The organism is Metabacillus malikii, assembly GCF_030813355.1.
Classification (GTDB): domain Bacteria; phylum Bacillota; class Bacilli; order Bacillales; family Bacillaceae; genus Metabacillus; species Metabacillus malikii.
In genome coordinates, this window is the sequence record NZ_JAUSUD010000003.1 from 57672 (window position 1) to 173014 (window position 115343).

At 36.6% G+C, this 115343-nt stretch carries 114 protein-coding genes and 3 riboswitches (2 of these 117 cut by a window edge); of the genes, 86 read left to right on the forward strand and 28 right to left on the reverse strand.

The genetic code is table 11. The annotated features are described in order from the left end of the window. From J2S19_RS04155 to J2S19_RS04180, 6 genes are all read left to right on the forward strand, one after another. Window positions 1–372 carry the final stretch of an ABC transporter ATP-binding protein gene (locus tag J2S19_RS04155; protein ID WP_307337699.1) on the forward strand. The gene continues 1257 nt to the left of window position 1, outside the view, so the window shows 372 of its 1629 coding nt (coding positions 1258–1629); its start codon lies beyond the left edge, outside the window; the stop codon is at window positions 370–372. A 50-nt stretch (window positions 373–422) separates the two neighbouring features. Then, window positions 423–1058, forward strand: coding sequence for an ECF transporter S component (locus tag J2S19_RS04160; RefSeq protein ID WP_307338400.1), 636 nt, complete (start codon window positions 423–425; stop codon window positions 1056–1058). Window positions 1059–1281: 223 nt separating this feature from the next. Continuing rightward, a complete protein-coding gene (locus J2S19_RS04165) occupies window positions 1282–2160 on the forward strand; it encodes a 6-phosphofructokinase (RefSeq protein WP_307337702.1) in 879 nt (292 codons plus the stop codon). Between the two features lie 84 nt (window positions 2161–2244). After that, window positions 2245–4257 (forward strand): transketolase, encoded by a 2013-nt coding sequence (gene tkt, locus J2S19_RS04170; protein ID WP_307337704.1) that lies wholly within the window; start codon window positions 2245–2247, stop codon window positions 4255–4257. Window positions 4258–4417: 160 nt separating this feature from the next. Next, window positions 4418–5362 carry a DNA-binding transcriptional repressor DeoR gene (gene deoR / locus J2S19_RS04175; RefSeq protein ID WP_307337706.1) on the forward strand — a complete coding sequence of 315 codons (945 nt, stop codon included), beginning with the start codon at window positions 4418–4420 and terminating at the stop codon, window positions 5360–5362. Between the two features lie 934 nt (window positions 5363–6296). Further along, window positions 6297–6824, forward strand: a complete 528-nt coding sequence (locus J2S19_RS04180) for a type 1 glutamine amidotransferase domain-containing protein (protein WP_307337708.1) — start codon at window positions 6297–6299, stop codon at window positions 6822–6824. A 212-nt stretch (window positions 6825–7036) separates the two neighbouring features. Here J2S19_RS04180 and J2S19_RS04185 read toward each other — a convergent pair whose 3' ends face one another. From J2S19_RS04185 to J2S19_RS04205, 5 genes are all read right to left on the reverse strand, one after another. Further along, entirely contained in the window at window positions 7037–7174 is a 138-nt protein-coding gene (locus tag J2S19_RS04185; protein ID WP_307337710.1) for a hypothetical protein, read from the reverse strand. 144 nt (window positions 7175–7318) lie between these two features. Next, a complete protein-coding gene (locus tag J2S19_RS04190; protein WP_307337712.1) occupies window positions 7319–7648 on the reverse strand; it encodes a DUF2085 domain-containing protein in 330 nt (109 codons plus the stop codon). A gap of 11 nt (window positions 7649–7659) precedes the next feature. Further along, window positions 7660–7950, reverse strand: a complete 291-nt coding sequence (locus J2S19_RS04195) for a hypothetical protein (RefSeq protein ID WP_307337715.1) — start codon at window positions 7948–7950, stop codon at window positions 7660–7662. Between the two features lie 176 nt (window positions 7951–8126). Continuing rightward, on the reverse strand, window positions 8127–8606 hold the full coding sequence (locus J2S19_RS04200) for a hypothetical protein (RefSeq protein ID WP_307337718.1): 480 nt from the start codon (window positions 8604–8606) through the stop codon (window positions 8127–8129). Between the two features lie 78 nt (window positions 8607–8684). After that, window positions 8685–9044: a DUF3992 domain-containing protein gene (locus tag J2S19_RS04205; RefSeq protein WP_307337720.1), complete on the reverse strand. Its 360-nt coding sequence runs from the start codon at window positions 9042–9044 to the stop codon at window positions 8685–8687. Between the two features lie 165 nt (window positions 9045–9209). Here J2S19_RS04205 and J2S19_RS04210 point away from each other — a divergent pair, with 165 nt between their 5' ends. After that, window positions 9210–9644, forward strand: a complete 435-nt coding sequence (locus tag J2S19_RS04210; RefSeq protein ID WP_307337722.1) for an S-Ena type endospore appendage — start codon at window positions 9210–9212, stop codon at window positions 9642–9644. Between the two features lie 181 nt (window positions 9645–9825). Beyond that, window positions 9826–12858, forward strand: a complete 3033-nt coding sequence (locus J2S19_RS04215; RefSeq protein ID WP_307337725.1) for an efflux RND transporter permease subunit — start codon at window positions 9826–9828, stop codon at window positions 12856–12858. Window positions 12859–12993: 135 nt separating this feature from the next. On the opposite strand, the gene J2S19_RS04220 is transcribed toward J2S19_RS04215, so the two are convergent. Then, a complete protein-coding gene (locus J2S19_RS04220) occupies window positions 12994–13389 on the reverse strand; it encodes a hypothetical protein (protein ID WP_307337727.1) in 396 nt (131 codons plus the stop codon). Window positions 13390–13953: 564 nt separating this feature from the next. On the opposite strand from J2S19_RS04220, the gene J2S19_RS04225 reads away from it, so the two are divergent. After that, complete coding sequence (locus tag J2S19_RS04225) at window positions 13954–15963, forward strand: methyl-accepting chemotaxis protein (RefSeq protein WP_307337730.1); 2010 nt, start codon at window positions 13954–13956, stop codon at window positions 15961–15963. 117 nt (window positions 15964–16080) lie between these two features. Further along, entirely contained in the window at window positions 16081–16368 is a 288-nt protein-coding gene (locus J2S19_RS04230; protein ID WP_307337734.1) for a DUF3817 domain-containing protein, read from the forward strand. Window positions 16369–17367: 999 nt separating this feature from the next. Here the strand turns inward: J2S19_RS04230 and J2S19_RS04235 are convergent. Further along, complete coding sequence (locus J2S19_RS04235) at window positions 17368–17670, reverse strand: LytA/YqiH family protein (RefSeq protein WP_307337737.1); 303 nt, start codon at window positions 17668–17670, stop codon at window positions 17368–17370. A 411-nt stretch (window positions 17671–18081) separates the two neighbouring features. Between J2S19_RS04235 and J2S19_RS04240 the strand changes: the two genes are divergently transcribed. From J2S19_RS04240 to J2S19_RS04265, 6 genes are all read left to right on the forward strand, one after another. Continuing rightward, on the forward strand, window positions 18082–18408 hold the full coding sequence (locus J2S19_RS04240; RefSeq protein ID WP_307337739.1) for a metal-sensitive transcriptional regulator: 327 nt from the start codon (window positions 18082–18084) through the stop codon (window positions 18406–18408). A 12-nt stretch (window positions 18409–18420) separates the two neighbouring features. After that, the gene (gene copZ / locus J2S19_RS04245) at window positions 18421–18627 is read left to right on the forward strand and encodes a copper chaperone CopZ (protein ID WP_307337742.1); all 207 of its coding nucleotides are present in this window, start codon (window positions 18421–18423) and stop codon (window positions 18625–18627) included. A gap of 292 nt (window positions 18628–18919) precedes the next feature. Beyond that, complete coding sequence (locus J2S19_RS04250) at window positions 18920–19252, forward strand: PadR family transcriptional regulator (protein WP_307337744.1); 333 nt, start codon at window positions 18920–18922, stop codon at window positions 19250–19252. After that, complete coding sequence (locus J2S19_RS04255) at window positions 19249–19866, forward strand: HAAS signaling domain-containing protein (protein ID WP_307337747.1); 618 nt, start codon at window positions 19249–19251, stop codon at window positions 19864–19866. The genes J2S19_RS04250 and J2S19_RS04255 overlap by 4 nt, the downstream gene beginning before the upstream one ends. Window positions 19867–19943: 77 nt before the next feature. Next, window positions 19944–20726: a GNAT family N-acetyltransferase gene (locus J2S19_RS04260; protein ID WP_307337749.1), complete on the forward strand. Its 783-nt coding sequence runs from the start codon at window positions 19944–19946 to the stop codon at window positions 20724–20726. A gap of 760 nt (window positions 20727–21486) precedes the next feature. Beyond that, window positions 21487–22866 carry a glycoside-pentoside-hexuronide (GPH):cation symporter gene (locus tag J2S19_RS04265; RefSeq protein WP_307337751.1) on the forward strand — a complete coding sequence of 460 codons (1380 nt, stop codon included), beginning with the start codon at window positions 21487–21489 and terminating at the stop codon, window positions 22864–22866. A 31-nt stretch (window positions 22867–22897) separates the two neighbouring features. Here J2S19_RS04265 and J2S19_RS04270 read toward each other — a convergent pair whose 3' ends face one another. Next, on the reverse strand, window positions 22898–24235 hold the full coding sequence (locus J2S19_RS04270) for a sensor histidine kinase (protein WP_307337754.1): 1338 nt from the start codon (window positions 24233–24235) through the stop codon (window positions 22898–22900). Continuing rightward, the gene (locus tag J2S19_RS04275; RefSeq protein ID WP_307337757.1) at window positions 24232–24897 is read right to left on the reverse strand and encodes a response regulator transcription factor; all 666 of its coding nucleotides are present in this window, start codon (window positions 24895–24897) and stop codon (window positions 24232–24234) included. The genes J2S19_RS04270 and J2S19_RS04275 overlap by 4 nt, the downstream gene beginning before the upstream one ends. Before the next feature lie 352 nt (window positions 24898–25249). Between J2S19_RS04275 and J2S19_RS04280 the strand changes: the two genes are divergently transcribed. The 3 genes from J2S19_RS04280 to J2S19_RS04290 all read left to right on the forward strand — a co-directional run bounded on the left by J2S19_RS04280 (window position 25250) and on the right by J2S19_RS04290 (window position 27036). Then, entirely contained in the window at window positions 25250–26503 is a 1254-nt protein-coding gene (locus J2S19_RS04280) for a S1C family serine protease (RefSeq protein WP_307337760.1), read from the forward strand. Between the two features lie 154 nt (window positions 26504–26657). Beyond that, window positions 26658–26813 (forward strand): hypothetical protein, encoded by a 156-nt coding sequence (locus tag J2S19_RS04285; RefSeq protein ID WP_307337762.1) that lies wholly within the window; start codon window positions 26658–26660, stop codon window positions 26811–26813. 25 nt (window positions 26814–26838) lie between these two features. After that, window positions 26839–27036 carry a YozQ family protein gene (locus J2S19_RS04290; protein ID WP_307337765.1) on the forward strand — a complete coding sequence of 66 codons (198 nt, stop codon included), beginning with the start codon at window positions 26839–26841 and terminating at the stop codon, window positions 27034–27036. Between the two features lie 55 nt (window positions 27037–27091). Here J2S19_RS04290 and J2S19_RS04295 read toward each other — a convergent pair whose 3' ends face one another. Then, window positions 27092–28420 (reverse strand): type II restriction enzyme, encoded by a 1329-nt coding sequence (locus J2S19_RS04295; RefSeq protein ID WP_370875051.1) that lies wholly within the window; start codon window positions 28418–28420, stop codon window positions 27092–27094. 694 nt (window positions 28421–29114) lie between these two features. Here J2S19_RS04295 and J2S19_RS04300 point away from each other — a divergent pair. From J2S19_RS04300 to J2S19_RS04320, 5 genes are all read left to right on the forward strand, one after another. Further along, window positions 29115–30281, forward strand: coding sequence for a D-alanyl-D-alanine carboxypeptidase family protein (locus J2S19_RS04300; protein ID WP_307337771.1), 1167 nt, complete (start codon window positions 29115–29117; stop codon window positions 30279–30281). 556 nt (window positions 30282–30837) lie between these two features. Beyond that, complete coding sequence (locus J2S19_RS04305) at window positions 30838–31047, forward strand: twin-arginine translocase TatA/TatE family subunit (RefSeq protein WP_307337774.1); 210 nt, start codon at window positions 30838–30840, stop codon at window positions 31045–31047. A gap of 279 nt (window positions 31048–31326) precedes the next feature. Next, window positions 31327–32544: a dicarboxylate/amino acid:cation symporter gene (locus tag J2S19_RS04310; RefSeq protein ID WP_307337777.1), complete on the forward strand. Its 1218-nt coding sequence runs from the start codon at window positions 31327–31329 to the stop codon at window positions 32542–32544. Window positions 32545–32738: 194 nt separating this feature from the next. Continuing rightward, window positions 32739–32899: riboswitch (cyclic di-AMP (ydaO/yuaA leader) on the forward strand. 253 nt (window positions 32900–33152) lie between these two features. Next, entirely contained in the window at window positions 33153–33812 is a 660-nt protein-coding gene (locus J2S19_RS04315) for a potassium channel family protein (protein ID WP_307337779.1), read from the forward strand. Window positions 33813–33814: 2 nt separating this feature from the next. Continuing rightward, window positions 33815–35137, forward strand: coding sequence for a TrkH family potassium uptake protein (locus J2S19_RS04320; RefSeq protein ID WP_307337783.1), 1323 nt, complete (start codon window positions 33815–33817; stop codon window positions 35135–35137). A 154-nt stretch (window positions 35138–35291) separates the two neighbouring features. Here J2S19_RS04320 and J2S19_RS04325 read toward each other — a convergent pair whose 3' ends face one another. Then, window positions 35292–36572 (reverse strand): DUF5068 domain-containing protein, encoded by a 1281-nt coding sequence (locus tag J2S19_RS04325; RefSeq protein ID WP_307337786.1) that lies wholly within the window; start codon window positions 36570–36572, stop codon window positions 35292–35294. 325 nt (window positions 36573–36897) lie between these two features. Here J2S19_RS04325 and fhuF point away from each other — a divergent pair, with 325 nt between their 5' ends. Both fhuF and J2S19_RS04335 read left to right on the forward strand, forming a co-directional pair. Further along, window positions 36898–37635: a siderophore-iron reductase FhuF gene (fhuF, locus tag J2S19_RS04330; RefSeq protein WP_307337789.1), complete on the forward strand. Its 738-nt coding sequence runs from the start codon at window positions 36898–36900 to the stop codon at window positions 37633–37635. A gap of 15 nt (window positions 37636–37650) precedes the next feature. Beyond that, window positions 37651–37908, forward strand: coding sequence for a YusU family protein (locus tag J2S19_RS04335; RefSeq protein WP_307337792.1), 258 nt, complete (start codon window positions 37651–37653; stop codon window positions 37906–37908). 155 nt (window positions 37909–38063) lie between these two features. On the opposite strand, the gene J2S19_RS04340 is transcribed toward J2S19_RS04335, so the two are convergent. Together J2S19_RS04340 and J2S19_RS04345 are read right to left on the reverse strand one after the other, a co-directional pair. Then, entirely contained in the window at window positions 38064–38402 is a 339-nt protein-coding gene (locus tag J2S19_RS04340) for a spore coat protein (protein WP_307337795.1), read from the reverse strand. A 13-nt stretch (window positions 38403–38415) separates the two neighbouring features. After that, window positions 38416–38682 carry a hypothetical protein gene (locus J2S19_RS04345; RefSeq protein ID WP_307337799.1) on the reverse strand — a complete coding sequence of 89 codons (267 nt, stop codon included), beginning with the start codon at window positions 38680–38682 and terminating at the stop codon, window positions 38416–38418. A 391-nt stretch (window positions 38683–39073) separates the two neighbouring features. Here J2S19_RS04345 and J2S19_RS04350 point away from each other — a divergent pair, with 391 nt between their 5' ends. Beyond that, window positions 39074–39991 (forward strand): proline dehydrogenase family protein, encoded by a 918-nt coding sequence (locus tag J2S19_RS04350; RefSeq protein WP_307337804.1) that lies wholly within the window; start codon window positions 39074–39076, stop codon window positions 39989–39991. A 66-nt stretch (window positions 39992–40057) separates the two neighbouring features. Here the strand turns inward: J2S19_RS04350 and J2S19_RS04355 are convergent, their stop codons facing one another. Beyond that, complete coding sequence (locus J2S19_RS04355) at window positions 40058–40207, reverse strand: YuzL family protein (protein WP_307337807.1); 150 nt, start codon at window positions 40205–40207, stop codon at window positions 40058–40060. 190 nt (window positions 40208–40397) lie between these two features. On the opposite strand from J2S19_RS04355, the gene J2S19_RS04360 reads away from it, so the two are divergent. From J2S19_RS04360 to sufB, 19 genes are all read left to right on the forward strand, one after another. Further along, entirely contained in the window at window positions 40398–42779 is a 2382-nt protein-coding gene (locus J2S19_RS04360) for a 3-hydroxyacyl-CoA dehydrogenase/enoyl-CoA hydratase family protein (RefSeq protein ID WP_307338403.1), read from the forward strand. Between the two features lie 28 nt (window positions 42780–42807). Beyond that, a complete protein-coding gene (locus J2S19_RS04365; protein WP_307337809.1) occupies window positions 42808–43986 on the forward strand; it encodes an acetyl-CoA C-acetyltransferase in 1179 nt (392 codons plus the stop codon). Between the two features lie 26 nt (window positions 43987–44012). Beyond that, window positions 44013–45797, forward strand: coding sequence for an acyl-CoA dehydrogenase FadE (locus J2S19_RS04370; RefSeq protein ID WP_307337811.1), 1785 nt, complete (start codon window positions 44013–44015; stop codon window positions 45795–45797). 601 nt (window positions 45798–46398) lie between these two features. Continuing rightward, window positions 46399–46761 carry an arsenate reductase family protein gene (locus tag J2S19_RS04375; RefSeq protein ID WP_307337814.1) on the forward strand — a complete coding sequence of 121 codons (363 nt, stop codon included), beginning with the start codon at window positions 46399–46401 and terminating at the stop codon, window positions 46759–46761. Between the two features lie 76 nt (window positions 46762–46837). Next, complete coding sequence (gcvH, locus tag J2S19_RS04380) at window positions 46838–47221, forward strand: glycine cleavage system protein GcvH (protein ID WP_307337817.1); 384 nt, start codon at window positions 46838–46840, stop codon at window positions 47219–47221. 58 nt (window positions 47222–47279) lie between these two features. Further along, window positions 47280–47516 carry a YusG family protein gene (locus J2S19_RS04385; protein WP_307337821.1) on the forward strand — a complete coding sequence of 79 codons (237 nt, stop codon included), beginning with the start codon at window positions 47280–47282 and terminating at the stop codon, window positions 47514–47516. Window positions 47517–47798: 282 nt separating this feature from the next. After that, complete coding sequence (locus tag J2S19_RS04390; protein WP_307337824.1) at window positions 47799–48146, forward strand: toprim domain-containing protein; 348 nt, start codon at window positions 47799–47801, stop codon at window positions 48144–48146. 15 nt (window positions 48147–48161) lie between these two features. Further along, window positions 48162–48470: a thioredoxin family protein gene (locus J2S19_RS04395; protein WP_307337827.1), complete on the forward strand. Its 309-nt coding sequence runs from the start codon at window positions 48162–48164 to the stop codon at window positions 48468–48470. A gap of 143 nt (window positions 48471–48613) precedes the next feature. Beyond that, on the forward strand, window positions 48614–48931 hold the full coding sequence (locus J2S19_RS04400) for an SCP2 sterol-binding domain-containing protein (protein ID WP_307337829.1): 318 nt from the start codon (window positions 48614–48616) through the stop codon (window positions 48929–48931). 123 nt (window positions 48932–49054) lie between these two features. After that, window positions 49055–50368 (forward strand): O-acetylhomoserine aminocarboxypropyltransferase/cysteine synthase family protein, encoded by a 1314-nt coding sequence (locus tag J2S19_RS04405; protein ID WP_307337832.1) that lies wholly within the window; start codon window positions 49055–49057, stop codon window positions 50366–50368. Between the two features lie 211 nt (window positions 50369–50579). After that, window positions 50580–50687, forward strand: a riboswitch (SAM riboswitch). 102 nt (window positions 50688–50789) lie between these two features. Beyond that, window positions 50790–51806 (forward strand): methionine ABC transporter ATP-binding protein, encoded by a 1017-nt coding sequence (locus J2S19_RS04410; protein WP_307337834.1) that lies wholly within the window; start codon window positions 50790–50792, stop codon window positions 51804–51806. After that, a complete protein-coding gene (locus tag J2S19_RS04415; RefSeq protein ID WP_307337837.1) occupies window positions 51799–52464 on the forward strand; it encodes a methionine ABC transporter permease in 666 nt (221 codons plus the stop codon). Before J2S19_RS04410 ends, J2S19_RS04415 begins: the two co-directional genes overlap by 8 nt. A 36-nt stretch (window positions 52465–52500) precedes the next feature. Beyond that, window positions 52501–53331 carry a MetQ/NlpA family ABC transporter substrate-binding protein gene (locus J2S19_RS04420; RefSeq protein WP_307337841.1) on the forward strand — a complete coding sequence of 277 codons (831 nt, stop codon included), beginning with the start codon at window positions 52501–52503 and terminating at the stop codon, window positions 53329–53331. 359 nt (window positions 53332–53690) lie between these two features. Beyond that, entirely contained in the window at window positions 53691–53831 is a 141-nt protein-coding gene (locus J2S19_RS04425) for a YuzK family famiily protein (RefSeq protein WP_307338442.1), read from the forward strand. A 398-nt stretch (window positions 53832–54229) separates the two neighbouring features. Beyond that, window positions 54230–55015, forward strand: a complete 786-nt coding sequence (gene sufC, locus J2S19_RS04430) for a Fe-S cluster assembly ATPase SufC (RefSeq protein WP_307337844.1) — start codon at window positions 54230–54232, stop codon at window positions 55013–55015. Window positions 55016–55033: 18 nt separating this feature from the next. Then, complete coding sequence (sufD, locus tag J2S19_RS04435) at window positions 55034–56338, forward strand: Fe-S cluster assembly protein SufD (RefSeq protein ID WP_370875054.1); 1305 nt, start codon at window positions 55034–55036, stop codon at window positions 56336–56338. Continuing rightward, window positions 56338–57555, forward strand: a complete 1218-nt coding sequence (locus J2S19_RS04440; RefSeq protein ID WP_307337850.1) for a cysteine desulfurase — start codon at window positions 56338–56340, stop codon at window positions 57553–57555. The genes sufD and J2S19_RS04440 overlap by 1 nt, the downstream gene beginning before the upstream one ends. Beyond that, window positions 57548–57991: a Fe-S cluster assembly sulfur transfer protein SufU gene (gene sufU / locus J2S19_RS04445; RefSeq protein ID WP_307337854.1), complete on the forward strand. Its 444-nt coding sequence runs from the start codon at window positions 57548–57550 to the stop codon at window positions 57989–57991. The genes J2S19_RS04440 and sufU overlap by 8 nt, the downstream gene beginning before the upstream one ends. Window positions 57992–58032: 41 nt before the next feature. Then, a complete protein-coding gene (gene sufB / locus J2S19_RS04450; protein WP_307337856.1) occupies window positions 58033–59430 on the forward strand; it encodes a Fe-S cluster assembly protein SufB in 1398 nt (465 codons plus the stop codon). A gap of 114 nt (window positions 59431–59544) precedes the next feature. Here the strand turns inward: sufB and J2S19_RS04455 are convergent, their stop codons facing one another. Both J2S19_RS04455 and J2S19_RS04460 read right to left on the reverse strand, forming a co-directional pair. Beyond that, window positions 59545–60717 (reverse strand): tyrosine-type recombinase/integrase, encoded by a 1173-nt coding sequence (locus J2S19_RS04455; protein ID WP_307337859.1) that lies wholly within the window; start codon window positions 60715–60717, stop codon window positions 59545–59547. A gap of 16 nt (window positions 60718–60733) precedes the next feature. After that, a complete protein-coding gene (locus J2S19_RS04460) occupies window positions 60734–61138 on the reverse strand; it encodes a helix-turn-helix domain-containing protein (RefSeq protein ID WP_307337862.1) in 405 nt (134 codons plus the stop codon). A 159-nt stretch (window positions 61139–61297) separates the two neighbouring features. On the opposite strand from J2S19_RS04460, the gene J2S19_RS04465 reads away from it, so the two are divergent. The 20 genes from J2S19_RS04465 to J2S19_RS04560 all read left to right on the forward strand — a co-directional run bounded on the left by J2S19_RS04465 (window position 61298) and on the right by J2S19_RS04560 (window position 82802). Continuing rightward, entirely contained in the window at window positions 61298–61588 is a 291-nt protein-coding gene (locus J2S19_RS04465; RefSeq protein WP_307337865.1) for a helix-turn-helix domain-containing protein, read from the forward strand. Between the two features lie 31 nt (window positions 61589–61619). Beyond that, window positions 61620–63491: a DNA primase family protein gene (locus J2S19_RS04470; protein ID WP_307337868.1), complete on the forward strand. Its 1872-nt coding sequence runs from the start codon at window positions 61620–61622 to the stop codon at window positions 63489–63491. Between the two features lie 434 nt (window positions 63492–63925). After that, window positions 63926–64114 carry a hypothetical protein gene (locus J2S19_RS04475; protein ID WP_307337870.1) on the forward strand — a complete coding sequence of 63 codons (189 nt, stop codon included), beginning with the start codon at window positions 63926–63928 and terminating at the stop codon, window positions 64112–64114. 448 nt (window positions 64115–64562) lie between these two features. Continuing rightward, complete coding sequence (locus J2S19_RS04480) at window positions 64563–64883, forward strand: hypothetical protein (protein ID WP_307337873.1); 321 nt, start codon at window positions 64563–64565, stop codon at window positions 64881–64883. A 252-nt stretch (window positions 64884–65135) separates the two neighbouring features. Then, window positions 65136–65720, forward strand: coding sequence for an HK97 family phage prohead protease (locus J2S19_RS04485; protein WP_307337875.1), 585 nt, complete (start codon window positions 65136–65138; stop codon window positions 65718–65720). 2 nt (window positions 65721–65722) lie between these two features. Then, complete coding sequence (locus J2S19_RS04490; protein WP_307337877.1) at window positions 65723–66970, forward strand: phage major capsid protein; 1248 nt, start codon at window positions 65723–65725, stop codon at window positions 66968–66970. Window positions 66971–67131: 161 nt separating this feature from the next. After that, window positions 67132–67464: a hypothetical protein gene (locus J2S19_RS04495; RefSeq protein WP_307337880.1), complete on the forward strand. Its 333-nt coding sequence runs from the start codon at window positions 67132–67134 to the stop codon at window positions 67462–67464. A 533-nt stretch (window positions 67465–67997) separates the two neighbouring features. After that, a complete protein-coding gene (locus J2S19_RS04500) occupies window positions 67998–68396 on the forward strand; it encodes an Rrf2 family transcriptional regulator (protein ID WP_307337883.1) in 399 nt (132 codons plus the stop codon). A 79-nt stretch (window positions 68397–68475) separates the two neighbouring features. Further along, window positions 68476–69339: a class I SAM-dependent methyltransferase gene (locus J2S19_RS04505; RefSeq protein WP_307337885.1), complete on the forward strand. Its 864-nt coding sequence runs from the start codon at window positions 68476–68478 to the stop codon at window positions 69337–69339. Between the two features lie 72 nt (window positions 69340–69411). After that, on the forward strand, window positions 69412–70311 hold the full coding sequence (locus tag J2S19_RS04510; protein WP_307337888.1) for an NAD(P)/FAD-dependent oxidoreductase: 900 nt from the start codon (window positions 69412–69414) through the stop codon (window positions 70309–70311). A 112-nt stretch (window positions 70312–70423) separates the two neighbouring features. Next, the gene (locus tag J2S19_RS04515; RefSeq protein WP_307337891.1) at window positions 70424–71179 is read left to right on the forward strand and encodes a GTP cyclohydrolase II; all 756 of its coding nucleotides are present in this window, start codon (window positions 70424–70426) and stop codon (window positions 71177–71179) included. 240 nt (window positions 71180–71419) lie between these two features. Further along, complete coding sequence (locus J2S19_RS04520; RefSeq protein WP_307337894.1) at window positions 71420–74206, forward strand: glycoside hydrolase family 3 C-terminal domain-containing protein; 2787 nt, start codon at window positions 71420–71422, stop codon at window positions 74204–74206. A gap of 205 nt (window positions 74207–74411) precedes the next feature. Continuing rightward, window positions 74412–75320 carry a DUF72 domain-containing protein gene (locus J2S19_RS04525; RefSeq protein WP_307337897.1) on the forward strand — a complete coding sequence of 303 codons (909 nt, stop codon included), beginning with the start codon at window positions 74412–74414 and terminating at the stop codon, window positions 75318–75320. A gap of 7 nt (window positions 75321–75327) precedes the next feature. After that, window positions 75328–76152, forward strand: a complete 825-nt coding sequence (locus J2S19_RS04530) for a sulfite exporter TauE/SafE family protein (protein ID WP_307338406.1) — start codon at window positions 75328–75330, stop codon at window positions 76150–76152. An 85-nt stretch (window positions 76153–76237) separates the two neighbouring features. Further along, window positions 76238–77635 carry a bifunctional metallophosphatase/5'-nucleotidase gene (locus J2S19_RS04535; protein ID WP_307337899.1) on the forward strand — a complete coding sequence of 466 codons (1398 nt, stop codon included), beginning with the start codon at window positions 76238–76240 and terminating at the stop codon, window positions 77633–77635. 70 nt (window positions 77636–77705) lie between these two features. After that, on the forward strand, window positions 77706–78008 hold the full coding sequence (locus J2S19_RS04540) for a YunC family protein (protein WP_307337902.1): 303 nt from the start codon (window positions 77706–77708) through the stop codon (window positions 78006–78008). Between the two features lie 60 nt (window positions 78009–78068). Then, the gene (gene yunB, locus J2S19_RS04545) at window positions 78069–78815 is read left to right on the forward strand and encodes a sporulation protein YunB (RefSeq protein WP_307337905.1); all 747 of its coding nucleotides are present in this window, start codon (window positions 78069–78071) and stop codon (window positions 78813–78815) included. Window positions 78816–78887: 72 nt separating this feature from the next. Continuing rightward, window positions 78888–79065: riboswitch (Lysine riboswitch) on the forward strand. Between the two features lie 147 nt (window positions 79066–79212). Further along, window positions 79213–80790 carry a Na+/H+ antiporter NhaC family protein gene (locus J2S19_RS04550; protein WP_307337907.1) on the forward strand — a complete coding sequence of 526 codons (1578 nt, stop codon included), beginning with the start codon at window positions 79213–79215 and terminating at the stop codon, window positions 80788–80790. Window positions 80791–81180: 390 nt separating this feature from the next. Further along, complete coding sequence (locus tag J2S19_RS04555; protein WP_307337909.1) at window positions 81181–82695, forward strand: sodium-dependent transporter; 1515 nt, start codon at window positions 81181–81183, stop codon at window positions 82693–82695. Beyond that, entirely contained in the window at window positions 82695–82802 is a 108-nt protein-coding gene (locus tag J2S19_RS04560) for a methionine/alanine import family NSS transporter small subunit (RefSeq protein ID WP_307337913.1), read from the forward strand. The genes J2S19_RS04555 and J2S19_RS04560 overlap by 1 nt, the downstream gene beginning before the upstream one ends. A 781-nt stretch (window positions 82803–83583) precedes the next feature. Here J2S19_RS04560 and J2S19_RS04565 read toward each other — a convergent pair. After that, window positions 83584–84540 (reverse strand): M23 family metallopeptidase, encoded by a 957-nt coding sequence (locus tag J2S19_RS04565; RefSeq protein WP_370875063.1) that lies wholly within the window; start codon window positions 84538–84540, stop codon window positions 83584–83586. A 436-nt stretch (window positions 84541–84976) separates the two neighbouring features. Between J2S19_RS04565 and lipA the strand changes: the two genes are divergently transcribed. Further along, on the forward strand, window positions 84977–85873 hold the full coding sequence (lipA, locus tag J2S19_RS04570; RefSeq protein ID WP_307337916.1) for a lipoyl synthase: 897 nt from the start codon (window positions 84977–84979) through the stop codon (window positions 85871–85873). A gap of 34 nt (window positions 85874–85907) precedes the next feature. Here lipA and J2S19_RS04575 read toward each other — a convergent pair whose 3' ends face one another. After that, window positions 85908–86591, reverse strand: a complete 684-nt coding sequence (locus J2S19_RS04575; RefSeq protein ID WP_307337919.1) for a YhcN/YlaJ family sporulation lipoprotein — start codon at window positions 86589–86591, stop codon at window positions 85908–85910. Between the two features lie 117 nt (window positions 86592–86708). Here J2S19_RS04575 and J2S19_RS04580 point away from each other — a divergent pair, with 117 nt between their 5' ends. Then, the gene (locus J2S19_RS04580; RefSeq protein WP_307337921.1) at window positions 86709–86984 is read left to right on the forward strand and encodes a YutD family protein; all 276 of its coding nucleotides are present in this window, start codon (window positions 86709–86711) and stop codon (window positions 86982–86984) included. A 128-nt stretch (window positions 86985–87112) separates the two neighbouring features. Here J2S19_RS04580 and J2S19_RS04585 read toward each other — a convergent pair whose 3' ends face one another. Beyond that, window positions 87113–87382, reverse strand: coding sequence for a DUF3055 domain-containing protein (locus J2S19_RS04585; RefSeq protein ID WP_307337923.1), 270 nt, complete (start codon window positions 87380–87382; stop codon window positions 87113–87115). A gap of 205 nt (window positions 87383–87587) precedes the next feature. Here J2S19_RS04585 and J2S19_RS04590 point away from each other — a divergent pair, with 205 nt between their 5' ends. From J2S19_RS04590 to nucF, 3 genes are all read left to right on the forward strand, one after another. Continuing rightward, complete coding sequence (locus tag J2S19_RS04590) at window positions 87588–88901, forward strand: EAL domain-containing protein (RefSeq protein ID WP_307337927.1); 1314 nt, start codon at window positions 87588–87590, stop codon at window positions 88899–88901. A gap of 36 nt (window positions 88902–88937) precedes the next feature. Beyond that, window positions 88938–89384 (forward strand): DUF86 domain-containing protein, encoded by a 447-nt coding sequence (locus tag J2S19_RS04595; protein ID WP_307337930.1) that lies wholly within the window; start codon window positions 88938–88940, stop codon window positions 89382–89384. Between the two features lie 212 nt (window positions 89385–89596). Beyond that, entirely contained in the window at window positions 89597–90370 is a 774-nt protein-coding gene (gene nucF, locus J2S19_RS04600) for a 5' nucleotidase NucF (protein WP_307337933.1), read from the forward strand. 848 nt (window positions 90371–91218) lie between these two features. Here nucF and J2S19_RS04605 read toward each other — a convergent pair. Next, the gene (locus tag J2S19_RS04605) at window positions 91219–91719 is read right to left on the reverse strand and encodes a phosphatidylglycerophosphatase A family protein (RefSeq protein ID WP_307337935.1); all 501 of its coding nucleotides are present in this window, start codon (window positions 91717–91719) and stop codon (window positions 91219–91221) included. A 321-nt stretch (window positions 91720–92040) separates the two neighbouring features. On the opposite strand from J2S19_RS04605, the gene yutH reads away from it, so the two are divergent. The 5 genes from yutH (at window position 92041) to thrB (ending at window position 97602) form a co-directional block, all read left to right on the forward strand. Beyond that, window positions 92041–93039 (forward strand): spore coat putative kinase YutH, encoded by a 999-nt coding sequence (gene yutH, locus J2S19_RS04610; RefSeq protein ID WP_307337938.1) that lies wholly within the window; start codon window positions 92041–92043, stop codon window positions 93037–93039. Between the two features lie 95 nt (window positions 93040–93134). After that, window positions 93135–94103, forward strand: coding sequence for a 2-hydroxyacid dehydrogenase (locus J2S19_RS04615; protein ID WP_307337941.1), 969 nt, complete (start codon window positions 93135–93137; stop codon window positions 94101–94103). Window positions 94104–94334: 231 nt separating this feature from the next. After that, window positions 94335–95633: a homoserine dehydrogenase gene (locus J2S19_RS04620; protein WP_307337943.1), complete on the forward strand. Its 1299-nt coding sequence runs from the start codon at window positions 94335–94337 to the stop codon at window positions 95631–95633. Beyond that, the gene (thrC, locus tag J2S19_RS04625) at window positions 95633–96691 is read left to right on the forward strand and encodes a threonine synthase (RefSeq protein ID WP_307338412.1); all 1059 of its coding nucleotides are present in this window, start codon (window positions 95633–95635) and stop codon (window positions 96689–96691) included. Before J2S19_RS04620 ends, thrC begins: the two co-directional genes overlap by 1 nt. After that, on the forward strand, window positions 96688–97602 hold the full coding sequence (gene thrB / locus J2S19_RS04630) for a homoserine kinase (protein ID WP_307337946.1): 915 nt from the start codon (window positions 96688–96690) through the stop codon (window positions 97600–97602). Before thrC ends, thrB begins: the two co-directional genes overlap by 4 nt. A 1004-nt stretch (window positions 97603–98606) precedes the next feature. Here thrB and J2S19_RS04635 read toward each other — a convergent pair. Continuing rightward, window positions 98607–98843 (reverse strand): NifU family protein, encoded by a 237-nt coding sequence (locus J2S19_RS04635; protein WP_307337948.1) that lies wholly within the window; start codon window positions 98841–98843, stop codon window positions 98607–98609. Between the two features lie 226 nt (window positions 98844–99069). Next, window positions 99070–100137, reverse strand: coding sequence for an NAD(P)/FAD-dependent oxidoreductase (locus J2S19_RS04640; protein WP_307337950.1), 1068 nt, complete (start codon window positions 100135–100137; stop codon window positions 99070–99072). A 247-nt stretch (window positions 100138–100384) separates the two neighbouring features. On the opposite strand from J2S19_RS04640, the gene J2S19_RS04645 reads away from it, so the two are divergent. After that, window positions 100385–100621 carry a YuzB family protein gene (locus tag J2S19_RS04645; RefSeq protein WP_307337953.1) on the forward strand — a complete coding sequence of 79 codons (237 nt, stop codon included), beginning with the start codon at window positions 100385–100387 and terminating at the stop codon, window positions 100619–100621. Window positions 100622–100768: 147 nt separating this feature from the next. Here J2S19_RS04645 and J2S19_RS04650 read toward each other — a convergent pair whose 3' ends face one another. Next, entirely contained in the window at window positions 100769–101464 is a 696-nt protein-coding gene (locus J2S19_RS04650) for a DUF2225 domain-containing protein (protein WP_307337956.1), read from the reverse strand. A 338-nt stretch (window positions 101465–101802) separates the two neighbouring features. On the opposite strand from J2S19_RS04650, the gene dapF reads away from it, so the two are divergent. Both dapF and J2S19_RS04660 read left to right on the forward strand, forming a co-directional pair. Continuing rightward, on the forward strand, window positions 101803–102660 hold the full coding sequence (gene dapF, locus J2S19_RS04655; protein ID WP_307337959.1) for a diaminopimelate epimerase: 858 nt from the start codon (window positions 101803–101805) through the stop codon (window positions 102658–102660). Between the two features lie 75 nt (window positions 102661–102735). Next, window positions 102736–103101, forward strand: a complete 366-nt coding sequence (locus J2S19_RS04660) for a HesB/IscA family protein (protein WP_307337961.1) — start codon at window positions 102736–102738, stop codon at window positions 103099–103101. Window positions 103102–104060: 959 nt separating this feature from the next. On the opposite strand, the gene yumC is transcribed toward J2S19_RS04660, so the two are convergent. Beyond that, window positions 104061–105050 carry a ferredoxin--NADP reductase 2 gene (yumC, locus tag J2S19_RS04665; RefSeq protein WP_307337964.1) on the reverse strand — a complete coding sequence of 330 codons (990 nt, stop codon included), beginning with the start codon at window positions 105048–105050 and terminating at the stop codon, window positions 104061–104063. 620 nt (window positions 105051–105670) lie between these two features. On the opposite strand from yumC, the gene J2S19_RS04670 reads away from it, so the two are divergent. From J2S19_RS04670 to spsC, 3 genes are all read left to right on the forward strand, one after another. Then, window positions 105671–106894, forward strand: coding sequence for an NAD(P)/FAD-dependent oxidoreductase (locus J2S19_RS04670; RefSeq protein WP_307337967.1), 1224 nt, complete (start codon window positions 105671–105673; stop codon window positions 106892–106894). A 164-nt stretch (window positions 106895–107058) separates the two neighbouring features. Next, on the forward strand, window positions 107059–107379 hold the full coding sequence (locus tag J2S19_RS04675; protein WP_307337970.1) for a YuiB family protein: 321 nt from the start codon (window positions 107059–107061) through the stop codon (window positions 107377–107379). A 354-nt stretch (window positions 107380–107733) separates the two neighbouring features. Beyond that, complete coding sequence (gene spsC, locus J2S19_RS04680; RefSeq protein ID WP_307337973.1) at window positions 107734–108450, forward strand: stationary phase survival protein SpsC; 717 nt, start codon at window positions 107734–107736, stop codon at window positions 108448–108450. A 63-nt stretch (window positions 108451–108513) separates the two neighbouring features. Here the strand turns inward: spsC and J2S19_RS04685 are convergent, their stop codons facing one another. Continuing rightward, complete coding sequence (locus tag J2S19_RS04685) at window positions 108514–108990, reverse strand: divergent PAP2 family protein (RefSeq protein ID WP_307337976.1); 477 nt, start codon at window positions 108988–108990, stop codon at window positions 108514–108516. 180 nt (window positions 108991–109170) lie between these two features. On the opposite strand from J2S19_RS04685, the gene J2S19_RS04690 reads away from it, so the two are divergent. Both J2S19_RS04690 and J2S19_RS04695 read left to right on the forward strand, forming a co-directional pair. Beyond that, a complete protein-coding gene (locus J2S19_RS04690; RefSeq protein WP_307337978.1) occupies window positions 109171–110673 on the forward strand; it encodes a leucyl aminopeptidase in 1503 nt (500 codons plus the stop codon). A gap of 294 nt (window positions 110674–110967) precedes the next feature. Next, window positions 110968–112302 (forward strand): Na+/H+ antiporter family protein, encoded by a 1335-nt coding sequence (locus tag J2S19_RS04695; RefSeq protein WP_307337982.1) that lies wholly within the window; start codon window positions 110968–110970, stop codon window positions 112300–112302. A gap of 47 nt (window positions 112303–112349) precedes the next feature. Here the strand turns inward: J2S19_RS04695 and J2S19_RS04700 are convergent, their stop codons facing one another. Both J2S19_RS04700 and J2S19_RS04705 read right to left on the reverse strand, forming a co-directional pair. After that, window positions 112350–112532, reverse strand: a complete 183-nt coding sequence (locus J2S19_RS04700; protein WP_307337985.1) for a hypothetical protein — start codon at window positions 112530–112532, stop codon at window positions 112350–112352. 124 nt (window positions 112533–112656) lie between these two features. Beyond that, the gene (locus J2S19_RS04705) at window positions 112657–113244 is read right to left on the reverse strand and encodes a biotin transporter BioY (RefSeq protein ID WP_307337988.1); all 588 of its coding nucleotides are present in this window, start codon (window positions 113242–113244) and stop codon (window positions 112657–112659) included. Between the two features lie 105 nt (window positions 113245–113349). Here J2S19_RS04705 and J2S19_RS04710 point away from each other — a divergent pair, with 105 nt between their 5' ends. Beyond that, window positions 113350–113949, forward strand: a complete 600-nt coding sequence (locus J2S19_RS04710; RefSeq protein ID WP_307337991.1) for a sulfite oxidase-like oxidoreductase — start codon at window positions 113350–113352, stop codon at window positions 113947–113949. A 631-nt stretch (window positions 113950–114580) separates the two neighbouring features. Beyond that, the gene (locus J2S19_RS04715; RefSeq protein ID WP_307337994.1) at window positions 114581–114958 is read left to right on the forward strand and encodes a hypothetical protein; all 378 of its coding nucleotides are present in this window, start codon (window positions 114581–114583) and stop codon (window positions 114956–114958) included. A 283-nt stretch (window positions 114959–115241) separates the two neighbouring features. Here J2S19_RS04715 and J2S19_RS04720 read toward each other — a convergent pair whose 3' ends face one another. After that, window positions 115242–115343 carry the 3' portion of an aspartyl-phosphate phosphatase Spo0E family protein gene (locus tag J2S19_RS04720; RefSeq protein ID WP_307337997.1) on the reverse strand. It continues 81 nt past the right edge of the window, so only the last 102 of its 183 coding nucleotides appear in the window; its start codon lies off the right edge, out of view; its stop codon occupies window positions 115242–115244.

The window sequence follows — 115343 nt, forward strand, 5'->3', positions numbered from 1 at the left end:
CAGCACCCTTATGATGTTAGCGGTGGGCAAATGCAAAAAGCAGCACTTGCGGGTGTATTGCTATCAAAACCTTCATTATTATTAGTCGATGAACCGACTAAGGGTCTTGACCCAGTTGCAAAGCAAACGTTTGGAGAATTGTTAAAAATGTTACAAAAGCAAGGCTTAACAATTGTTATGGTCACACATGATATTGAATTTGCAGCGAAATATGCAACGAGATGTGCCATGCTGTTTCAAGGAACGATTACAACGATAGCACCTGCAAAACGTTTCTTTAATGGTAATGCATTTTATACAACAGTATTAAATCGAATAACGCGAGGGAGCGATATCCCACACGTTTTAACAGTTGAGGAGGCTCGGATGTAGTGGCGCGTTCTCGGGTAATTTTATGGAGCACTATTATCATCATAGGTGCAATGTTAATAATCACACCATTATTAGCTAATCGCTATTTTGCCTTAGTGAGTGCAATAATCCTCGCCTTAACCATTCTCCCTTTCGTTACACGATTTGAAAGACGAAAAGTAACAGGAAGGGAGCTTGTCATGCTCGCAGTGCTAGGAGCAATTGCAGCTGTAAGTCGAGTACCTTTTGCCTCCATTCCAAATGTGCAACCAACGACCTTTGTCATTATGATGACAGGTCTCGTCTTTGGAGCAGAGAGTGGGTTTGTCGTTGGTGCTATCGCTGCACTAGTTTCGAATCTATTTTTAGGACAAGGTCCATGGACACCTTGGCAAATGTATTCATGGGGGATTATTGGATTATTGGCAGGAGCTCTGCGAAACACACATTTCTTGAAGGGGAACTTCGGGAAAGTTGTGTTTGGGTTTGCCGCTGGCTTTATGTTTGATTGGATTATGAACATCTGGTATATCGTGAGTCTTGGTAAGGATGCACAATTGTCTGACATCCTAATCTATTATGGGAACGGATTTTACTTTGATTTGGCGCATGCTCTTTCGAACGTATTTTTCTTACTAGTATTTGCAAAAAGTTGGATGAAAATATTAACACGTTTTAAAAGGAAGTATGGGATATTGGAAGGTTAAAACTTTGCTGTCATGGCGTTTTTCACATAGTAAGAAATTGTTTATGACTTACATAGTAAAGTACGGGGATAATGAAATAGACTCATCACCAAGTTGATGTCGATATTTTTCGAAAATTATTTTTTTTATTATTTATCTTTTTGAAGTAATCATGTATACTAACTATGGTAACAATTGTTCATGTTGAGATGAACGAAATTTCTATCCGAGGGGGGTAACGTTGATGAAAATAGGTGTAGTTCATTTTGGTTGGGCTTCTGCAGGTACAGCTCAAATCGTTCGAACCCTTATAGAAGGATTAACCGCACAAGGGAAGTCGGTCTTTGGGGTCGAATATAATAGAGATTCGAATAAAATTGAACTTAATGACATCAAGTCAAAACGTTCTTCAAACCGTCTAAGCTCAGAGGATAATATCTTCTTAAGCTTTCCACTAAATGTGTGGAATGAAAAGGCAGACGAAATTGCTAAAAAGGTAGAAGAACTAGATAAATTAATCATTCTTGGTGGTCAAGAAATAAAAACCATTCCTTTTTCAGTAAAACATTTGTATGTTCCAGTTAGTATTTATAATAATATGAAGGGCAACGAATTTACACTTGGCTATGACACCGCAATGAATTCAATTGTCACATGTGTAGAAAGCGTAAGGGATACGGCAAGTTCGCTATTATATGGTAAGGTTCGTGTCTTTAATGTCCAGATCCCTGGAACTGAACCTTCTGGATTACTGACAAATAGTGCATTAGCAGTCGATGCCGCAGTAGTAGGTGATGCTACAGAAGATAGTATTCAATTGCTTCAGGAACATATTCGCAACAAAGAAGCAAATAAAGAAACATATACATTCTTTATGATGAATCAGTCTATTGACCCTAATGAACTGGCTGTACATTTTAAAGAATTTGACCTAGACTGGAAAGTAGTAGAAATTGATGAGTCTCAATGTGGGGGACCATTTCCTACTGCACAAGACCGTTTACTTGCAAATTTACTAAAAAATGCTATTTTTAAATGGTCAAGCTCTAATGAACCATCAGGTCAGTTACTTATTCACAAAAATCAAGCATTGTTTGAAGCTGCCGAAGTAAAGGTAAACTAAACGATACTCAAAGCTAGATGCCTAAATTGTTCATTAGTAAATGACGACACTGTCGTTCAAATAAGAAATACGGAGGGAATTATTATGAGTCAATTAACACAAACTGAAAAGTTATCAATTGAGACAATTCGTACATTGTCAATTGATGCAATTGAAAAAGCTAATTCTGGTCACCCAGGTATGCCTATGGGCGCTGCACCAATGGCGTATACACTTTGGACGAAATTCATGAATGTAAACCCAACAAACCCAAGCTGGTTCAACCGCGACCGTTTTGTTCTCTCTGCAGGACATGGTTCAATGCTGCTTTATAGCTTATTACATTTAACTGGCTATGACGTATCAATGGATGATTTAAAATCATTCAGACAATGGGGAAGCAAAACGCCTGGACATCCTGAATTTGGTCATACAGCAGGTGTTGATGCAACAACTGGTCCACTTGGTCAAGGGATAGCAATGGCAGTAGGTATGGCAATGGCAGAACGTCATTTAGCTGAAACTTACAACAAACCTTCTTATAATGTTGTAGACCACTTTACATATGCAATTTGTGGAGACGGTGACTTAATGGAAGGTATCTCTTCTGAAGCAGCTTCACTAGCAGCTCATTTAAAACTAGGCCGCCTAGTTGTACTATATGATTCAAACGACATTTCATTAGATGGTGATTTACACAAATCATTCTCTGAAAATGTTGAACAGCGTTTCACAGCACAAGGCTGGCAAGTAATCCGTGTTGAAGACGGAAACGATTTGAACGAAATTTCAAAAGCAATTGAACAAGCACAACAAGAATTAGACAAACCGACTTTAATTGAAGTAAGAACTACAATTGGTTACGGTTCTCCAAATAAAGCTGGTAAATCTGCTTCTCACGGTGCTCCACTAGGTGCGGATGAAATTAAATTAACGAAAGAAGCTTACAACTGGACATTTGAAGAAGACTTCTATGTACCAGAAGAAGTTTATGAGCACTTCAAACAAACAGTTAAAGAAGCAGGTCAAGCAAAAGAAAGCGAATGGAACGAACTATTAGCAGGCTACGCGAAAGAATATCCTGAATTAGCGAAACAATTCCAAACAGCAATTAGCGGTGAGCTTCCAGAGGGATGGGATAAAGACATTCCAGTATACGAAGAAGGTTCAAGCTTAGCTTCTCGTGCTTCTTCAGGTGAAGTATTAAACGGTATCGCAAAAAATCTTCCATCATTCTTTGGCGGTTCTGCTGACTTAGCTGGATCAAACAAAACAACAATTAATGGTGCTGGAGATTTCGCAAGCAATAACTACAGCGGACGTAACATCTGGTTCGGTGTTCGTGAATTCGCGATGGGTGCAGCATTAAACGGTATGGCGTTACACGGCGGCTTACACGTATTCGGTGGAACATTCTTCGTTTTCTCTGATTACTTACGTCCAGCAATCCGTTTAGCAGCATTAATGAACTTACCAGTAACTTACGTATTCACACATGATAGTATCGCTGTTGGTGAAGATGGCCCTACACATGAGCCAATCGAACAGCTTGCATCATTACGTGCAATGCCAAACCTTTCTGTTGTTCGTCCAGCAGATGGTAACGAAACAGCTGCAGCTTGGAAATCAGCAATCGAATCAACATCAACACCAACTGCATTAGTATTAACTCGTCAAAACCTTAAAACAATCAAAGGTACAAACGAAACTGCGTACGAAGGCGTTCAAAAAGGTGCTTACGTTGTATCACCAGCTAAAAAGGATACAGCAGATGTTCTTTTACTTGCTTCAGGTTCTGAAGTTGGTTTAGCAATTGAAGCTCAAGAAGTATTAGCAGGCGAAGGAATCGATGCAGCTGTTGTAAGTATGCCAGCTTGGAATCGTTTCGAAGCTCAATCTGAAGAATACAAACGCTCAGTATTACCTAAAGACGTGAAAAAACGTTTAGCAATCGAAATGGGCTCACCACTTGGTTGGGACCGTTACGCAGGTGATGAAGGCGACATCTTAGCAATTAATACATTCGGTGCTTCTGCTCCAGAAAAACGTATTTTAGCTGAGTACGGCTTCACTGTAGAAAACGTTGTCGCACGCGTGAAAAACTTACTTCAAAAATAAGCAATTCGTTCGAAGGCTGACTTAGTGTAGTCAGCCTTTCTCTTTTTTAATAGCTCAAATGGTTAATTGCTAAGAGAAAATGTGTTACGAACATGAATGACCAGAAAAAAATATTAAATCTTGTATATCATTCAATCTAAACAAATTTAGGTGCTGTCAAATGGAAAATGAAAAACTAACAAAAATAATCGAAGTAGCAAGACTCTATTACCAACTCGATTATAGTCAGCAAGAAATTGCTAAAAAATTGAATGTATCTAGACCAACTGTATCGCGCCTTTTAAAACAGGCAAAAGATACTGGGATAGTTGAAATAAAGATTCACAATCCAGTTGAGGCTGGAGAAGTACTGACAGAATGTTTAAAAGAGAAATACGGACTAAAAGAAGTCATTATCGCTCCAACAGCAGAATATGATTCAACACTTGTTAAACGTCACCTCGGTGAGGTTGCGGCAAACTATTTAAACCAAATCGTAAAAGATGATGATTTGATTGCGACATCATGGGGAACAACAGTCTATGAGCTGGCAACAAAGCTTAAACCGAAACCGGTCAAAAATACAACGGTTGTCCAATTAAATGGAGGAGTCAGTCACTCGGAAACGAAAACCTACGCCTCTGAAATTATTCATTTATTTGGAGAAGCATTCAATACCCAAACATTTTTGTTACCGCTACCAGCAATTGTAGACCATATCGTTGTGAAGCAAGCAATTGAAGCGGACCGACACATCAATCACATTTTAGATTTAGGGAAAAAAGCGAACATCGCCATATTTAGTGTCGGAACTCCAGTAGTAGATTCAGTCCTCTTGAAGGCAGAATACTTTTCAAAGGAAGACCAGCATTTAATTCAATCAAAAGCAGTCGGCGAAATATGTTCACGTTTCTTTGATAAAAACGGCGAAATCTGTGTTGAAAATTTAAATAACCGCACAATTGGTATTGAGCTCGACGATCTTGCCAAAAAGGACAAATCGATCCTCGTTGCCGGCGGCTCTAAAAAGCTAAAAGCAATCTACGGGGCTCTAAAAGGAAACTACGCAAATGTCCTCATCACAGACGAGCAAACAGCAAATTTACTAATAGAAATGGATGAATAAAAAGGTCATGAAGGTTGTTATAACCTCATGGCCTTTTTTAAAATTTAGGCTGACTAATTTTGAATGCTCAAAGTCGAAATGTGGAGAGGTGGCTTTCATAAAAATTGTATGAAAATCAAAATGGTGAGAAGAGTTTGACGAAATTTCCTTTATAAAATGTAAGAAGACCAAAACGATAAACATTCCAAGCAGAAATGGTTTTCATAAAGGGTATGATGGAGGTTAGAACGTATAAATTCCTCGAGCAGAAATGTCCTCATAAAGGTTATGATTGGAGACCAAAACGAGAAAGTCCTCGAGCAGAAATGGTCTTCATTAGGTGTATGAAGACCAAAACGAGAAAGTCCTCAAGCAGAAATGTCCTTCATAAAGGGTATGAAGACCAAAACGAGAAAGTTCTCGAGCAGAAATGGTCTTCATTAGGTGTATGAAGACCAAAACGAGAAAGTCCTCAAGCAGAAATGGTCTTCATTAGGTGTATGAAGACCAAAACGAGAAAGTCCTCAAGCAGAAATGGTCTTCATAAAGGGTATGAAGACCAAAACGAGAAGGTCCTCGAGCAGAAATGTCCTTCATAAAGGGTATGAAGACCAAAACGAGAAGGACCCAAGCAGAAATTGGTCTTCATAAAGTGAATGAAGGTCAATGAGAAAAGGTCTTGTCTAATAGCCTCTCATATTTTTCGGTTACTTTGATTATATGAAACAGATTTTGAAAAGGAAACCAATTAGAAAAACATATCCATCGCACTAATGAAGCAGAGCTTGAAAAAAGTCTCACACACTTTTCGCTTTCATCAACCAATCACCAAAACGTCAACCATGTACAAATCAGTTAATATCCATACTCAAGAATTATTCAGTAGATTCGAACAGTCGAGCTGCTTCCCTCTACCATCTATTTTAGGGTACTATATAGACAAGGAGGGATTACATTGAAATTAACAGGTAAAAAAGTATTGAGCTTTGTTCATGATGATTTTGAAGATTTAGAATTATGGTATCCGATCCACAGGCTTAGAGAAGAAGGGGCTATTGTGGATTTAGCTGGTGAAGAGGCGAACGTTACATATAAAGGGAAGTATGGTGTACCGGCAACATCGGACTATGCTTTCACTGATGTAAATGCTGCAGATTACGATGCCTTATTAGTTCCAGGTGGATGGGCACCAGATAAGCTGCGCCGTTTTCAAGAAGTCATTGATATTGTAAAACATATGGATGAAAAGCAAAAACCAATTGGACAAATTTGTCATGCTGGCTGGGTACTCATTTCTGCAAAAATCCTTGAGGGCAAGAACGTAACGAGCACTCCTGGAATTAGAGATGATATGGAAAATGCAGGGTCAATTTGGCATGATGAAGCTGTAATTGTCGATGGCCATCTTATTTCAAGTCGTCGCCCACCAGATTTACCGGACTATATGCGCGAATTTATCCGTGTAATGGAACAATCGAAATAATTATAAAAAGTTAAAAACAAGTAAGGAAGCAGAAGAACCGTCCGAGACCACTGAAAAAGTCTTGTTTATAGAAAAATAGAATATATCTTACTGAGTTGACGTTCAGTTTGGTTGCAGCACGAGTACTCGCTTTCCGCGGGGTGGGTGCTGAGCCTCATAGCTCCTTGCGGCACGAACAAGCAAACTTCAGGTCATCTCCCTACGATAAGTCATCATCGATTCGCCATTCGGCTCATCGTGATTCCTTTGGTCTTAGTCGATGCCCCTCCAGTTTGTACGTCGATGGGCAAGCCACCTACGCCTTTCGTGTTCCTCAGCGTAAACGCCTGCTCACGTCTCAGCTCTCCCACGCATCCCGCAGGAGTCTCTCAGGTCAGCTCCAACCAAACTTTACGTAGGATAAGCACATTAAATGTACAATAAATTGCTTAAAACAAGATACTTATTTGAAATCAGTATACTTTTTCAGTGGCTTCGAACCGTCCCCCTGCTTCCTAACTTAACCAATCAACGGCATACACGACAATGCTAGATATAAACAATGATTGACCGACCCCGAAAAGTAAACCTGTGAGGAATCGAAGAGAGTTTGTGCTTTTGCGCCATTTCCATCGTTGGGTAAATCCGTCTATTAGTAAAGGTAGTGCGAGGATGAAAGGGAGCCATAATGGAATTGCGATTTCAGCTATTAAGGCAATTGGAGTAAAGAGATAGCCTATTAGTATAGCAAAACATCTCGTACATAACGGCATCGGTTTTCCTTTTATATGTAAACACCGTTCTGGGATGCGATGGCACGGGATAATATCTAATAGTTCCTTCATATTCGTCTCCGCTAATTTGAACAATCTGGACCGCAATCACAATCAGGTTCACAATCCATTTTCCGCAGTGATTTTATATTGGAACAGTCAAGGCTGACACAATCGAATGACCAATCCGAACTTCTTTTCTCCGAATGATTCTTTTTCTTCTGCTTTCTCCTTTTATAGAAGTTGCTAAACAAATAAAAAAAGTTACCGCCTGCTATTAGTAATCCCCCACCAATTAAATAGGATGATTGAAACATTAACACGATACCAGTAAGCATAATGCTCATCAATGTTGTTAACATAATAAAAAACACATTAAACACCCTCTCTATATGAGATGTTTCTATAACTTATTTTAAACGGAAATGTGGAAAAAAGTTAGCTTTTATTTTTAAAAGCATTTTACAAGGGAGAGGGTGTGGGTAAGGAGAGTACATGATAGAAGGGGCATTTCTTCAACTGTAATGTTGCAACCAAGCCTAAATAAAAACTACTCTATAAACAATATTGCGTTTAACGAACGAGTCTCCGCAGATAACGTCGTCGTTGCATTTGCACGTTGAAAAAACTCCACTGTAACCGTATACGTATTTTCACCTGTTAAAGCACCATTATCAACCCATGTGTTTGGAACATGTTCTCTTCGTGTCGTTGAAGGAGTTGAACCACCACCAGGTCGGGAACCGCTTTGCTGTAATGTTTGTGTCACAATTAACACTCCATTCCTCCTTAAACGGACACGTACGCCATAATCAAAATTGTTACTATTATTCGCTAATGCAAAAACAAACTGGACGACATAGTCCAATTTAATCGTTTGTAAATTTGCTGTCGTCGTCAATGGAAGTGTGAGCACTGTCGTTTCAATCCCTTCACCGAAAGGAATGAGAAGAGGCCCTTGTGATTGCGTAAAGAAGAAGTCATTTCCTGAAGATGGTGACGAAAGTGGTCCGCCACAACAAATTCCCATTTGATTTCCTCCTTCCATTAGGATAGTTGTCCACTTTATAAAAAAGAACTAACCCCGAGAAAGGGATTAGATGTAATATTATGTTGCATAATGTACAGTCAAGCAATACTTTCCGAAAGCCCCAGCACTATCAATTGTAACAGTATCGATATCATTAAACGTCTGAGAAAGGGTATTCCCTCTTGGTATCGTTAAAATAAATGCTGTTCCAGCAGTATCGGTTACCGTAGCCGTTATCGTCGGTGTAGTCCCACGATCATAATAGATACTGACGGTTCCGCCGACAAACACAGTCGCTTCTGTTGAATAGACTGTTAATGGAGTAGTTGCTACAGTCGTATTAAAGTTTCCACATATTTCATCTTGGATAAAATTCTGCTCCGGGCAACAATTACCACCGCACAAAATGTCTCTCCCCTTTAAAGTCAATTTTTTCAAAAGTCATGCATACTTCTAATTTAAACTATGTTGGTAAACTATTTTCGACTGAGCAGTTATCCTATAAAGTAACAAATTTTACTAGAAAATAGGTATTTGAACTACTCGAAATGAGTGACCATCCCATAATATGAACTATTGAGAAGTTTTTAAGGAGGTTGCCATATGGAGGAAAAGAGGAAGCGGGATACATGCTCCATTCCTACGTTAATTCCTGAGCTAAAACGGCCCCATAAGGTAAGAAAAGAACTCGTCCAACATGAAATTTGCGGAAATATTAAACAGCTAAGTAACGAAAGGCTTGAAAGATATTGGCGAGCATTTGGCATTTGTCCATTACCTTCTGCGACTGTCACGGTTTTGAATTCTAGTCATTGCAAAATGACCGTAAAGGCTGATTTAGATGGAGATGGTATTTCAGAGGCAACTTTATTCATATTAACAGAGAAGGACCAATCAAAATCGATCACAATTGGTTCGATTGCTGCCTTGGAAATAAGCTGTTTTAGTGAAAAAGGGGCGTTTTTATGCAGTGGACGGTATTCAATTCTATTAGACTATGAAAAGGATTGCTTGGGAGGAGAAGATACTTATGTCTAAACATAATTCTTCTCCCACTCATGATGGACAAGTTTGCTGATTAAAGCCTTCTACCTACATAAAAATACATCCTAAGGCTTAGATGCATTTACACCTTAAGGCAATTATTTCCTTCTGAATTTCCGACTAGAATGAGTATTGTTGAAACATTAAATGGAAAATTTGGAAGGAGTCATAAATCATGTCTTGGTTTACTAAATGGTCGTTTAAAAACAAAGCTGCAGTAGCGCTCATGTCAATGTTAATTTTAGTTATGGGTGTTTTAAGTTATTTCAGATTGCCAATGGAATTTCTGCCTTCAGCAGATCAACCGTTCATTTCGGTCGTGACAGTTGGGGAAGGCTTAGATGCAAAAATGATGGAGGAACAAGTAACGACACCGATTGAAAAGGCAGTTAATCCCGTAACAGGGAAAACGAATGTATTTTCAACAACAGGTGATGGCTATTCATCAATCGATATAAATTTTGAATCAAGTGTCGATAAAAAAGAAGCAAAACGTGAAATTGAGGAAGCTTTAGCAAACGTTAATCTTCCGGAAAATGTGGCAAAACCCAATATTATTCAGCTAAATACATCAATGATCCCCATTTCTTATATTGCCTTAACTTTTGATGAAGGAGTTAATCCAAAGACAATTCAATTTGCTGAGGAAGAAATCGTCCCATATTTTAAAGATATAAAAGGTGTTTCAGATATTCAAGCAAATGGAGTAATTCCATCTTATATTTCCATTAAATTAGATGAAAAGAAGATGGCAGAAAAGCAAATTACAATCGATAGTGTGATGACATTACTTCAAGGGCAAAACCGTGCAACAGCTGTCGGCGAAAAGGAAATTGACAATAAAACAGCTAACATTAAAGTCATTGGGGATGTCAATTCGTTAGAAAAACTTCAAAAAACAGAGGTCATTCCGAAAGTAGCTCTTATAGATATCGCGGACGTAACTGTTCAAAAACAAGATACGACAGTAACGAAGCTAAATGGCAAAGACGGACTGATATTAATTGCGACAAAGGATAGTCAATCGAATGCCGTCACACTTAGTAAAGAAATCGAAAAGGTTTCTGAAGAAATTAATGAGAAGTACAACAATCTTGAAACAAGTGTTATGATAGCAACTGCTGATTCAGTGGAGTCATCTGTTCACAGTATGATTAAGGAAGTTTTACTCGGAGCGTTATTTGCGACAATTGTAATTATGATTTTCTTACGTAATTTACGTTCAACATTAATTACAATTGTATCGATTCCATTATCGCTAGGGTTTACATTATTTCTACTCGCTCAGTCTGGTGTCACATTAAATATTTTAACACTCGGTGGGGTAGCAGTAGCAGTTGGACGATTAGTTGATGATAGTATCGTAGTTATTGAAAATATCTTTAGACGGACACAAACAGAGAAATTTTCGGTATCGATGGTCATCGATGCAACAAAAGAAGTAGGCACAGCGATTACATCATCGACACTTACGACTGTTGCAGTATTCTTACCAATGGGACTATTAAATGGTAGCTTACAAGACTTTCTACTACCGTTCGCATTAACAATTACGTACTCGTTGTTAGCTTCATTGCTTGTAGCGATTACAGTTGTTCCGGTTATGAGTGCAGGGTTATTAAAAAATGCAAAAATTAAAGAACACCAGCCTTCAGTGAAATTTGCTAGTATGCTGACATGGTCTTTAAATCATAAATGGGTCGTATTGTTAACAGCATTTATCGTGTTTGCTGGGTCGGTTGGCGCCTATATTATATTACCGAAAGGGTCTGTTAATAAAACGAAACCTGATTATGTATATGTAGGCTTAACATATCCGAATGAAACACCTCTTGATACAGTGAAAAAAGGTGCTGACAAATTAGAAGATTTCGTTTTAAATCAGGATGGCGTGAAAGATGTTTACTTGCAAATCGGTAATGATAAAGATGCAGCAAAATATGGTGCGGTTGGAAATCCGACTGAAGCACAAATTATGGTGACACTTGATGATGGTGCTAATAGTAGTGAACTTGTCGAGGAAGTAACGAAACAGAAGGATGAATACAGTGACGCTACACTAGAGGTTACGGAAGCATCACTTATGGGTGGCGGAGCGACGTCGATTACGATTGATGTCATTGGAGACAACTTAGATGAACTAGTAAAGGTAGCCGAAACTGTGCAATCAGAAATTAAAGATATTGATGGTATTGAAAAGGTTACAACGAATCAAGAAGAGACAAAAGTTGTCTACTCATTCGTTGTCAATCCAAGTGTTGCAAAAGCTGACCAAATCTCAAGTCAAGCTGCTGTGATGCTGAATCAAACACCACTTGGGACAATTGAAATGGAGGACCAGCAAACAACCGTGATGCTAGAACCACTCTATAACCCTGAAACGGAAAAGGATTTAGGAAATGTTCCGATTATGACGGAAAATGGCATCACACCAATTTCAAATGTTGCGAAATTAACACGAAATGAAGCACCAACAACATCATTCCACAAAGATGGTGAACAATATATCCGTGTCACAGCAGCAATTGAGGCAGAAAAGTTATCAACAATTTCGACTGAAATTAATAAGCGGATTTTTGGTGAAGGTGAGAAGGAAGGAATTGAAATCCCTACGAACACAGACGTATTAATCGGTGGTGCAAGTGTTGACCAGGCAAGTGATTTTAATGATTTATTCATGACAATGCTAGCCTCGATCGGAATTGTGTTCTTAATTATGGTGATAACATTCAAAACAATTAGAGCCCCAATCGCAATTTTATGTTCACTACCACTCGCAGCTATTGGTGCCATCTTAGGGATTATGATAAGTGGTATTACAGTTGATGTAACTGCATTACTAGGAGCATTAATGTTAATCGGTATTGTTGTCACAAATGCGATTGTCCTCCTAGATCGGGTGAAACAAAATGAAGAAACAATGATTATCCGTGATGCAATCGTTGAAGCAGCTTCTGTTCGGATGCGTCCGATATTGATGACCGCTGTCGCAACAATCAGTGCGATGCTGCCACTTCTATTTAAAGAAGCTGAGGCAGGGAATCTCGTTTCTGCCAGCTTAGCAGTTGTTGTTATCGGAGGATTAAGTGTTGCCACTGTCTTAACATTAGTTGTTATCCCGGTTATATATGAGCTACTTCACTTTAATAAGGCTAAAAAGCAACGGTTGATGCGTGAAGAAGTGAAAGAGAAGTCGTTAGTGAGTTAAAGAATCTATAAACTGAAGCATGTTAGGCTGCTTTTACGATAGTTATTCACATCCATCCCTACGGATTTCTATTACAAAGTCTCTTCTCCTATCGATATTAAAAATAATAATAAAAGACCAACTACCTTTTCTCCACTATAGGTGTTGGTCTTTTTTATAGACAGTTTTGTCATAGATAATTTGGAAGAGATACAGAAGAAATGTTTTAATTAGAAAGACGAGTGATAACTTAAATTTACTTAAATTGACTAAGTATACGTAGTTGATTTTTTTAAACCAGTCCATCACTACATATGAAAAAAAGTTATCGATAATGATGTTCAAAATTAGAAAATGTTTGAATTTTCCATATGTGTATTTCATAATCCACAGTGCACCTACTAAAAAAGGTCCAAAAGTTAAAGGTAAACCTATTAAAGCATTAGGTTTTACCGAAACCGGGTACCACATCCACTTTTTCTTCTCAGCATATAATCCTTCCCCAACAAGGTAAAGGCACATTCCAATTGCTGCAGGTAAATAGCGTTGCAATGTTTGTCTTCCTAAAAAAGGTATAGTTAGATATGGGGTGAGTAGGAGCAAAATTAAAAATACTTTAAGATTTTTCATATTTTGTAACGTCCTTTACTTTAATATAACGTTAGTATTGCGCAACGATTGCAAAATATGTTTGCCAAGTTAGTTATTCTCTATTGGATCTTTTGCTAAGAATAAAAAATATATTGATTAAATGACTATATTTTATTGGAAGATTAAGTTAAACTAGTTGATGATTTCGCTAAATTAACTGGCTAGAGGTGTCTACACTAAGTGAGGATTTTTAAGAAGAGTAGCCGAAAAAGAACATACATACGGGGCAAAACTATCAGTTTCGAAAAAGTAGTGTCATAAAATTTGTTCCATAATAATTAAAAAGAACTAGTAAAATTTCACTATTTATTCGAAAAAGTCAAACAATTAGGAGTCATTATATAGTATAATGGAAGCGGATTCATCTAACTTATTGTAGTTAATCGTTTTTTATAGTAGTTCAATATACGAGCGGTGGGAGCAGATCCCCTTATGCTCAACTAGAAAAGACAAGGGGTGAAAAAGTTGGGTAAGAAAAAGAGTAAGTTACGAAGTATGAAACAGTCAAAAAAAGTGAACAAAACAGAAAGAAAAGGCATATTTGTAGGCATGACATTGAAGTCTAGAATGATCTTATTTCTTTTACTATTTACACTTATACCTAGTTTAATTATAGGAAATGTTGTGTATTTTGTATCGTCTTCAACGATTGAGAATAAAGTGTCGAGTATGAATGACGAAATCGGAAAACAAGTAACGAAAAATGTAAACAATGCCTTAAAAGAATTTGAGAACATTACACTTGTCCCATTCTCGAATATGGATATTATGGAAAATTTAAAAGATGATGAGGGATTAACCCAATTTGAAATTTTCAACAAACAAAGGGAGATCACTGAATATTTTTCAAGCATCACCTTTTCGAATAAGAACGCAATCGGGATGCTATTTGTGAATGAGGAAGGCACATTATATGGTGAAACGAACGGTACAAAGGAATTTGACCTTGACACCTTTTTAAATTCTGAAATACCTGAGAAAGTAAAAGAACTATCAGGATCAATCTATTGGGGTTCTGGAATAGATGATAGTTATGATACAGTATATTTATTTAGAGAGTTTAAGAGAATTGGAACACTCGTATTAATGGCAGATAATAAGCTTTTTAATACAGTATTGGATGTAGAAGAGAAAAATACAGGTAGAGAGATTTCAGTTATTAATAGTGAGGGGATCACAATTGCCAGTAACAATGGAAAATTAGTCGGAACGAAATATGAGTCACAGGATAGTGAGCATTATTTAGTTTCTTCAAGTGAAAGTTACAATGGCTGGCAAGTATCTGTTTCAACTTCTAAGGATTTCTTAATGAAAGAAATAAACAATGTCATTTATATTGTTTATGCTATTATCGGTGGGTTTGTTATTCTTTCAGTGTTTGTCAGCTTTTTACTTGCTAGAGGGATGATTAAACCAATCCACCAAATTGTAGACATTATGAAAGAAGCAGAAAATGGTGACTTAACACATCGGGCAACCTATTTATATAGAAATGAAGTTGGTCAGCTAGGACAGAGCTTCAATAATATGATTGATAATATGACGATCATGATTGAGGAAAACAAAAAGGTATCTAATTACGCAGTAAAGAGTGCAGCTGATTTAAAACGGATTGCTGAGGAATCAGCCTCTGCTACAGAACAAATCGCTTCTGCAATTGAGGAAGTGGCTAAAGGAGCAGTAAGTCAGGTCGATTATTCTGAGCGAACAAATCGTGAAATGAAAGACCTATCAAGCGAGATTAATGATGTGGCACATAATATGGAAAAGGTGCAAACAATTACAGAGACGACAAAACAATTAAGTAGTCAATCGATTGAAACAATTAACGATTTAACTGGTAAAAATGAAGAAATGGGTACGAACATTGGACAAGTCGATAATACAATGAAAGCACTTAATCAGGAAATAGAACAAATTAAAGATATTGTCGAAATGATTAAAAGTGTTAGTGAGGAAACAAACCTCCTATCCTTGAATGCCAGTATCGAAGCAGCAAGAGCAGGAGCTGCAGGTCGAGGCTTTTCCGTCGTGGCAGAGGAAATCCGCAAGCTTGCTGACCAGACAAAAAATTCATCATTACGGATAGAAACCGTAATTGCCAATATTTTAAATCAAACGAAAAAGTCGGTTGATTTAGTGAAAACAACGATTTTATTATTTAAAGAACAAACTGACTCAATTCATGATACAAAAGAGGCTTTTGAAAATATTTTAGAAGGCACGAACTCAATTATTAGTGAAATCGACTATGTCGAAGCATCAATCGGTAGAATCACTCAAAATAAAGAAAAAGTAGAAATTGCCATCAATGAAATGGTTGAAGTCGCCGAAGCATCTTCAGCAACGACAGAGGAAGTAACAGCGACAACAGAAGAACAATCAGCCTCTGCAGAAGAGCTCGGAGATTTAGCCGCATCATTATCTGGCACAATTCAAGAGCTTGAACAGATGATTAATAAATTTAAAATCTAGTCAACTAAGAGGAAAGACAATATGTCCTTCCTCTTAAAAATGCTCTTAAATCTAGTATTTTATTAAAGAATCAATGTATAATAGGCATATAGTTTATGAGAATTTGGAGTTGATTAAGTGTTTAAAACATCAGTAGGGTTGCTGCGATTTCTAGGAATACTAGAAGGGATATCCTATCTAGTATTGCTGCTAATAGCGATGCCTTTAAAATATTTCCTAGATATCCCAATTGCAGTAACTATTGTCGGTGGCCTTCATGGCTTCCTATTCGTAGCATTTGTCATCATGGTCGCAATTGTCAAATTCACAAAACGCTGGACCGTATTATGGGGCATTTGGGCAGTATTTTTATCCTTTATCCCATTTGGGACGTTTTATTTAGACAAACAGTTGAAAACAAAATAACGTAAAAGAGTCAGGGACGAAGGTTTCAGCATCGTAAGGTCAGAACTACATTTTGAAAGTCTGATATAATTTCGTATCATTGCTTTAATGAGAGTTGTTTTGATAGATTTCAGTATGAGTACTTGTTTTTCTGAGGTGTATGTTAATTATCCAATTCCATCTCTCTTATGAAGCCGATTTTGTTACTAGTTTTGCAAAGAAAAGGTCTTCATCATATTTATGAAGCCGATTTTGATACTGAGTTCGCAAAGAAATGGTCTTCATGCGTTTTATGAAGCCGATTTTGATACTGAGTTCGCAAAGAAAAGGTCTTCATGCGTTTTATGAAGCCGATTTTGTTACTGAGTTTGCAAAGAAAAGGTCTTCATCCGTTTTATGAAGCCGATTTTGATACTGAGTTCGCAAAGAAATGGTCTTCATGCGTTTTATGAAGCCGATTTTGATACTGGTTTTACAAAGAAAAGGTCTTCATCCGTTTTATGAAGCCGATTTTGTTACTAGTTTTGCAAAGAAAAGGTCTTCATCATATTTATGAAGCCGATTTTGTTACTGAGTTCGCAAAGAAAAGGTCTTCATGCGTTTTATGAAGCCGATTTTGTTACTGGTTTTGCAAAGAAAAGGTCTTCATCCGTTTTATGAAGCTGTTTTTGTTTCAGACTTTACAAAATCTTAGGCTTCATCACGACTATGAGGAAAATTTTGCTTCAGACTACTAAATAAAATTTCCGTCTTCAATTGACTTATGAAAATAGTCTCGGTTGTAAACTTCTGTGGTGTCCTTTCCTACACCTATCAGGCTGTAGTCTCGGTCAACCCTTTATATGTTTTGTAAAATAGAACCCTTGGTAAATAAAATCTTATTCGTAATGATATTCTCATTGTGAATTGGTCGTATTTTACTAGGGTTTTTTCGTTATCCCCAAGCCTCATATCTGGAGAAATATTGAATAGCGGCTAAACGTTCGATACCCAGCTACAACGCTTTTGCTATCGAGCTATCTACTGAATCGAAACTAGTATATACTGGGTTGTTAACTCATTATAATAATAAGAAATTGTAATCTGTTGATTGGGAGTGAATGATTCAATTTTTTCCCGTTGCGCTTCCGTTATTTGAATAGCTAAAGGCTTACTGTCAATAAATACTTCGATTGAGTGTGAATCAATCAAACCAATGTATTGAGCTTTCGTTTTGATTAATGACTCATCATCATCAACATACCAGGAGTGTGTCATCGGTGAATGAGAATAGATGTTGGAAGATAATATTATAAGTAGAGCGCAGGCAAGAACCATTTTCATGTTTACACCTCATTTAATTAGATAATCAAGTCGTAGGACAAGAGCTAAATTTTGTCACTAGTCCATATTCTAGTGTATTTTTATAGTAATTATTCATTCATCAAGGCTCTATTCTAAAAGATTGTGGCTTTTTGCAATAACCTTTTTAAGGGTTTGTTGAAGCGGAGTGCGAGACTCCTGCGGGATGCGTGGGAGAGGTGAGACCCCGCAAGCGTTAACGCTGAGGAGGCTCACCACCCACCCCGCTATTGCTGAGTACTGTAGCGGAGACAAACCCTAAACGACAACTCAGTTAAAAGCAACAATGTTTACGAAAACAGCCTTCATCAAAGACGAGAAACTCTAGATAAAAGTAATAAATCGTTATATACTATAGAGGGGTATAGTATACCAAAAAAAGGGGATGATTCCTTGAGCACTGAACAAAATAGTCATGAACAGCATAACCATGATCACCATAGAAGCAGTCATCATTCAGATAAAGTTAAGAAAAATTTAATTACACGCCTAAATCGCATAGAAGGTCAAATACGTGGTATTAAATCATTAATTGAAAAGGATACGTATTGTGACGATGTTATTACGCAAATTTCAGCAACCCAGTCTGCTTTAAACAGCGTAGGGAAACTTCTTCTCGAGGGACATATGCGAACTTGTGTGGTAGAACGAATTCAAGAAGGCGATGACGAAATCATTGACGAGCTACTAGTAACGATTCAACGATTAATGAAAAAATAGGAGGACTTAAACATGGAAACAAAAACTTATAAAGTAGAAGGTATGTCATGTCAGCATTGCGTGAATGCAGTAGAAGGAAGTGTTAGTAAATTAGCCGGTGTCCAAGCAGTAAAAGTTATATTGGATAAAGGTGAGGTAGAGGTTAGCTTTGATCATGAAAAAGTGACAAATAAAGAAATTGTTGAGACGATTGAAGAACAAGGGTATGATGTAGTTTAACTTTTTTGAATGATTGTAATGCGCATATTATAACATCAGCGAGAGTATTGCAAGTAATAAACGAGTTAACTGTTTGAAACACACGTGAAAAATGCATAGGTGAGAACTTTAATGGACCTACTTACTTGAAGTGAGATAGGTCTTTTTTATGTTCCTGGTTAATGTCATTTCTGACTAGTAGAGTAAAAGCCTGCTTAACCCATGATATAAGCAATTTAAAGCTTGATTTTCTATTATGAAAATGTAATATTAGGAAGAGATAGTACCTAAATATCCGAGGTAGGTGAAAAGATTGTTTGATAGAGAATTAATTAAAGGTAGTACTTCATTAATTTTATTGCAGCTGTTAAATGAAAAGGATATGTACGGTTATGAGCTAGTGAAGGAAATGGAGAAAAGAAGCGGGAATACGCTTGAGGTAAAAGAAGGAACTTTATATCCTGCTTTACACAAGTTAGAAAAAAAGGGGTATGTGGAAATATATTGGCAGGAGCAAGAAAAAGGCCCGGACCGTAAATATTATAAAATTAAAGAAGAAGGCAAGCAGATATTACATGAAAAAACAAAGGAATGGGGCAAATTTGTCTCAATGATGAATGGCATTATTGGGAGAGATTCAATTTGAGAAATGCTAAAGCAGACTTTATTCAAACTCTAGAAAAAGCATTGCCGAAAACAGTCGATAAAAGGGAAATTATTCGAGAATATGAGTTGCATATAGAAGAAATGTTATTAGACCACCCTCATCTATCTGTGGAAGATGTAATCCGTAAGCTAGGTAATCCAATAGAAATTGCAAAACAATATCAAGAAATTGCACCTATGAGCTTTGTAAGCCGTCACTTTGTTGTCTGCAATTTTATGTTTTTTATCGTTGGAGCAATATTTACGATTTGCTACCACCTGTATAAAGATTCTGTTTTTTCCGATGCTTGGGGCTTACTAGCACAAATTCCATCAACGATTATTATAGTTTACACCGTTTTTTGGATGCTTCTCGGATTTGAAATTGGCAAGGAATACGGAGTCCAGGGTAAAGAGCTATTCTCTAAAACAGTTTTCATTAGTATCGTGCCAAATCTTTTATTAATGTTGATGACTGTGCTTCAATTAATCCCAACAAACTGGTTTGAACCAATCTTAACACCAACATTTACAACAATATGTGTCATCATAACCATCCTGTTTTACCCAATAAGTAAGTTATTCTACTACATTGGTGTCCATCGTTCAATATGAAGCAGAGGGACGGTTCTCCTGCTTCCTTTTTAAAGGAAGCAGCGGAACCGTCCCCCTGCTTCCAAGGAGAAATGATAATGTTAGAGAAATTTGAACAGCTAGATCGTGCGTATGTTTCATCGTTTGCAAATATTGTAGATACGGATTGGGGCTATTTGGCTTATAATGAGCATCAACCAGATTACTATGATGCAAACCATGCATATATTTCGACTTTTAATCAAAGTCACCATGAAGTTATCGAGGAAGTTTCTCGGTTTTATCAAGAAAAACAGTTAACACCGCGATTTTACCTTACCTTAAATAAAGGGTACGAGGAGTTTCTTGCGGCACTAAAAGAAGATGGCTTTCAATATGAGGAATTTATGAGTCCTTTACAGCTCTGGGAGACAAAAGTTGCTGTCGAGGTACATCCAGCCGTAACGATTGAAGAGGTGACGACTGAAGCAGCGAAGCAGAATGCGATTGCGATTGAATGTCAAATTGACGAGCTAGGCGGCGAAATTCGTGAACAGGCATTTGAGGCAGAATATGCTCATCCTGCATATACACATTACCTATTGTCCTACAATGGTATACCGTGCTCAACTGCTTGTATATTTCAGCATCATCACGACGCAAGGTTAGAAAGTGTAGCAACACTCAAAGAGTTTCGTGGAAAAGGCTTGATCGGTCAATTAATCACACATATGCAACATGTAGTAACGGAAAGAGGAATCGAGCGATTTTGGGTTGCACCAATTAATGAACAGGTCGAAAAGGTTTATAAGAAATCGGGCTTTAATACGGTCGCTATTTTTAAGACAGGCCATGCATTCTTAGGTGGTAAAAGTATAAAAGATATTCAAAATGGTCAATAAATAGAAATGAAAAAAGTGTTTGGATAAATGAGCCCAACACTTTTTTTCTATTTGAAAGACTAGTAGGCACTAATATTTAGCAAACTTACTTTGTTTACTAAACTAACTAAATAATATTCATATATAATAATATAGGATATCTACTTATAGGAATCAAAATAAATATGAAACATTTTTTTGGCTGAATGATAATTTTTCTGAAGTGATTCCCTAAGTTTAAAGTCCGGAAATTAGTGTAATTTATTTGATTTTCTTATATTTATTCATTGTGATTTATCGTAGGTCATTTACAGATGGAACGACTTATTCAATGCAATTACTATGAAAATATTATTTTATTCATATAATTTAATGAAAAGAATTCTACATGTTTTTAATAATCAATGGTTGATAATAGTTCAAAATTATGATAAATTTTTAACTAAGTTAGTTTATTGGTTATACAAAGTATAAGAAATTGATAGTTTAATTGTATGCGTTTTATCAGCTTATTGTTCTATATTTAATCTCAAATGTAAGCCTTTTACTAATTGATTATGATTTGCCTAAAGATTATTGCTTATTACTAGCCTAATTTAGTGTTGTTTGGAACCACTTACAAAGCACATGGACTATGTGGAAGCTTGTGAGATAGCAGTATACATGAATACTTGAGCAGATAATCAACTAGAAAATTGCACCATTTCATTCGTAACTAGCGAGTTAAAAGAGGAAAATAAGCATATTTCAACCGAGATAAATACTTAAGGAGTGACATACGATGCAAAAGCAATCCTCACTGCAACTAACCGCAAAAATTGGATTAGTAGAAAAAGTAGGCTATGCCTCAGGTGATTTAGCAAGTAACTTAATTTATCAAACGATTTCTATTTATTTATTATTCTTCTACACAAATATATATGGGATATCAGCGGGTGCTGCTGCTACAATGTTCTTTGTTGTCCGGATTATAGATGCGATAAGTGATCCATTAGTAGGGGCGTTAGTTGACCGCACTAATACGAGATTTGGGCGATTTAGACCTTATTTATTGTATTGGGCTATTCCGTTTGCTGGGTTAGCTTTCCTTTGCTTTACAACACCAGACTTTACTGAAGGTGGAAAATTAATTTATGCGTACGTTACATATGTTGGGCTTTCAATTGTTTACACATTCGTCAATGTTCCATATGCAGCATTAACACCTGCCATAACGGCAAATAATAGTGAAATTGTTAGTTTAACCTCGGTAAGAATGATTTTTGCTAACTTGGGTGGTGTGATTGTTTCTTATTTTGTTCCTTATTTATCAGGCTATTTTGGAGAATTTACAAGTCCGTCAAGAAGCTGGCAGCTAACGATGGGGATTATCGGTGCTGTTGGGGCGATTTTACTGCTATTTTGCTTCTTTAGTACAAAGGAACGTGTAAAACCGGTTAGTGAGGAAAAGGTTAAATTCTCAGATATTTTTGAGCAATTTAGAAAAAATAGACCACTTGTTGTTTTGAGCATTTTCTTTGTCCTCATCTTTGGGGTTAACTCAATTAGTAGTTCCATCGGCGTTTACTTTGTGACATATAATATGGGGAGAGAGGATTTAGTCGGATTATATACAGTATTAGGGTCATTACCAGCATTTTTATGTATTCCATTAATTCCATATCTTAATAAAAAGCTCGGTAAGAAAGTATTGCTAAATGCATCACTTATATTAAGTATTATTGGTACATTATCATTATTAATTATCCCTACTAGTATGGTTAGTTTAATATTGATTTCCCGTGTTGTAACCGCTTTAGGAACATTGACTGCCGGTGCATTTATGTGGGCGTTAGTTCCTGAGACGATTGAATATGGGGAATATGTAACAGGCAAACGATTAAGCGGTTTAATTTATGCAATTATCGGCTTCTTCTTTAAATGTGGAATGGCATTAGGTGGGGCTATACCTGGTGTGATTTTATCTCAATTTGGGTATGTTGCAAATGAGACACAAACATCACATGCGTTATTAGGAATATTGATTGCGACTGCGGTCATTCCAGCAGTAATACTTTTATTAGCGATGGTCGATATTAATTTCTATAACTTAGATAATAAAAAACATACGGAAGTCATTGAAGAATTGAAAAGACGAGCGAATGTAAAAGCTAACCTTTAAAAACGAGACGGGTGCAATGATGGCACCCGTTTTACTTATTCTCTTTTGGTAGCTTTACATAAAAGGCAGCCCCGTCATTCTCGTTTTCAGCAGATACACTTGCATTGTGTAAATTGGCAATTCTTTTTACGATGTTTAAGCCAATACCAAATTCTCCTTTATGGCCCTTTTCGAAAGGTTCAAAAAGCTTATCTTTTATCGTTTCATCAATCATTGGGCCATCATTCCAAAAACGTAAAACGATTTGGTTATCAGTATTTTTAATCGATATCGAAATAACAGTTACCGCATACCGTAGTGAGTTTTCTAAAAGATTTTCAACTAGCTTTTCCCACTGTTCACTTTCACCAAGAACGGTGGCTTCCTCTAGTGTAATATCCCATTCGAGTTCAGGTTTTGCCCATTTTATACGATCAACTTCTTCATAAACTAGCTGGTCGAGTCGGAAAGGTGTTTTTGCTGGTGTTTTTGTTGATAAGAAATCTAATTTTGTTAAATAGAGGAGATCCTTAATTTTCTTTTCAAGCTTTTCAGATTCCTCCTCAATAACATCCATCGTACTTGTTAAATCTCCTTTTGGGTAAATCCCATCATTGACAGATTGTGCATACCCTCGAATCACCATAACAGGTGTCTTTAAGTCGTGAGATATATTTTGCAATAATGTTTGCTGTGCTTCGTCTTTACGGATTAAATGCTGGCGCATGTTTTCAATTGTATGTCCTAGACGCCCAATTTCATCATTGCGGTCGACCTCAACAGGTTCATACCATTGCTGCTCTGAGAATTTTTGTACATGTCGTTCCAGCTTGACGAGTGGTTTCGATAAATACTTAGAAAGCCATATTGACGGAATCCAACTTAGTATAAATACAAAAAACATCACAAGCATTAGTTGTTTAAAAAGTGTGTATACAAGTGCGTTTCGATACGAATCCCACGAATAGGAAAGTAAATAGCTTTCCTCACCGTCATAGATAATTTTCCGAATGACATAAAAGAGTGTTTGGTCTTTTAAATTCACTTCATATCTAGCAACAGAACGTGATTGATTTGCTGCGAGTTCTTGAGTTCGTTTAATAAACTGAATGGGTAATTCACCATCATAAATAAATGACCGCTGCATTGGGATTACCATATGTGAAACAGACCTATCTTTCTGGATTTCGACTAATAAATCGTCCTGGTCTATGTTCGAGCCGCGGTAATCCGTGACAATCAGCTGTTCATTTTCAATCGTTTTGTATATTTCCTTCGTAAAGAAGCTTCGTAATGTTGTCGGAAATAGGATAAGTAATAATAACGAAATCGCAACAAGGATTCCTGAAAAGACAATCCAGATTTGGAAAGCTAGTGATTTATTTTTCATCCCTTTAACATCCTATAGCCATATCCATATATCGTTTCTACTTTTAAATCAGGCATCTTTTTACGAAGTCGTCTGACTAAATCATCGACTACCCGGTCAGTACCAAAATAATCAGTACCCCATAAATTGACTAAAATTTGATCTCTTGAAAATGCTTGCCCTTGATTATGCAAAAACAATTGTAATAAATCAAATTCTTTTGAGGTAAGGTTTATTTCTTTTCCATCCTTTGAAACGATACGAACTTGTTCGTTAATTTGATAAGGTGGCAAGATGACTACGTCAGAGGATTCATCTGAATACGTTCTCGACAATAATTTCTGGACTCTAATGACAAGCTCCCTCGGTAGAAACGGCTTAGAAATATAATCATCACTACCTAATTCCAGTCCGAGCACACGATCAATATCGGCATCGCGTGCAGAGATAAAAATAACAGGTACATTCGGTGTGGCAGCTTTAATTTCCCGAATAAGTTGGTAACCATCAATATCAGGTAACATAATATCTAAAATCCATAAATTCGGGGGATTATTGATAAGGTTTCTTGCCTCCATCCCTGTCGTGCAGGATGTGACGAGCCAACCTTCATTTTTTAAATACATCGTTAATAGTTCATTTAGATTGTTTTCGTCTTCTACTAAGTAGATGGTATAAGTCATGCTTTCACATCCTCTCAGTTGCTATTATACATCCAACAAGTTGATTTTGTAGCTAAAAAGCTAAGATGTTGTTGAATTTCACAATTTCCCACAATTCTCTCATTTTTCTCCCAAACTCATTGCGTATAGTAATACATGTAAAGGACGTTACTTATAAAAATAGCCTAACAATAGACATTTTATATATCTTATTACGGTAAACCCAATCTAAATTATTAAACGAAAGAAGGGTCATAAATGAACATTAATATGAGAGCGGTATTATTTACAGGAGTTTCGTTACTTATTGCTTTAATCATAATCGGCGGATATGTAAGCACACAAGGAGCATAACAACTAGGAGGAATAGATGATGGGATATTATGATGAAACAGATTTAACGACTGAAAAAGTGAAACCGAAACGAAGTATAAAGCCATTTTTAAATTCACTTATAAGCGGGGCAATAGGTGGTGCCTTAGTTTTAGGTGTAACAACATATTCAACGTCACAATCTGAACAACCGAGTACAAACGCGAATGCTGCATCAGTAGAAACGTTTGAGCAAATCGACAATTCAAAATCTGCAGTTATTTCAACAGAGCAGCTATCGAATCAGGCGAACTCGATTGCCGATATTGTAGATAGTCTTTCACCAGCGATAGTGGGAATTACAAATATTCAAACACAAAACAGTAAAGATATCTTCGGAAATTTCTCACAAAGGTCTAATAGTGAAAGTGTTGAAAGTGGTACAGGTTCAGGAGTTATCTTCAAAAAAGAAGGTGATGCAGGTTACGTCATTACAAATAATCATGTCATAGAAGGTGCTGAATCAATCCAAGTCACATTGTTTAGTGGTGACAAGGTCGATGCGGAATTAGTAGGGACAGATGCATTAACAGATATAGCTGTTTTAAAAATAGATGCTAAGCATGTTTCTGTTGTAGCTGATATTGGGGATTCGGATAATCTCCGGACAGGTGAAAATGTGATTGCAATCGGAAATCCATTAGGTGAGGAGTTTTCAAGAACTGTCACACAAGGAATTATTAGTGGTGTTGACCGTACAATCGATGTAACCACTTCGGAAGGAGATTGGGCATTGACGGTTCTCCAAACAGATGCCGCAATTAATCCTGGTAATAGTGGTGGCCCTCTTATTAACATGAAGGGTGAAGTAATTGGAATTAATAGTTTAAAAATAAGTGAAAGTGGTGTGGAAGGTTTAGGATTTGCAATTCCAAGTAACGAAGTGATTCCTATTGTAGATGAACTGATGAAGGGTGGAAAAATCCAACGGCCATTCATTGGTGTAGGGCTAGTTGAAATGAGTGAAGTACCAGCCTACTACTTACAGCAAAATATGAAGCTTCCTGAAGATGTAAAGGAAGGTGTAATTGTTGGTAGTGTTTCACAAAATTCACCAGCGATGGATGCAGGCCTACAACAACAGGATGTCATTGTTGCAATGAATGGAGAGGAAATATCCAGTGCAACAAGCTTGCGAAAATACCTTTATACGAAAACTAAAATAGGTGAAGAAGTTCAATTAACGATTTACCGTAATGGTGAAAAAATGACTGTGTCTTTAAAATTGACAAATCGAGATGCAACAAATGCGTAAATCTTAAATAGGAACCCTTCGTTACTGTTTATATAGATAGAAAGCTGGTCAATCGGCCAGCTTTTTTGCGTACTAAATGTTTACCATTAAAGGTGTAATGAACATGATAATTTAGCAATCGTTTGGGGATGATAAATGGCGAGAGGTGATAAGAATGAAAAAGAATAAATATGACATCGATGTCGATAAAGTTGCACCTGGTATAGATGATGATGAAGAACTTAATGAGAAAGCAACATCTTCAGAAGTAGCAGAGGGTGAATCAACAAAAGTAGTCACATTGTCAAATGACGAGGTAGACCCTTCCTAAAATAATAATGAAAGGTATGTTTCAAATGACAAAATCAAAAGAAAATGAAAAATTAGCTGGTAAATTTTTTGAGGTGGAGGATTATGGACGTGATAATCAATTATCATCAGGTCTGGCAACGACACATGAACAGGCTTCAGATAATTATATGGAAGGAACTGTAGATGGCATGATGGAAGAAAATGTCCATTCTTCAGAAAAAATGCCGAAGAAACATAAATAGCATTACATAGTACCAAAAAATAGGCTCAGACCCTCGGGCATAAGGGCTGAGCTTTTTATAACTGAGTCAAGCGATAAATCCATTCAGACCATTTTTTGACTGATTGTGCCCGACGTTTAATTGTTGATGTATCTGGATTTACATTGCCATTTTGCTCTTTAATAATTTGGATGCAACGCTCTGTACTTAAACGGCGATTATTTTGGAGCCATTCCAAAAATGCAACCTTAAACGGGGCGTGCTCCATTATCGACGTAACAAGAGCGAGGTACTTCTGCTTGAACGACATTGACATGAATGTTCTCCCTCTTTGAGTTAGGCGGAAGTATGTAATCCTCTCTTTCTTGACCTTTTCGACTAGTCCTAAATAGACACCAACATCTGCGTGATAATAGGACTGCCTAATATTAAAATCATAATTTTCTGCTACATCATTAGCTGTCAAATTCTTCTCGTACAATAAGCCTAACAAATCAACAACACGTTCAAAAGTATCTGCCTGTGGAAAGGGTATTTCGCGACTCTCTTGTACAATTTGTGTATTCCGCGTAATTGCAACAATCTCTTCAATTGATATTTTCTCATCACTGATAACAAAATCCTTTTGTTCAACAAGTCGAATTGACCCTAGCGTATCAGCATTGTCAAACGTATAGATGAAGAAACTGAATATATCATTTGAATGCGTGAAAAAAACCGGCTGTATTCTTTTCGTTGTTCGATTACTCCAAACACGATAAGGGTAAAAAAGCTGTCGGATATTAAAGTCTTTCACCATCTCCTTTTTAGCCTCGACAATAACAAAATCTTCTTTCGATTCATATCCGCCATCGATTTCAATTTGCGCACTCTCTACATTGATTGGAAATGAACCACCTTTTACAAGATTTACATCAAAGTGAAAGTTTTTTGAACCCATACGACCTGAAACTGTTTGAAGTAAGGGTACATCATTTTGCAAGCCTAATAATCGTTGAAACATACCGGAAACATGAGCAGCATGAAGTGCCGAGCTCTCTGAATAAAGGTCGTCCTTTTTTATCGTATCAATAAAATCTGGAATACTAACGCGCGTCGGCGTGAGCTCATTGTTGTATTTTACTGTTTGAAAGATTTCAAAGCTGCCGATGATATACTCTGAACGGGAAATAGGGAGAATCGACAATTTATAATCTTTAAAAGGTTTTGCTAAATGTATGCGATGGTCAAACTTACACATTAACCGAGGCTCACGTTCCATGCGGATATCACGAGCTGAAATTTTATAATAGCCGTCACGATTAATATGATGAAGTATATGATGACGGTCAAACAACGTCTCCCAAGCAATATCATTTTTTGTTTTTTGAGACAGGGGTCCACACCTCCGATATATCAATTTCAATAGTAAACATTAAAACTATTGTTGCACAAATACTCATTTTGATAAACATAATTGATACTGAATTGTAGATTAGTTAAGTGGTGGTAGCATTCCAGTTGAAAAAAATCATGAACATAACATGAGAGATTTAGACCCCTCAAAGTAAACATAGGAATAATTGAATTGTAAAAAGTTTTCCTATGACTACTTATATTTAGAAAGCTAGCCTCGTAGACAACACACGATTCTCACCTTTCTTCGAACATTTTCAATATAGCAAACTTCAAGAATAGGATTTACATAAAATTAGCTTAAGCATAGATATTACTAATTCAATATCGAACTAGTCCAAAATACCAAAATTGCCTGCAACGTAAAAAAGTGTAAAAAATCTTTTTAAGAAATAGGACTTCCTTCTTATCAAATATAATGACAACATGTTATGACCAAAATCGGTGCCGTTCAGGCAGGGAATTGTAATAAAGACATTACCATTATTACGATTGTCAATTTGTTATCCATTTGTTATGAAGTTAGCAACTTCCTTTCTTTCTCAATTATTTGGTATATATGAACGAAGCGGACTTATCAAAATGAAGAAGAATAATGTTAATATTAGAACTATTGTCCTAGGATTTCTAGTTCTTGACATTGATCTTTTATGCTGTCACTTGGTATTCTATAGTGGATTGATAAAAATGAGAGGTATTGGACAATGATAAATAAATCAGTAGCATTTCTAATGATTTTTACAATATGTTTAAGCTTATACCCAAATATAATTCGTGCAAATTCAAGTGACGATTTGCAATTAATCAGTCAGTCTGCAATTCTAATTGATGAGAAATCAGGTCAGGTTATTTATGAAAAAAACAGTCAAGAGCCTTTAGCGCCGGCTAGTATCACAAAAATTGCTACAGCCATCTATGCTATTGAAAAGGGAAACTTAAATGACATTGTGACAGTAAGTGAAGAAGCGAGATATGTTGATGGGACGAGAGTTTATTTAGAACCTGGAGAACAGGTACCTTTGAAAAAGCTTGTACAAGGTCTGTTGATAAATTCCGGTAATGACGCCGGTGTTGCAATTGCTGAACATTTGAGTGGTACACTTGAGCAATTTGTAATAGATTTTAATGACTATTTAAAACAAACAATTGGTGTTAAAAAGACTCATTTTTCAAATCCGCACGGGCTATTTCACCCTGAACATGTAACGACAGCAGCAGATATGGCGAAAATTACTCAATATGCCATGAAAAATGATGTGTTTCGTGAGATTTTCAACACAAAGGAATTACCATGGAAAGGTGAGAGCTGGGATACAACGATTATTAATCATCATTTAATGGTAAGAGATTCATCTTATGAGGGAATTACGGGTGGAAAGAATGGCTTTGTAAATGAGTCAGGTTTCACGTTAGTAACGACTGCTGAGCAAGAAAATATTAGTTTAATTGCCGTTGTTTTGAATACGATGTATGATCATCAAACTTATGAGGATACGACAAAATTATTTGACTATGGCTTTCAGCAATTTGAAACAGAAATGATTGCAACGAAACAATTCGAAGATGAAAACAATAAGCAATATACGGTAAATGAGGATGTTATGTTTACGAAGAAAATTGGAGAAGTGACGAATCAAAAAGTTCTCCCATCTGGCAAGCTTGTCATTACCGGGGAAGATGGCAGAACAATTATGACAAAACCTCTGACATTGATTGAAACTGAGGAAGCGAGTAAGAAGCTAAAGAGTGAACAAGTCACGGCAGAAAACCAAAAAGAAACAGAAGACCATTTGCGGTTTATCGTACCGATTTCATTAGTTATTGCCTTTTTATTGGCTGGTGTGTTTTTTACACAAACTAGAAGACTTTAATTTGATACTTTTTTTTGTTAGGCTGTTTTCGTAAACATTGTTGCTTTTAACTGAGTTGTCGTTTAGGGTTTGCCTCCGCTACAGTACTCGCTTTCCGCGGGGTGGGTGGTGAGCCTGTCTAGCTCCGGCGGCACGAACAAGCAAACTTCAGGTCACCTCCCTACGATAAGTCATCATCGATTCGCCATTCGGCTCATCGTGATTCCTTTATCTCAGTCGATGCCCCTCCAGTTTGTACGTCGATGGGCAAGCCGCCTACGCTTTTCGTATTCCTCAGCGTAAACGCCTGCTCACGTCTCACCTCTCCCACGCATCCCGCAGGAGTCTCGCACTTACGCTCCAACAAACCCTTAATAAAAGGTTAGTGCAAAAATCCACAATCTTTTAGAAAAAATCCTTTTGTTAAATACACTCAAATTTGAATTGCCTAAACTGTAAATAACGTTCCTGATAAAGATTTTGCATATAGCCGCGCTATCGATTATAATTTAGGCAAAAGATAATGTTATTTATTGTCTGTGGATGTATAGTAAGCTTAAAGAAAGAAGTGTTCAATATGAATTTAGGCTTTGGCGAAATCATGCTTATTGTATTTGTAGCTCTATTGCTCTTTGGACCGAAAAAGCTTCCAGAACTAGGGAAAGCTGCAGGTAAAACATTGAGAGAATTTAAAATGGCTACAAAAGGTTTAATGGACGAAGAAGATCATGAAGTCAACAAATCAACAGTAAAAACTGAAATCAGTTCGGTAAAGACTAAGCCATAACGGTTTAGTCTTTTTTTCTTTTCTCGGAAGTAAGAGGGAATGAAACAGGTTTAAGTTTAATCAGTCAGGGAAATATGTATAAAAGCCAAAGAATGTATAAAGGATGGCGATATTTGAAAAAGTAATGCAATGAGTTAAATTTTGAATCAATGCTAAGTCATGAAAATTATCACATAGATTCGTTGTATTTTAAGATTACGGTATTTCTATCTTCAGCGCAGGAGGCAGAAATAGATATGATGTCAGAAAGTTTTTAGAAACAGAGATGAGGTGATTTATATGAAGCTAGCGACGAAAATAATGATTGGGTTAGTGACTGGAGCGCTCGTTGGTTTATTCATAAATTTATTGATTCCTTCAACCTTTCCATTTTTGGATACGTATCTATTTAACCCACTTGGACAGACTTTTCTAAATTTGATAAAGATGCTCGTCGTGCCTATCGTCTTCTTCTCGATTACCCTTGGTGTAACAGGTCTAGGAGACCCAAAAAAATTAGGAAGAATTGGTTTGAAAACAATCAGCTTTTTTATGGTTACAACAGCGATTGCCATTACAATCGGACTTACATTAGCTAGCATCATAAAACCAGGGAATGTTGGGGAATTCCAAACAGAAGGTGTAACATTCGAAACGAAAGAGGCTCCATCTACCGCGGAAACATTATTAAACATCATTCCTGCGAATCCGATTCAAGCTTTCGTTGAAGGTAATATGCTACAGATTATTGTCTTTTCTCTTTTTATCGGCTTAGGGATAACGATGCTTGGTAAGAAAGCTGATAAGTTATTAGAAATATGTGAGCAGGGTAATGAATTAATGATGTTTTTAGTACATTTTGTTATGAAATTTGCTCCATACGGCACATTCGGTTTAATTGCGTCAGCGATAGGTAGTCAAGGTTTATCTGCTATAAAAGCAATGGGCTTATATATGTTCGTCGTGTTGTTGACACTATTTATCCATGCAGTGATTACCTATGGTTCCGCAATCTTCTTCTTAGGAAAATATAGCCCAATCAAATTTTTTACTAAATTCGCACCTGTTATGGTTGTTGGATTTAGTACATCAAGTAGTAATGCTACATTGCCAATTGCGATGGAAACTGCTCAAAAAGAGCTCGATGTATCAGAGTCAGTTAGTAGCTTTGTTCAACCTTTAGGTGCGACAATTAATATGGATGGAACAGCAATTATGCAAGGTGTTGCGACAATATTTATTGCCCAAGTGTATCATGTAGATTTAACTTTTATGGAGTTAGTTACCGTAGTTCTAACCGCAGTATTAGCAAGCATTGGTACTGCTGGAGTTCCTGGTGTTGGGCTTATTCTTCTCGCGATGGTATTAAGTTCAGTGAATTTACCAGTAGCAGGAATTGGTTTGATAATCGGTATTGACCGTCTGCTGGATATGGCGCGTACATCTGTAAACATTGCAGGTGATGCGACTTGTGCGTTAATTGTCTCTGAAACTGAGAAACGGCGTGACCTCAAATAAAAAAGCAAACACACTGTATCGGTTCAAATAAAATATAAACTAAAAACCAAACTTTGAATAAAAAAAAACGTATTGCTGAGAGAATAGAGTATGTAAGCGATAAAATGACTTGAAATTGGGCTATTTGGCCATTTTTAATTTAATATATACCTTTACTGCAAGCATGTAGAGGGAGTAAGATACTTTCATCAATTAAATAAATATCGCTAAATCCTATTAGGAACGGGGGACCCAACTATTGTAGTCCTTTAATGACTTAGGGGTGAATCGCTTAATCTATTAAAGTTAAGCGTAGGGCTAACTCTCATTGCCCGAATCCGACAGCTAACCTCGTCAGCGTATTGAGGGAGTGAACTTGTGAAAGTTTCAAAAAATCCACAAGGGGTCATATACCTTTGTGGATTTTTCACGTCTATCAGTATTCATAAACTGGTAGGTAGACACAAAAGGAGGTCCACGCAATTAATTTAGACAATCTCGGGTAATGTCGTTTTGACAACAAGATTTATTGGACTTACTAGTGTATATGAATTGCAAAAACGAATACAATTTCGTTAATAATCAAACACTAATGGAAAACTGAGATATCGGTGAAAGAAGGAGTTTTTGTGAATAAAAAGCAATTTGCTGTTTTTGGATTAGGTCGTTTTGGCGGCAGCCTTGTGAAAGAGTTCCACGAGTTGGGGATTGAAGTTCTTGCAATCGATAAATCACATGAAAAAATTCAACAATATGCTCCATACGCTACACATGCTGTAAAAGCTAACGCAGTCGATGAAAATGCTTTAAAACAGTTTGGGGTAAGAAATGTGGACCATGCATTCGTATCATTTGGTGATGACTTAGAGGCGAGTATTTTAACCTCTCTACTTCTGAAAGAATTAGGAGTACCAAAGGTTTGGGCGAAGGCTCAAAATGATTATCATCACAAAGTGCTCGAAAAAATTGGTGTTGACCGAGTTATTCATCCGGAAAGAGATATGGCAAAACGAATCTCACATCACATTATATCTGAAAAGATGGTTGATTATATTGAGTTATCAAAAGATTATAGCTTAGTAGAAGTTGTTGCAACGAAAAAATTATGCAATAAAACATTGTCTGACTTAAATATTGCTACAAAATACGGCTGTAATATTGTTGGCATCCAGCGTGGTGAAGATATTTGCGTATCACCTAGCGTAGATGAAAAAATCGCTCTTGGGGATGTATTGCTAATAATCGGTAAGAATCAGGATATTATCCATTTTGAAGAAGCAGGCATGTAATCATGAAAACAAAAAGGGTCGTTAAGCTCAATCCTTCACAGTTATTAATGCTCGTGTTTCTTATCTCAGTCGGAATGGGAACCATCCTACTTAAGTTACCCATTTCGACGCATACATCGATTACTTATTTAGATGCGTTATTTACTGCGACTTCAAGCATGACGGTCACCGGACTAGCAACAGTCGATATCGGGTCGACATTCACTTTAACAGGCCAATTTATTATTGCGATTCTCATTCAATTAGGTGGGCTTGGAATTATGTCCTTTGGGATTTTTATCTTTATGATGCTAGGGAAAAGGATTGGAATGAAGGAGCGGATTGTTCTCCAGCATGCATTTAATCAAACATCTATTGGCGGTATGTTAAAGCTAGTAAAATATGTTTTTGTTTTCTCTATTACAATTGAGCTTGTCGCTATGTTTATTCTTGCGTTTCGCTGGATACCACAGTATGGCGTATATAGAGGTTTGTTTTATAGTTTTTTTCATGCGATTTCTGCTTTTAATAATGCAGGAATGGCTCTTATGCCCAATAACTTAATGGCGTATGTAGGAGATCCCCTTGTTAATATAGTTGTTACAACCCTTATTATCATTGGGGGAATTGGTTTTACTGTATTAATTGATTTATATCAGAAGCGCACTTATAAAAAACTGACACTGCATACGAAGATGATGCTTGTAGGGACAATCGTTATAAATCTATTCGCTATGTTCATGATCTTTTTACTAGAATACGATAATGCAAAAACATTAGGTGAATTATCTTTATCAGAAAAGCTGTGGGCATCGTATTTTCAAGCAGTATCACCTAGGACTGCCGGTTTTAATACAATCGACATTGGGAGTTTACATGAATCGACTCTATTTCTAACTGTTATTTTAATGTTTATCGGTGCAGGGAGTAGTTCAACTGGAGGTGGAATTAAGGTAACGACTGCCTTCATCATTTTCTTAGCTACATTTGCATTTTTACAAGGTAAAGCTGAAATAACGATATGGAGAAGGAAAATCTCTCAAGATGTCCTCTTAAAAGGGTTAGCTATTACTATGATTAGTTCAATTATAATCATTGTGGCAGTTATGATATTAATGGTTACGGAACATACGTCGTTTATCGTGGTTTTATTTGAGGTTGTCTCAGCATTTAGTACTGTAGGTCTTTCAACAGGGATTACAGACAATTTGTCGCCACTTGGGAAACAGATATTGATTATATTGTTGTTTCTAGGAAAATTAGGTCCATTAACTCTAATCTATTCACTAACGAAACAATCACATTGCAAAATTTCATATCCAAAGGAAGATATATTAATAGGATAGTATGAATGAAAAAGGTCCAACTCCTTTTTCAAAACTTCTATAGAATGTTGGTTTGCATTTCATTCTATAATTGATGTTTGAGTAAGAGTTGGACCTGTTAATGATTGATTATTTTGCTGATAATTGAAGAAACTAGCAAGTAAAATAGTGATGTTTATCGTGGTAATTCAAATGTTAATTTTCTGCCTTTAAATGCATCTTGACCATTTTCTAATTTAAATGGTCCGAACTCCATTGTAAATTTCTTATAGATGCCAAATTCATCTTTTCTAAATAAGAACACATGAAGCTTTTCACCTTGAGCACCTGCTACAATTTCTCGAGGGTCACTAGGCTCTACCATGCCTTGACTTAAAACTCTTGCACGATTGTCATCAACACTCAAAATTGTTCCAAGGCTGCTAAGATTTAGCGGGATGTCAGATTGATTATCAATTTTCAACTTAACTGTTAAAGCAACGATACCGTTGTCCCCGAAATTTACGAATCTCTCTTTGTTTGCTTCAGTTGGAAGAACTTCAGTATATTGAACACCTTCAAGAGTGATATTTACTTTATCAATTTGTTGAGTATCATTGATATCCAGCTTTTCGAAAATCATTTTCTTATCAGCCATATTATCAGTCGTTAGTCGATCTTGATAAAAATTAGGTTGCTCGGAAACTTCCTTCGCTTGTTCATCACTATAGATGAAGTCGTAAGCTGGTGACTCAGCTCCGTTACTGCCTTTAAATTCTGGATTATCTGCTAATCCACCTTCAATAATATACTTTGGCTTTACAGTCTTTAATGTTTCATATTCTTCGTTTGTGAAAACAAATGTGAGTAGGCCTGAAACTTTTTCACCTGGTTCGTATAATGAGACTGTTTCACTTTTTTTATTATTCGAAATTTGTTTATCTTCAGCAATGAAATAGTTCGTTCTTGCTGAGATGTAATCAAAATCACTTGTCATTTGGATTTTATGTACATTGTTAAAATACATTTGTTTATCTGTACCATTTTCAATTGTTACATTTGCTGTAACGACGTAGCCTTCAATTTGGTCGTCAAAGTAACTTTTGGTAGCTTCGTTAATATCACTAACCTTAACGATTTGGTATTTATCTACAGCAATTTTAAATCCATCCAAATCATGAATGAAGTTTGCGGAAGGATTTGTATAGATAACTTCAACATTTCCCTCTGTTTCTTCGCCGATAGTTGGATTAAATACTTCATTATCACTTATTTCTTTTTCATTTTCATCTTTTTTAGGTTCTTCTTTTTCTATTTCTTTCTCTTCCTCATTTGAAGAGTCTTTTTCATTCTTTACTTCTTCGGTCTTTTTTTCCTCTTCCTTTGGTTCACTTGCGGCTTCTTCTTTACTACCACAAGCAGACAAAAGTAACGATGTCGCTAACATAGTTGCTAATACTAATTTTTTGTTATCCACCAGTTTCACACCTTTGCTGATTATTTACCTAACACATTATAAAGGAAAAAGGCGACATGAAACGATATATTGTCATATTCAGGAATTTATACTTATTAAATAGTTATGATAAATGCGTCTATTTACCTAATGGTCATTCATTTGAACTATTAATTTAGATTATATAAACTGATATATTAAGGAAGAATGTTTTATTGACTAGTATCTGGATATAAGTCTACGGGGAACGCTAAATAGATACATAAATGAAAATGATTTTCAGGTTCATCACTCTTTGCTAAAATAATAAGAGGTACGATGGGTAATTTTATGATTAGGAGTTTAAATGACGATGTTAACACATACTGAAATAGAGGCGTTAAAAAAATTCCGGTTATCCACGGAAAAAGCCGCAAAATCTAGAAGTGGTGTAGACTTTTTAAGTCCTGAACAATTACAGGCCATTTTCCACGAGGATTTAGCGGACAAGTTGAACACAGATAAGCAACATGTCATTGGTTCAATGTTAGTGAAAAGCTATGCATTTTTAGCAGCACTTATTTTACATGCGATGAGTCATTATGATAAAGGAATAAATAGTTCCCTTGAACAGGTAGCCGTTCAAACAAATGATACAGGTCCTTTTTGGTTGCCGAGCTTTTATTTTCATAAACTTGATGTTACATTACCAAACGGCGATCGAGATGAATGGCGATCAACGATTGTTAGTCAGCTTTTTCGTGAGAATATTTCTAAAGTCATTACAGCTATAGCGCAATATGCACGTTTATCTAAGCGGATTCTTTGGGAGAATGTTGCGACATATATTTTTTGGATGTATGAATCATTACTAGAAGAGTCTTTGTCAGAAGAGCGTAGAGAAATTGTACGAAAAGACTTTCATTATGTGATAAATGAGGCATCAGCTGATATTTTCGGTGAAACGAGCAATCCATTAACACCATTTTATGTAAAAAAAGAAAATAATCTTAGGATGCGTAAGACATGTTGCTTATTTTATTTAACTTCTACGAATCAAGACCGTTGTCAAAATTGTCCATTGGTATGTAAGAAACATAAATAGTCAGGAGGTTGAAACATGGATGAAGAGTTTCGTAAGCAGTTTGACGGTCTACTTGAAAAATACACTGAATTACTATTAGGGGAAGCAACTGAGGAATTAACAGAAAAGGTTAAAATGTGGGCACTCTATACTCATATTTCAAAATCAATGCCTCCGTTAGCAAAACATTGGAACGTGTCATATCCTGATGGAAAAGCAGCAATGATAAAAGTGATTGAAGAAATTAAAACAATGAATGAACAGCATCGAGCATCAAATTCAAAGGAATCGTGAATGTTGAATGTTAATGAACACCGGGATCTGATGAGTCAAGACAAGTTTTTATTAAAAGCTTAAGAATGATAACGAAAAAGGGCCTATTCTCTCCATCAGTTAGTTAGAGGAACGGCCTTTTTGTTTTCTATCGATTATTTTCACTTCGTATAGGATTATTGTGTTAAGTTCCCATAAGGTGACTGTTCTTTAAAATAATTTGAAAATTGCTGATGGATTTGCTGCAGCTTCTGAGCCTCTGCTGTCTCAAGCTTATACCAGCCATGTTTGAACATCGTATTATAGAGACGACGCTGTGCATTTTGTGTTTCATTAAATATTGATTGAATATCCTTGTATAAATCCTCATGACTCGCTTCGTTTAAAGCGATTGAATAAGCACCTGTCATATACTTTTCGGTAGCTAGCATATCGTTAATAAAATCTCGGTCATTCATACTAGGACCTGTTGGTACTTTCGTTTCTTGGTTTGCTATTTTTTGATGTTCATTCATAACATAATCACTCCTATTGAAGTTGTGAACCAGATGTTGGTTGTTGATGCATTTGTAAATGATTTAAAATTTTTTCATAATGCTGGCTGTGCATTTGTCCAACTTGTTCAAGCTCAGTTATTAATTCCTCGTTTTGACATTGTGACGCAAAAAAGTGTGCCTTTTTCATTGCAAGTAGATTCCAAGAAAGCATATCTGCTAAGTACATTTGGTCCTTTGTTGTTAAGACACTAGGCGGCTGTTGCATTATTTGTTGTTGGTTCATCGTTTGTTCTTGCATTGTTGTCGACCTCCTCAAAATTTCAAGCTTATTCTCCCACGAACAAATCTTTTTCATACAGAAAATGAATTTACTGTGATTGTTGATAAATAACTGAGAAATTGTGCTAATTCATTAATCTTTTCACTACACAAGGACATATCCCGTTTCGAAACAGAATAAAATGGATTTATAGCATATTACCTATCTTGGAGGAAATTAAACCACCTCTTTCTTTAATGTCATTAATGAAAATCATTACCTCTCTTAAAAAATGTCATCTCTTTTTAAAGTGCCATATCACTTATAAACACCAGTGGACATAAGCTATTAATAGGCGAAGCAAATGTATAGTCATAGGTGTGCAGGCAATTTATCTGTGGGCTAAAAACAAAAGAGGAGGGTTTTCACTATGGAAAAATTACTTCGAAACTCTTTCATGTTTTTATCCAGAAATAAGACGATGACAAAACTAGCAAAAAAGTATGGCCATAAATTTGGTGCATCAAGGTTTGTAGCAGGAGAAACAATTGAATCAGCCATAACAGCAATTGAACAATTAAACAATAACGGTTTAGATGTAACGCTTGATTATTTAGGAGAATTTATAGAGGATGAACATGAAGCTAATGAAGTAGCAAATCAAGCAATTAGAGCAATTGAAGCGATTGGTAGAAATCCTGTGAATTCGCAACTATCATTAAAACTAACTTCAATGGGATTAGATATTTCTGAAGAAGTTGTCTTATGCAATATGAGGAGAATTTTAAGTGCTGCTGAGAATGAAAACGTATTTGTTACAATTGATATGGAAGATTATTCAAGATGTGAAAAGACACTTGAAATATTTAAACAGTTACGTAGTGAATTTCAAAATATTGGCACTGTTTTACAAGCCTATCTCTACCGGACGATTCAGGATATTGATGAATTGAATCACTATAACGCTAGCTTACGATTAGTAAAAGGAGCATATAAGGAATCACCAAAAGTTGCATTTCCTGATAAAAAAGCTGTTGATCAAAATTTCCAACAAATCATTAAAATGCACCTGCTAAATGGTAATTTTACAGCGATTGCAACACATGATGATGCAATCATTGATTATACGAAGAGGCTTATTAAGACACATCGTATCTCTAACGACCAATTTGAGTTCCAAATGCTTTACGGGATAAGGCCTGAAAAACAGCTTGAGCTTGTGAAGGAAGGGTATCGAATGCGTGTCTATGTCCCGTACGGAACGGATTGGTATGGTTATTTTATGAGAAGATTAGCAGAGAGACCAGCGAATGTAGCCTTTGTTTTAAAAGGGTTGTTTCGGAAATAAACTAAAAAACTCCATAACAGAAGCAGGAACCTTCTCTTATGGAGCAACTACTCAGCAAGCTATTTATTAATCATGGTCCATATTATGCTGTTTATATTGCTGGTTCTGGCTAGTACGTTTACCGCCACCAGCTTTTTCAACTGTAGGGCCAGCATTTCCTTTTACACTAGCTGCACTAACCCCGGCTCTCGAAGGATTCTTTTTTAGACGTGCCATTTCATATCACCTCCCTAAGTGATTAGAATGACCAAAAGGGAACCCTCTTATTTAAAAATAGGAGGAAATGTATTGAAGAAATAATGGAAATCTTTTATATTTAATAGTAAGAACTCAAAGTTATACGAGTTATTTTTTTATACAGCCAAAATGAATGAGTATTCATTCAAAAAAAGGGGGAAAAAGCATGATTGACCGCATTAAAAAGGCTGCTGTACTAGGTTCCGGTGTAATGGGATCAGGTATAGCCGCGCATTTAGCAAATATCGGCATCCCTGTTTTACTGTTAGATATCGTTCCACATGAAGTAACTGATGAAGAAAAAAATAAAGGCTTAACTTTAGCCGATAGTGAAGTTAGAAATCGTCTCTCCAATACTTCAAGAAAAAAGCTACTAAAGCAAAAACCAGCACCTCTAACCGTAAAAAAGAACCTTGACTTAATTGAGGCAGGAAATTTCGATGACGATATGCATAAACTTTCTGAGGTTGATTGGATTATCGAAGTAGTCGTCGAAAATTTAGCGATTAAGCAAAAGGTTTTAGCACTCGTCGACAGGTATCGCAAACAAGGGAGCATTATTAGCTCAAATACTTCTGGAATTTCTGTTGAGGCCATGCAAGAAGGGCGAACAGAAGACTTTAAACAGCACTTCCTTGGCACACATTTTTTTAACCCTCCTCGTTATTTAAAGTTATTAGAACTAATTCCTACAGCAAATACAGATCAAAAAGTCCTAACATTTATGAAAACATTTGGCGAGGACACTCTTGGAAAAGGAGTCGTTATCGCTAAAGATACCCCAAATTTTATAGCGAATCGGATTGGAACATATGGTTTACTTGTCACAGTTAACGAGATGTTATCTGGTAGTTACAGTGTAGGTGAAGTTGATTCAATCACTGGCCCATTAATCGGGAGACCAAAAAGCGCAACATTCAGAACCCTTGATGTTGTTGGTTTAGATACTTTTGCACATGTGGCAGACAATGTCTATAACCAAGTCCAAGGTCAGGAAAAAGACGTCTTTGAAATACCTCAATTTATGAGGGAAATGCTAGACAATGGCTGGTTAGGTAGTAAAGCAGGTAAAGGATTTTATTATAAATCTGGAAAAGAAATCCTTGAGTTAAATCCACAAACAATGGAATATGAACCGAAAAAGAAGTTGCAAGCAGCTTCTATTGAATTCGCTAAACAGGCGAAAGGGTTACAAAATAAATTAAAAACGCTGATTTTTTCAGAAGACCGAGCCGGTAAACTACTCCAACATATCATCTTACCGACCCTTGTCTATTCAGCACAACTAGTCGGTGAAATTGCTGATGATATTGTTGCGATTGACCGTGCAATGAAATGGGGGTTTGGCTGGGAATTAGGCCCATTTGAGCTATGGGATGCAATAGGAGTTCAAGAAGTAGTAACGTTGATGGAAACGACAGGTTTAGATGTGCCGGACTGGGTAAAAAACATGCTTGAAAAGGGCAACGAAGCATTTTACAGATTGGAAAATGGCGTTCAATTTTTCTATCACAATGGACAATATCGACAAGTCGAGCAAAATCAAAAAGTGATTAACTTAAAAACTACAAAAGCAGTAAACGGAGTCATTAAGAAAAACAGTGGGGCTAGCTTAATTGATATAGGTGATGATGTCGCATTATTGGAATTCCATTCAAAAAGCAATGCAATTGGCTTCGACATCATCCAAATGATTAATTACGCAATAACTGAAGTAGAAAAGAATTACAAGGGGCTTGTCATTGGTAACCAAGGAAAGAATTTCTGTGTCGGTGCCAATCTCGGTATGATTTTAATGGAAGCACAGGACGATAATTACTATGAAATTGACCTCGTCATTAGGCAATTCCAGCAGGCAATGATGAACATTAAGTATAGCCAAAAGCCGGTTGTTGTAGCACCATTTGCAATGACTTTAGGTGGAGGTACTGAAATATGTTTGCCGGCAAGCAGTATTCAAGCATCAAGTGAAACGTATATGGGTCTTGTTGAAGTTGGGGTAGGACTGATACCAGGTGGAGGCGGAAACAAAGAATACTATATTAAACAATTAAATAGTATTCCTAATTATACGGATTTGGATTTACAAGCTGTTGCAAATAAAGTTTTTGAAACAATCGCGATGGCAAAAGTATCAAGTTCGGGGGCAGAAGCATTTGAGCTTCAATATTTAAATCAACGCGACAAGATAAGTATGAACAGTGACCATTTATTGTACGATGCAAAACAACGTGTGTTAACACTATATGGTGAAGGGTATCTGCCGCCAGTACGTGAAAAAATTCCTGTTGTTGGTGAAACAGGCTATGCAACGATGCTTTTAGGCGCACAATCGATGTATTTATCAGGGTTTATTTCAGAGCATGATTTAAAAATCGCAAAAAAATTAGCACATGTCATCGCAGGGGGGAGCGTCCCGTACGGAACAAAAGTCGATGAACAGTATTTACTAGATTTAGAGAAGGAAGCATTTTTAAGTCTAGTTTCTGAAGCAAAGTCTCAGCAACGAATGCAGCATATGCTTTTAAAAGGAAAACCTTTACGTAATTAGTTTGCATGTATAAAGGGAGGGGTTAAGGATGAGAGACGCTGTCATTGTCGCAGGTGCAAGAACACCGGTAGGAAAAGCGAAAAAGGGGAGTTTAGCGACAGTCCGTCCAGATGATTTGGGGGCACTTGTCGTTCAAGAAACATTAAAACGCGCAGGTTATGAGGGGACCATTGACGATGTAATTTTCGGCTGTGCAATGCCGGAAGCTGAACAAGGGATGAATGTCGCACGTAATATCGGTGCATTGGCAGGACTTCCTTATACAGTACCAGCTATTACAATAAATCGCTATTGTTCGTCTGGTTTACAAGCGATTGCGTTTGCTGCTGAAAAGATTATGTTAGGTCATGCGGATACAGTATTAGCAGGTGGAGTCGAATCCATGAGTCTTGTTCCAATGATGGGACACGTCGTAAGACCAAATGCAAAGCTTGCTGAAGCAGCTCCAGAGTACTATATGGGAATGGGGCATACAGCTGAACAAGTGGCGAAAAGATTTGAAATATCAAGGCAAGACCAAGATGCTTTCTCGATTAGAAGCCATCAAAGGGCAGCACAAGCAATTGAAACAGGGAAATTCATTGATGAAATTGTTCCTGTTCCTGTAGTAAATAAATCAGTTGGACCGGACTATAAGCTACGTGAAGAAACCTCACTCTTTACAATGGATGAAGGAGTACGCGTCAGTACAAATGCAGAAGTTCTTGCAGCTTTAAGACCTGCGTTTGCAGTAAACGGTACGGTAACGGCAGGTAACTCGTCACAGATGAGTGACGGTGCAGCGGCCGTATTAGTCATGGACCGGGAAAAAGCACTAGCTGAGGGATTGACACCAATCGCCAAGTTTCGGTCGTTTGCAGTTGCAGGTGTCCCTCCAGAAATAATGGGGGTCGGCCCAGTGGCAGCGGTTCCACTCGCTCTAAAATATGCGGGACTAGAACAATCAGATATCGGTTTGTATGAACTAAATGAAGCGTTTGCCTCGCAAGCAATCCAGGTCATCAGAGAACTTGAATTAGACGAAGAAAAAGTGAATGTAAATGGTGGGGCGATTGCATTAGGACACCCATTAGGCTGTACAGGTACAAAATTATCGTTATCACTTATCCATGAAATGAAACGTCGTAACGAACAATTTGGTGTTGTCACAATGTGTATCGGTGGAGGAATGGGAGCAGCAGGCGTGTTTGAATTACTTGACTATTAGTCTATTCACAATTAGGGGGAATGTTCATGTCGAAAGCAGCGAAGGATTTTATTAAAGGTGGCAGCTTTTTAATCGAAGATGTATCATTTGACCGTATCTTTACACCAGAGGATTTTACAGATGAACATAAGATGATTGCGAAAACAACAGAAGACTTTGTTATAAATGAAGTATTACCTGAGCTTGATGCGATTGAAGACCATCAATTTGATAAATCTGTCAAGCTTTTAAAGGAAGCTGGAGAGCTAGGCTTACTAGGTGCCGATGTACCGGAGGAATATGGTGGTATTGGATTAGATAAAATAAGTTCTGCCCTCATAACCGAAAAAATTTCAAGAGCGGGAAGTTTTTCGTTGTCTTTCGGTGCACATGTAGGTATAGGTTCATTACCTATCGTGTTGTTTGGGAATGAACAGCAAAAGCAAAAGTACCTACCTGATCTTGCTTCAGGTAATAAGCTGGCAGCATACGCATTAACTGAACCGAATTCAGGTTCAGATGCTTTAGGAGCTAGAGCGACGGCAACATTAAATGCAGAAGGTACACATTACTTATTAAATGGGGAAAAGCAATGGATAACAAATTCAGGATTTGCTGACATTTTTATCGTCTACGCAAAAGTAGATGGGGAACATTTTTCAGCATTTATCGTCGAAAAAGGATTTAAAGGTGTCTCGACAGGACCTGAAGAAAAGAAAATGGGAATTAAGGGCTCTTCGACGAGAACATTGATATTAGAAGATGTTCCTGTCCCGAAAGAAAATTTATTAGGTGATTTAGGAAAAGGTCATATCATTGCTTTTAACATTTTGAATATAGGCCGCTATAAGCTTGCTGTTGGTACGATCGGCGGTGCAAAACGTGTAATAGACTTGTCAGTAAAATATGCAAATGAGCGCAAACAATTTAATACACCGATTGCACGTTTTTCATTGATAGGCGAGAAGCTAGCGAACATGGCAATAAAAACGTATGCAATGGAAAGCTCTATCTATCGTACTGTAGGGTTATTTGAAGAGAGGATGAGTCAACTTTCCGATGAACAGCTAAAGAATCGGCAAGAGGTAGCTAGTGCAATTGCCGAATATGCAATTGAATGTTCTTTAAACAAAATTGTCGGTTCTGAAACGCTTGATTATGTTGTAGACGAAGGAGTTCAAATTCATGGTGGTTATGGATTTATGGCCGAATACGAGGTTGAGAGAATTTATCGTGATTCCCGGATAAATCGAATATTTGAAGGAACTAATGAAATCAATCGATTACTTGTTCCAGGAACTTATTTACGTAAAGCACTTAAAGGTGAACTGCCACTATTCCAAAAAGCTCAAAGCTTGCAAGAAGAATTAATGATGCTAATGCCTGAAGAACCTGGTGATGGTGTGTTAGAGCAAGAAAAGCATCTATTAAACAATGCAAAGAAAATTGGGATTCTCATTGCGGGATTAGCAGCGCAAAAATATGGAAAGAACTTGCAAAGCGAGCAGGAAATACTCGTAAATATCGCGGATATTGTTAGTCATGTCTATACGATGGAATCTACAATTTTACGTACTGAGAAAGCAATATCGAAAACTGGTTTAGAGAAAAATAAACAAAAGCTTCTCTATACAGAAGTATTTTGCCAAGAAGCCTTTCTTGAAATTGAAGCACATGCAAAGGAAACGTTAATTGCAGTTGAAACGGGTGATTCATTAAGAATGATGTTATCTGCATTAAGAAAGTTTACTCGACATACACCTATTAACGTCATTCAAAAGAAACGCGAAATTGCTGCTACGTTAATTGAAAAAAATGCTTATACTGCTTAAATAATTAAAGGAATGAGGCTGGGATTAATTTTAAAAGGCTCTTTTCTAAAAGATTGTGGCTTTTTGCACTAACCATTTTTATGGGTTTGTTGGAGCGTAAGTGCGAGACTCCTGCGGGATGCGTGGGAGAGGTGAGACGTGAGCAGGCGTTTACGCTGAGGAGTACGAAAAGCATAGGCGGCTTGCCCATCGACGTACAAACTGGAGGGGCATCGACTGAGAAAAAGGAATCACGATGAGTCCTTGGACGAATCGATGATGACTTATCGTAGGGAGATGACCTGAAGTTTGATAACGGGTAGCCGCAAGGAGCTATGAGGCTCACCACCCACCCCGCTACCCGTGAGTACTGTAGCGGAGACAAACCCTAAACGACAACTCAGTTAAAAGCAACATTGTTTACGAAAACAGCCTTTTTAAAAAAACAGCCTCTTTTCTATGCACCGTATACACCAATAGCTATGACGCTACCACCTAACATTGGAAGCGAGCTCACCTACTGCCTTCCTCCAAATCACTTATACAGATCGTTCACATTCGTTTTGTATATATAGATGTGATAAAATAGATGACATAATAAATCGAATGAGGTGGTGAGTGTATGTCAATAAACTTTTATTGGTATCCTAAATGTGGAACTTGCAGAAAGGCAAAAAAATGGCTTGAAGAACATAACGTACAATTTAATGAAATACATATTGTTGAAAATCCACCGAGTAAAGATGAAATTGCAACATTTATCGAAAAAAGTGGAATCGAAATGAAAAAGTTTTTTAATACAAGTGGACAAGTATACCGTGAGCTTGGATTAAAGGACAAGCTTGCAACAATGTCAGATGAAGAAAAACTTGAATTGCTGGCATCAAACGGTATGTTACTTAAAAGACCAATTGCAGCAGGAGACAACGATGTTACAGTTGGCTTTAAAGAAGAAGAATATGAACGCACATGGGGTGGCAAGTAAAAAGCTATCCAATTCTATTAATGAAACAATGCAAAATAATCTCAAAATACATGATTAAATGTTGGAGGAAATGACTATGAACACACCAAAAGATTTACGTTACTCAGAAGAACACGAATGGGTGAAAGTAGAAGGAGATAAAGTTCGAATCGGGATCACTGAATTTGCTCAATCAGAATTGGGAGATATCGTTTTTGTTGAATTACCGGAAGTTGGCGCGGAAATAAAAGCGGACGAGCCATTCGGAAGCCTTGAATCAGTAAAAACAGTATCAGAATTATACGCACCTATTAGCGGAACAGTCGTTGAAATCAATGAAGATTTAGACGATAGTCCTGAGTATGTAAATGAGTCTCCATATGAAAAGGCATGGATGCTTATTGTTGAACCAGCAAATATTGCTGATGTTGAAAAGTTAATGACTGCAGAGCAATATGTGAAAATGACAAATGAAGACTGAGTAAGCATGATGTCATATGATATTGGGCACTCTACAAATAGGTAAAGGAGGGTGTCCAATGTCATTACAAAAACAACGATTAGATATTACCGATCGCGTTGTAGGAAAATTTGCTGAAGGTCAACTAAATTTATATTTGGAAAAAGAAAAAATTGGACAAATGGTCTCTGAGAATAATTATGACCTAAAAGAAGGCTATGAATTTCAGGATAGTCGATTTTTTCAATATGCAGATGTTGTAACTGAGCCAAACCAAAAGTATGTCGACTGCGATGATGAAAATGGTTGGTGCTAAATAAAAGGGTCTTCCCACTCACAATAGAAAAACGTTCTATATGTGAAAGGGACAGACCCTTTCGCATACAATTTGTGGTCGTTTCTATTTTCTAGTTAGCAATGTTGAAACACATGCTGATTGAATCGAACTAGTTAAAAGCAACAATGATTACGAAAACAGCCTATGCTTAAAAAAGCATGATGAAATAAACGTTAAGAAAAACTAGAAAATTAAAGGAAACAACCTCGACAACTCGAATAGTTTATAGAAAGTACTTACTATAAAAAATAGGTGATTGTTATGTCGTTAGTTGAGGTTGAAAAAGTCATTATCGTTGAAGGAAAATCTGATAAAAAGAAGATTTTAACTGTTGTAAATGAACCGCTAGAAATTATTTGTACAAACGGAACAATAAGTATGGCGAAGCTAGATGAATTAATTGATGAGCTATATGATAAAGATGTATATATATTAGTGGATGCTGATGATGCGGGTGACCGTCTCCGTAAACAATTTAAAAGAGAGTTCCCCGAAGCTTCTCATCTTTACATCGATCGAGCATATCGAGAAGTTGCTACAGCACCAGACCAGCATGTAGCATCCGTTCTCCTCAGTGCAAATATTGATGTGAACGCGAAATTTTTGTAGAAAGGTAAAGAACGAATGAATGAATGGGAAGAAAAGCAGTTAGACATTCCAGAAGAAGGTCTAGCTGTATTTTATTTATACACGCCTATGTGTGGTACATGTCAAGTTGCGAAAAAAATGCTAACGATTGTAGAAGAGTTATTACCTTCAATGGTCGTACATGCTGTAAATTTAAATTATTACCCAAAGGAAGCCAAACAGTTAGGGATTGAAAGTGTTCCCTGTCTACTAGTTATAGAAGACGGTGACATAAAAGAACAAATCTATGCATTTCAATCTGTCAGCTTTTTGTACGAATGCTTGAAAAAATTCGACTATAAGTGAAGGAGTTAAGAAAAAAACTGACATATTTCTCGGGAAATATTGATTCATAAAAAATCTCGGAGAAACTGTCGATGAATAAATAAAGGATTCCTCCTAGTTTCAATGAAGTTATTTAAGAGCTTAATTGATTGGGAGGATTTTTTATGTACATCAACACTTTTATTGAAAATGTCAATAATGCGAAAACATTGCTTGCAACATTATTAAAGAAAACTTTATTAGTGGAAATTAAACCAAGCCATAGTGCAAGCCAACTAATAGAGTTATCAACAAATGGTGCTAAGGTGATTTCTTCTAGTCAATCTAACAGACACTTTATAATGGAAGGGAAAACAGAAACTATTGAAGCGGTATTATCGAATCAAATTAGCTTAAAACAATCGATATCATTTGGAGAAGTGACCATAAAAGGGTCATACCGTGACTTTTTGAAAATTGATGCGATTATAAAATTAAGTTAATAGGAATAGTACTTGAATAACATAGATGTAATCGTTTACTATAAAGATAGTCGAAATAGAGGGAATTTTCGGCCTAATCGGCTTCTAATAGACTACTAGTATATATAATAGGGAGGAATCAATATGACAGAGAAACAGTACCGTCCTGAAACGGTAACCATCCATGGCGGATTGCAAAAGGATACGTTAACAGGTGCTCGATCTGTACCTATTTACCAATCAAATGCATATGTTTTTAACGATACGGAACATGCTGCAAATTTATTTGGTTTAAAAGAACCTGGTTATATTTACACAAGAATTCATAACCCGACATCTACTGTATTTGAAGAGAGAATTGCTCAACTTGAAGGTGGGATTGGCAGTCTAGCAGTGTCTAGTGGAATGGCAGCAATTACTCTAGCAATTTTAAATATTGCAGGTGCTGGTGATGAAATCGTTTCTGCTTCAACACTTTATGGTGGAACATATAATCTTTTTGCAAATACATTACCGAAATACGGCATTAAAACAAATTTCGTTGATCCTAAGGAACCAGAAAACTTCAGATTAGCTATAACTGAAAACACAAAAGCTATTTTTGCTGAAACAATTGGAAATCCAAGTTTAGATATTCTAGATATCGAGGCGGTTGCAGCAATTGCTCATGAAGCAGGAATTCCGTTAATAATTGATAATACATTTGCGACACCATTTTTATGTCGACCAATTGAACATGGTGCTGATATTGTCGTACACTCAGCTACAAAATGGTTGTTAGGGAACGGAACAACACTTGGTGGTGTGATCGTAGATGGCGGGAAATTTGATTGGAACAGTCCAAAATTCCCTGGGTTTACGACACCTGATCCAAGTTACCATGACTTAGTATATGCAGAAGCGCTTGGTGAACAAGCCTTTATCATTAAAGCAAGAGTTCAGCTATTAAGAGATTTAGGTCCAGCAATAAGCCCATATAACTCCTTCCAATTTAATCTCGGTTTAGAAACGCTTCATGTTCGGATGAAGGAGCATATTGCAAACACGAGAAAAATGGTTGAATATTTGACAGAGCATCCAGCAGTTGAATGGGTACTTTATCCAGAACTTGATAACCATCCTGCCAAAGAGCTAGCAGCAAAATATTTACCAAAGGGAGCAGGTTCTGTTATCGTCTTCGGTATTAAGGGTGGCCGTGAAGCAGGTGCGAATGTTATCAACAATGTGGAATTATGGTCACATGTTGCAAATGTTGGTGATGCTAAAAGTTTAATTATTCACCCGGCTAGTACAACACACCAGCAGTTAGGTGCAGAGGAGTTAAAAAGCTCTGGTGTAACGGAAGACTTAATTCGTTTATCCGTAGGTATTGAACACATTCAAGATATTATCGATGACTTAGACCAAGCGATCTTTAAGGCAACAGGGATTAAAGGTAACAGTAGGGTTTACGCATAATCTAAGCAACGTGGACATTAAGGGAAAAACTAGAAAATTGAATCAATTATCATTATAAAGTCCTAAACGGTGAAAGCGTTCTATATCACCTTTAGGATTTTTTTGCCGAATAAAACGAATTGAAATGATTGACACATAAAAAAATTACTGATAAAATCACAAACATAATAATCGTAAATGACTAAATTTTTTATTACTATATAATATGTTTCTCTTATCAAGAGAGGTGGAGGGAAGTGCCCTATGAAGCCCGGCAACCGTCAGTTTCAGCTGAAATGGTGCCAATTCACACAAAGCGTATTGCTTTGAAAGATGGGAGAAAGGACAAAGTTATTGTGCCTTTCTGCTCCCATGCAGAAAGGCTTTTTGTTTTATTGGTATACTATTACCTAGATAATAATATTGGAAGTAGGTGAACAACTTGATTACGTTAGAAAACGTTAGTAAAGTTTATCATACAAAATCCGGTGATGTGCAAGCTGTCAATAACGTAGACCTCAAAATTGAAAAGGGCGAAATCTTTGGCATTATTGGCTATAGTGGTGCGGGAAAAAGTTCTTTAATTCGCTTACTGAACGGACTAGAGAAGCCAACAAAGGGAACGATTACAGTTGCCGGTCATCGTATCGATACGATACGTGGTGCCAAGCTTCGTCAAGCACGATTAGAAATCAGCATGATTTTTCAACATTTTAATCTCTTATGGTCGAGAACAGTTCGTGACAATATATCTTTCCCTTTAGAAATTGCCGGTGTGAAAAAGCAAGAAAGACTAAAACGTGTAAACGAATTAATAAAGCTTGTAGGACTAGAAGGCAGGGAAGATGCCTATCCTTCTCAGTTAAGTGGAGGACAGAAACAACGTGTTGGGATTGCTAGGGCGTTGGCGAATAACCCGAAAGTATTGCTTTGTGATGAGGCTACCTCTGCACTTGATCCACAAACAACTGATTCGATTTTAGATTTACTTGTCGATATTAATAAACGATTAGGATTGACAATTGTCTTGATTACCCATGAAATGCATGTTGTACGGAAAATTTGTAATCGAGTAGCAGTAATAGAGGCCGGGAACATAGTTGAACAAGGAGAAGTATTAGAACTGTTCAGGAATCCGCAGCAGCAAATTACAAAAAGATTTCTTAATCAAGATTCTGAGCCAGAAGAGACAGTTGAACAATTACGCGCTCATTACTCTGATGGAAAGGTACTGAAGCTATCCTTTATTGGAGAATCAACAGAACAGCCGCTTATTACAAACCTAATCCGTCACTTTGATGTAAATGTGAATATTTTGCAAGGGAAAATCTCACAGACACAAAATGGAGCATATGGAACATTATTTATTCAATTGATTGGTGAAAACTCAGTAATCAATCAAGCAATTGCCTTCATTGAGGAAAATAAAATCGGTGTGGAGGTGATTGAAAATGAATGAATGGTTGGAATTACTTAAGTGGGAAGACTTGTTAGCCGCAACACTTGAAACGTTATATATGACAGTCATCTCTGTTACGATCACATTTATTATTGGCCTATTATTAGGATTGCTTTTATTTTTAACGAGTAAAGGAAGTATGTGGGAGAACCGTCCTGTTAACTTAATCATTGCAACATTCGTTAATATTTTTCGCTCAATCCCATTCATTATTTTAATCGTCCTGCTAATTCCATTTACGAAATTACTAGTAGGTTCGATTTTAGGTGCTAATGCAGCATTGCCGGCTCTCATTATTGGCTCTGCACCATTTTATGCAAGAATGGTCGAAATTGCACTTCGAGAAATTGACAAAGGTGTCATTGAAGCTTCCCATTCAATGGGGGCATCAAATTTTGAAATTATTTTTAAAGTATTAATTCCAGAGGCTCTACCTGCGTTAGTATCAGGGATTACCGTTACAGCGATTGCGTTAGTTAGTTATACAGCAATGGCTGGAGTTATCGGTGCAGGTGGTTTAGGGAACTTTGCATATTTAGAAGGCTTCCAAGGGAATAATACATTACTAACTTTTGTCGCAACTGTATTAATTTTAGTTATCGTGTTTATCATTCAATTTATTGGTGATGTACTCACTAAAGTAATTGATAAAAGATAATGCTTTTCAAAAACAACATTACTAGGAGGAAATAACATGAAAAAGAAATTATCATTATTGTTTATATCATTATTGTTGGTTGCATTAGCTGCCTGCGGGACTAGCAAAGACGAAGGTGCAGCTGATGAAAAGTCAACTAAACTTGTCGTTGGTGCTTCTGCGGTACCACATGCACAAATTTTAAAAAAGGCGGAACCAATTTTAGCTAAAGAGGGTATTGAATTAGACGTTAAAGTTTTCCAGGACTATATTTTACCGAATACAACATTAGAATCGAAAGAACTTGATGCGAACTATTTCCAAACACCAGGATACTTAGCGTTAGAGATGGAAGAAAAAGGTTATGACTTTGTTAGTGTTGGTGAAATTCATAGAGAACCAATCGGGATTTATTCTAAAAAATACAAATCATTAGATGAACTTCCTGAAGGTGCTAAAATCATAATTAGTACATCTGATAGTGACCAAGGCCGTATCCTTCCGATTTTTGAAAAAGCTGGTCTAATCACGCTTAAAGAAGGCGTTGGCGAAAATGCACGAGTTGAAGACATCGTAGAAAATCCTAAAAAGTTAGATTTCTCAACACGTATCGAGGCAAAGCTTCTAGCAACTTCATTTAATAATGAAGAAGGTGACGCAGTTGTTATCAATGCAAACTATGCATTAGAAGGTGACGTGAACCTTGAAGAAGGTATTGCATTCGAAGGTAGTGACGTCGTTCCAGCTAACTTAATTGTTGTTCGTAAAGAAGATGAAAATAACGAAAACATTAAAAAATTAGTAGAAGTATTAAAATCTGAAGAAATTCAATCATTCATTGAATCAGAATATAAAGGCTCTGTTATTCCTGTTGGGAAAGATGAATAATTAGTTAAAGACATGCATCATTGGAATCCTTCCAATGATGCATGTTTTTTTGCTAACAATCATTAAGGGGTGTCTGGAGCTGATCCGAAACTCTTGAGGAGGACGCGAGTTAGGATAATTATAATCACACTCCAAGTGAGTATATAGAAGCATATAAAAGCTATTTTATAAAAAGAAGGTAAAAGGCTAGAAAAACAACAATATCACTAGTGAGAATTGCCATTAACTTCAAATATCCGATTTGAGCATTGTCATATTTCTTGTTAAGCTTTTGATAGAAAAACAGAAAGGGATGATTTATTATTCATTCAGCACATGAACTACTTGACCTCCATGTTACGACAGACATGGAAAAAGCGATGCATCATTCACATGGAATCGGCTATGCCGAATACGCACGTAAGCATGAGAAACGGATGGATGTAGAACGTGCAAGAGAAAATGACTATCGCAAAAGTCAATCATTATATGCTAAAATTACCAAACAAACGAAGAAATAACCTTAGAAAACACCTTATTTAAAGGAAAAAATGTTCCTTTAAATAAGGTGTTTTTTAAGTGCTCTGCTCTTATAGTTCAGATTCACGAGTGTTTATACCCTTAAGTATTTTGGAACAACAAACGATTCCTATTTAACAAATAGGAAACAATTTCAGGGTGAGAATGTTTTCTTCTACGTTGTGAAAACTAATGAAGGTGATCGAACATAAATGGGTCTTAAAGTCGTGCTCTGTTAATAAGCCATTATCAACTTTAACTGGCTACTTGAGTATATGGAATATTCAGACATATTTCGACTAAAATCCTTAAAGGTTGTGTTCACTTTTCATTTGTTATAATATTAGAATGAGAATAAAATGAGAATTAGTTAAACTTTATATATCATGGAGGTATTGTTATGGCAGGGTCTACATTAGTAATTAAGGATTTACACGTAGAAATTGACGGAAAAGAAATTTTAAAAGGTGTAAATCTTGAAATAAAAGGCGGGGAGTTCCATGCAATCATGGGGCCTAACGGAACAGGAAAATCAACTTTATCATCTGCAATTATGGGTCACCCAAAATATGAAGTAACAAAAGGCAGCATTACTTTAGATGGTGAAGATGTTCTTGAAATGGAAGTAGATGAGCGCGCACGTGCAGGTCTATTTTTAGCAATGCAATATCCAAGTGAAATTAGCGGTGTAACAAATGCTGACTTCTTACGTTCATCAATCAATGCTCGTCGTGAAGAAGGCGATGAAATTTCTTTAATGAAATTTATCCGTAAAATGGACGCAAATATGGAAGAATTAGAAATGGATCCAGATATGGCACAACGTTATTTAAACGAAGGGTTCTCAGGTGGAGAAAAGAAACGTAATGAGATTCTTCAATTAATGATGATTGAGCCAAAAATTGCAATTCTTGATGAAATCGACTCTGGACTAGATATCGATGCATTGAAAATTGTCGCAAAAGGTATTAACAAAATGAGAAACGAAGAGTTCGGATGCTTAATGATTACTCACTACCAACGTTTATTAAACTACATTACACCTGATAAGGTACATGTAATGATGCAAGGTCGTGTTGTAAAATCTGGTGGTGCTGAACTAGCGCAACGTCTTGAGGCAGAAGGCTATGACTGGATTAAAAAAGAATTAGGTATCGAAGACGAAACTGTTGGGCAAGAATCTTAAGCAAAAAGGGGAGTAGAGATGATGGAAACGAAAACGATCAATCAGGATTATGTCGCAAGCTTTTCAAGTCAGCTTGGTGAACCGGATTGGCTTAAAAATCTCCGCTTAGATGCTCTTGCTAAAGCAGAAGATTTACCGATGCCAAGACCTGATAAAACAAAAATTGATAAATGGAATTTCACTGAATTCAAAGAGCATACAGTTGAAAGTTCACAAGTTCAATCATTAAATGATTTACACGAAGATGTAAAAGCATTAATTGATGCAGATTCATCTACAAATAACTTATATGTTCAATTAAATAATACGCCAGCTTACACATCTCTTGCAGATGATTTGAAGGCACAAGGTGTTATCTTAACAGATATTCATACTGCAGCAAAAGAATATTCGGACCTTTTACAAAAGTACTTTATGAAGGACGGAGTAAAAGTTGACGAGCATCGTTTAACTGCATTACACGCTGCGTTATTTAACGGTGGAGTATTTGTTTATGTACCGAAAAATGTAGAAGTTGCTGAGCCAATTCATGCAGTATTTGTTCATGACAATGCCGATACAACATTATTTAATCACGTAATTGTCGTTGCTGAAGATAACAGCTCTGTGACATATGTAGAAAACTATATTTCTACAGTCGAAACAGATTCAGCTGTGTTCAACATTGTTTCTGAAGTATTTGCCAATACAAATGCTCGCGTAACATATGGTGCAGTTGACACGTTAGCAAGTGGTATCACAACATATGTAAACCGTCGTGGTGTTGCTGGACGCGATGCGAAAATTGAGTGGGCATTAGGCTTAATGAACGATGGTGACACGATTTCTGAAAATGTCACAAACCTAATCGGTGATGGTTCGTACGGCGATACAAAATCTGTAGTTGTAGGACGCGGTGAACAAAAGCAAAACTTTACAACGAAAGTCGTTCACTTCGGTAAACACTCTGAAGGGTATATTTTAAAGCACGGTGTAATGAAGGACAGTGCTTCATCAATCTTTAACGGAATTGGTAAAATCGAGCACGGTGCCTCAAAATCTAATGCTGAACAAGAATCACGTGTTCTCATGCTTAGTGAAAAAGCACGTGGGGATGCAAACCCGATTCTTTTAATTGATGAAGATGACGTAACAGCAGGACATGCTGCTTCAGTAGGCCGTGTGGATCCAATTCAACTTTATTATTTAATGAGTCGTGGAATTACTAAAACTGAAGCAGAGCGTTTAGTCATTCACGGTTTCTTAGCACCAGTTGTAAAGGAATTACCAATCGAAGGTGTGAAAAAGCAATTAGTTGAGGTAATTGAAAGGAAAGTTCAGTAATGGATATCAAAGATATTCGTTCGCACTTTCCGATTTTGGACCAACAAGTAAACGGCAGAGACCTCGTTTATTTAGATAGTGCTGCTACCTCTCAAAAGCCGCAATCTGTCATTGATACTATATCTACTTATTATCGTGAATATAATTCTAATGTTCATAGAGGTGTGCATACACTAGGAACAAAAGCGACAGATGGCTACGAAGGTGCTAGGGACAAAGTGAAAAAATTCATCGGGGCAAAATCAACCGAAGAAATTATTTTCACTCGTGGTGCAACTACTGCTTTAAATATCGTTGCTCAAAGCTACGGCTTAACAAATGTTAAAGCTGGCGATGAAATTGTCATCACGTATATGGAGCATCATGCAAATGTCATCCCATGGCAGCAAGTAGCAAAAGTAACCGGTGCAACATTAAAGTACATTCCTTTGCAAGAAGATGGCACGATTTCTTTACAAGATGTTGAAGAGACAGTCACAGAAAATACGAAAATTGTTTCTGTGATGCAAGTGTCAAATGTTCTCGGAACAATAAATCCTGTAAAGGAAATTGCTGCAATTGCACACAAGTATGGGGCGATCATGGTAGTTGATGGTGCTCAAAGTACACCGCATATGAAAATAGATGTTCAAGATATCGATTGTGATTTCTTTGCTTTTTCCGGTCATAAAATGTGTGGACCTACAGGAATCGGTGTTTTATACGGAAAAAAAGCATTACTAGAAAATATGGAGCCTGTTGAATTTGGCGGGGAAATGATTGATTTTGTCGGTCTACAGGAATCAACATGGAAAGAGCTCCCTTGGAAATTTGAAGCAGGGACACCAATTATTGCAGGCGCAATTGGTCTAGGTGCTGCAATCGATTTTCTAGAGCAAATAGGTTTAGATAATATTGAGAAACACGAACATAAGCTAGCCCAATACGCACTCGAACAGTTAAGTAAAGTAGACGGTATGTCGATTTACGGACCACAGCACCGTGCTGGGTTGGTGACATTTAATATTGATGATGTCCATCCTCATGATGTCGCAACTGTACTAGATGCGGAAGGAATTGCTGTTCGTGCAGGTCATCATTGTGCACAGCCTCTTATGAAATGGTTAAAAGTATCAGCAACTGCAAGAGCGAGCTTCTACCTTTATAACACAGAGGAAGAAGTCGATAAGCTAGTTGCAGGTCTAATCAAAACAAAGGAGTATTTCGGTAATGTCTAATCATATTAATCTTGACACGTTATATCGTCAGGTTATCATGGACCATTATAAGAATCCCAGAAATAAAGGGATTCTAAATGACAGCCTGACAATCGATATGAATAACCCAACATGTGGGGACCGAATTCGTTTAACCCTTGATGTTGAAGACCAAATTGTAAAAGATGCAAAGTTTGAAGGTGAAGGCTGTTCGATTTCGATGTCTTCAGCCTCAATGATGACTCAGGCTATTAAAGGTAAGACTTTGGAACAAGCATTAAAGCTTTCAGAAATTTTCTCTGACATGATGTTAGGAAATGAGTATGATGAAGATATTGATTTAGGCGATATTGAAGCCTTACAAGGTGTTGCCAAATTCCCGGCACGTATCAAATGTGCAACATTAGCGTGGAAGGCAATGGAAAAGGGCGTTAAAAGCACCGACGAACAAGCATAAGGAGCAGTCCTTAAATCTAACTTGGATAGGAGTGAATGTAGATGGCAAAGAAAGCACCTGAAATCGGCGATTACAAATATGGGTTTGCTGACAAGGATGTTTCCATCTTCCGTTCTGAACGAGGATTAACGAAGGAAATTGTTGAAGAAATTTCTCGTATGAAATCTGAACCACAATGGATGCTAGATTTCCGTTTAAAATCATTAGAAAACTTTTATAATATGCCAATGCCTCAGTGGGGTGGCGATTTAGCTTCATTAAACTTTGATGAAATTACGTATTATGTAAAACCATCTGAAAAATCTGAGCGTTCATGGGATGAAGTACCGGAAGAAATTAAAGCAACGTTTGATAAACTGGGTATCCCTGAAGCTGAGCAAAAATATTTAGCTGGTGTATCTGCACAATACGAATCAGAAGTTGTCTACCACAACATGAAAGAAGACCTTGAAGAGCTAGGTATCGTTTTCAAGGATACGGATACAGCATTAAAAGAAAATGAAGACATTTTCCGTGAGCACTTCGGGAAAGTGATCCCACCAACAGATAATAAATTTGCAGCACTAAACTCTGCAGTTTGGTCTGGTGGATCATTTATCTATGTACCAAAAGGTGTGAAAGTTGATACACCGTTACAAGCGTATTTCCGTATCAACTCAGAGAACATGGGACAATTTGAACGTACGTTAATCATTGTTGATGAAGGCGCGCATGTACACTATGTTGAAGGCTGTACAGCACCTGTTTACACAACAAACTCATTACACAGTGCGGTCGTTGAAATTATCATTAAAGATGGCGGTTATTGCCGTTATACAACGATTCAAAACTGGGCGAACAACGTCTACAATCTTGTTACAAAGCGTGCTGTTTGTGAAGCTAATGCAACAATGGAATGGATTGATGGAAACATCGGTTCTAAATTAACAATGAAATACCCAGCTGTTATCCTTAAAGGTGAAGGCGCACGTGGTATGACATTATCTATCGCAATTGCTGGAAAAGGGCAACATCAGGATGCAGGAGCTAAAATGCTTCACTTAGCACCAAATACGTCATCGACAATTGTTTCAAAATCGATTTCTAAACATGGTGGTAAAGTAACATACCGTGGTATCGTTCACTTTGGCCGTAAAGCTGAAGGTGCTCGCTCAAACATTGAATGTGATACACTCATTATGGATAATCAATCAACATCTGATACAATTCCATACAATGAAATCTTAAATGATAATATTTCACTTGAACACGAAGCGAAAGTATCTAAGGTTTCTGAGGAGCAATTATTCTACCTTATGAGCCGCGGTATTTCTGAAGAAGAAGCAACTGAAATGATCGTAATGGGCTTCATCGAACCATTTACGAAAGAACTTCCAATGGAATACGCAGTTGAAATGAACCGTCTTATCAAGTTCGAAATGGAAGGTAGTATTGGATAACTAACGATTAACCCTTGTATATCAAGGGTTTTTCTTTTGTTTTGCACGTGCAAAGTTCGGTTCGTGCAAAGTTCGTGCAAAGTTGAATTGATTTTTACATTATTTGAAGTTATTTTAAACATGATTTTGTGATGTATAAGCAGTGAATTTTGCAAGTTCATCTGTTTGAATTTTTTTAGTGATATGCCCATAAGTTCTACTTAATTCTTTTGTGTCCACATGACCTAATCTTTTTGCTATATAAATTTCACTTACACCTGCTTCAAGTAGTAAAGTGGCATGAGTATGCCTGAAAGCATGTAATCCCCTATATTCGACCCCTGAAGCATTATGATAGTTCTGAATCGTTTCACGAATGGTTGAAGGTGTGAGATAATGCCCATTATAATTTTGAAAGATGATTCCATCATTATTTTTCTTAAATCTTGGATTTCCAAGAATCAACTCATTTTGCTTTGCTTTGAATTTTTTCAGTTCACGGATAACATCTTCATCAATGCTAATTTGACGATATGAGGAATCATTCTTTAATGTTGTAAGAATCACTTTGTTGTTATCGTCACGGCTTGTTTGCTTGTTTATATCAATCATATTCCCTTGAATATCATCCCATCTTAATGCAAGTGCTTCAGATATCCTTAAACCTGTTTTGTATAAGAAGAAAATCAACATATAGTAAATTCGATATTCAGGGAACCTTTGATGCTTGTATGTTCTTAAATAATCTAAAAGTTGATTCATTTCATCAAGGCTGAAATATTTGATTTCTTTATCATCCATTTTCAATGCAACTTTATCCTGTACCTCTATCTTCAATTTTTCAGCAGGATTCTTTTCTAGTACCTGAAGTTCTTGAACGGCATAAAAAAATATATTTTTTATTATTGAAAGATATCTTCTTCTTGACCCTATTGCATATTTAGGTTTTCCATTCTTATCAAGTTCCCGAAAGGTTGCAATCCAATCTTTCACGTCAATTCTTGTGATTTTTGATATTTTTTTGTGTCCAAATGCAGGCATCACATGATTTTTTATTGTTGCTTCAATTAACCTGAATGTAGAATCTTTTGTTGTTTGCTTTTTCCACTTCAGCCATTGTTCCACAACATATTCAAAAGGCATATTTCTATCAGTTATGGTTTGACCATAATATTTTCTTTCTTCAGTTTTTGCGGCAACAATTTCTGCTTCTTTTTTTGTTTTAAAACTACCGATTCCTCTTAATTTTCCATCTATATGAACTTGTACTTGATAATTTCCGCTTGGTAATTTTCTTATGCTCGCCATGGTGTCTTTTCCCCTTTCAATCTTTTAAAATGATTTCAATAACACTTTTGATTTTTGCTTTTTCTTCTTTTGTTAAAAGCTTGTTTTGAAAATAAAGTGGATGATTGGAATCCAGTAAAAAATCAACATAAATTGATTCTTGTTCTTGTTCTGCTAGTGACCATTCAATATCTTCTTCTTCGTTTTTAAGTTTCGCATAATCTAATCCGTCAATATATCCTGCTTGTACTAATAAATCAATTGATGGAATATCAAGTCCTGTTGCAATCCTTTCAAGTGTTTCTACTTTTGGAATTCCACGTTTACCCGTTTCAACTTGTGATAAATAGGAGTGTGCAACCCCTGACAGTTCACTAAGTTTTCTAATAGAAAGTCCTTTTCCTTTTCTTAATTTCCTTAATTTTTCCCCAAAATTGCTCAAATTTCATTCCTCCTCTTTTCTTTTGAAATACACTACTATATTAACCCGATTGGTTGCAAAAGTAAACAATTATTTAACAATATTTGCAAATGTATAACAAAAATCGTATTATAGGTATGTGGTTGCAAAAGTAAATATTTAGAAAGGTAGTGTTTGCAAATGTTTAATATCTCTTTAGACGAAAACGAATTAAAAAAATTGGCATTGGAGGAATTCCGTAAACGTATGGAGGAAATTGAGGAAGATATGTTCCTTATAGATACCAAGGAACTTTGTAAATTGCTTTCGTTAAGTAGACCAACAGTAGAAAAATTATTTATTTACAATCCTGATTTTCCATCTATACGAGTGGGCAAAAAATGGCTATTTAATCGTCAAGAAGTAAAGGAATATATCAACCGTTGGTCAAAAGATGTTAGGAAAATAGGTGGAAGTGTGAATTGCGATTAAACCTGATAAATAGAAAGGGAGAACATCACGAATGCAAGCAAAAGAACCAAGGTATATCGAATTTATAGACAATGAGAAATACCCAAGGAATGGTGCAGACATTTCAGATATACATGAAACCTTTAATTCATGTGGGTGGATTCTTGATGAAGATGAATTGGTTGTTGACATTGACAATCTTGAAAAAAGCAAGATTGAAAAAATTATCAGCACGTTTGATATTAAAACCCAAATTGTTTGGACAAATAGAGGGGCACACTTCTATTTCAAAAAACCAAAAGGATTCAAGGGTGCAAAGAAAGTCTGCCCCCTTGGGTTTGAAGTTGAATATAAGCATAGCAAGAACACGAAGGCAACCACCATCAAGCAAAATGGGGTATTGCGACCGATTGAATATGAAGGCAATCGTGAAGAATTGCCTGATATATTTTACACTAAAAGGCGGTTGAATCCCGTTCAAGAATTAGATGAAGGAGAAGGAAGAAATGACACACTTTATCAACATAGAATGAACATACACCATTTGAACCAATGGCAAAGCATATTGTGGTTTATTAATAATCATATTTTTGCAACCCCTTTGCCTGGAGAAGAATTTCAAAATATCATCAGGGATAATGTAAAAATCAAAGCCGAAAAGAATAACGAGTATGATGTGGCTATGCAATTAAGAAGGAAATTGAAAGTCGTGAAATTTAGTGACCGCTTATATTCTTTTAACGGAAATCATTATCATGATGGAATCTATTTTGAAAATGATGTTGCCTGTGAAATTGCAGGTCAAAAGATGCGTTACATAACAGAAGTGATAAATCAAATAGGTATTCATACGTTACCGATTGAAGAACCTTCAGATGGGTGGGGTATAAAATTTAAAAATGGCTATTTACATGATGGGCATTGGGTTGAAATTGATTTTAAGGAATTTACCCCATTTTATATAGGCATACCTTATAAACCTGATGCCGAACCAGTGGCGATTGTAGATGATTTTCTTGAAACATTTACTGATGGAGATGAAGATTATAAAAGTTTGATTTTGGAGACTATTGCCCATTGTTTAATCACAAACATTCATGTGAAGCGTAATAAACATTTCCAACGTGTTACTTTCTTTATTGGTGATGGTAGCAATGGTAAAGGAACATTGCTGAATGTTATTCGTGCCTTACTAGGAACAGAAAATGTTTCCTCGATTTCATTAGACCGCATTATTGACGAACGATATTTGGTCACTATGCGTGGCAAACTTGCAAATTGCGGTGATGATATTGAAAACAAAGCGATAAAAGAAGAAAAAATGAAAATGCTTAAAAACCTATCTTCTTATGATGTAATTCCGTTACGTGAATTATTTAAGCAATCAAAAGATGAATCCATTTTGGCTTCACAGATTTTTACTACCAATCATCTTTTGAAATCATTTGAAAAAGGTGAAGCGTGGAAACGTCGTGTAGTTTGGTGTCCGTCTTTTGGTAGACCAAAAGTTTATGACCCGCACTTTCAAGAAAAATTAACTTCACAAGAATCTATGGAATATTGGTTAAAACTTGTGATGGAAGCGTATTTTCGATTATATAAGAATCGTAAGTTTACGGAATCAGAGAAGGTCAAGGAATACACGGAATTGTATCATAAGGAAAACAATTCGTGTATTGAGTGGGTACGTGATGTGGCTGATGTGGAAAAGGACATAATTGGGATGAAAACACCTGAAACCTATTTGATATATGCAAAATGGGCTGAAGAAAATGGTTTGAACCTGCAATCACCAAAACAATTAAAGAAGACGATTGAAGAAGAATTAGGTTTATATGTTCAAGATACTTCACGTGATGGTGAATCGGCAAAACTTTGGGCAAGAGCACCAACAAAGAAAAGAAAAAACAAAATAAATAAATAGTGGTTTTTAGACATTTTAGTGGTTTAGTGGTTTTTTGGTGGTTTCTTAAACCCTTGGTACATAAGAGATTGAAAGGGAAAACCACCAAACCACCAAAATGTTTATTAAAAGTAAAATAAAAATATTTATATGTATTATATGTATGAGTATCTATTTATAAATTGTTTTGTTTTTTTTTATAAAGACTTTTGTGGAAAAAAACGGTGGTTTGGTGGTTAAAATGGTTCAATCCCTTGTGGGAGTAAGATAGTATCCAACCACTAAAAAACCACTTAAACCACATTTGCATTATTAAAAAGTGGTTTGTAACCTTTTGATAATCCCCCCCTCTTTTTGTATTGTGGGGGGTGCTTGGGACAAACGGCGACAAGGGAACCTTTTCCGACCAAGCGTTAAAATTGAGATACTTTTTTTGAAAGGAGAACAACGGCTGAATGGTTATGCTTATTACTTTACAAACGATTCAAAACGGCTTTTTCAAGTGCAAAATTAAACCTATTGTGGGTGCACTCTATCACCGAGAATTTACGGCTGAAGCATTACACGAATATTTAATGGCGATTGATTTCTATTGTGAAACAAAAGGTTATCAATATAAATTTATTGTTCCCGATGCTATTTAGAAGATGGCAGGGCATTGGTTAGAAAGTTTAGCAACAACTAATAATAAAAAATAGTGATGCCTAAATCAATTATGATGGTGTTCATATTATTGCCTTTGAATGTTCTTGTTGTTGCGGTGAAAAGCATTCCTCTTGCTTGGGGGAATGCTTTTTATTATGCTTCAGAAGGTTCTGAAGAGGGTTTTGAAAGTACCTGAACCAAGGCTGATATAGTATGAAAGAGTGCTGAAAAGTCAATAATAATAATGCTTGCAAACGGTTTTGTGTTTCTTTCTTTTCTTTTTTTTGTTCAGTCGCTTGTAATTCTAAATGATTTCAAGTGCTTGCGATTTAATTGTTTTAGCGTAATTCAATCCATCTTTGCCCCCTGTTGGACTTCAATCCCCCAACAGGGGTTTTCTTTTGTGGTAACGTCAATAATGGGAATCTGAAAGGGGATGAATCCGAAATGAGAAGTTCAAGACCATTGTTTGAATTGGGGCAAATCGTAAAAACAAAAAGCATTGCTGAAAATGTTGAACCTAGTAAAATTGCTAGTCTTATTAGAAACCATATAACAGGTGATTTTGGCATCCTAGAAAATGCTGATATTGATGCTAACAAGGATGCTATTCAAAACGGTGACAGGGTTTTGTCTGCTTATATGGTGCAAGGAAAAGAGGTTTATGTCATAACTGAATGGGATAGAAGTCATACAACCGTTGTTTATGCTGATGAACATAGTATCAAATCAGGTGAAAAGGTTGTGAAATCAAGGGTTTTCAAGTGATTGAAACCTACCCAACAAGGGCATAATATTACTAATTCTTTGTACACAAAGTTGATTCAAAGTCCGCAATAAGAAGAACTCACAAAAGGGGCATTTTGTGGGTTTTTTTATGCCCTTTTTTATTGTGTGAACTATGAAAAACCCTTATCTATCAAGGTTATTGGGCAAACTAATAACACCAATACCAAAAAAAATCTATTGCCGAAAAATAGTGCTGATAAAAAATCCAAGATAGAAAGGGGGTACATAATTTTGATTGAAATCAGGAACGGTTCTGTTTTTGTTACTGGCTATGTGAATGCCGTGGAACGTGAATCAGACTTTATCCCATCCCCACAGGGAAGGTTTAAAGAGATTATCAAGGCAAAAGTATTTGAACGTGCTTTAAATCGTGCAAAGGATGTTCTATTGCTTTTTAACCATGATGAAAATAGAATGCTTGGTTCTATATCCCAAGGCAATCTAAAACTTATGGAAGATTCAATAGGGTTGAAGGCTGAAGCCGAAATCAGGGATTCATCCATTATTGAAAAAGCAAGACAGGGCAATTTTTTGCAAGGTTGGTCTTTTGGATTCATTGAACGGAGAAGCCGTTTTGAAAAAGGTTCTGATGGGATTGAAAGGCGATTCATTGAAGATTTAGACCTGATGGAAGTGTCTTTATTATCGGTGAAACCTGCCTATCCTTGTTGTTCGGTGGAAATCAGAAATAACGGCATCTATGAAAGGCGATATTCTGATTTATTGATTGATTCAACATCAACAAAATCCATTGTGGATTTATCACGATACGAGAACGAAATAAGATATCTAACACTGAAGGGAATGACTATATAACTATGGTATTAAAACAAATTCAAGATGCAAGATTGTTAAAACTGGCACATCAAAGAGAGCAATATCTAGGTGAAATGCAGGGGATTATAGCAAGTGCTAAAAAGGAAAAACGTGCAATTACTGAAGATGAAAACAAGAAGTTTGAAAGTCTTGAAAAACAGATTCAAACAGTTGATGATGAACTAGAAAAAAATGATTTTAAAAACCTTGAAGATTTAACGGAACGTATGCAAGAACGTGAATCAAGATTTAAAGCAATGCAAAACCCAAGTTCATCCGACAAAATGAAAGAGAACCGAGCAAAAAAGCGTTCCGACAATCCTTTAGAGGTTAGGGGATATGTAGGAAAGGAACGAATCGGAAACCATGATACAAGCGTCACTATTGGCGATTTAGTCTATTCCCATGTAACAGGCAAGTTTAGAAATTCTGAAGTAAGACAGGCACTTTCAACAACTTCAGGGGGGATTGTTGTTCCTACTGATGTTTACGAAAATTTCATTGATTTAATGCGTGACCAAAACTTTTTGCTTCAAACAACTGTCTATCCAATGGCAACAAAGGCACTTGTGATTCCAAAGCTTGTGGGCGATATCCAGCCAACATTTAAGGTTGAAAATGAATTAATTGTTGAAAGTTCCCCTGTTTTTGATTCAGTACGATTGGAAGCAAAACCACTGTATGCAATGACTTCAATTTCCCTTGAATTGATTGAATCGGGTGGACTTGATATTGGAATGGCGGTAACAAATATCATGGCATCATCAATGGCACAAGCCGTTCAAAGTTTCATGTTGAAGGGTGGGGGTGCTAATGGGTATGGAGGTATTCTAAATGACCCTAACATTAATCTAATTGATGCAACGACCATTGATTATGCAAGTATTGGGGCAGGGTTTAGAGCAATTAGAAGTGCATACGGCAATCCTGATGGCATCATCCTAAATAATGCTGATGCAATGGATTTAGAATTGCTAACAGATACAACAGGGCAATTTATTCAACCCCCAAGATTTATGGAGAATCTTGAAACCTATTCCCTTGGTGGTGGACTTGATGAAGGTGAAGGGGTTGTTGCAAACCTTCAGTCCATTGCATGGGGCATTTTGTCCGAGGGTGGACTTCAGATTGATATTGATAAATCAGGGGAAGCGTTCCAACGTGGGCAAATTAAAATTCGTGCAAGAATCAACAGTGATTTTGCTTTAACGAATCCTAAATTGATTTCTCATGTAAGACCGACAGTTTAAAAATGTAGTTTGATAATGCAGGGGGAAACCCTTGCTTTTTTTTGTTGTAATAAGTTGTACTATTTGAAATAATTGTAATTGAACTAACGGAGCAGGATTGTTCAACAAAGGAAACTGAATTTTTTAAGTTAAATTGGAATGTGAGAGGTGGAATTCGGATAATGAAAAATGATGTTTTTACTAAAGTGATTTTAAGTGGAATATTAGTATGTTTAATTGTAATAGCATTCAAATTAAATACCAACAAGAATGTTCAACAACCAACACCAAATGTTGAGGTTAATAACCAAGGTGGGCGAGTTGTTCAGTTAGCACCTAACAGAGTTGGAGTGATTGATACTGGTCATGGCAGTGGTTGGGAACAACTTGTTGTTTTTGAATATAATCCAGAAACAAAAGACTTTGAAGTTGTTAGCTCATTAACTTATGAAGACTATTTTAATCATCCCGAAGAGTACGGTATTCCAGTTAGAAGTGATAAATATGGAAATTGAGTTATTCCACAAACGGGGGCATTACTTCAATAAGAACCTTCAAAAGAAATGAAGAAAACTCACGGCAAGCAACCGTGAGTTCTTACTGTAAAACCCTGATTTTATGTGACTTTTAACCAATACCAATTCCGTGCAAAGTTCGTGCAAAGTTGAGTTTATAATTGGTTTTACTAATGTTTAACAAATGGCTTTGTACCAACGGTTTTAGGTGTGTTTTTAGACTATATTTCATGCTATTTTAACCACAATTATTCAAGTTTGAGATGGAAGGTTCAATCGGTTAATATATAGATTTATTAAAGCATAGAGGGATTTCATCCAGTGCCAAGCTAGTGATACAAAATTGAACCCTTAATCTAGGAGGCGGACTTTATAAGTTCGTCTTCTTTTGTATTAGTTATATACGGTTTACTTTTATAAAATTGTTAAATACAATCACAATTGAGTGCCTTTACTTGACAATCAATACATCAAAACTATAATAGATATTAAGGACTCTTAAAGTCTTTGAATATTAAGAAGGGATGAAAACATTGAAGTATTCAAAAGCAACGAACTACGCTCTACATACAATGCTGCATTTAGCAATGTCGAATACAACGAAACCTGTGGGCGTACAGACTTTAGCAGAACAGCAACAAGTATCACCAACTTATTTATCAAAAATTTTAACAAAGCTTGTTAAAGAAGGCATGGTTACGTCTGTTTCAGGTGCAAATGGTGGATACTCATTAGTTCATGGCTGGGAATCAATCTCTTTCCTTGATATTATTTATGCCATTGAAGGAAAATCTTCATTGTTTGAGTGTCATTTTAATCATGGACCTGAATGCTTAATTCAAAAAGTCATGTTGAGAGCGGAAGAAAAGATGGAAGAAGAATTAAGAAACCAAACAATTGCGGACTTGGTTAATAAAGAGACAACATTTTAATTTTTCGTTGTCTTTTGTCGCATAATTACAGATATAAAGTATAGATAATATCTTTAAATCATATTTAGGAGCGATATTTATGGAAACGAATTTATTTGAACATCAAGTATGGGAGTCTGCTTGGAATCATGACGAAACCACTTCATTAAGAATTATGCAAAGACTAGGTCAGGGGAATAATCAAACAGAGGAATTCAAAAAATGGGCAATTTCATATAATAAAAATTCCTTTAGCCGCGAAGGAAGGGAACGAAGTAATCGAATATTGACATGGATCGAAAATCAAGGAGTTGCATTTAACAACCTATCTGTATTAGACATTGGGGCTGCATCTGGTGTATTTAGTATCCCTTTTTCGGAAAGAGGAGCAAAGGTCACAGCGATCGAATCTTCTCCTGATTTATCTATATTGCTAGAAAAAAATGCAAAGAAGTACTCAGTTCACGTCGATGTGATCAGAAAACCCTTTGAGGAAACAACGTTCGACAATCAAACTCATATATATGACCTTGTATTTGCATCAATGTGTCCTGCGATGAAGGATTGGGAGACGGTCGAGAAAGCATTAAAACTTGCGAAGAAATATTGTTATATAAGCATGATGGCTGGCCAAAAGGAAAATCACCTCATGGATGAGCTATTACCTGTGATCGATATAAAACCAAGAGGAATTGGTTCTTCAGATATGGCATACCTTTTACAATTACTTTATATTAACGGCTATTCCTATCAAACATTCATTGAAAGACAAATGAAAACAGTGAAAATCAATGTAAATCGTGCAATAGATAAATTGCCAGAATGGTTTATTGGATATCAAATTCCACTAGAAGAAAAGCTGCTTAAGAAATGTGAAGACTATTTACGTGAAACGTACGAAGATGAAATCATGTTAACAATGGGTGGAAGGTTCGGTAAAGTGCTTGTTCATATGGAGAATTAAGAATCCATTTTTTTGTTTTAATTATAGATATAAACGGTCTTTAATAGATATAAGCAAAAAAGGAGGTAAAACATGAATGTTTTCGATTGTATCGTGATAGGTGGGGGTCCAGCTGGTCTAAGTGCTAGTTTAGTTTTAGGGAGAGCGAGAAGAAAGGTTGCTTTGTTTGATGATGGTACGAATCGGAATAGAGTCACACATGAGTCGCATGGATTTCTGACTCGTGATGGGATAAAGCCACAAGAGTTTAAACAAATAGGGTTAAAAGAATTGAAACATTATCCTAACGTATCATATTTTAACAAGACAGTGACTGAAATAATAAAGGATACAAATACTGAGAGATTTATGGTGCAAACAAATGATGGTCAAGAATATATTACAGAGAAGATCATGTTAGCATCAGGTATTCAGGAACGATTTTCGATTCAGGCTGTCAGAGAGTTTTATGGAAAAAGCCTTTTTAGTTGTACGTATTGTGATGGCTGGGAGTTAAGAGACAAACCTTTAATTGTCATTGCCGAACAAGAAGACCATGCTATTCACATGGCAAGATTAGTCTATAACTGGTCTAAAGATTTAATTGTCCTTACTAACGGAGTAGAAGTTTCTATCGAGAATAATCAAGTATTAGAAAAGCACAATATCAAAATCAATACAGAGCCAATAAAGAACTTAGTAGGTGAAGACGGTTATTTACAAAAAGTTGAATTAATATCTGGAGAAACGATTATAAGAGCAGGTGGGTTTGTTGTTCCATCTTTTTATCGTCCAAATCATTTTGTTGAAATGCTTGGTTGTGAAGTTCAAGAAAATGGAACAGTTGTAAATGATGGTGTTGGAAGAACAACACAGAAAAATATTTATATTGCTGGTGAAAGTGAAAAATCAGGACCCTCATCATTAATGATTTCTGCAGCTGATGGTTTTAAAACTGCAGTTTCTGTAAACACGGATATTACTTTTGCTTGAGAATGTATGATGTATCCCTTGAATGATAAATATAGTAGAGTTTTTTCTTGCTTCTGGTAAATAATAAAAATAAATTCATACAACAGAGTAATATAAAATAAGGAGTACATCTATGACCAAAACTCAATTTGACCCAAAAGTGTTAACTGTCTTAGAGGACAAAATCCAACTAATCAAAACGGACAAAGGAGCAATCTATTTAGTTGGTCCAATTAAGCTGCCGGTTAGTTTGTACGGAGAAACTGTCGAATTTAAATGGTATTGTTGGTTAAATTGTGACGAAGTAACCGAGGACTTCCAAAACATTATTAATAAGCTATCAAGCGCCAATTTAGCAGAACTACAGCAGTCAAGCGTGCTTGCATATGGTGACTTTGAATATGGCGAGGATGCGATTATTCGTATGCATTCCATTTGCCATACTGGAGATATATTTGGAAGTAAACGGTGTGATTGTGGCTTCCAATTAAAACAATCGATGCAAATGATTGTTGACCATGGTACCGGAGCATTATTTTATTTAGCAAATCATGAAGGAAGAGGAATTGGCTTATTCAGTAAAGCCATGGCTTATATCCTTCAAGAAAATGGCTATGACACAGTTGAGGCTAACCAAGCACTTGGTTTTGTTGACGATTCAAGAAATTATAGTGATGCAATTCAAGTTTTAAAGGCATTGAGAAGCAAACCAGTTACACTAATTACAAATAACCCCAAAAAGCTAGATGCTCTAAAAAAATCAGGCTTACCTCTATCAGGTAGGGAACCGTTATGGGGCGATGTTTCAGAGTATAACCAAAAGTACTTAGAAACAAAGGTTAATCGCTCCGGTCATATAAAAGATGAAGATACTTGTTGTAACGACTAATTTTCTCCTAATGAAAAGTCTTATTTAGAGGGTCAGACTCTCATCTAATTGAGGGTCTGACCCTCTTATAAAACACCCCTAAACACATGCACGACTAATTATGACATGACTTTTCATCAATTTTTTTATGTATCTAACGAAATCGGTTTCCATTACGATCGGTTTATAGTGTAAAATAGAATTAATACAAGGATAACTCTAGTAAATTTTGGAATTTAATAGAAAGATGGGGGAGAAAAGATGACAACAATAGGAGTACCACTAAAAGGCTTTGCCGAGTTCAGCAGAAAAGTTGCAGCAGATGGTGCAGTTTTATTAAAAAATGATCAGCAAGTTCTTCCAATATTGAAAGGGGAACGTGTATCAATATTTGGCAGAACACAAATTGACTATTACCGAAGCGGTACTGGTTCAGGTGGAAGTGTAAATGTTGAGTATACAACAAATTTACTTGATGGCTTAAGAAGTAAGTCAGAAATAATTGTAAATGAAGAATTGGCTGCAGTGTATGAAAAGTGGTTAGTAGAGAATCCTTTTGATAATGGTGGAGGCGGCTGGGCGGCAGAGCCATGGCACCAAAAAGAAATGCCTTTAACAGATGAGCTCGTTGAAAAGGCTCGCCAACAATCAGATAAAGCGATTATCGTGATTGGCCGTACAGCAGGTGAAGACCAAGATAATGCAAATGAACCAGGAAGCTATTTATTAACAGAAGATGAAAAACAAATGATTAAACAAGTAACGAATCAATTTGAACAAGTGGTCGTTGTACTGAATGTTTCGAACATTATTGATATGAAATGGTTAAATGAAGACTATGTCCATCCAATACTTGGAGTGATTTACACTTGGCAAGGCGGTATGGAAGGTGGAAACGCTGCCAGTGATGTAATTGTTGGTGACGTTACTCCAAGCGGAAAACTAACAGATACAATTGCATATTCAATTGAAGATTATCCTTCAACAAAAAATCATGGCAATGATGATAAAAACTATTATCAAGAAGACATTTATGTTGGTTATCGTTATTTTGAAACGTTTTGCCCTGAGAAAGTTCAATATGAATTTGGTTTTGGTTTATCTTACACTCATTTCGAAATGAAGCCACAAGATGCGAAAGTGATTATGAAAGATAAAGAACATTATATTTCAATAGATGTACTCGTTAAAAATACGGGGACTACATATGCGGGTAAAGAAGTTGTTCAAGTGTACTATGAAGCCCCACAAGGAAAACTAGGACAACCAGCAAAAGCTCTTGCAGCATTTGGAAAAACAAACATCCTTCAGCCGGGTGAAGAGCAAACGATTACAGTTGAATTTCCGGTTAATCGAATGGCATCTTATGACGATAGTGGTGTGACAGGTTACCGTTCAGCATATGTGTTAGAACAAGGAATTTACAATTTTTACGTAGGCAACAGTGTTAAAAACGTAGAGCAAATCGTTTGTGACGGTAATGAAGGCTATATCGTAGATGGGCTGATTGTTGTTGAACAGTTAGAGGAAGCGTTAGCACCAACAGAGGACTTTACAAGAATGAAGCCTGGTGCAAAAAAGGCTGATGGAACGTATGAGCTTACATATGTAACGGTTCCAAAACAAGAAATCTCATTAGCAGAACGTATTGAAAAAAATCTTCCGAAAACAATCGAACAAAGAGGTAATCAAGGTCATACATTACGTGATGTGTACGATAAAAAGGTAAGTATGGAGGAGTTTATTGCCCAATTAACAGATGAAGAACTTGCAACAATTGTCCGTGGTGAGGGTATGGTTAGTCCATTAGTTACTCCCGGGACTGCGTCAGCATTTGGTGGTGTCAGTGATAAATTAATCGATTATGGTATTCCTGTTGGCTGTACAGCGGACGGTCCTTCTGGTATTCGTATGGACAGTGGACATAAGGCGACTCAAGTACCTATCGGAACATTGCTTGCGGCGACATGGGATATTGATTTAATTGAAGAACTTTACGTATTAGAAGGTCAGGAATTATTAAGCAATAACATTGATATGCTGTTAGGACCTGGTTTAAATATTAGAAGGAATCCTTTAAACGGCCGTAACTTTGAATATTTTTCTGAAGATCCGATTATAACAGGGGAATTCGCCGCTGCAAATGCCCGTGGAATTGTAAAAGGCGGTTCACATGCAACGTTGAAGCATTTTGCCTGCAATAGTCAGGAGCAATCTCGTAATCTAGTAGATGCTGTTGTTTCTGAACGTGCGTTAAGAGAAATTTATTTAAAAGGGTTTGAAATGGCAGTGAAGCATGGCGGTGCAAAAGGAATCATGACATCGTATAATCCGATTAACGGTCATTGGGCAGCATCTAACTATGATTTAAATACAACCGTCCTTCGGAATGAATGGGGCTTTGACGGCATTGTGATGACTGACTGGTGGGCGAAAATGAATGATTGTATTAATGGTGGTCCTGAAGATACGAAAAATACGAACTTTATGATCCGTGCCCAAAATGATTTGTATATGGTTGTCAACAATTACGGAGCAGAGGTCAATTCATCGAATGATAATACGATTGAATCGCTAGCTAACGGTACGTTAACTCGTGGAGAGCTGCAACGAAATGCAATGAACATCTGTAACTTCCTTATGAATGCTCCAGTTTTCTCTAGAGAGCAAAGCAGCATGGAAGTCGTTCAATCATTCCGTCCAAATCCAAGCGATACTTCACAAATGACTGAGCATGCGCAAGACTTAACGAATGATGGGAAAGTATATCCTAAAGAAGGATCACCAATATTTGTGAAAGTTGATGAGACAGGTCAATATCGAATTTTCGTACAAGTTAAGTCGAAAGGAACAGACTTAGCACAATCATCATGCAATATTAATGTGAATGGAGAACTTATGGCAACGATTCAAGCAAATGGAACAGACGACCAATGGGTTACTCGTAAATTAGTAAAGGTAGAGTTAACAGAAGGGGTTTATGAATTGAGCCTTGAGCATATTAAACCTGGTATTGTCGTTGATTGGATTCAGTTTAAACAAGTGTAATGAAAAATAGAGCGAGGATGTTATTAAACGCATCCTCGCTTTTCTATTAAGTTCCCTTTGAAAACCCCAATGTAATATTTAGGACCCTCCTTATTAACTACCTCATTGAAAAAATGTCTAAAATAATCATGATATAATGAAATTACCCACAATAGATTCTAAAAAACGCTTTTATTTCATTCATTGCAAATATGGGATAAAATATATGATATTCAAACAATCACACGAGGATGTGATAAGAGTGACGTCGATACAAATTGGGCTTACAGGGTGGGGGGACCATGAATCCCTTTATTCAGCTAACACAAGTTCAGGAAAAAAATTAAGTGAATATGCTGCACACTTCCCAACTGTAGAAATTGATTCTAGTTTTTATGCGGTTCAGCCTGAGCGGAATAGTCTTAAGTGGGTTCGTGATACACCAGAATCGTTTCAATTTATTGCAAAAGCATATCAAGGAATGACGGGACATATGCGAGATGAAATTCCTTTTGCAAGCAAACGTGAAATGTTTACAGCATACATACAGTCAATAGACCCGATTAGAAAGGCGAATAAGCTCGCGATGGTCTTGTTTCAATTTCCACCTTGGTTTGCATGCACAAGTGAAAATGTAACGTATTTAAAATGGTGCCGCGAGCAAATGAATGACATTGATGTCGCATTAGAATTCCGTAATCGTTCATGGTTTACTCCTGAATATTATGATAAAACGCTAAAGTTTATGGAAACAGAAAATTGGATACATAGTATCGTTGATGAGCCACAAGCAGGCATGAAATCGATTCCGACAATTCTTCATCCGACAAATCAAAAAAAGACACTCGTTCGCTTACATGGTCGCAATGTTCATGGATGGAATAAGCCGGCTAATGGGGATAATTGGCGCGATGTTCGGTACTTATATCGTTACAATGAGGAAGAATTAGCAGAGTGGCAGAGAAATTTACATAAGCTGCAAAAAAATACTGATACTATTTTTATGTTATTTAATAATAATTCTGGTGGAGATGCCGCAGATAATGCAAAAATGATGATAAAAAAGTTAGGCATTTCCTATTCAGGACTAGCTGAAAAACAACTAAGTCTTTTCAGTGATTTAGAGGAGCTGTAAATGAATGATTGAATGGTTAATCTTATTAATCGTTGGAATAGTGGCAGGTACAATTGGAAGCCTTGTTGGCCTTGGCGGTGGCATAATTGTTGTACCTATGATGCTTACATTAAGTACATACTTTTCCGGCTTTGAAGACGTTTCTCCGCAAATTGCGGTCGGAACTTCATTATTAGTCGTTATTTTTACAGGTCTGTCGTCAACATTAACATATATGAAATATAAGAAGGTTGATTATAAAAGTGGACTTATATTCTTTATTGGAAGTGGCCCAGGTGGAATTATTGGAGCGTACGTGACAAAGTTTTTTAATACGTCCTCATTTTCATTGCTCTTTGGACTATTTATGATTTTTATTTCTATTATTTTAATGGTTCGGGATAAGCTTCCAAAAGTAAAGAGCGGAGAAGGGAAAAAAATTTCTCGTACATATATAGATGATAATGGAGAGGAAGCAGAATATGGCTTTAAACCTGTTTTGGGAGTTGTTATCTCCTTTTTTGTAGGGTTTATTTCTGGATTATTTGGTATCGGTGGCGGTGCATTAATGGTACCAGCAATGATTCTTCTCTTCGGTTTCCCGGCACATATCGCAATCGCAACATCTATGTTTATCATCTTCTTATCAGCAACAACAGGCTCGGTTACACATGTAGCATTGGGTAATATTAATTGGCTATATGCAGCAATTCTCATTCCTGGTGCGTGGTTTGGTGGTAAGTTTGGCGCTGTCATTAGTACAAAGTTAAAAGGGAAAACAGTCATTATTCTCTTACGACTAGTGTTAATTGTAGCGGGAATTAAACTTATATATGAAGGGTTTATGGGTTAGCTTGTTGAATTAATATGCTATTGAATTTTATAAATGTTTAAAGTTGTTCAGTTTTTTTGCGTCTTATGAATAAGGAGAGGGACCTATGCTTGAAACGATACATCTTTACCATACGAATGATTTACATAGCCATTTTGAAAATTGGCCAAAAATCGTTCATTTCCTAAATGAAAAACGAAAAACACACACTATAAAAAATGAAGAAACACTCCTTTTTGACATCGGTGACCATGCTGATCGTTTCCATCCGATTACAGAAGCGACAAAAGGAAAAGCAAATGTTACTTTACTCAATCAATTGAAGTATGACGCTGTTACGATTGGGAATAATGAAGGAATTACGTTTTCCCACGAAGATTTAGATACATTGTATGAAAAAGCAGATTTTCCCGTCATCCTGTCAAATTTGTATACAGAATTAAATGAGCGGCCGCCATGGGTCGTACCATACAAAATATTCACGTTAAATAGTGGAATTAAACTTGCTGTATTAGGTGTAACGGTTTATTATGAACTATTTTATCAGCTATTAGGCTGGAAGGTGAAAGACCCGTTTCAAAGTCTTTTAGAAACTGTCCAACAGGTGAAGGAACAGGCAGATGTCATCGTCCTGCTCTCACACCTAGGCATTACGGATGATGAGATTATCGCTAATGAATTTCCAGATATCGATGTGATTATTGGCGGTCATACACATCATGTGTTAAAAAATGGTAAAAAGATAAATCAAACCCTTATTGCGGGTGCTGGTAAATATGGACAATATGTTGGGCAAATTTCGTTAACAATAGACGACCAAAGCAAAGATGTTGTTTCGAGCACAGCGACAGTATATCCGATTGACGAAGCACAAGCAGCTTGCGAAGCTACACAGCATTGGTTAGATAATGCGTTACATAAAAGCAACGACATTCTTTCGGAAGTTATTGTTAATCTCAACCAAAAGCTTGAGATAAATTGGTACGAGGAATCTCCATTTGCAAAATTTCTTGCACAAGCTCTACTAGAGTGGTGTGATGGTGAAGTGGCAATGGTCAATTCGGGAGTGCTACTCGAGTCATTAGCAAAGGGACCAGTAACAAAAGGAGACCTTCATCGTCTATGTCCACACCCGATTAACCCTTGCAAAGTATTTCTTAAAGGTGACGTACTAAAGGAAGTAATTATTCAAGCAAGGGCAGAAGAGTTAGAACATCTTATGTTAAGAGGATTTGGCTTTCGCGGGAAAGTGATGGGAAGAATGGTTTATGAAGGTATTGAATTTACAACAACTATGCTATCAGACGGAAAAGAGCACCTCAATGAAATATTTGTCCAAGGAGAGCCGATAAATACAGAACGGACATATGCTGTTGCAACTATCGATATGTTTACATTTGGTGCACATTATCCACAAATCGCTCGTGCGGAGGATAAAGTATTTTATATGCCAGAATTATTAAGAGATTTATTAGCCTGGCAGCTTGAAAAAAGTACATGTTAGCTATAGGCATCTGTCTACACGCTTCCATATTGTATTCATAGAGATATAGTATGAAAGGAGTGTAGAACATATGGTTAGTATGACTCCAATTGTCATCGATGGAAAGCAGTTTACAGCCATTACAGTTGCATTACCTAAAACTAATTTTATGGCAGTTACTAGTGAAAAAGGCTATATCATGTGTGGTGCATTAGACGTTGCGCTTTTAAATGAAAAGTTAAAGGAGCGTGGCATTATCGCAGGTCGGGCGGTAGGTGTGCGCACGATCGAACAGCTTCTAGAAGCACCATTAGAATCTGTCACGTATGAGGCAGAAGCGCTCGGTATCAAAGTAGGAACAATCGGAAAAGATGCTTTACTTAAAATGGTATAAAAAATAATGCGTACATCCCTCCTTTTCAGCATACACATGTTTGTAAAGGGGGGATTTATTTTGGCTGCATTTCGCGGACGCAAACCGCGTCGCCGTAAAGGGCCTTTACCTTTTCGATATGTTATTTTATTAACGCTTGTTATTTTTATTATATTAACTGCAAGTAGTTTTTGGATTGTGAATAATGAGATTAAACCGACATTAATGAGGATTGCAACGCTAGAAGCATCTTCTGTTGCAACAACGATTATCCAAGAAGCGGTAAAAGACGAAATCATTGATGCTGACGAAGCTGAAAATTTAATTATTACCGAAAAAGATAAAGATGGAAATATTTCTATGATAACTTATAATACTGGTACAGTTCGAAAATCTTTGCGTCATGTCACAGATAATATTACTAGTAAATTAGAAGAGATCGAAAAGGCCAACTTTCATAGTAAAGGGAAAAACGACCAAGAAATGGAACTTGATGATGGAATCGTTTACTCTATTCCCTTAGGTCAAGTTACGCAGAATGCAATATTAAGTACACTTGGTCCAGATATTCCTATCAGCTTTTATTTGATTGGAGATGTTCATACAGATATTAAACGTGATGTTACCCAATATGGCATAAATAATGCGATTCATGAAGTATCTATTCTTGTAGAAGTAACAGTACAGGTTGTCATTCCATTTGCAACAGAGAAAATTACCATTGAGAACACTGTTCCTGTTATTGATATTACAGAACGTGGAGATGTCCCGCAATATTACAATAATAATGGCGACGCAAACCCGGCAATTGAATTGCCAAGTGAATAATTATTGCTTGATATCTAAAGTTTTGCTAAAATAGTATTACTGAAAATCAAATACAACAACCACCTTATCTCATGATGAGGTAGAGGCGCAAAAAACAAGAGTAGCTGATGTGAGGATGACAACGATGACCATCATTGAAAGGGTTTTTTGCCGAAGTAATTAAAGTTGTCGCGCTTTAGTTGCTGGTATTACTTTGAATAAGGGTAATACTGTCATTATAGGTTTTCTATAATGGAGGGCTACTGATCAGGATGGAGGATAACACGACATTATTCATAAAGAGTAATGATAGTTATTTTCTATCATTACTCTTTTTTGTGTGCATTTTTAATATGACATACAAACCATTCAGGTAACAATAGCTCCTCCGATAATTAATAAAGGAGGGTTTTATACGATGGCTGGTTCGATTTATTCAATTATTCCACCAATTTTAGCGATAATTATGGTTATCTTAACAAGAAGAGTCTTACTTTCTCTTGGGGTAGGGATTGTTTCATCGGCATTTTTAATAGAACTTAAACCCGAAGTGTCTATATTAAGTACTATTAAGGGTACTTTCACTTCAATATTTGATACGTTTATCGGCGTCTTTATCGCAGATGGGGCTGTAAACACATGGAATGTTTATATCATTTTATTCCTGCTTATTCTTGGGATTATTACAGCGTTAATCTCAATGTCAGGAGGAAGCAGAGCATTTGGTGAATGGGCAGAGAAACGGGTTAAAACACGAGTAGGTGCACAATTTACTGCAGCATTTTTAGGAATCTTAATTTTTATTGATGATTATTTTAATGCACTTGCAGTTGGACAAGTGAGCAGACCGATTACGGACCGACAGAAAGTTTCAAGGGCAAAGCTTGCATATATTATTGACTCTACATCAGCACCGGTTTGTGTCATTTCACCGATTTCAAGTTGGGGAGCATTTATTATTGCAACACTTGCTGGGATATTTACCAAAATACAGGTGGATATCGCTCCCTTAGAGGCGTTTGTTAAAATGATTCCTTTGAATTATTATGCGTTAACCTCACTTATTCTTGTTTTTGTGATTGCTTATTTTAATATTAATTTAGGCAGTATGAAAGTTCATGAAGAACGTGCAATGGCAACGGGACAAGTGATTGACCCGAAAATGGCTCCAATCGGTGATGTTGAGGATGAGCTGCCTGTTAGTGATAAAGGTACGGTAGCTAATCTAGTGTTACCGATCGTTGCGTTAATTGTAGGGACGGTGAGTTCAATGCTGCTCACTGGTTACAGTGCAATCGAAGATAAAACGAATGTAACAATTTTTACAATCTTTGAAAATACGGACGTATCTGCTTCACTTCTTTACGGTGGATTATTTGGACTTATCATTACGCTTATACTTTATTTAATGAAAAACATGGACCGCAAATCATTACCTTTAGGAATTGGAATGGGTATGAAATCGATGCTTCCGGCAATTTATATTCTCATATTTGCATGGGTAATTGTTGATTTAATAAAAGGTCTTGGTACAGGTGAATATTTAGCGAGTTTAGTTGAAAACTCTAATCTAAACATAGCGTATTTACCAGTTATCTTATTTTTGTTAGCTGCATTTACAGCATTTGCGACAGGTTCTTCATGGGGCACATTTGGTATTATCCTACCAATTGCAGGTGAAATTGCCGCAGTTACAAATATTGAAATGTTATTACCAACAATGGCTGCAGTATTAGCGGGTGCTGTATTAGGTGATCATTGTTCACCAATATCCGATACAACCATTCTTTCGTCTACAGGTGCTGGTAGTCATCATATGGACCATGTAATGACCCAGCTCCCATATGCGTTGATTGGTGGTGCTATTGCCGCAGTTGGATATCTCGTCCTTGGATTAACAGGCAGTTCGCTTGCTGGTTTAGCTGCTATCTTCTTACTAATCGTTTTGTTTATTCTATTATTTAGAAAGAAAAGCACAGCCACATCAATAATATAATATAAAAGGATGTCTCTTATAGCAGTCGTTGCTAGGGAGAACATCCTTTTTTAGTGAATAAAAACTATATTAATATTTAAGGTATCTTATAATAATTATATGAATTAATAGTTTATTGTGATGTACTAAACAAATCAACCATTCAACGTGTTAATGTATAAAAGGATTAACTGTCAAGAATATACTATATTTATATATGTAAAAAAATGTTGAATAAGGTGATTATTGTCGAAAAAACCATACTAAAATAGTAATTTTCTGAATTTTCCTATAGACATAGGCATAATGACCATTTATACTATGTATAGATTATAGTAAATAGTCAGAAAATTAGGTAATTTCAAATTGTTTCGTTTCCTTGGAACTAGTTTGAAAGGGAGGGTTTTTATTATGGATAATCGTCCACAGTGGGGAACAAGGGCTGGATTTATATTAGCAGCTGTTGGATCTGCAATAGGATTAGGAAATATTTGGCGGTTCCCTGCAACTGCTTATGAAAATGGTGGAGGAGCATTTTTCTTACCTTATCTATTTGCTTTATTAACAGCAGGGATTCCATTATTAATCATGGAATTCACATTAGGTCATAAATATCGCAGTTCTTCTCCGGCAACATTTGCGAAGATTAGTAAAGGGAAAGAATGGATAGGCTGGTGGCAAATTGCAATTTCATTTGTTATCTCCTGTTATTACCCGGTCATTATTGCTTGGGCTGGTTCTTATTCAGTGTTTTCATTTAATAAGCACTGGGGAGATGATACTGAAGGTTTCTTATTTAATGAATATTTGCATCTAGCAAAAACTCCAGGGGAATTTGGTGGTTTAGTACCAGGAGTGTTAATTCCACTTATTATTGTATGGGCTGTTGCTTTAGGGGTTATGTTTGCTGGTGTTAAAAAAGGAATTGAAGCTGCAAGCAGAATATTCATTCCAGTATTAGTTGTTATGTTTACTCTTATCGTAATTAGAGCGTTAACTCTAGATGGAGCTGCTGCAGGACTTGAGGCATTTTTTAAGCCTGATTGGAGTACAATTATGGATGGAAAAGTATGGGTAGCTGCCTATGGACAAATTTTCTTTAGTTTATCAATTGCTTTTGCTATTATGATTACTTATGCAAGTTATCTTCCTAAAAAGTCAGATATTACAAATAATGCTTTCATTACCGGTTTCGGAAACTCTGCGTTTGAAGTATTAGCTGGAATTGGAGTATTTAGTGCATTAGGCTTTATGGCTGCACAGCAAGGAGTTCCAGTATCAGAAGTTGTATCATCTGGCGTAGGTTTAGCATTTGTTGTTTTCCCGCAAATAATTAATGAGTTCCCGGGATTCAACGAATTATTCGGTTTCTTATTCTTTGGTTCTTTAATATTAGCAGGTCTAACATCACTCATCTCAATTACGGAGACATATATTGCGGGACTGCAAGAGAAATTTAACATTTCTAGAACAAAGGCTGTTGCGATTGGCGGCGGATTAGCAGCACTTTGCTCGTTAATTTTTGCTACAAGAGGCGGCTTATACTTCCTTGATAGTGTCGATTATTTTATTAATACATTCGGTGTTGCATTAGCGGGCTTAATTGAAGTTATTGCAATTGCTTGGTTTGCGAAAGAGCTTAAGTCAATTCAAAAACATGCAAATGAAGTGTCTGATATTCAAATTGGTGCATGGTGGAGATTTTCATTAAGTGTTATTACTCCAATTGTTTTAGGATATATGATGTTTGATAATTTACGTACGAATTTAACGAGTGAATACGAAGGGTATCCGAGAGAGTTTCTATTTAATTGGGGCTGGACAGTCGCAATCGGTGCGATATTAATTGGTGTACTATTCTCGATGAAATTTAGAAAAGATCATAATTCGTTATCATCCTCTAAAAATAAGGGGGTATCGTCCTAATGAGTGCTAGTGCAATCACAATGATGGTGATAGGGATAGTAGTTGTTTGGGGAGGCCTTGCAGCTAGTTTAGCAAATGCAGTTATAAAGGCTAAACAAAGTAAATAATTAATATGTATATGAAAAGCTGGCGGGGATTACTCTGCCAGCTTTTTCAATACGAAAGATTCATTTTACAAGCTATGACGGTCAATGAAAAGACTGCTAATGTACTAAGACAACTATTTCATACTACACCGGTCAAAAAAGCGCATGCTATTTTACCGAATAATCGTATTTCCTGTTAAGAAGGTCAATAAAGAGTCGTCTATATTACCGAAAAGACCAATTTTATACTGTAACTGTCAAAAAGACGGATGCTATATTACCGAGAAATCTTATTTTCGGCTAATGCGGTCAATAAAGAGTCGTCTATATTACCGAAGAGACCAATTTCATACTACACAGGTAAAATAAGCAAGTGCTATATTACCAACTAAACGATTTTTCAGTTAAGATGGTCAATAAGGCTTCGTCTATTTAACCGAAGAGACTAATTTCTCACTATAAAGGTAAAATAAGCAAGTGCTATATTACCAACTAAACGATTTTTCTGTTAAGACGGTCAATAAAGAGTCGTCTATTTAACCGAAGAGACCAATATCATACTACAACGGTAAAATAAGCAAATGCTATATTACCAACAAAACGTTTTTCCAGTAATGCCGGTCAGTGAAGAGCCATCTATTTAACCGAAGAAACCAATTTCATACTACAACGGTCAAAAAGCGAATTCATTCGTTCTAGCTGAAAAATGGGTTATGAAGATACTCCTCTTGATTGATATATCCATATTCCATAATTCAAGTACATCAATACTATTTAAGACACTTGCACTTTTCGTATCATTTTATTTCTTCTTACGCTCTGCTCTCTCCCAAGCCTTTAAATGTGGATAAGGGTCAAATGACCATTCTGTTCTTCCGTTATCTTTATATAGTCCATAATGTAAATGGGGTGGGAATTTACCAGATGTGCCTGGAGGTCCATACCCAGAACTACCGACTGAACCGATTAACTGACCTGGCTCAACAACTTGACCAGTTTTCAAGCCATCCGCAAAACCGTTTAAATGTGCAAAGTAATGGTACGTATTATCGATATCACGGATGCCTACTCTCCAGCCACCGTAACGATTCCAACCTTTCATTTCTACAACACCATAGCATGTCGAACGAACAGGGACGCCGTAGTTTGCGAAAATGTCAGTTCCTTCATGGATTCGACGACCACCCCAGCCGCGCGCATCACCCCACGTGTTATGATACGTGAAATTATAGCCACGAGGGATAGGAAATGCATGTTTATCTAAATCAAGTGTTCCGTACTTTTTGTACAGCTTCATATGGCCTAGTATTAACCCAACAGCTTTATCGCGTTTATAGTAATTCCATAAACCAATTCTAATGTTATCAATGTTTGTTCCGTATTTTTGCAAATAATTTGCAAATGTATAGAGGACATCTTCGTCATTATTCGGGTCTGCTTTTTGATCCCCATTGCCATCTTGTCCTATACCACCAAATAAGCCAATCGTTCTTGGGTCAGTGTCATTGATATTCGGGTTTATGGGCCCGCTCCATACTTCAGGTTTAATGTAAATTTCAATTAAACCGTTTGCTTTTGGAATGTCTCTTCTGGAATGTCGCACATTTCTTTCATATTGGTCAACTGCAGCAAAGACATACCAAGGAATTGTTGTGATAGTCTCAACTTTTTTATATAAGCTCATTAGCTTGTCATATTCTTCGTTTTTGTTTGGTTCAGCACTGTAAGCTGTTGATTGTGCTATAAAACAGTTCACCATCATGAACCATACGGTGAAACAGATGATTTTTTTACGCACAGTAATGAGCTCCTTTCAAGCATTTTTTCTTCTTGTTACTACTTACAACAAATCAATCTTTTTTACAAAGAGTAAACACGTAAAGTAAATGATGACAACATGTTTAGTTACCGAGTCTTTTTATAGTTTGGTTTCAATTGACTATTTCATAAATAGAAAATGTTAGAAATTAAAAAGTACTGCGACTTTACATAGAAGAGTGTTAAACACAATTCAAAGTACGCATGCTGGATTGGGTGAAATCAATTGGTAGTACACAATTTATAGGGCATCCTAAATATGGAATAAGAGCCCTTTTTCTTGTCCGTGCCCATTTCATATGTTAAAGTGATTACGGATATCATTTTAATGGTGATGAATTGTTTACATACAATAATACATACTGGAGATGAATCAGATGGCGAAAAAGGACGATTATTTACGTAAGCCAGAATGGTTAAAAATAAAATTAAACACAAACGAAAACTATACAGATTTAAAGAAGCTAATGCGTGAAAAGAATCTTCATACAGTATGTGAAGAAGCGAAATGTCCGAATATTCATGAATGTTGGGCGGTTCGCCGGACGGCTACATTTATGATTTTAGGCTCCGTTTGTACTCGTGCATGCCGTTTTTGTGCAGTTAAAACTGGGCTTCCAACAGAACTTGACCTTGCGGAACCAGAACGCGTAGCTGATTCAGTTGCGTTAATGAATTTAAAGCATGCAGTTATCACGATGGTAGCACGTGATGATTTAAAGGACGGCGGTTCAAAAGTGCTAGCAGAAACTGTAAGAGCGATCCGTCGTAAAAGTCCATTTACAACTGTCGAAGTATTGCCATCAGATTTAAGTGGTGATTATGATAATTTAAAAACGTTAATGGATGCGAAACCGGATATATTAAATCATAATATTGAAACAGTTCGAGAGCTAACACCGAGAGTGCGCGCCCGTGCTACTTATGAAAGATCGTTAGAGTTTTTAAGACGTGCGAAGGAAATGCAGCCAGCGATTCCTACAAAATCAAGTATTATGATTGGTTTAGGAGAAACGAAAGAGCAAATCATCGAAACGATGGATGACTTGCGTGCAAATAATGTTGATATCATGACGATTGGTCAATATTTGCAACCATCGAAGAAACATTTAAAAGTTCAAAAATATTATCATCCAGATGAATTTGCAGAATTACGCGAAATTGCACTAAGCAAAGGATTCAGTCATTGTGAAGCAGGTCCACTTGTTCGCTCATCTTATCATGCAGATGAACAAGTAAATGCAGCCTCGAAACAAAGACAAGCGCAAGCATAACCTAAAGAAAGGAAGAGGTAATTACTCTTCCTTTTTATTTATTTTGATTATTAAATCGTGTTTTCTCGTAGTGATCTTTCATATCGTCGTCTAGCTCTTCATTCATTTCTCCATACCCTTCGCCGTTTGCGTTTTCTCCATCATTTAAAGCTCTACCTTGTGGCGATTTTAACATTTCTTTTATTGTTTTATTTAATATTTGATCAAGATCACGGTTTGTTGTCTCAAGCGGGCTATACGATTGAATTTGACTTATCATCGCATCATTGTCCGAAACATACACGTGAAAGTATCTTGGAACGATTGAAATTGCCGTTTTCTTTACTTGGTCGGCCACTTCAAATTTATCATCGGAATCTGTTTCATAAGCAACTAACACTTCTTCATCTGTCACTAATGTTGCAACATCCTCAACAGTAGGCAGTTGAATAACAAGGCTACTGATTGATTTTGCTAGTTGGTCACGGTCAATTTGCGGTGTTCGAATGAAGTTTGCATCTTGACTAATACCCTCTTGTCTAAGACGAGAAAATCCTAAATTTGCAGGTTGATCCTCTTTAGAGTTCCCTTCCTGTTTGAATTGTTCTTCTCGATTTAGTACATTTAAAGTTGAACCACTAGGGTCGTCAACTAACGATGTTTCATTGCCACCTTGACCTTGACAAGCTGTTAACAGTGATAAGCCTAATGCGCTCATGATAAGCTTTGATTTTAACAAGGGAAACACCTCCTCCTTGTTAGGGTGACCAATTAGGAGAGAATATTGCTTAGTAATTGATGGTTGACTGTTTTTCGATTAAGATAAAGATATGGAATGTAGATGGGGTGATGTAACGTGATTTTTGTCCAAAATCAATGCTTTGAATTAATAAAGGAAGAAAAGAATGGCTTTAATGAGGAAGCCTTTAAAGAACGATATAGCGATATCTTAAATAAGTATGACTTCATTGTCGGGGATTGGGGCTACAACCAGCTAAGATTACGCGGCTTTTTTGATGACCAAAACCAAAAGGCAAGCTACGATACGAAAATAAGCACACTAGACGAATACATCTTTGAATACTGTAACTTTGGCTGTGCCTATTTTGTCTTAAAAAAGTTAAAAAAGTAACACATTGACCAGGGTCTGACCAGGGTCTGACCCCTTTGAACGAGGGAAACTTAGTTTTTAAAGTCATATACAAATTAAGGGGTCAGACCCTCTATAATTAAGGGATTTGACCCGTCTCTAAAATCTCATCAAATAATCTCAGACAAAAAACTATGTAATTCTGCAGCATCCTCGGCATTTAAATGATAAGCATGCTCTAAGTATCCATCTTCATTTAAATCGTCTGTTCCAATGATAGCAAATCGATTTGTTTGAAGATCCAAGACGAGCTGTTTTCCAAAGAAACGGTCAGTTTGTAAAATCGCTAAATCAAATCGTTGGTTATTCCCCATAAAACTTACAAATCTTGTTTGTGTATCTTCTATTTCATCGTATAAATAAAAACGCTCTTCTGACATTTGAACACCCCTTTTTTCTTGAGTGTAAGAAGGTATGAAAGAAAGCTTACCCTTCTTTCTTAAAATAACAAATATTCACTAAAAAACACGTATCATAAAAAGCACTTAATGTTCATTATAAAAAATTTCAAGAAAGAAGTCGAATTTTCTGCATTTATGTTAAAATAATGGTACGTAACGGTGATAACCAGAAGGGTTGAAGCAAATGCAGAGTGATTTTATTCATACGCAATTTAAGCGAATAAAAAAGTGGAACAAGCTTTTTTTACCTCAGAGTAAATTACGATATTATCCACCTAAATTTGTCCTTAGAGACCCAGTACTTGAGGGTGTTTATCAGGCGATGTCCAATGGAATGCAGGTGGCTGTAGTCGTTATCTCCGTATCAAATCTACGAGAGTTTTCTAGTCAGCTTGAGCCGAACCAGTTAGATGATTTTAAAAACGAATTAAAAATCGGTTTTAAACAAATTTTTGAACGTACACAATATAGAGATGATTTACTTGTCGTCCACGATTATTATAGTGAAGGGATTACCCTTTTTGTTAAAATAAATGATGATAATCAAAGCGTTGTCCAAATAGAGAAAATGCTTAGGGATTTAGTTCCTTTATTAGAGAAATGGAGCCAAACTCATTATCCTTATTTCCAGCATTGCTTTGACATTGGCTATATGTTTATAGAAAAAACTAAAAACCGAACGACACACGATGCCTTACATACAGCACAGCAGCATGCAATCGCAATGGCTGAAAAACGTGTCCAATCAAGATATATCGAAACATTAATTAAAATGCGTGAAATTATCACAAAAAGAGAAATCACAATATTGGCACAGCCAATCATTGATTTAGCAACGAAACAAATTAAAGCGTGGGAATTTTTAACTCGAGGTCCTAAAGGTACTGCCTTAGAAAATCCTTTGCAATTATTTTCTCTTGCTAGACAATCAAACCTTATTTATGATTTAGAATTATTAGTGTTAGAAAAGGCTTTTCAATTAATCGATCAAGCGGGTTGTTCAGACGACGTTTTTATCAATTTTACACCGATTACGTTAGGTAATAAAAGATTTATTCCTGCTTTAGAATCATTGCTGCAATTATATCCTGACATCAGTCCGAACCAGATGATTTTTGAAGTAACAGAACGGGATTCAATTGAAGGACTAACCTTTTTTTATGAAAACATTAAGCAATTACGGAAAAAGGGATTTAAAATTGCAGTAGACGATACAGGCGCGGGATATTCAAGTTTACATACAATTAGTGAGTTGTTACCAGACATCATAAAGATTGATCGTTCGGTAATCCAGGATATCGATACAAGTAGTGTGAAAGAGTCGATGCTAAAAGGACTTATCTTAATTGCAAAAGAAACACGTTCCTTAGTTGTTGCAGAAGGAATCGAAAAAAAAGAAGAAGCCGAGGTCCTTTTAAGAAATGATGTAGATTTGGCTCAAGGTTATTTTTACGCCAGACCAGGTACGCTAGAAAAAAGCCGGGTAGCTCTAGGTTAATGGAAGTGTAGTTATGATAGAAAGGGTGGTGCAACAATGTATTTTGTCGATAGAGAAAAAATGGATGCACGATTAACTTACTTTGATAAGCAAATCCAATCACTTGAAGCGAAGAAAACATGGAATCAAACAGAATGGGAAATGCTCGCCTATGAGCGGATTTGTCATTTATGTATTGAAATCATCCTAGATGTCGGTAATGCAATTATTGATGGTTTTATTATGAGAGACCCTGGAAGCTATGATGATATCATTGACATATTGTTAGATGAAAAGGTCATTATGCAAGAAGACGCTGACGGTTTAAAGGAAGTTATTGCACTGAGAAAAGTGGTCGTTCAAGAATATTTAGAAGTTAACCATGATGAATTACTTCGTACGATGGGTAGCAACTTGAAATATCTAAAGTCTTTTCCTGCTAATGTACGTCGTTATGTAGAAAAGGAATTAGGGCCGGTAACCGCCTTTAAACCATTACAATAATAAAGGAAAACGATGGATGGCGTAATCATGTCATCCTTTTTTAAAAGGGCAAGAAAATAGTTTATACTTTGTGTGAGTGTCTAGCTGCTTGAGGTCATAAGTTGCAAATGACTTGAAAGCAAAGAACGTCTTTCATTTTCGTCCTATTTGTCTTAGGCTGTTCAAGATGCTTGCGCTATTCTTATGGACAAACTTAGAAAGGGTGATTTGTAGTGAAGCGATATAAAGGGTACTTAATTGATTTAGATGGAACAATGTATAAAGGAACAGAACAAATAAAAGAGGCAAGTATCTTTGTTGATACATTAATTAAACATAATATTCCTTACTTGTTCGTTACAAATAATTCATCACAAACGCCTGAGAAGGTTGCACAGAAGCTTAATGACTTTCGTATACAGGCAAAACCAGAAACAGTGTTTACTACAAGTCAAGCAACCGCTAATTACATATGGGAAAAGAAACAAGATGCTACCGTTTATTGTATTGGGGAAGAGGGGCTGAGAGATGCGTTGAGAAAAAGAGGTCTACAATTAGTAGATGAGAACCCAGACTTCGTCGTTACAGGTATTGATCGTGAAATATCGTACGAGAAACTTGCCAAAGCATGTATTGCCGTAAGAAATGGTGCTACATTCATCTCGACAAATGGGGACATTGCCATCCCGACTGAGCGGGGTCTTCTTCCAGGGAATGGTGCGTTAACATCTGTTGTGACCGTATCCACAAACACTCAACCAGTCTTTATTGGCAAACCGGAGTCCATCATCGTAGAACAAGCATTACAAGTGTTAGGTACGAAAAAAAGTGAAACAGTAATGGTCGGTGACAATTATGATACAGATATCATGGCAGGAATTAACTGTGGCATTGATACATTACTCGTACATACAGGTGTAACGACAAAGCAGCACTTATCAAATTATGAAGTGCAGCCAACATATACAGTTAATACATTAGAAGAGTATGTAAACAACGTGTTTTAGAATGATAATGTACAGTTTTAAAACTAGCTCTTTTTTGAGTTTTTAAGCTAGCCCTATTAGCGCTAAATCTAGCTCCAGTGCCTAGCCCCTTGAGTCTTAAGCCAATTCTAAAATTGAAGGCAAAGAACGCCTTCTATTTTAGGGTCGACTTAAGCTTGTCGGGGCTGAACAGGCACTTCCGCTTTTCGAGATGTCTAGCTCCAGTGCCTAGCCCCTCGAGTCTTAAGCCAATTCTAAAATTGAAGGCAAAGAGCGCCTTCTATTTTAGAATCGTCTTAAGCTTGTCGGGGCTAAGCGAGGCACTTCCGCTTTTCGATGATGTCTAGCTGCGGCTCCTAGCCTCTCGAGGTCTTAAGCTAATTTAGAATTGAAGGCAAAGAGCGCCTTCTATTCTAAATCATCTTAAGCTTGTCGAGGCTGACCAGTCGCCTCCGCTTTTCTATATGTCTAGCTTCGGCTCCTAGCGCCTAGTGGACTTCACAATCCTCCTTACGATAAGTCAACATCGAATCGCTCCGCTCTTCGTGTTTCCTTTGCCTCAGCTAAACGGACTGTATGTAATGTTAGGACATAGACATTGTAGTGGTAAAGACAGTCCGTAAAGCTCAGGTAAGTCTCGCTTCCGCTTAGTAGGAACTACACCTACTAAGCGTAGTCTCGCTATATCTCATCCGGATTGCTCTTGTTGCTCGTCGCTGACCAGTCGCCTCCGCTTTTCGAGATGTCTAGCTCCAGTGCCTAGCCCCTCGAGTCTTAAGCCAATTCTAAAATTGAAGGCAAAGAGCGCCTTCTATTTTAGAATCGTCTTAAGCTTGTCGGGGCTGACCAAGGCACTTCCGCTTTTCTGGTTACTCTACGTCTTTTGCGCGGTGGGCGAGGCGGCTGGAGGCTGCGGCTGCGATTGCTCCGACGATGTCGTCAAGGAATGTGTGACATTTTCCGGACGATTTATCATTTAAATATTGAAGGATTCCAGGTTTTAATTTGTCAATATATCCGTAATTTGTAAAGCCGATTGAACCATATATATTAACGATAGAGAAGGCTAGTATTTCATCAACACCGTATAAGCTTTCATCTGTACCAATAATGGTTTGGAGTGGTTCTACAAGTTTGTTTTCCTCCGCGAGGACGTCGAATTGAATCCCTGTCAGTATCGCGTTTTGTACTTCTCTTTTCATGAGGACTCGGTCAACGTTTTCGATGCATTCATCCATTGTTAATTCAGGATGATATTTTTCTTGTAAAAAGTAGACGAGCTCTGCGATATCCTCTATTTTTACACCTCTTTTAATCATCCATTCTCTAGCTGTTTTTTCTACAATATCCATTTTTTCTTCGCTTTTCATATCATCTCACCCATTCTTTTGTTTTAGCTATTTCATAAAATAGTTGTTATCTTTTACGATATGACCATATTCGTGGGAGAGAGTCTCGCCTTTCCCACTCATTCAATTGCGTAATAATCTGTTTTCAAAACAACAATTTTAATGGAAAAAGCCTTTATTTTTGAGAATTAATTTAGTGTATGGCGCTTAGAAAATAAATATTCAGCCATTATCATGATACATATATCTTCTCCAAATTCTTGATAGTCCCTGCATATATAATCATATTTGTTGAATTGAGAGCTTACGATAGTATAAGTAGGTTATTTTGGAGGGATAGAAGTGAAAAAAACAATCAATGAAGAATATGGCATTAGGGCTGCTGAGTTAACGAAAGTAGGTCACTATGATACATTTACTCTCCACCAAACCCGTTTCTTTATTATACCAATAAATCATCTTGATGATGAAGAGTTGTTTGAGTTATATTCTTTTTCACAATACATGACCGAAAACCGTGAACCGTATATTGCTAGTATGGTGTTAACGAAAGAGAATAATTTATTTTTTGAAAAAGATGACCAGAAATATATCTTAGTGAAATGCGGAGCACACAAAAGAAAGGAAGGTAATCGTATAGGCAGGAATTTAGCAGCCTTTCATCAAAAGGGGCGGTTGTTTCCGTATCAAGTAAATAAAACGCAGCGAATCGGACAATGGAAATATCTTTGGGAGAAGCGGTTAGACCAATTGGAATCATTTTGGAGGGAGAAAATTCATAGTCTGCCATTGAATCAATTTGAACGAAGGTTTGTAGAATCGTTTCCGTATTATTTAGGTCTTGCTGAAAATGCAATTCAATATTTAGTAGATACCGAATTGGATGATGACCCGCAGCCAATTGATTCAGGTACGATTTGTCATCAACGCTTTCATCAACATACATGGTTCCCTGATATTAATGTCAAATTACCGACAGACTGGGTATTTGACCATTGTGGTAGGGATATTGCAGAGTATATGAGGCATTTATTTTTTGAAAAACAAGATTTTCGAACTGAGTGCTTTCATTTCCTAGAGGATTATGATCGAACAACACCACTTTCACGCTTTTCATATCGATTAATCTATAGCAGGCTGTTATTTCCTCTTCATTACTTTGAATGCATAGAGGGGTATTACTTAGCAGCAGAGAACGAGAAACAAACATATGAGAAGTTATTGGAGCGGATTTTAAATGAGTCGGCAAAGTTTGAAATGTTTCTTAGGGATTATACAAGATTGTTAACCAGTAAGACTAGAAGAGTAGCCATCCCTTCTGTTGATTGGTTAATTAAGTAATAGGAGAGAATGACTCAAAAGGTTAGAGCCTTTGGTTTTGGGTCATTCTCTTATGGTAAAATAAAAAGAGAATACATAATAGGGGTGATGAGAAATTGGCGAAACCGTATATCTTTGTTACTCGAAAATGCTCTACACAACAGCTTCAACCGCTTTATGAAATTGCAGATGTCGAAATGTGGCCGGAGGAAGAAGTTCCGTGTCCGAGAGACGTACTACTTGAAAAGGCAAAAACGGCAACCGGTTTATTAACAATGCTCTCAGACAAGATAGATGAAGAGTTATTGAGTAAGTCAGATAACTTACAAGTCATCGCAAATCTTGCTGTTGGTTATGATAATATTGATATTCAGTATGCAAAAAGTAAAGGGATTACTGTCTGCAATACGCCAGATATATTAACAGATTCGACAGCAGACTTAACATTTGGTCTTTTACTGGCAACTGCCCGTAGAATCACGGAGGCTGCTGAGTATGTGAAGGATAATCAGTGGAAAAGTTGGGGGCCTCTACTATTAGCGGGATATGATGTCCATCATAAGACAATCGGAATTGTCGGTATGGGGAAAATTGGACAAGCTGTTGCCAAGCGTGCATTAGGCTTTGACATGAATGTTTTGTACCATAACCGAAACCCTAATGAAAAGGTTGAGCAACAACTAGGAGTACAATATGCAACATTTGAGGAATTATTAACGAAATCTGACTATGTCGTATGTCTGACACCATTAACACCTCAAACTAGGAACTTATTTGATTTTGAAGCTTTTGAAAGAATGAAAAACACGGCAATTTTTATTAATGTTAGCAGAGGTGCTGTAGTAAAAGAGGATGACCTTTATAAAGCACTTACACAAAACGAAATTGCTGGTTGTGGGCTCGATGTTTTTGTAAACGAACCAATCTCTGCTACACATCCGCTCGTTAGCTTGAGAAATGTTGTGGCATTGCCGCATATCGGTAGCGCAAGTTATGAAACAAGACATGCAATGATGCGTTTATGTGCAGAGAATATATACGCTGTTTTACAAGGTAAGAAGCCTCGAACAGAAGTAAAGCTTTAATCTGAGTATGATATTCTACTAAAACATTTGATGAAAAGAACGAATACAAAAATAAAAAATAGGCAAAATATTTAACCTTATCAAATCAAGGTGTATACCGCTTACATATAAAAAACTGAAAATTCGCCCTTGTAAAACAGTTCTATACATTTTATAATGACAAGTATATTATCGGTGTCTTTTACGAGGGTACAATTGTACTTTCTAGATGAACAAAAAGGAGTGGAACGAGTGGAAGCAATACATGTTGGACTTTTAGGTCTAGGAACGGTCGGAAGTGGTGTTGTTAAAATTATCGAAGACCATCAAGATAAGTTAATGCACCAAGTTGGATGTCCAGTAAAAGTGAAAAAAGTACTGGTTCATAATTTAAATAAAGAACGCCAAGTTCCAATAGATAAAAGTCTGTTAACAACAAATGTAGATGACATCATTAAAAGCCCTGACATTGATGTTGTCATTGAAGTGATGGGTGGCGTTGAAGAGACTCGTCTCCATTTAATAGAAGCATTAAAGGCAAAAAAACATGTTGTAACAGCGAATAAAGATTTAATGGCAGTGTACGGTAATGAGTTGCTTACAATTGCGACCGAAAATGGCTGTGACCTTTTCTATGAAGCTAGCGTTGCAGGTGGTATTCCAATTTTACGAAGCTTAGTAGACGGTTTAGCATCAGACCGGATTACAAAAATGATGGGTATTGTGAACGGAACAACAAATTTCATTTTAACGAAAATGACAAAGCTCGGCAGCGCATATGATGAAGTCTTAAAAGAAGCGCAAGATTTAGGCTATGCTGAAGCAGACCCAACATCTGATGTAGAAGGCTTAGATGCTGCAAGAAAGATGGCAATACTAGCCCGTTTAGGCTTCTCAATGCATGTTGACCTTGAAGATGTAAAAGTAAAAGGAATTTCCTCCGTAACTGACGAGGATATTGATTATAGTAAACGACTAGGCTATACAATGAAGCTAATCGGAATAGCGCAAAGAGAAAATGGGAAAGTTGAGGTTGCTGTTGAACCAACATTATTACCAGAAGCTCACCCGCTAGCAGCTGTAAATGATGAATACAATGCTGTATATGTATACGGTGAAGCAGTCGGTGAAACGATGTTTTACGGACCAGGAGCAGGTAGTCTTCCAACTGCAACATCTGTCGTATCAGATTTAGTTGCTGTCATGAAAAATATGAGATTAAATGTTAATGGTCAAAGTGCGATCGCACCGCAATTTGATAAACAATTAAAGAGTCCTGAGCATATCTTTGCACAGCACTTTTTACGAATAACAGCGAAGGATCAGGTTGGTGCATTTTCTAGTATTACATCACTATTTTCTGAAAGAGGCGTCAGCTTTGAGAAAATCCTCCAGCTTCCGATAAAAAATAGTAATCTTGCAGAAATTGTTCTTGTTACACACAAAGCAGCAGAAAGTGATTTTGAAGAAATTTTACAACAATTACATGAATTAGAGGTCGTACAAGAAGTGAAAAGTACGTACCGAGTAGAAGGGAACGGTTCAGTATGATGTGGAAAGGCCTTATTCAAGAATTCGAGGAGTTTTTACCAGTAACAGATAAAACACCAAAATTAACACTACAAGAAGGAAATACACCACTTATTCACCTTCCAAAGCTTTCTGAAAAGCTTGGAGTTGAATTATATGTTAAAACAGAGGGTACGAATCCAACGGGCTCATTTAAAGACCGTGGAATGGTCATGGCTGTCGCAAAGGCAAAGGAAGAAGGCAGTGATACAGTTATCTGTGCTTCTACAGGAAATACTTCAGCAGCAGCTGCAGCGTATGCAGCTAGAGCGAATATGAAATGTATCGTACTTATTCCAGATGGTAAAATTGCATTTGGTAAGCTTGCACAAGCGGTTATGTACGGCGCTGAAATTTACGCAATTCAAGGAAACTTTGACCATGCGTTAACAATGGTACGTAATGTAAGCGAAAAATTACCTATCACTTTAGTAAACTCTGTTAACCCTTATCGTATTGAGGGTCAAAAAACAGCAGCATTTGAAGTATGTGAACAATTAGGTAGTGCACCAGACTATTTAGCAATTCCTGTAGGGAATGCCGGGAACATTACAGCATACTGGAAAGGCTTTAAAGAATATAACGAAAAGAAACAAACAGGTCTACCAAAAATACACGGATTCCAAGCAGAAGGTGCAGCGGCAATCGTTCGTGGTGAACCTATTGAAAATCCTGAAACAATTGCAACTGCAATCCGTATCGGAAATCCTGCAAGCTGGGAAACTGCAGTTAAAGCGAAAGAAGAATCTAATGGAAAAATTGATTCAGTAACAGATGAAGAAATTTTAGAAGCATATCAACTAATTGCCCGTGAAGAAGGTGTCTTTGCTGAACCAGGTTCATGTGCATCAATCGCTGGTTTAATCAAACATCGTAAACTCGGCTTAATTAAAGAAGGAAGCAAAGTAGTTGCTGTCTTAACTGGTAACGGCTTAAAAGACCCAAATACTGCAATCGATGTATCTGAAATCAAACCTGTTGTCCTTCCAAATGATGAAGAAGTATTTCTTCAACAATTAAGTGGAGCTACAGTTCAATGAACGAGGGTGAAATGTTAAAAATTATCGTCCCGGGCAGTACAGCTAATTTAGGTCCGGGGTTTGACTCAATAGGTCTTGCACTAGGTAAATATTTAACATTAGAAATTAAACTGGCAAGTCAATATCACTTCATCCCGATGACAGAGCACGTTGAAGGCATTCCATCTAATGAGGATAATCTCATTGCCAAAGTGGCAATTCGTGTTGCGGCTATGTATGGAAAAGAACTTCCGACGTGTGAAGTGAAAGTATGGAGCGAAATTCCAATGGCAAGAGGGCTTGGCAGTAGTGCAGCAGCAATTATCGCCGGAATTGAACTTGCTAACCAGCTATGTTCTCTCAATTTATTGGATGATGAAAAGCTAAGAATCGCAAGTTTAGAAGAGGGGCATCCAGATAATGTTGGCGCATCTCTATATGGTGGACTTGTTGTAGGTCTACATCAAGAGGACCAGACACAGCTAGTCCATATCGATAAGGTAGAGGTTGACGCTGTCGTTGTCGTTCCAAAATATGAGGTATTAACAAGTGATGCCAGAAATGTTCTGCCATCATCGTTAACCTACAAAACAGCTGTTGAAGCAAGTGCAATTAGCAACATGCTCGTAGCAGGTCTTCTAACTAATAATTGGCATTTAGTCGGTCAAATGATGACAAAAGATCTATTTCATCAACCATACAGAAGCAGCTTAATCCCTGAAATATCTCTAGTCCAAGAGAGGGTTAAAGACTTAGGTGCATATGGCTCAGCATTAAGTGGAGCAGGCCCAACAGTCATTTGCTTCATTGAAAAAGGCAAAGGTGATGATTTAGCGAAAACTCTATCAAAAGAATTCGAAAACTACTATGTTGAGCGATTAGCTATCGATAACCAAGGGTGTAAAGTCGAACAAATCCAACAAGTAAAGTAAAAAAAGAAAGGGCTGAAGCATTATTCAGTCCTTTTTGTGTTTGATTTTAATATATTGGTTATTTGGTAAAATATTGTTTGTTTATTTGACCGTCAATGCTGAAAAAACAAATATCCGGTAAGATAGCAGCCTCTTTATTGACCGTTTTAGCTGGAAAAACGAATCTTCGGTAAAATAGCACACGCATAAATGACCGTTGCAGAATGAAATAGTTCTCTTCGGTAAAATAGCAGCCTCTTCATTGACCGTCATAACCGGAAATAAGCTAATTTGGTAAAATAGCACACGCATAAATGACCGTTGCAGTATGAAATGGTTCACTTCGGTAAAATAGCAGCAACTTATTTGACCGTCATAGCTGGAAAAAAGGTAATTTGGTAAAATAGCACACGTTTAAATAACCGTTACAGTATGAAATAGGTCTCTTCGGTAAAATAGCAGCAACTTATTTGACCGTCATAACTGGAAAAAAGCTAATTTGGTAAAATAGCACACACTTAAATAACCGTTACAGTATGAAATAGGTCTCTTCGGTAAAATAGCAGCAACTTATTTGACCGTCATAGCTGGAAAAAAGCTAATTTGGTAAAATAGCACACGTTTAAATAACCGTTACAGTATGAAATAGGTCTCAATGGTAAAATAGCACACGCATAAATGACCGTTGCAGTATGAAATGGTTCACTTCGGTAAAATAGCACAAGCATAAATGACCGTTGCAGTATGAAATAAGTCACTTCGGTAAAATAGCACATACTTAAATAACCGATGAAGTATGAAATAGGCCTCTTCGGTAAAATAGCAGCCTCTGTATTGACCCTCATAGCCAGAAAGACGCCTTTTTAGCGTCGTCAGGAGTCAAGCAGTAAGCTCCAACAAACCGTACAAAAGTTAGTGCAATAAGCTACATGTTTTAGAGAAAAGCATAAATAAAAAAGCGACCGCTTCACTTACATCATCAACCATAAGTGTTAGCAGACGCTTTTATTTATATCATTAGCTAATTAAAATACTTGTTCAACTTCTACGATTCCAGGTACTTCTTCTAATAATGCACGCTCAATACCTGCTTTTAATGTAATGGTTGAGCTTGGGCAACTCCCACAAGCACCTAAAAGACGAAGTTTCACAATACCGTCTTCAACATCAACTAATTCGCAATCTCCTCCATCACGAAGTAAGAATGGACGAAGCTTATCAAGCACTTCTTGAACTTGTTCCACTAATGTTGTTTCAGTCATTCTTATCGACTCCTTTCCTTATCAATATTATATGTGATATATAGCGAAAAATCTAATCGTAAGTTTGAAGTGACAATCTTAATGAGTATTTTAACACATTTTAGCGATTAGAAAAATGGGGTGACAAGTTTTAAGATTAGGAAAGTATAAATTACCATCTTGTCCATGCTATGGTCCGGTCCATTACAAGTCAGTTTTCAATATTGTCACCGTTTATATCGGTTCATTATCCATTATGATATTTATACATCCATAAAACCCCTGATTTAAGAACACGAGGAACGCGTCCGATTAAAGGGCGATCATTTACTAGTCCAAATCCTTGTTTTTTACCTAGTGATCCAAGCACTCCTTTTAGTTTAAATGGAGGGAAGGAAGCTGGTAAAGGTTCATTGTTCCATTTCTTTTGTAAAACCTGTACAATTTGTTCGGCCTGTGCTTCTGCCAATTGGGCACTGGGTGCGTGAGGAAGGCTCGCACAATCACCTACAACAAATGAATCCTCGTAACTTGGTATTGAATGTTGTGGTGTTAAAATGACTCGACCTTGATTATCCTTTTCAATTGGAAGATTGCGAACAAGTTTATTCGGTTGAATGCCAGCTGTCCAAACAATTGCATCACATTCGATCCGTTCATCATTGTTATAAACAATATTTTCTTCGACCTTTGTAATATTTGAATGGTTAATAATTTCAACTCCGTGCTCGATAAACCATTTCTCTACAAAGTTACTTAAACGTTCGGGAAAGCTTGATAATATATGATTTCCGCGGTCGAATAATTTGATGTTCAAATCTTTACGGCTTTCACGAAGCTCGCTAGCCAGTTCCACTCCACTCAAACCTGCCCCTATAATCGCTACTGTTGCTCCTGCATTAAGGTTATTCAGTTTTCGATATGTTTCACGACACTTCTCAATTGATTGAATGCTATACGTATATTCTTTCGCTCCAGGGACATTGTGATATTTATCTTCACAACCTAGGCCTATTACTAAATCATCATAGTTAATCGACTCGTCATCATTAAATATGATACATTTTTTTTCAAGGTCTATTGAAACGGCTTCACCAAATTTCGAATGTAAACGTGGATGCTCCGGGAATGATACTCGGATATGCTGATCGGAAATTGTACCTGCAGCTAATGCGTAATATTCTGTCTTTAAACAATGGTATGGATTTCTGTCAATAAGCGTAATTTGAACATCTTCTGGTAGGTTGTTTGGTAAAAGTCTATGAAGGATTCTCATCCCTCCATAACCGCCACCAAGGATTACTAGGTTTCTCATGTCCAATACCCCTTTTCCCCTTGTATTATCGTTGTTTTCTAGTGTTAGCTAGGTACTTTAATAGAATTGTACTCTGATAAATTCACAAAATAAATAATGCCATAAAAAGTATAACGAAATTACAGAGAAACTACAACATGATAACAAGATTACATAGATAGAAGAATTGCCATAGCAAAACATACGATCTGTCGTTGACGACCCGACGATAACGAATTAATATGGAAGCGTAGTGAGGTGTTATAAAATGAAGTCAATGATTGAATTTTGTAGGAATAACCTAGCAAACGGTGCTCATGCTGCACTGGAGGAGCTCAAAAAAGATCCGAATTTAGATGTTATTGAATATGGGTGTTTAAGCTATTGTGGGAAGTGTCGGTATTCTTTATATGCCTTAGTGGATGGTAAGCTAATTATTGGCGAAACACACCAACAATTAGTTGCTAATATTTATCAGCATTTAGAGGAACATCCGTTGCTTTAAAAGAAGAAACGTTTGATTTATAAAGAAGGACTCATGCAGATGAATCATCCTCCATGAGTCTCAATGGTTTGTTGATTTACTAGGGTTAATAGTATATTAATATACTAGCTTGAAAGCTGGAGAGCCAAATTTAATCATAAGAAGATATTAGCCTAGCTTTTTCTCTTCTCTCATATCGGCCCAACGATCCTTCGCCATTTGGACGATTCCTTTTTCAAATGTTTCCTTTTGCATTTCAATGACACGTGAGAAATATCTTGTTGCCTGCTCAACCATACCTAGGCGGCGACTTAAATCTCCTATGATGTAAAGGAGTTTAACCTCTGTAAGCTGAGTATCTGCAAAATCGCCATTCATGTAAGATTGAATATATTGGTCAAGTCCTAGACGTAAAAAGCGATGTTCTTCTTCTAAATTAATCTTCTCGGTACGATACAACCACGCCAGCCTTAAGTATAAGCCTGCCATCGCAATGTTTTTCTCCTTCTTTAACGTTCCACAATAAATCGCTAGTTTATAAGTATTTATCGCCTTGTCAACGGTCCGTTCCGCACAATAGTTTAGCTTTCTCCAATTGTTTGTAATCTTTTCCTGAATGTCAGATAATGTTGCTGGTGGGAAAAAGTTGGAAAATTCATCAGAAGTCGAAAATCCACAGTTTGGGCAAACATTGACATAATATAAGAGCGGGTTAATTTCTGTTTTTGTATAATAAGAGCAAAAGTCAGTATCATGCTTTTGGATACGTATGAATTTGGAAAGTACTTTTTTCGTACCATATGTTTCATGACATACACTACATTGAACCGATTTTTCATATAAATAGTCCTGGTCTCTACTCATCTTTATCACTCCTTTTTAACTTGTAAAGGTGTGTATGCTTGTCTATAAGAAAAGTATACCAAAAACATGAGTAAAAAGAACTAAAAAATAATTGTGAATTTCGGGACTTTTATCTCTTTTGTGGAAATAAAAAAACAAAAGCCTCCTAATAATAGGAAGCTTTTATCTATAAAACGGGGGATATTTATATTGTGAACATTGAATCAACAATTTATACTTATAAAAAGACTTTTTATACAGGAAAAATCTATTAGATTATATGTGATAAAGTAAGTGTTAAAAAAAATCACCTATAGATAAAGCAATTTTAAACTTGATGAAAAACATGGAGGCTAAAGATGAATTCATTCCAATTTACGAAAATGCATGGGCTAGGCAATAATTATATATATGTCAATCTTTTTGAAGAACAATTGCAAGAATCTCAATTATCGGAAATTGCTAGAAATGTATCAAATGTTTATACAGGTATCGGTTCAGATGGCCTTATTCTCATATGTCCTTCAGATAAAGCACCTGTCAAGATGAGAATATTTAATAATGACGGCTCTGAAGGTAAGAACTGTGGTAATGGGTTAAGATGTGTGGCGAAGTATGCATATGAACATAAATTGGTAACAGAAACGGAATTTCAAATTGAAACATTGTCAGGTCTCGTGCAAGCAAAAGTCCATACAGAAAATGGGACGGTCAAGCTCGTCACAGTTGATATGGGAGAGCCGCGGCTATTAAAGGCAGAAATCCCAATGCAGGGAGAGGCGCAATCGAAAACAGTAAACGAGAAAATGGAGTTTGCCGGAAAAGTGTATGAGGGTACTGCGATTTCAATGGGAAATCCCCATATCATTTTTTATGTAGATGATATTGAAAAGGCACCTGTTACAACACTAGGTCCAATCGTTGAAAAAGATGAGCGCTTCCCAGAAGGAGTAAATGTAGAATTCGTTCAAGTAGTTGCTGATAACGAAATCCACTTTAGAGTGTGGGAACGAGGCTCAGGAGTCACACAGGCCTGTGGTACTGGTGCATGTGCTGCAGTTGTATCATCAGTATTAAATCAGCATACAACAGCAGGGAAGGAAACAACTGTTCATTTAGCAGGCGGTGATTTACTCATCAATTGGGATTCAAACGGCAAAGTACTTATGACAGGTCCTGCAGAAGTCATTTGTACAGGCACATATTATCTTCCGTAATCTGATTAGTTGAGAGTACGATTTAGAATCGGTATACTAGAATAAGAAGGATTCCAAATTGTTAAGGAGGAATACATGATGAATGAGATCATTGAACTTACTGAAGCGGCAGCTTATCAAATAAAAGATATGATGAAAGAAAATGAAGAAGAAAATGCATACCTACGCGTAGGTGTTAAAGGCGGAGGGTGCAGCGGTCTATCTTATGGTATGGGATTCGAGCACGAAATTAGCGAAGATGACCAAATCTTAAAGCAGCACGATTTAACAATCCTTATAAAAAAAGAAGATGCTGGAGTTTTAAAAGGAACAAAAATAGACTATAAGCAATCAATGATGGGCGGCGGCTTCACCATCGACAATCCAAATGCAATTGCCTCATGTGGTTGTGGGTCTTCATTTAGAACTGCGACAAATGTTGGTACACCGGAAGAGTGCTAATAGTAAATAGTCCAAAGTTACTTAATGAATAACTGTTAAGAAGGAGTTTACTTGCTTGGGTTTATTTGACCAAGTTACTAAAAATTCCTAAGGGAGTCAGTAGAGCTTATTATATGGACTCCCAGATTTAGAAATAATGAAAAAAACACTTAGTAAAATACGAACTATTCATAATGAGAAGATCATTACGAAGAAAGTATATTTACTAAGTGTTTTATTATACATATCTTTAAAAAGTTGTTTGGAGTTAGAGCTTAGAGACTCCTGCCGAAAACGTCAGAGAGGTTAGACAGAATTTACGCCGAGGCAGAGGGCGGAATCGTATTGTCTTTATACCCTTATGAGTGAAAGGACGTTGTCTAAGGTCTTCAAAACCCGTTGATGATGATCCATAAAATAGTGCCAGTCTCAAAATTGCCTACATAAGGCAGATGTGGTCGAAAATTAAATAGTAACGGTGCCAATGAAGCCGAAAATAAAAAAGTGAGAGTCTCAAAATGGTCTTCATAAGACAGATGAAGCCGAAAATAATACAATGACAATCTCAAAATCGTCTTCATAAGGCGGATGAAGCCGAAAATAATATAATGAGAGTCTCAAAATCGTCTTCATAAGGCGGATGAAGACGAAAAAAATCAGTGAGAGTCCCAAAATCGTCTTCATAAGGAAGATGAAGCCGAAAATAAAACAATGCCAGACCAAAAATCGTCTTCATAAAGTCGATGAAGCCGAAAATAAAGCAGTACCAGCTCCAAAATCATCTTCATAAATAAGTGAGCCAGACGAAAATACCTCGCGAAATCGAAACCTGTTCCAAAATATTCCGAATGGAAAAAATAAATAAAAATTTAATTAAGGTATTACAATTGCAGACCTCTTTTATCCAGCCTCCTCTCCAAAATAAAAAACGACTGAAATCCAGTCGCTTTCTACAATTTTGAAAAGTTCAGTAGCAAAGATTAAAACATACTTGTACTATGAAGCGGTTGAACACGTGCTTTTGGATCCATATAAGCTTTCGCGTTATTGACAGCAGTTGGAGCTTCGCCAAATCCGGAAGCAATTAGTTTCACCTTACCATCGTACGTACAAATATCTCCTGCTGCATATATGCCTTCAATGTTTGTTTCCATTTTAGAGTTTACACGAATTGAATTCTTTTCAATGTCTAGGCCCCAATCCTTAATTGGACCAAGCGAAGAGACAAATCCATAGTTGACGATTAAATCGTCAATATCGAGGACAACTTTTCTTTCACCTTTTACTTCCTCAAGGACTAGCTGCTCAATATTGTCCTCACCGATAAGTTCAGTTGGAACATATGGTGTTAAAATATTTACCTTAGATTGTTTTAAAAGTTCAACACTATGCTCATGTGCACGGAATTTATCACGACGGTGAATGAGACTGACACTTTTAGCAATCGGCTCTAACATAAGGGCCCAGTCTACAGCTGAATCTCCGCCACCACAAAGTGCGACATCTTTACCAGCGAATTTATTTAAATCATCTACAAAATAATGGAGATTTTTGTTTTCATATTTTTTAGCATCATCTAATTCAAGCAAACGAGGCTTGAATGCACCATTACCAGCAGTGATAATGATTGTTTTTGTATAATGAACCTCTTCGTTAGTTGTTAGCTTAAATACATTGTCCGCTTGTTTTTCAACAGTTTCGACAGCTTGTTCTAGTACAATTGTAGGTGAAAACTTAGCCATTTGTTCCTTTAAATTATTGACTAATTCTTGTGCTCTCACTTTAGGGAATCCCGCTACATCATATATGTATTTTTCAGGATATAACGCAGACAATTGTCCACCAAGCTGTGGGAGGCTTTCAATAATTTTCACACTAGCCTGACGCATTCCGCCGTAAAAAGCGGTAAACAATCCGACAGGGCCACCACCAATAATTGTTATATCATAAATTTGAGTATCTTCTTTCACAATTGTCATCCTCCTAAAACTAGAGTTTGTAAAACTCAACGTGTATATTCATTTAAATTCTAATGCAATAATCAATAGTTTTTTTATATATGACAAAATCTTACCATACAATTGATAAAAATTTCATATACTTTGACTTAAATATCATGTTGGTTTAACTGTAAGGTTACCTGCTACAATGAGATCGTTGTGAAACTAAATCTATCGCTGGACAAGCTGCATTTCGTAATCCACGAGACTTACCTCTGCTATGCATCCCTCAGAGTCTCGTAATCAGCTCCGAAAAAACCTTAAAAAAGGTTAGTTCAAAATTCTATAATCTTTTAAAAAAGCAAAAAAAATATAAAACTGACAAAATTTGTATATTATAGGTGAAAAAAATGTAAAAATAAACCCTTTTGGAAGATAAAATCACTTGATAAAATGGTGTCATATCGCTATTATGTAGTATAGTGATTATTTATAATTTATTATTTCAGGGATTGTTAACATTTTGTGCATTGTTAAGTGAATGATTTCACAAATAATTATAGCTTAAATTAAAATAAAATAATGCATTTAAGTGGATTATAGGAGTAGATATTATTCACGAAGATTCAACTATATTAGAGAAAAGGTGGATGTTTTCTTTGAGAAAGCCAAAAGTAGTCGTTTTAGGTGCAGGATATGGCGGGTTAATTACTGTTACACGTTTACAAAAGCAAATCGGTGGCGGAGAAGCTGAAATTACATTAGTGAACAAAAATGATTATCACTATGAAACAACATGGTTACATGAAGCTTCAGCTGGTACTTTACACCATGACAGAGCTCGTTATCAAATTAAAGATATTATTGATAACAGCCGTGTTAACTTTGTGAAAGATACAGTCGTTTCAATTGATAAGGAAGCGAAAAAAGTTTTCTTAGAAAATGGCGAGCTTGAATATGATTATTTAGTTATTTCATTAGGTGCACACCCTGAAACATTTGGAATTAAAGGACTTAAAGAATATGCATTCGGCATTACGAGTATCGATTCTGCACGTCAATTACGTGAGCATATTGAATATCAATTTGCAACTTATAATACAGAGGCAGAGAAAAAAGACGAACGTCTTACAATCGTTGTCGGTGGAGCTGGATTCACTGGAATTGAATTCTTAGGTGAACTAGGAAACAGAGTTCCTGAACTATGTAAAGAATATGATATCGACTTTAATAAAGTTCGTATTATCTGTGTTGAAGCAGCGCCAACTGCACTTCCAGGATTTGACCCGGAATTAGTTGAATATGCTGTTGATCACTTACAGAAAAAAGGCGTAGAGTTCAAAATTGGTACAGCAATTAAAGAATGTATCGAAGATGGTATCATCGTTGCAAAAGGTGACGATACAGAAACAATTAAGGCTGCTACAGTTGTATGGGCTGCAGGTGTTCGCGGAAATAGCATTGTTGAAGAAGCAGGATTTGAAAATATGCGTGGCCGTGTGAAAGTTGATGAGTACTTACGTGTTCCAGAACATAATGAAGTATTTATTATCGGTGACTGTTCATTAATCATTAATGAAGAAATCAATCGTCCATATCCTCCAACAGCTCAAATTGCGATGCAACAAGGTGAAGCTTGTGCGAAAAACGTAGCAGTTGCTGTACGCGGAACTGGTGAAATGGTGAAATTTGTACCTGACATTAAAGGTTCAGTTGCATCACTAGGTGAAAATGATGCAGTTGGAGTTGTATTCGGTAAGAAATTAGTCGGTACGAAAGCATCAATGATGAAAAAGGTCATTGACAACCGTGCTTTATTCATGGTTGGTGGACCTTCATTAGTGTTGAAAAAAGGTAAATTCAAATTACTATAAGAAATACGAAAAGGTAGAGGCGTCATGTCTCTATCTTTTTTGTACAATCAACATTTTCTGTTCAATGCTCTAAACACTAATAGATATTATCTCTGTTAAAAGGAAAGGATTGACTGTATGCGATTCCTTCAGTACACTTAAATTTGTGTAATGGAGGTGAAAGCGTGTTAAGCTTACCGGTTTTATTAATATCAATGCTTTTATTTTTAGTCTTATTTTTTGGAATAGGATTTTTATTAAATATGTTATTGCGTATGTCATGGATTATGGCAATTGTTTATCCAATTGTTTGTATTTTTATCATAGATGAAGTGAGATTTGTTGACTATTTTCTTAAGCCTGGAAGTTCCTTTTCGAAGTTAGGGGACAAAATCACCTCATTAGCACTTGCTGATATTTTAATTTTATCATGTGGCTTGTTTGGAGCAATCCTCTCAGGTGTTATCATTAAAATGCTTCGTAAACGAGGCTACCAAATGTTTTAATACATACATTCTGTCTGACATTATGCGTCAGGCATTTTTTTTTGTTCACCAGAAAATTTACCAGGAAATGATAAAGTTCTTGAACTGTGGATATTCGCTCAACATCCAAGCTTCAGCGCCTATCCCCTCCAGCTTATATGCTATTTTTGGCAAAGAACTAATAAACGGCTTCTATTCAATATCATCTTATGCTTGTCGGGCTGAACAAGAAGTTTTCGCTATTTTTATTCCATAAAAATGAAACATCACCTTCTATGCTTTTAAACTGTTAAAATATGTTTTTTTCTCATTTTGGAATATTCTCTTATAAATCTGGGAACGCTTAGATTTGTGAGAGGAGTGAATAGGAAAAAAATGATCAGTATAAAACAAGTAAGTAAACGGATTTTTATGTCTTTATTATTTTTAGGTGCATTAACGACAACTTTTGAGGTCGTTTCGGGTCTTGAAATGAAGGATATACGTGACTGGTATAGCTCTTCTGAGGAGAAAGCGACGATTGATGAAAAAGAAGTGAACGATAACTCATTTAGGTTTCTTGGTTTGACATTTAAATCGATGAACAGTGAACCTTCTGTTGCGACTTCGATATCCTCAAGTGTTGAGGCCGTAAATAAGGATGTGACTCTAGAGGATGCGATTGATTGGACGAGGTATCCGAAAAAGAAAGTGGTTGCAACGGGTTATACAGCCGGAATTGAATCAACCGGTAAGCAACCGAATCATCCTAGCTATGGAATTACATATTCAGGTGTGAAAGTAAAGCGTGACTTGTATTCAACGATTGCAGCAGATTTAGATGTCTTCCCGTTAGGAACGATTTTGTTTATTCCCGGGTACGGCTATGGAGTTGTTGCGGATATAGGAGGAGCCATTAAAGGTGACCGCCTAGACTTATATTATGAGACAGTAGCCGATGTGTATGAACATTGGGGAAAGAAACATCTAGACGTGTATGTAGTGAAAGTAGGCGATGGAAAGTTAACGGAAGAACAACTTACCCGTCTAAATGAGGACGAGTCGATGCAAGTATTTAGACAACAATATATTAAAAACAAAACAAAAAGCTAACGGCATTGCCTTAGCTTTTTGTTTTACTGAAATTTAGAAGGAAGCCTGAAAGTTTACGGTCGTTTAAAAAATAAGGTAATATAAAAGAAGTGAGATGAGGATCCCGGTTATCCCACCGAAAAATACTTCAATCGGTTTGTGGCCTAGGAGCTCTTTTAATTTCTTTTGTTTTTCTTTGTCTTCTTTCTTTGGCCATAATTTTGCCTCTTCAACGAATGTGTTAAAGTCTACAACAAGTTGGTTTAGGACTGTTGCTTGTTCACCTGCATGTCTTCTCACTCCTGTTGCATCAAACATTGTAATGATTGCAAAAATAGCTGAAACAGCAAAAATAGATGAATCAAGTCCTTGATCGAGAGCAACACCAGTTGAGAGTGCAGTAACAGCTGCAGAATGTGAACTAGGCATCCCGCCAGTACTAGTTATAAGGGACCAATCCCATTTCCTACTAACAATGAATAGGATAGGAACTTTTACGAATTGGGCAAAAAAGATTGCGATTAGTGCTGAGATTAATGGAAAGTTTAATAATAGCTCCATAGTGCGCCCCTTTCTTAGAAGTGTTTTCAATTTATGTAGAAATGATTAACCGATTGCTTAATGCGCTTACATTTCCTAGCGCTAATATTTTTCTTATTATAACATAATCATTATGTTCACTTTTATGAAAATTTGATACATTTTTTATCAGAATCATTATTACTTATGGAGGTGCTAATCTTGTTTCAAGTGAAAAATCAAATACGTTTAGAGGAGAACCATGAAATAATTGTTGTTGGTCTCTTCAAGAAGAATCATCAATTAACAGGCATTCAGGAAGAAATGAATGAAAAATTGGATGGCCAATTGGCACAAATGTTAAAAGATGGTGATATATCAACGAATAAAAAATCGCTTACGAAAGTATATACACTCGGAAAAATTGCAGCGAAGCGAATTTACTTCATCGGGTTAGGAAAAGAAGACCAACTTTCATTTGATAGCTTAAAAGAGTGCTTTGGACGATTATTCAAGACGATTCAAGAGGCAAAACAACAAAAAGTGACGATTGTTCTCGATACGTTTACGACAGAGAAGATTGAACAATCAGATGCAGCTTATGCTTTAGCAGAGGCCTTTACGTTATCTACATATAAAGTCATTAATTATAAGCAAAAATCAAATGAACCTGAAATAGAAATTAACGATATAGAGGTTGTCGCAACAGCTGACCCGATAGAAATTAAATCGGCACTTGAAGTTGGCTACGCATTCGGGAAAGGGACGAATAGTGCCCGAACATTAACAAATATGCCACCAAATATTTTGACAGCTAGTGAGCTTGCACAATATGCATCTGAACTAGCAAATACATATCAATTCGATTGTGAGATTTTAGATAAAGCAGAAATGGAGCAGCTCGGTATGGGAGCATTGCTTGCTGTTAACCAAGGCTCAGAGGAACCGCCAAAGATGATCGTGTTGAAGTATCAAGGTAAAGAAGAATGGACTGAAGTGATTGGTTTAGTCGGAAAAGGGATTACCTACGATTCTGGTGGATACTCGATTAAACCTAAAACAGGCATGGTCGGAATGAAAACTGATATGGGCGGTGCTGCAGCTGTACTCGGTGCGATGGAAATTATCGGAGAAATGAAACCAGAGCAAAATGTAGTTGCTGTCATACCGTCTACAGATAATATGATTAGTGGTGCAGCCTTTAAGCCAGATGATGTCATCGTATCGATGAGTGGTAAAACTATTGAAGTGTTAAATACCGATGCAGAAGGCCGGCTTGCACTTGCAGATGGGATAACATACGCAAAGCACCATGGGGCGAATTATTTAATCGACGTCGCGACATTAACAGGGGGTGTCATTGTTGCACTCGGAACAGAAACAACTGGTGCAATGACAAATAATGAACAATTTTTTGAACAGGTATTGCAAGCTTCTTATGAGTGCAATGAACCGATTTGGCGCTTACCGATTACTGAAAATGATAAAAAACGAGTCCGTAATAGCAAAATGGCAGACTTGAATAATTCACCAGGCCGTGAAGGTCATGCGATTATGGCTGGAACGTTTATCGGAGAATTTGCTGAGAGTACACCGTGGGTTCACCTAGATATTGCCGGCACTGCAACAACGTCTAAGGCAAGTGATTTAGGACCGGATGGAGCAACAGGAGTCATGGCAAGAACGTTAGCTGCACTCGTTGAACGATTCGGAGAGAATAACTAAGCGATTAATATAGCTGGGCCAAAACAAAAATTCCCTAGAAGGAAACAACCATTGTTTCTTTACAAGGGGATTTTTTTGTGCAAAGATTTTTATATTTTATGAAGTGGAAGCACGAGACTCCTGCAAGTTATATAAATGTTGAGTACTTTTGCCATAGCCTCCAATATTTTTCAAAATGTTGTACCAATATAATGAATTCTATTGACACTTCGGAAGATTCTATGTTAAATTTAATTCTGTTATTTTATCTCTCTACCACATTAGCAAACTAAAGGATTTCGGAGGTATTAAGCGATGAATGCTGTTCTTGTTGCTGTTGTTGTGATGTTAGTATTAAGTTTATTACGGATAAATGTAGTTTTTGCATTAGTAATAGGGGCCTTAGTTGGAGGTCTTACAGGTGGTTTAGATTTAGCGACTACGATTGAAACATTTACTGGTGGTTTAGGCAGCAATGCAACAGTTGCTTTAAGCTATGCCTTATTAGGTGCTTTTGCGGTTGCACTATCAAAAACGGGATTGCCTGATGCAATTGTAGCAAGTGCAATAAAGCTTGTTGGGAGAAAAGGTGATTCTAAGCGACAAAACCTATCCAAGGTCCTTATATTTCTTTTAATATTGATTATGGCAATTTTCTCACAAAATGTCATACCTGTTCATATTGCTTTTATACCTGTACTTATTCCACCGTTATTAAAGGTGCTAAATGAATTAAGAGTCGATCGCCGTTTAATCGCGTGTATATTGACGTTCGGCTTGATTACACCTTATATGTTTTTACCAGTTGGATTCGGTGCAATATTCCACGGGATTATGAAACAAAATATGGAAGATAGTGGACTTGTTGTCGCATTATCTGATATTCCACAAGCGATGGCTATTCCTGCACTAGGGATGGTAATGGGCTTAGGAATTGCAATCTTTTTAACATATCGCAAGCCTAGAGATTATGAAACACGTGATATTGAAGGACAGGAACAAGCTTCGTCATACACAACAAAATCACTTATTATTGCGGTATTGGCTGTTATCATATCGTTATCTGTTCAACTTTATTTATCACAATCATTAGGTGTAGAAGGCATGATCTTTGGAGCATTAGCTGGATTAGTAGTTTTATATATAAGTGGTGTGTTAAAACGTAAGGAAGCAGACGTAGTGATAACGAACGGTATGAAGATGATGGCATTTATTGGCTTTGTTATGATTACTGCTTCTGGTTTTGCAAGTGTCCTAAAAGAAACTGGTCATGTTGAACAATTAGTAGCAGATGCAGAAGCAATCATTGGCGGCAATCAAACAGTTGGTGCACTATTAATGTTACTGGTTGGGCTTCTTGTAACGATAGGAATCGGTTCTTCATTTTCGACGATCCCAATTATTACGACAATATTCGTACCGCTATGTTTAGAACTTGGCTTTAGCCCAATGGCAACGATCGCAATTGTCGGAACAGCTTCAGCACTAGGTGATGCCGGTTCACCAGCATCAGACAGCACACTTGGACCGACTTCAGGCTTAGCTGCAGATGGTAACCATAATCATATTTGGGATACATGTGTTCCTACTTTTTTACACTATAATATTCCATTAATTATTTTTGGTTGGATTGCAGCAATAGTCCTTTAATTTATTAAAATAAGAGAAGGGTTGACTAATCTTAGTCAACCCTTCTCTTATTGATTGAAAACATGCTCTTTACAATTCTTTGCTATATTAATCCTCTCTAGTAACTCCTCATCATCCCAACTTAAAATAGTCTCTTCTTGTATATCCGACTGGTAATGAATAATTTCTTTTTCTAAACGTTCTCGCTCTTGCACATCTAGAAAGTATTTTTTTACGACTAATGCTTTCATTCTATTACACCCCTTATATCGTAGTACGAAAAGTCTTGTGTTCCTACTATACTACTTTTATTGACAAAACTAGTAAACAATATACATTGAAAATGTAAAAATAGTAAAAAAGGGGTGATGCTAGTTAGGCTGCAGTCCGATGATGAGTAATCTTTGTAACAGTATGATAGATTTTCGGAGCAATAATAGCCCCGACAATTGTAAAAGCAACATCCTTTACTAAAAACCAGGCCATTACACCCCAAGCAGATAGATATGACATCGGAGCATTTATCCAAACATTTAATGCTAACCACATGTAAGTCGTACCGATAATATAGATGACGATAATTCCCACAAATGAAGCGGTATAAAAAATTCCTGTCCCTTTTGTTTTATTTAACTCAATGATTTTTCCAACAATAAAAGCGGTTATAATATATGAAAGAATAAATCCACCTGTACTACCAAAAATAATTCCGATTCCTGCCTTAAATTGTGCAAAAACTGGAGCACCTGCAATTCCAATGAGAGCATAAATTGTCATTGATAACGCACCTAGCCTGCTACCAAGCAGTAACCCTGCTAAAATACAAAAGAATGGTTGCATTGATAACGGGACATTGGCGACTTGTAGAAAGGGTGCCCATGAAGTAATGTTAGCTCCAATAGCCATTAGTGCAGCAAACATAGCTACTAATGTTAAATCATATGTAGTCAATTTCTTTTTCATTTTTCCACTCTCCTCGAATAAAAACATTTAAGGAAAATATAATCGAAGGTATACTATATGTCAACTATTAATGGATATAAGTTAACAATAGGGAGGTTAATAATCATGTATTTCGGAAAGGTTCGAAAAAATAATAAGAATGACAGAGTACCACCAAATCAAAATGTAACGACGACATTCCCCGTGCTACATCATGGTAATGTCCCATATTATGACGATATAACAAAATGGAACATCCAAATTTATGGGCAAGTTGAATCCCCGAAACTATATACTTTGAATGAGTTAAAAACACTCTTCCCAAAAACAGAATATACAAATGATATTCATTGTGTCACAGGATGGTCTAAGTTAGATACGACGTGGCAAGGGGTAAAAACAACCGATATTGCGAAAGTAATAAAAGTAAAACCAACCGCAAAATATGTGATCATCCAAGCTGAGGAAGGCTGGACAACGAATCTTGCCATTGAAGACTTTTTAAAGGAGACGAGTCTTCTTGCATATGCCTATGATGATAAACCACTAACACCTGAGCACGGCTATCCATTACGGGCTGTATTCCCACATTTATATTTTTGGAAGAGCGCAAAGTGGGTTAGGGGCATACAATTTACGGAAAGAAATCATCCCGGATTTTGGGAACAAAATGGGTACCATATGAACGGGGACCCGTGGCGTGAAGAACGGTTTAGCTTTGACTGATTGAATATTATCAAAGTGAATGTAAATAATTTTCTATTAATGGAAAATTAAGAAATTAAATGAATCATGTTATTTGTTAGTGGCATATATAAAAACGTCTATGTAAACGACGTAATATGTCCTATAGGCTGCATTCTTGTTTTTACAGTATAGTCGTTCTAGTTAATTCCTAGCTACAGTTTTTGAATTTCATGTATTGGGTGTAAGCACCTTAGTGATGACTATACGATGTTACAATTATCAGGTCATCACTAGTTTATACGTCGATACGCAAGCAGCTTCTGTATCCTCACTTACCACCTTACACACGTCCGCAGGAGTCTCGGATAAATCCCTCCATCATATTAAAATGTATACAATGAATATCCTACAATATTTATCGCTCCGTCATGTTATGGGTTGTTATATTTTACCATATAGTCTGTTCGTCTGAAGAAAATGGATTCTTCCACAAATGATTAGACACTGACAATGTTTAGAATTATTTGACAAAAATAAAAAAGTCTAAAAAATCAGAATAAAAATGGATTATGGTAATAAAAATAACATTGGGTAATATTACTAAAAATGTTTATAAATGGTATAATTGATATATTGGTAACTTTATATTCATTGAAAAGGAGTACGAGTAATGAGTGAGTTAGAAAAAGATATAAAGGGCGGAATTTTATCTGCTGATGAGGCACGTAGTAATTTAAAGTTTGTGAATTGGGAAATATTTATCTTAATGGCTATAGTGGGGATAACTCTTGGTATAAAATATCAATCTTTTAATCATTTTTTACTTGTTATCCCTATTTTTATTTTATTTATATTTTTATTAAGATTTAGTATAGTATATTTTTTATTCACTGTCATATTTAGTTTGGTTTGGGGACTAATACTTGGCATCATTTCATATGCAATTCTATCTGGTGTTGTAACAGTTGCATTCGTTCCTGGATTAGTAAGTTTAATTATTGGTATTATTGTGTTTGCATTTTCATATAGTATGCATAAAAATATATAATCAGTAAAATATGAATATACAGACCAGACCTAAGTTCAGTATCTATTGAACTTAGGTTTTTGTGTTACAGCTCACTTAAAAGAGCTTTTAAATCGTGTTACAAAAAAAGATTTGTTATTAGCAAGAGTTAATTAACCATAAGAAGTGATAGTAAAAACAGTTACAGACTTGACTCAACTATATTGAACGATGGTTACTGTTTCATTTATAAGTCTGAGAATAAAAAAACTCCCAATATTTAGGGAGTCCAACTGAAATAGTATATATGTGTATAGCTATAAGGTTATTTCGGATTATTCGAGTGTTTTTGATATTCTACTATTAATTGATCTAACCTTTGACTAAGTGAAACTGTTCTAGGATGATTTAAACCAATGACTAAACC

Bases quoted from the DNA above. Each gene is read 5' to 3' on its own strand.
- J2S19_RS04160 (WP_307338400.1), top strand. From the start codon at position 423: ATGTTAATAATCACACCATTATTAGCTAATCGCTATTTTGCCTTAGTG.
- J2S19_RS04165 (WP_307337702.1), top strand. From the start codon at position 1,282: ATGAAAATAGGTGTAGTTCATTTTGGTTGGGCTTCTGCAGGTACAGCT.
- tkt (WP_307337704.1), top strand. From the start codon at position 2,245: ATGAGTCAATTAACACAAACTGAAAAGTTATCAATTGAGACAATTCGT.
- deoR (WP_307337706.1), top strand. From the start codon at position 4,418: ATGGAAAATGAAAAACTAACAAAAATAATCGAAGTAGCAAGACTCTAT.
- J2S19_RS04190 (WP_307337712.1), bottom strand. From the start codon at position 7,648: ATGAAGGAACTATTAGATATTATCCCGTGCCATCGCATCCCAGAACGG.
- J2S19_RS04200 (WP_307337718.1), bottom strand. From the start codon at position 8,606: ATGGGAATTTGTTGTGGCGGACCACTTTCGTCACCATCTTCAGGAAAT.
- J2S19_RS04210 (WP_307337722.1), top strand. From the start codon at position 9,210: ATGGAGGAAAAGAGGAAGCGGGATACATGCTCCATTCCTACGTTAATT.
- J2S19_RS04215 (WP_307337725.1), top strand. From the start codon at position 9,826: ATGTCTTGGTTTACTAAATGGTCGTTTAAAAACAAAGCTGCAGTAGCG.
- J2S19_RS04235 (WP_307337737.1), bottom strand. From the start codon at position 17,670: ATGAAAATGGTTCTTGCCTGCGCTCTACTTATAATATTATCTTCCAAC.
- copZ (WP_307337742.1), top strand. From the start codon at position 18,421: ATGGAAACAAAAACTTATAAAGTAGAAGGTATGTCATGTCAGCATTGC.
- J2S19_RS04260 (WP_307337749.1), top strand. From the start codon at position 19,944: ATGTTAGAGAAATTTGAACAGCTAGATCGTGCGTATGTTTCATCGTTT.
- J2S19_RS04265 (WP_307337751.1), top strand. From the start codon at position 21,487: ATGCAAAAGCAATCCTCACTGCAACTAACCGCAAAAATTGGATTAGTA.
- J2S19_RS04270 (WP_307337754.1), bottom strand. From the start codon at position 24,235: ATGAAAAATAAATCACTAGCTTTCCAAATCTGGATTGTCTTTTCAGGA.
- J2S19_RS04275 (WP_307337757.1), bottom strand. From the start codon at position 24,897: ATGACTTATACCATCTACTTAGTAGAAGACGAAAACAATCTAAATGAA.
- J2S19_RS04280 (WP_307337760.1), top strand. From the start codon at position 25,250: ATGGGATATTATGATGAAACAGATTTAACGACTGAAAAAGTGAAACCG.
- J2S19_RS04285 (WP_307337762.1), top strand. From the start codon at position 26,658: ATGAAAAAGAATAAATATGACATCGATGTCGATAAAGTTGCACCTGGT.
- J2S19_RS04290 (WP_307337765.1), top strand. From the start codon at position 26,839: ATGACAAAATCAAAAGAAAATGAAAAATTAGCTGGTAAATTTTTTGAG.
- J2S19_RS04300 (WP_307337771.1), top strand. From the start codon at position 29,115: ATGATAAATAAATCAGTAGCATTTCTAATGATTTTTACAATATGTTTA.
- J2S19_RS04305 (WP_307337774.1), top strand. From the start codon at position 30,838: ATGAATTTAGGCTTTGGCGAAATCATGCTTATTGTATTTGTAGCTCTA.
- J2S19_RS04310 (WP_307337777.1), top strand. From the start codon at position 31,327: ATGAAGCTAGCGACGAAAATAATGATTGGGTTAGTGACTGGAGCGCTC.
- J2S19_RS04320 (WP_307337783.1), top strand. From the start codon at position 33,815: ATGAAAACAAAAAGGGTCGTTAAGCTCAATCCTTCACAGTTATTAATG.
- fhuF (WP_307337789.1), top strand. From the start codon at position 36,898: ATGACGATGTTAACACATACTGAAATAGAGGCGTTAAAAAAATTCCGG.
- J2S19_RS04335 (WP_307337792.1), top strand. From the start codon at position 37,651: ATGGATGAAGAGTTTCGTAAGCAGTTTGACGGTCTACTTGAAAAATAC.
- J2S19_RS04340 (WP_307337795.1), bottom strand. From the start codon at position 38,402: ATGAATGAACATCAAAAAATAGCAAACCAAGAAACGAAAGTACCAACA.
- J2S19_RS04345 (WP_307337799.1), bottom strand. From the start codon at position 38,682: ATGCAAGAACAAACGATGAACCAACAACAAATAATGCAACAGCCGCCT.
- J2S19_RS04350 (WP_307337804.1), top strand. From the start codon at position 39,074: ATGGAAAAATTACTTCGAAACTCTTTCATGTTTTTATCCAGAAATAAG.
- J2S19_RS04355 (WP_307337807.1), bottom strand. From the start codon at position 40,207: ATGGCACGTCTAAAAAAGAATCCTTCGAGAGCCGGGGTTAGTGCAGCT.
- J2S19_RS04365 (WP_307337809.1), top strand. From the start codon at position 42,808: ATGAGAGACGCTGTCATTGTCGCAGGTGCAAGAACACCGGTAGGAAAA.
- J2S19_RS04370 (WP_307337811.1), top strand. From the start codon at position 44,013: ATGTCGAAAGCAGCGAAGGATTTTATTAAAGGTGGCAGCTTTTTAATC.
- J2S19_RS04375 (WP_307337814.1), top strand. From the start codon at position 46,399: ATGTCAATAAACTTTTATTGGTATCCTAAATGTGGAACTTGCAGAAAG.
- gcvH (WP_307337817.1), top strand. From the start codon at position 46,838: ATGAACACACCAAAAGATTTACGTTACTCAGAAGAACACGAATGGGTG.
- J2S19_RS04385 (WP_307337821.1), top strand. From the start codon at position 47,280: ATGTCATTACAAAAACAACGATTAGATATTACCGATCGCGTTGTAGGA.
- J2S19_RS04390 (WP_307337824.1), top strand. From the start codon at position 47,799: ATGTCGTTAGTTGAGGTTGAAAAAGTCATTATCGTTGAAGGAAAATCT.
- J2S19_RS04395 (WP_307337827.1), top strand. From the start codon at position 48,162: ATGAATGAATGGGAAGAAAAGCAGTTAGACATTCCAGAAGAAGGTCTA.
- J2S19_RS04400 (WP_307337829.1), top strand. From the start codon at position 48,614: ATGTACATCAACACTTTTATTGAAAATGTCAATAATGCGAAAACATTG.
- J2S19_RS04405 (WP_307337832.1), top strand. From the start codon at position 49,055: ATGACAGAGAAACAGTACCGTCCTGAAACGGTAACCATCCATGGCGGA.
- J2S19_RS04415 (WP_307337837.1), top strand. From the start codon at position 51,799: ATGAATGAATGGTTGGAATTACTTAAGTGGGAAGACTTGTTAGCCGCA.
- J2S19_RS04420 (WP_307337841.1), top strand. From the start codon at position 52,501: ATGAAAAAGAAATTATCATTATTGTTTATATCATTATTGTTGGTTGCA.
- J2S19_RS04425 (WP_307338442.1), top strand. From the start codon at position 53,691: ATGCATCATTCACATGGAATCGGCTATGCCGAATACGCACGTAAGCAT.
- sufC (WP_307337844.1), top strand. From the start codon at position 54,230: ATGGCAGGGTCTACATTAGTAATTAAGGATTTACACGTAGAAATTGAC.
- sufD (WP_370875054.1), top strand. From the start codon at position 55,034: ATGATGGAAACGAAAACGATCAATCAGGATTATGTCGCAAGCTTTTCA.
- J2S19_RS04440 (WP_307337850.1), top strand. From the start codon at position 56,338: ATGGATATCAAAGATATTCGTTCGCACTTTCCGATTTTGGACCAACAA.
- sufU (WP_307337854.1), top strand. From the start codon at position 57,548: ATGTCTAATCATATTAATCTTGACACGTTATATCGTCAGGTTATCATG.
- sufB (WP_307337856.1), top strand. From the start codon at position 58,033: ATGGCAAAGAAAGCACCTGAAATCGGCGATTACAAATATGGGTTTGCT.
- J2S19_RS04455 (WP_307337859.1), bottom strand. From the start codon at position 60,717: ATGGCGAGCATAAGAAAATTACCAAGCGGAAATTATCAAGTACAAGTT.
- J2S19_RS04465 (WP_307337865.1), top strand. From the start codon at position 61,298: ATGTTTAATATCTCTTTAGACGAAAACGAATTAAAAAAATTGGCATTG.
- J2S19_RS04470 (WP_307337868.1), top strand. From the start codon at position 61,620: ATGCAAGCAAAAGAACCAAGGTATATCGAATTTATAGACAATGAGAAA.
- J2S19_RS04475 (WP_307337870.1), top strand. From the start codon at position 63,926: ATGGTTATGCTTATTACTTTACAAACGATTCAAAACGGCTTTTTCAAG.
- J2S19_RS04480 (WP_307337873.1), top strand. From the start codon at position 64,563: ATGAGAAGTTCAAGACCATTGTTTGAATTGGGGCAAATCGTAAAAACA.
- J2S19_RS04490 (WP_307337877.1), top strand. From the start codon at position 65,723: ATGGTATTAAAACAAATTCAAGATGCAAGATTGTTAAAACTGGCACAT.
- J2S19_RS04495 (WP_307337880.1), top strand. From the start codon at position 67,132: ATGAAAAATGATGTTTTTACTAAAGTGATTTTAAGTGGAATATTAGTA.
- J2S19_RS04505 (WP_307337885.1), top strand. From the start codon at position 68,476: ATGGAAACGAATTTATTTGAACATCAAGTATGGGAGTCTGCTTGGAAT.
- J2S19_RS04510 (WP_307337888.1), top strand. From the start codon at position 69,412: ATGAATGTTTTCGATTGTATCGTGATAGGTGGGGGTCCAGCTGGTCTA.
- J2S19_RS04515 (WP_307337891.1), top strand. From the start codon at position 70,424: ATGACCAAAACTCAATTTGACCCAAAAGTGTTAACTGTCTTAGAGGAC.
- J2S19_RS04520 (WP_307337894.1), top strand. From the start codon at position 71,420: ATGACAACAATAGGAGTACCACTAAAAGGCTTTGCCGAGTTCAGCAGA.
- J2S19_RS04525 (WP_307337897.1), top strand. From the start codon at position 74,412: ATGATATTCAAACAATCACACGAGGATGTGATAAGAGTGACGTCGATA.
- J2S19_RS04535 (WP_307337899.1), top strand. From the start codon at position 76,238: ATGCTTGAAACGATACATCTTTACCATACGAATGATTTACATAGCCAT.
- J2S19_RS04540 (WP_307337902.1), top strand. From the start codon at position 77,706: ATGGTTAGTATGACTCCAATTGTCATCGATGGAAAGCAGTTTACAGCC.
- J2S19_RS04550 (WP_307337907.1), top strand. From the start codon at position 79,213: ATGGCTGGTTCGATTTATTCAATTATTCCACCAATTTTAGCGATAATT.
- J2S19_RS04555 (WP_307337909.1), top strand. From the start codon at position 81,181: ATGGATAATCGTCCACAGTGGGGAACAAGGGCTGGATTTATATTAGCA.
- J2S19_RS04560 (WP_307337913.1), top strand. From the start codon at position 82,695: ATGAGTGCTAGTGCAATCACAATGATGGTGATAGGGATAGTAGTTGTT.
- J2S19_RS04565 (WP_370875063.1), bottom strand. From the start codon at position 84,540: ATGGTGAACTGTTTTATAGCACAATCAACAGCTTACAGTGCTGAACCA.
- lipA (WP_307337916.1), top strand. From the start codon at position 84,977: ATGGCGAAAAAGGACGATTATTTACGTAAGCCAGAATGGTTAAAAATA.
- J2S19_RS04585 (WP_307337923.1), bottom strand. From the start codon at position 87,382: ATGTCAGAAGAGCGTTTTTATTTATACGATGAAATAGAAGATACACAA.
- J2S19_RS04590 (WP_307337927.1), top strand. From the start codon at position 87,588: ATGCAGAGTGATTTTATTCATACGCAATTTAAGCGAATAAAAAAGTGG.
- J2S19_RS04595 (WP_307337930.1), top strand. From the start codon at position 88,938: ATGTATTTTGTCGATAGAGAAAAAATGGATGCACGATTAACTTACTTT.
- J2S19_RS04605 (WP_307337935.1), bottom strand. From the start codon at position 91,719: ATGAAAAGCGAAGAAAAAATGGATATTGTAGAAAAAACAGCTAGAGAA.
- thrC (WP_307338412.1), top strand. From the start codon at position 95,633: ATGTGGAAAGGCCTTATTCAAGAATTCGAGGAGTTTTTACCAGTAACA.
- thrB (WP_307337946.1), top strand. From the start codon at position 96,688: ATGAACGAGGGTGAAATGTTAAAAATTATCGTCCCGGGCAGTACAGCT.
- J2S19_RS04635 (WP_307337948.1), bottom strand. From the start codon at position 98,843: ATGACTGAAACAACATTAGTGGAACAAGTTCAAGAAGTGCTTGATAAG.
- J2S19_RS04640 (WP_307337950.1), bottom strand. From the start codon at position 100,137: ATGAGAAACCTAGTAATCCTTGGTGGCGGTTATGGAGGGATGAGAATC.
- J2S19_RS04645 (WP_307337953.1), top strand. From the start codon at position 100,385: ATGAAGTCAATGATTGAATTTTGTAGGAATAACCTAGCAAACGGTGCT.
- J2S19_RS04650 (WP_307337956.1), bottom strand. From the start codon at position 101,464: ATGAGTAGAGACCAGGACTATTTATATGAAAAATCGGTTCAATGTAGT.
- dapF (WP_307337959.1), top strand. From the start codon at position 101,803: ATGAATTCATTCCAATTTACGAAAATGCATGGGCTAGGCAATAATTAT.
- J2S19_RS04660 (WP_307337961.1), top strand. From the start codon at position 102,736: ATGATGAATGAGATCATTGAACTTACTGAAGCGGCAGCTTATCAAATA.
- J2S19_RS04670 (WP_307337967.1), top strand. From the start codon at position 105,671: ATGTTTTCTTTGAGAAAGCCAAAAGTAGTCGTTTTAGGTGCAGGATAT.
- spsC (WP_307337973.1), top strand. From the start codon at position 107,734: ATGATCAGTATAAAACAAGTAAGTAAACGGATTTTTATGTCTTTATTA.
- J2S19_RS04685 (WP_307337976.1), bottom strand. From the start codon at position 108,990: ATGGAGCTATTATTAAACTTTCCATTAATCTCAGCACTAATCGCAATC.
- J2S19_RS04695 (WP_307337982.1), top strand. From the start codon at position 110,968: ATGAATGCTGTTCTTGTTGCTGTTGTTGTGATGTTAGTATTAAGTTTA.
- J2S19_RS04700 (WP_307337985.1), bottom strand. From the start codon at position 112,532: ATGAAAGCATTAGTCGTAAAAAAATACTTTCTAGATGTGCAAGAGCGA.
- J2S19_RS04705 (WP_307337988.1), bottom strand. From the start codon at position 113,244: ATGAAAAAGAAATTGACTACATATGATTTAACATTAGTAGCTATGTTT.
- J2S19_RS04710 (WP_307337991.1), top strand. From the start codon at position 113,350: ATGTATTTCGGAAAGGTTCGAAAAAATAATAAGAATGACAGAGTACCA.
- J2S19_RS04715 (WP_307337994.1), top strand. From the start codon at position 114,581: ATGAGTGAGTTAGAAAAAGATATAAAGGGCGGAATTTTATCTGCTGAT.